Annotated in this window: 108 protein-coding genes, 3 pseudogenes and 1 riboswitch (2 of these 112 running past the window's edge); of the genes and pseudogenes, 53 read left to right on the top strand and 58 right to left on the bottom strand. The window is 36.1% G+C overall.

Going from position 1 to position 115,343, the window contains the following annotated elements; translation table 11 throughout:
* A protein-coding gene (locus tag IPH52_01990; GenBank protein MBK7053813.1) for a transglycosylase SLT domain-containing protein crosses the window boundary here: on the top strand, nt 1-483 show its 3' portion. 255 nt of this gene lie to the left of the window's left edge; 483 of the gene's 738 nt are visible here — the last part of the coding sequence; its start codon lies off the left edge, out of view; its stop codon occupies nt 481-483.
* Between the two features lies 1 nt (nt 484).
* Here the strand turns inward: IPH52_01990 and IPH52_01995 are convergent, their stop codons facing one another.
* Nucleotides 485-2,557, bottom strand: a complete 2,073-nt coding sequence (locus IPH52_01995; protein MBK7053814.1) for a SpoIIE family protein phosphatase — start codon at nt 2,555-2,557, stop codon at nt 485-487.
* Nucleotides 2,558-2,797: 240 nt separating this feature from the next.
* On the opposite strand from IPH52_01995, the gene IPH52_02000 reads away from it, so the two are divergent.
* Nucleotides 2,798-4,009 (top strand): hypothetical protein, encoded by a 1,212-nt coding sequence (locus tag IPH52_02000; GenBank protein MBK7053815.1) that lies wholly within the window; start codon nt 2,798-2,800, stop codon nt 4,007-4,009.
* Nucleotides 4,010-4,147: 138 nt separating this feature from the next.
* Here the strand turns inward: IPH52_02000 and IPH52_02005 are convergent, their stop codons facing one another.
* Nucleotides 4,148-4,627: a DUF4395 domain-containing protein gene (locus IPH52_02005; protein MBK7053816.1), complete on the bottom strand. Its 480-nt coding sequence runs from the start codon at nt 4,625-4,627 to the stop codon at nt 4,148-4,150.
* A gap of 239 nt (nt 4,628-4,866) precedes the next feature.
* Here IPH52_02005 and IPH52_02010 point away from each other — a divergent pair, with 239 nt between their 5' ends.
* From IPH52_02010 to IPH52_02020, 3 genes and pseudogenes are all read left to right on the top strand, one after another.
* Nucleotides 4,867-6,990, top strand: coding sequence for an ABC transporter ATP-binding protein (locus IPH52_02010; protein ID MBK7053817.1), 2,124 nt, complete (start codon nt 4,867-4,869; stop codon nt 6,988-6,990).
* Between the two features lie 113 nt (nt 6,991-7,103).
* Nucleotides 7,104-8,337, top strand: a pseudogene (locus IPH52_02015) (HlyD family efflux transporter periplasmic adaptor subunit).
* The gene (locus IPH52_02020; GenBank protein ID MBK7053818.1) at nt 8,337-9,830 is read left to right on the top strand and encodes a TolC family protein; all 1,494 of its coding nucleotides are present in this window, start codon (nt 8,337-8,339) and stop codon (nt 9,828-9,830) included. The pseudogene IPH52_02015 and the gene IPH52_02020 overlap by 1 nt, the downstream one beginning before the upstream one ends.
* A gap of 81 nt (nt 9,831-9,911) precedes the next feature.
* Here the strand turns inward: IPH52_02020 and IPH52_02025 are convergent, their stop codons facing one another.
* Nucleotides 9,912-10,700 carry a M48 family metallopeptidase gene (locus IPH52_02025; protein ID MBK7053819.1) on the bottom strand — a complete coding sequence of 263 codons (789 nt, stop codon included), beginning with the start codon at nt 10,698-10,700 and terminating at the stop codon, nt 9,912-9,914.
* 139 nt (nt 10,701-10,839) lie between these two features.
* Between IPH52_02025 and IPH52_02030 the strand changes: the two genes are divergently transcribed.
* Complete coding sequence (locus tag IPH52_02030; protein ID MBK7053820.1) at nt 10,840-11,361, top strand: SRPBCC family protein; 522 nt, start codon at nt 10,840-10,842, stop codon at nt 11,359-11,361.
* A gap of 171 nt (nt 11,362-11,532) precedes the next feature.
* Complete coding sequence (dinB, locus tag IPH52_02035; GenBank protein MBK7053821.1) at nt 11,533-12,609, top strand: DNA polymerase IV; 1,077 nt, start codon at nt 11,533-11,535, stop codon at nt 12,607-12,609.
* A 105-nt stretch (nt 12,610-12,714) separates the two neighbouring features.
* Here dinB and IPH52_02040 read toward each other — a convergent pair whose 3' ends face one another.
* Together IPH52_02040 and IPH52_02045 are read right to left on the bottom strand one after the other, a co-directional pair.
* Entirely contained in the window at nt 12,715-13,893 is a 1,179-nt protein-coding gene (locus IPH52_02040; GenBank protein ID MBK7053822.1) for an ACP S-malonyltransferase, read from the bottom strand.
* A 3-nt stretch (nt 13,894-13,896) separates the two neighbouring features.
* The gene (locus IPH52_02045) at nt 13,897-14,265 is read right to left on the bottom strand and encodes an RNA-binding protein (protein MBK7053823.1); all 369 of its coding nucleotides are present in this window, start codon (nt 14,263-14,265) and stop codon (nt 13,897-13,899) included.
* Between the two features lie 162 nt (nt 14,266-14,427).
* On the opposite strand from IPH52_02045, the gene IPH52_02050 reads away from it, so the two are divergent.
* On the top strand, nt 14,428-14,925 hold the full coding sequence (locus IPH52_02050) for a TerB family tellurite resistance protein (protein MBK7053824.1): 498 nt from the start codon (nt 14,428-14,430) through the stop codon (nt 14,923-14,925).
* Nucleotides 14,926-14,946: 21 nt separating this feature from the next.
* On the top strand, nt 14,947-16,128 hold the full coding sequence (locus IPH52_02055) for an acetyl-CoA C-acetyltransferase (GenBank protein MBK7053825.1): 1,182 nt from the start codon (nt 14,947-14,949) through the stop codon (nt 16,126-16,128).
* Here the strand turns inward: IPH52_02055 and IPH52_02060 are convergent.
* Nucleotides 16,125-16,475: a PilZ domain-containing protein gene (locus IPH52_02060; GenBank protein ID MBK7053826.1), complete on the bottom strand. Its 351-nt coding sequence runs from the start codon at nt 16,473-16,475 to the stop codon at nt 16,125-16,127. The genes IPH52_02055 and IPH52_02060 overlap by 4 nt on opposite strands.
* Nucleotides 16,476-16,574: 99 nt before the next feature.
* Here IPH52_02060 and dusB point away from each other — a divergent pair, with 99 nt between their 5' ends.
* Together dusB and IPH52_02070 are read left to right on the top strand one after the other, a co-directional pair.
* Nucleotides 16,575-17,576, top strand: coding sequence for a tRNA dihydrouridine synthase DusB (gene dusB, locus IPH52_02065; GenBank protein ID MBK7053827.1), 1,002 nt, complete (start codon nt 16,575-16,577; stop codon nt 17,574-17,576).
* 53 nt (nt 17,577-17,629) lie between these two features.
* Nucleotides 17,630-18,538 carry a leucine-rich repeat domain-containing protein gene (locus tag IPH52_02070; GenBank protein MBK7053828.1) on the top strand — a complete coding sequence of 303 codons (909 nt, stop codon included), beginning with the start codon at nt 17,630-17,632 and terminating at the stop codon, nt 18,536-18,538.
* On the opposite strand, the gene IPH52_02075 is transcribed toward IPH52_02070, so the two are convergent.
* From IPH52_02075 to IPH52_02125, 11 genes and pseudogenes are all read right to left on the bottom strand, one after another.
* Nucleotides 18,535-19,539, bottom strand: coding sequence for a zinc-binding dehydrogenase (locus IPH52_02075; GenBank protein MBK7053829.1), 1,005 nt, complete (start codon nt 19,537-19,539; stop codon nt 18,535-18,537). The genes IPH52_02070 and IPH52_02075 overlap by 4 nt on opposite strands.
* A gap of 495 nt (nt 19,540-20,034) precedes the next feature.
* A complete protein-coding gene (locus tag IPH52_02080; GenBank protein ID MBK7053830.1) occupies nt 20,035-20,562 on the bottom strand; it encodes a lipoprotein LipL21 in 528 nt (175 codons plus the stop codon).
* A gap of 103 nt (nt 20,563-20,665) precedes the next feature.
* Nucleotides 20,666-21,363, bottom strand: a pseudogene (gene cysE, locus IPH52_02085) (serine O-acetyltransferase).
* Nucleotides 21,364-21,427: 64 nt separating this feature from the next.
* Nucleotides 21,428-24,523 carry a response regulator gene (locus IPH52_02090; protein MBK7053831.1) on the bottom strand — a complete coding sequence of 1,032 codons (3,096 nt, stop codon included), beginning with the start codon at nt 24,521-24,523 and terminating at the stop codon, nt 21,428-21,430.
* Nucleotides 24,520-25,650: an ABC transporter substrate-binding protein gene (locus IPH52_02095; GenBank protein MBK7053832.1), complete on the bottom strand. Its 1,131-nt coding sequence runs from the start codon at nt 25,648-25,650 to the stop codon at nt 24,520-24,522. Before IPH52_02095 ends, IPH52_02090 begins: the two co-directional genes overlap by 4 nt.
* Nucleotides 25,607-26,203 carry a tetratricopeptide repeat protein gene (locus IPH52_02100; GenBank protein MBK7053833.1) on the bottom strand — a complete coding sequence of 199 codons (597 nt, stop codon included), beginning with the start codon at nt 26,201-26,203 and terminating at the stop codon, nt 25,607-25,609. The genes IPH52_02095 and IPH52_02100 overlap by 44 nt, the downstream gene beginning before the upstream one ends.
* Nucleotides 26,203-28,056: a tetratricopeptide repeat protein gene (locus IPH52_02105; protein MBK7053834.1), complete on the bottom strand. Its 1,854-nt coding sequence runs from the start codon at nt 28,054-28,056 to the stop codon at nt 26,203-26,205. Before IPH52_02105 ends, IPH52_02100 begins: the two co-directional genes overlap by 1 nt.
* Nucleotides 28,032-30,140 carry an urea transporter gene (locus tag IPH52_02110; GenBank protein ID MBK7053835.1) on the bottom strand — a complete coding sequence of 703 codons (2,109 nt, stop codon included), beginning with the start codon at nt 30,138-30,140 and terminating at the stop codon, nt 28,032-28,034. The genes IPH52_02105 and IPH52_02110 overlap by 25 nt, the downstream gene beginning before the upstream one ends.
* A gap of 16 nt (nt 30,141-30,156) precedes the next feature.
* Nucleotides 30,157-31,488 carry an alanine racemase gene (locus IPH52_02115; GenBank protein MBK7053836.1) on the bottom strand — a complete coding sequence of 444 codons (1,332 nt, stop codon included), beginning with the start codon at nt 31,486-31,488 and terminating at the stop codon, nt 30,157-30,159.
* Entirely contained in the window at nt 31,481-32,548 is a 1,068-nt protein-coding gene (locus IPH52_02120; GenBank protein MBK7053837.1) for an ATP-grasp domain-containing protein, read from the bottom strand. Before IPH52_02120 ends, IPH52_02115 begins: the two co-directional genes overlap by 8 nt.
* Nucleotides 32,545-32,790, bottom strand: a complete 246-nt coding sequence (locus IPH52_02125) for an HPr-rel-A system PqqD family peptide chaperone (protein ID MBK7053838.1) — start codon at nt 32,788-32,790, stop codon at nt 32,545-32,547. Before IPH52_02125 ends, IPH52_02120 begins: the two co-directional genes overlap by 4 nt.
* 311 nt (nt 32,791-33,101) lie before the next feature.
* On the opposite strand from IPH52_02125, the gene IPH52_02130 reads away from it, so the two are divergent.
* Complete coding sequence (locus tag IPH52_02130) at nt 33,102-34,178, top strand: cyclic nucleotide-binding domain-containing protein (GenBank protein MBK7053839.1); 1,077 nt, start codon at nt 33,102-33,104, stop codon at nt 34,176-34,178.
* A 4-nt stretch (nt 34,179-34,182) separates the two neighbouring features.
* Here the strand turns inward: IPH52_02130 and IPH52_02135 are convergent, their stop codons facing one another.
* The 3 genes and pseudogenes from IPH52_02135 to carA all read right to left on the bottom strand — a co-directional run bounded on the left by IPH52_02135 (nt 34,183) and on the right by carA (nt 36,150).
* A complete protein-coding gene (locus IPH52_02135; GenBank protein MBK7053840.1) occupies nt 34,183-34,677 on the bottom strand; it encodes a hypothetical protein in 495 nt (164 codons plus the stop codon).
* 121 nt (nt 34,678-34,798) lie between these two features.
* On the bottom strand, nt 34,799-34,981 hold the full coding sequence (locus IPH52_02140; GenBank protein ID MBK7053841.1) for a hypothetical protein: 183 nt from the start codon (nt 34,979-34,981) through the stop codon (nt 34,799-34,801).
* A gap of 82 nt (nt 34,982-35,063) precedes the next feature.
* Nucleotides 35,064-36,150 (bottom strand): annotated as a pseudogene (gene carA / locus IPH52_02145) (glutamine-hydrolyzing carbamoyl-phosphate synthase small subunit).
* Nucleotides 36,151-36,193: 43 nt separating this feature from the next.
* Between carA and IPH52_02150 the strand changes: the two are divergent.
* Nucleotides 36,194-36,541: a hypothetical protein gene (locus IPH52_02150; protein MBK7053842.1), complete on the top strand. Its 348-nt coding sequence runs from the start codon at nt 36,194-36,196 to the stop codon at nt 36,539-36,541.
* Here the strand turns inward: IPH52_02150 and IPH52_02155 are convergent.
* Nucleotides 36,513-38,594 (bottom strand): ABC transporter substrate-binding protein, encoded by a 2,082-nt coding sequence (locus IPH52_02155; protein ID MBK7053843.1) that lies wholly within the window; start codon nt 38,592-38,594, stop codon nt 36,513-36,515. The two genes, IPH52_02150 and IPH52_02155, sit on opposite strands and share 29 nt — an antisense overlap.
* Before the next feature lie 180 nt (nt 38,595-38,774).
* Here IPH52_02155 and IPH52_02160 point away from each other — a divergent pair, with 180 nt between their 5' ends.
* Nucleotides 38,775-39,092 (top strand): hypothetical protein, encoded by a 318-nt coding sequence (locus IPH52_02160; GenBank protein ID MBK7053844.1) that lies wholly within the window; start codon nt 38,775-38,777, stop codon nt 39,090-39,092.
* An 18-nt stretch (nt 39,093-39,110) separates the two neighbouring features.
* Entirely contained in the window at nt 39,111-39,914 is an 804-nt protein-coding gene (locus IPH52_02165; GenBank protein ID MBK7053845.1) for a sterol desaturase family protein, read from the top strand.
* Nucleotides 39,915-39,993: 79 nt separating this feature from the next.
* Here IPH52_02165 and IPH52_02170 read toward each other — a convergent pair whose 3' ends face one another.
* Entirely contained in the window at nt 39,994-41,280 is a 1,287-nt protein-coding gene (locus IPH52_02170) for an SH3 domain-containing protein (GenBank protein ID MBK7053846.1), read from the bottom strand.
* Nucleotides 41,281-41,305: 25 nt separating this feature from the next.
* Nucleotides 41,306-42,169: an S-methyl-5'-thioadenosine phosphorylase gene (gene mtnP / locus IPH52_02175; GenBank protein ID MBK7053847.1), complete on the bottom strand. Its 864-nt coding sequence runs from the start codon at nt 42,167-42,169 to the stop codon at nt 41,306-41,308.
* Between the two features lie 276 nt (nt 42,170-42,445).
* Between mtnP and IPH52_02180 the strand changes: the two genes are divergently transcribed.
* The gene (locus IPH52_02180) at nt 42,446-43,171 is read left to right on the top strand and encodes an SGNH/GDSL hydrolase family protein (GenBank protein ID MBK7053848.1); all 726 of its coding nucleotides are present in this window, start codon (nt 42,446-42,448) and stop codon (nt 43,169-43,171) included.
* Here IPH52_02180 and IPH52_02185 read toward each other — a convergent pair.
* The 6 genes from IPH52_02185 to IPH52_02210 all read right to left on the bottom strand — a co-directional run bounded on the left by IPH52_02185 (nt 43,148) and on the right by IPH52_02210 (nt 48,314).
* Nucleotides 43,148-44,488, bottom strand: coding sequence for a hypothetical protein (locus IPH52_02185; protein ID MBK7053849.1), 1,341 nt, complete (start codon nt 44,486-44,488; stop codon nt 43,148-43,150). The genes IPH52_02180 and IPH52_02185 overlap by 24 nt on opposite strands.
* A 481-nt stretch (nt 44,489-44,969) precedes the next feature.
* Nucleotides 44,970-45,734 carry a hypothetical protein gene (locus tag IPH52_02190; GenBank protein MBK7053850.1) on the bottom strand — a complete coding sequence of 255 codons (765 nt, stop codon included), beginning with the start codon at nt 45,732-45,734 and terminating at the stop codon, nt 44,970-44,972.
* Between the two features lie 51 nt (nt 45,735-45,785).
* Entirely contained in the window at nt 45,786-46,949 is a 1,164-nt protein-coding gene (locus IPH52_02195; GenBank protein MBK7053851.1) for a hypothetical protein, read from the bottom strand.
* Between the two features lie 100 nt (nt 46,950-47,049).
* Entirely contained in the window at nt 47,050-47,358 is a 309-nt protein-coding gene (locus tag IPH52_02200) for a type II toxin-antitoxin system RelE/ParE family toxin (GenBank protein MBK7053852.1), read from the bottom strand.
* Nucleotides 47,324-47,614: a hypothetical protein gene (locus IPH52_02205; GenBank protein MBK7053853.1), complete on the bottom strand. Its 291-nt coding sequence runs from the start codon at nt 47,612-47,614 to the stop codon at nt 47,324-47,326. The genes IPH52_02200 and IPH52_02205 overlap by 35 nt, the downstream gene beginning before the upstream one ends.
* A 298-nt stretch (nt 47,615-47,912) precedes the next feature.
* Entirely contained in the window at nt 47,913-48,314 is a 402-nt protein-coding gene (locus IPH52_02210) for a 6-carboxytetrahydropterin synthase (protein ID MBK7053854.1), read from the bottom strand.
* A gap of 159 nt (nt 48,315-48,473) precedes the next feature.
* Between IPH52_02210 and IPH52_02215 the strand changes: the two genes are divergently transcribed.
* From IPH52_02215 to IPH52_02255, 9 genes are all read left to right on the top strand, one after another.
* Entirely contained in the window at nt 48,474-48,665 is a 192-nt protein-coding gene (locus IPH52_02215; protein MBK7053855.1) for a disulfide oxidoreductase, read from the top strand.
* Nucleotides 48,666-48,738: 73 nt separating this feature from the next.
* Nucleotides 48,739-49,776, top strand: coding sequence for a WYL domain-containing protein (locus IPH52_02220; protein MBK7053856.1), 1,038 nt, complete (start codon nt 48,739-48,741; stop codon nt 49,774-49,776).
* Nucleotides 49,773-51,056 (top strand): adenylate/guanylate cyclase domain-containing protein, encoded by a 1,284-nt coding sequence (locus IPH52_02225; GenBank protein MBK7053857.1) that lies wholly within the window; start codon nt 49,773-49,775, stop codon nt 51,054-51,056. Before IPH52_02220 ends, IPH52_02225 begins: the two co-directional genes overlap by 4 nt.
* A gap of 85 nt (nt 51,057-51,141) precedes the next feature.
* Entirely contained in the window at nt 51,142-51,300 is a 159-nt protein-coding gene (locus tag IPH52_02230; GenBank protein MBK7053858.1) for a hypothetical protein, read from the top strand.
* 51 nt (nt 51,301-51,351) lie between these two features.
* Nucleotides 51,352-53,259, top strand: coding sequence for an ABC-F family ATP-binding cassette domain-containing protein (locus IPH52_02235; protein MBK7053859.1), 1,908 nt, complete (start codon nt 51,352-51,354; stop codon nt 53,257-53,259).
* Between the two features lie 5 nt (nt 53,260-53,264).
* A complete protein-coding gene (locus IPH52_02240) occupies nt 53,265-53,600 on the top strand; it encodes a rhodanese-like domain-containing protein (GenBank protein ID MBK7053860.1) in 336 nt (111 codons plus the stop codon).
* A gap of 85 nt (nt 53,601-53,685) precedes the next feature.
* Complete coding sequence (locus IPH52_02245; GenBank protein ID MBK7053861.1) at nt 53,686-54,441, top strand: hypothetical protein; 756 nt, start codon at nt 53,686-53,688, stop codon at nt 54,439-54,441.
* A 127-nt stretch (nt 54,442-54,568) separates the two neighbouring features.
* On the top strand, nt 54,569-55,117 hold the full coding sequence (locus IPH52_02250) for a hypothetical protein (protein MBK7053862.1): 549 nt from the start codon (nt 54,569-54,571) through the stop codon (nt 55,115-55,117).
* Nucleotides 55,092-57,038, top strand: coding sequence for a putative Ig domain-containing protein (locus IPH52_02255; protein MBK7053863.1), 1,947 nt, complete (start codon nt 55,092-55,094; stop codon nt 57,036-57,038). The genes IPH52_02250 and IPH52_02255 overlap by 26 nt, the downstream gene beginning before the upstream one ends.
* A 33-nt stretch (nt 57,039-57,071) precedes the next feature.
* Here the strand turns inward: IPH52_02255 and IPH52_02260 are convergent, their stop codons facing one another.
* From IPH52_02260 to IPH52_02290, 7 genes are all read right to left on the bottom strand, one after another.
* Nucleotides 57,072-57,797, bottom strand: a complete 726-nt coding sequence (locus IPH52_02260; protein MBK7053864.1) for a hypothetical protein — start codon at nt 57,795-57,797, stop codon at nt 57,072-57,074.
* Nucleotides 57,798-58,057: 260 nt separating this feature from the next.
* Nucleotides 58,058-59,092, bottom strand: a complete 1,035-nt coding sequence (locus tag IPH52_02265; GenBank protein ID MBK7053865.1) for a serine/threonine protein kinase — start codon at nt 59,090-59,092, stop codon at nt 58,058-58,060.
* 3 nt (nt 59,093-59,095) lie between these two features.
* Nucleotides 59,096-60,028: a hypothetical protein gene (locus IPH52_02270; GenBank protein ID MBK7053866.1), complete on the bottom strand. Its 933-nt coding sequence runs from the start codon at nt 60,026-60,028 to the stop codon at nt 59,096-59,098.
* Nucleotides 60,028-60,417 carry a hypothetical protein gene (locus tag IPH52_02275; GenBank protein MBK7053867.1) on the bottom strand — a complete coding sequence of 130 codons (390 nt, stop codon included), beginning with the start codon at nt 60,415-60,417 and terminating at the stop codon, nt 60,028-60,030. Before IPH52_02275 ends, IPH52_02270 begins: the two co-directional genes overlap by 1 nt.
* 144 nt (nt 60,418-60,561) lie before the next feature.
* Nucleotides 60,562-60,894: a hypothetical protein gene (locus IPH52_02280; GenBank protein MBK7053868.1), complete on the bottom strand. Its 333-nt coding sequence runs from the start codon at nt 60,892-60,894 to the stop codon at nt 60,562-60,564.
* Complete coding sequence (locus IPH52_02285; protein ID MBK7053869.1) at nt 60,887-61,393, bottom strand: sigma-70 family RNA polymerase sigma factor; 507 nt, start codon at nt 61,391-61,393, stop codon at nt 60,887-60,889. The genes IPH52_02280 and IPH52_02285 overlap by 8 nt, the downstream gene beginning before the upstream one ends.
* Nucleotides 61,394-61,482: 89 nt before the next feature.
* Nucleotides 61,483-61,881 (bottom strand): hypothetical protein, encoded by a 399-nt coding sequence (locus IPH52_02290; GenBank protein MBK7053870.1) that lies wholly within the window; start codon nt 61,879-61,881, stop codon nt 61,483-61,485.
* A 231-nt stretch (nt 61,882-62,112) separates the two neighbouring features.
* On the opposite strand from IPH52_02290, the gene IPH52_02295 reads away from it, so the two are divergent.
* The 9 genes from IPH52_02295 to IPH52_02335 all read left to right on the top strand — a co-directional run bounded on the left by IPH52_02295 (nt 62,113) and on the right by IPH52_02335 (nt 70,362).
* A complete protein-coding gene (locus tag IPH52_02295; GenBank protein MBK7053871.1) occupies nt 62,113-62,580 on the top strand; it encodes a cytochrome c in 468 nt (155 codons plus the stop codon).
* Nucleotides 62,577-64,484 (top strand): Sec-dependent nitrous-oxide reductase, encoded by a 1,908-nt coding sequence (gene nosZ / locus IPH52_02300; protein MBK7053872.1) that lies wholly within the window; start codon nt 62,577-62,579, stop codon nt 64,482-64,484. Before IPH52_02295 ends, nosZ begins: the two co-directional genes overlap by 4 nt.
* A gap of 9 nt (nt 64,485-64,493) precedes the next feature.
* Entirely contained in the window at nt 64,494-65,099 is a 606-nt protein-coding gene (locus IPH52_02305; GenBank protein ID MBK7053873.1) for a hypothetical protein, read from the top strand.
* 1 nt (nt 65,100) lies between these two features.
* The gene (locus IPH52_02310) at nt 65,101-65,538 is read left to right on the top strand and encodes a four-helix bundle copper-binding protein (GenBank protein MBK7053874.1); all 438 of its coding nucleotides are present in this window, start codon (nt 65,101-65,103) and stop codon (nt 65,536-65,538) included.
* 207 nt (nt 65,539-65,745) lie between these two features.
* Nucleotides 65,746-66,093 (top strand): nitrous oxide reductase accessory protein NosL, encoded by a 348-nt coding sequence (locus tag IPH52_02315; GenBank protein MBK7053875.1) that lies wholly within the window; start codon nt 65,746-65,748, stop codon nt 66,091-66,093.
* The gene (gene nosD / locus IPH52_02320; GenBank protein MBK7053876.1) at nt 66,093-67,553 is read left to right on the top strand and encodes a nitrous oxide reductase family maturation protein NosD; all 1,461 of its coding nucleotides are present in this window, start codon (nt 66,093-66,095) and stop codon (nt 67,551-67,553) included. The genes IPH52_02315 and nosD overlap by 1 nt, the downstream gene beginning before the upstream one ends.
* Nucleotides 67,550-68,266, top strand: a complete 717-nt coding sequence (locus IPH52_02325) for an ABC transporter ATP-binding protein (protein ID MBK7053877.1) — start codon at nt 67,550-67,552, stop codon at nt 68,264-68,266. The genes nosD and IPH52_02325 overlap by 4 nt, the downstream gene beginning before the upstream one ends.
* Nucleotides 68,259-69,053 (top strand): ABC transporter permease subunit, encoded by a 795-nt coding sequence (locus IPH52_02330; protein ID MBK7053878.1) that lies wholly within the window; start codon nt 68,259-68,261, stop codon nt 69,051-69,053. Before IPH52_02325 ends, IPH52_02330 begins: the two co-directional genes overlap by 8 nt.
* Nucleotides 69,054-69,231: 178 nt before the next feature.
* Complete coding sequence (locus IPH52_02335; protein MBK7053879.1) at nt 69,232-70,362, top strand: Fic family protein; 1,131 nt, start codon at nt 69,232-69,234, stop codon at nt 70,360-70,362.
* Nucleotides 70,363-70,390: 28 nt separating this feature from the next.
* On the opposite strand, the gene IPH52_02340 is transcribed toward IPH52_02335, so the two are convergent.
* On the bottom strand, nt 70,391-71,635 hold the full coding sequence (locus IPH52_02340; protein ID MBK7053880.1) for a M48 family metallopeptidase: 1,245 nt from the start codon (nt 71,633-71,635) through the stop codon (nt 70,391-70,393).
* Nucleotides 71,636-71,676: 41 nt separating this feature from the next.
* Nucleotides 71,677-72,042 carry a hypothetical protein gene (locus IPH52_02345; protein ID MBK7053881.1) on the bottom strand — a complete coding sequence of 122 codons (366 nt, stop codon included), beginning with the start codon at nt 72,040-72,042 and terminating at the stop codon, nt 71,677-71,679.
* Nucleotides 72,043-72,270: 228 nt separating this feature from the next.
* Here IPH52_02345 and IPH52_02350 point away from each other — a divergent pair, with 228 nt between their 5' ends.
* Nucleotides 72,271-73,686 (top strand): serine/threonine-protein phosphatase, encoded by a 1,416-nt coding sequence (locus tag IPH52_02350; protein ID MBK7053882.1) that lies wholly within the window; start codon nt 72,271-72,273, stop codon nt 73,684-73,686.
* A gap of 6 nt (nt 73,687-73,692) precedes the next feature.
* Entirely contained in the window at nt 73,693-75,135 is a 1,443-nt protein-coding gene (locus tag IPH52_02355) for a WG repeat-containing protein (GenBank protein MBK7053883.1), read from the top strand.
* A gap of 7 nt (nt 75,136-75,142) precedes the next feature.
* On the opposite strand, the gene aroA is transcribed toward IPH52_02355, so the two are convergent.
* Nucleotides 75,143-76,432, bottom strand: a complete 1,290-nt coding sequence (gene aroA / locus IPH52_02360) for a 3-phosphoshikimate 1-carboxyvinyltransferase (GenBank protein ID MBK7053884.1) — start codon at nt 76,430-76,432, stop codon at nt 75,143-75,145.
* A 57-nt stretch (nt 76,433-76,489) separates the two neighbouring features.
* Complete coding sequence (locus IPH52_02365; GenBank protein ID MBK7053885.1) at nt 76,490-77,512, bottom strand: MBL fold metallo-hydrolase; 1,023 nt, start codon at nt 77,510-77,512, stop codon at nt 76,490-76,492.
* Nucleotides 77,513-77,827: 315 nt separating this feature from the next.
* Between IPH52_02365 and IPH52_02370 the strand changes: the two genes are divergently transcribed.
* Complete coding sequence (locus tag IPH52_02370) at nt 77,828-78,916, top strand: DegT/DnrJ/EryC1/StrS aminotransferase family protein (GenBank protein MBK7053886.1); 1,089 nt, start codon at nt 77,828-77,830, stop codon at nt 78,914-78,916.
* A gap of 93 nt (nt 78,917-79,009) precedes the next feature.
* Here the strand turns inward: IPH52_02370 and IPH52_02375 are convergent, their stop codons facing one another.
* Together IPH52_02375 and IPH52_02380 are read right to left on the bottom strand one after the other, a co-directional pair.
* A complete protein-coding gene (locus tag IPH52_02375) occupies nt 79,010-80,209 on the bottom strand; it encodes an ATP-grasp domain-containing protein (protein MBK7053887.1) in 1,200 nt (399 codons plus the stop codon).
* Nucleotides 80,188-81,036: a DUF455 family protein gene (locus IPH52_02380; protein ID MBK7053888.1), complete on the bottom strand. Its 849-nt coding sequence runs from the start codon at nt 81,034-81,036 to the stop codon at nt 80,188-80,190. The genes IPH52_02375 and IPH52_02380 overlap by 22 nt, the downstream gene beginning before the upstream one ends.
* Before the next feature lie 275 nt (nt 81,037-81,311).
* Between IPH52_02380 and IPH52_02385 the strand changes: the two genes are divergently transcribed.
* A complete protein-coding gene (locus IPH52_02385; GenBank protein MBK7053889.1) occupies nt 81,312-82,076 on the top strand; it encodes a pathogenesis-related family 1 protein in 765 nt (254 codons plus the stop codon).
* A 42-nt stretch (nt 82,077-82,118) separates the two neighbouring features.
* On the opposite strand, the gene IPH52_02390 is transcribed toward IPH52_02385, so the two are convergent.
* Together IPH52_02390 and IPH52_02395 are read right to left on the bottom strand one after the other, a co-directional pair.
* The gene (locus tag IPH52_02390) at nt 82,119-82,991 is read right to left on the bottom strand and encodes a prolyl oligopeptidase family serine peptidase (protein MBK7053890.1); all 873 of its coding nucleotides are present in this window, start codon (nt 82,989-82,991) and stop codon (nt 82,119-82,121) included.
* A gap of 15 nt (nt 82,992-83,006) precedes the next feature.
* On the bottom strand, nt 83,007-84,371 hold the full coding sequence (locus tag IPH52_02395; protein ID MBK7053891.1) for a hypothetical protein: 1,365 nt from the start codon (nt 84,369-84,371) through the stop codon (nt 83,007-83,009).
* A 134-nt stretch (nt 84,372-84,505) separates the two neighbouring features.
* Here IPH52_02395 and IPH52_02400 point away from each other — a divergent pair, with 134 nt between their 5' ends.
* Together IPH52_02400 and IPH52_02405 are read left to right on the top strand one after the other, a co-directional pair.
* Nucleotides 84,506-85,237, top strand: a complete 732-nt coding sequence (locus IPH52_02400) for an ABC transporter ATP-binding protein (GenBank protein MBK7053892.1) — start codon at nt 84,506-84,508, stop codon at nt 85,235-85,237.
* Entirely contained in the window at nt 85,234-87,771 is a 2,538-nt protein-coding gene (locus IPH52_02405) for an ABC transporter permease (protein ID MBK7053893.1), read from the top strand. The genes IPH52_02400 and IPH52_02405 overlap by 4 nt, the downstream gene beginning before the upstream one ends.
* Here the strand turns inward: IPH52_02405 and IPH52_02410 are convergent.
* Entirely contained in the window at nt 87,763-88,941 is a 1,179-nt protein-coding gene (locus tag IPH52_02410; protein MBK7053894.1) for a pyridoxal phosphate-dependent aminotransferase, read from the bottom strand. The two genes, IPH52_02405 and IPH52_02410, sit on opposite strands and share 9 nt — an antisense overlap.
* Before the next feature lie 270 nt (nt 88,942-89,211).
* On the opposite strand from IPH52_02410, the gene IPH52_02415 reads away from it, so the two are divergent.
* A complete protein-coding gene (locus IPH52_02415; protein ID MBK7053895.1) occupies nt 89,212-90,183 on the top strand; it encodes a leucine-rich repeat domain-containing protein in 972 nt (323 codons plus the stop codon).
* Nucleotides 90,184-90,217: 34 nt separating this feature from the next.
* On the opposite strand, the gene IPH52_02420 is transcribed toward IPH52_02415, so the two are convergent.
* Nucleotides 90,218-90,766 carry a hypothetical protein gene (locus IPH52_02420; GenBank protein MBK7053896.1) on the bottom strand — a complete coding sequence of 183 codons (549 nt, stop codon included), beginning with the start codon at nt 90,764-90,766 and terminating at the stop codon, nt 90,218-90,220.
* Nucleotides 90,767-90,856: 90 nt separating this feature from the next.
* On the opposite strand from IPH52_02420, the gene IPH52_02425 reads away from it, so the two are divergent.
* Complete coding sequence (locus tag IPH52_02425; GenBank protein MBK7053897.1) at nt 90,857-92,083, top strand: adenylate/guanylate cyclase domain-containing protein; 1,227 nt, start codon at nt 90,857-90,859, stop codon at nt 92,081-92,083.
* Nucleotides 92,084-92,306: 223 nt separating this feature from the next.
* On the opposite strand, the gene IPH52_02430 is transcribed toward IPH52_02425, so the two are convergent.
* Both IPH52_02430 and IPH52_02435 read right to left on the bottom strand, forming a co-directional pair.
* Entirely contained in the window at nt 92,307-93,611 is a 1,305-nt protein-coding gene (locus tag IPH52_02430; protein MBK7053898.1) for a pyridoxal phosphate-dependent aminotransferase, read from the bottom strand.
* 2 nt (nt 93,612-93,613) lie between these two features.
* Nucleotides 93,614-94,246, bottom strand: a complete 633-nt coding sequence (locus tag IPH52_02435; GenBank protein MBK7053899.1) for a DedA family protein — start codon at nt 94,244-94,246, stop codon at nt 93,614-93,616.
* A 113-nt stretch (nt 94,247-94,359) separates the two neighbouring features.
* Between IPH52_02435 and IPH52_02440 the strand changes: the two genes are divergently transcribed.
* The 5 genes from IPH52_02440 (at nt 94,360) to IPH52_02460 (ending at nt 98,239) form a co-directional block, all read left to right on the top strand.
* Nucleotides 94,360-95,091 (top strand): SDR family NAD(P)-dependent oxidoreductase, encoded by a 732-nt coding sequence (locus IPH52_02440; protein ID MBK7053900.1) that lies wholly within the window; start codon nt 94,360-94,362, stop codon nt 95,089-95,091.
* Nucleotides 95,092-95,100: 9 nt separating this feature from the next.
* Nucleotides 95,101-96,528: an FAD-dependent oxidoreductase gene (locus IPH52_02445; GenBank protein ID MBK7053901.1), complete on the top strand. Its 1,428-nt coding sequence runs from the start codon at nt 95,101-95,103 to the stop codon at nt 96,526-96,528.
* Nucleotides 96,529-96,909: 381 nt separating this feature from the next.
* Nucleotides 96,910-97,566 carry a hypothetical protein gene (locus IPH52_02450; GenBank protein MBK7053902.1) on the top strand — a complete coding sequence of 219 codons (657 nt, stop codon included), beginning with the start codon at nt 96,910-96,912 and terminating at the stop codon, nt 97,564-97,566.
* A 42-nt stretch (nt 97,567-97,608) separates the two neighbouring features.
* Nucleotides 97,609-97,890 carry a hypothetical protein gene (locus IPH52_02455; GenBank protein MBK7053903.1) on the top strand — a complete coding sequence of 94 codons (282 nt, stop codon included), beginning with the start codon at nt 97,609-97,611 and terminating at the stop codon, nt 97,888-97,890.
* A gap of 97 nt (nt 97,891-97,987) precedes the next feature.
* Complete coding sequence (locus IPH52_02460; protein ID MBK7053904.1) at nt 97,988-98,239, top strand: HigA family addiction module antidote protein; 252 nt, start codon at nt 97,988-97,990, stop codon at nt 98,237-98,239.
* Between the two features lie 192 nt (nt 98,240-98,431).
* Here the strand turns inward: IPH52_02460 and IPH52_02465 are convergent, their stop codons facing one another.
* From IPH52_02465 to IPH52_02490, 6 genes are read right to left on the bottom strand one after another with little or no spacing between them, the layout of a single operon-like run.
* Nucleotides 98,432-99,166, bottom strand: coding sequence for a 1-acyl-sn-glycerol-3-phosphate acyltransferase (locus IPH52_02465; protein ID MBK7053905.1), 735 nt, complete (start codon nt 99,164-99,166; stop codon nt 98,432-98,434).
* 52 nt (nt 99,167-99,218) lie between these two features.
* Nucleotides 99,219-100,145: a YgcG family protein gene (locus tag IPH52_02470; GenBank protein MBK7053906.1), complete on the bottom strand. Its 927-nt coding sequence runs from the start codon at nt 100,143-100,145 to the stop codon at nt 99,219-99,221.
* 20 nt (nt 100,146-100,165) lie between these two features.
* The gene (locus IPH52_02475; protein MBK7053907.1) at nt 100,166-100,456 is read right to left on the bottom strand and encodes a hypothetical protein; all 291 of its coding nucleotides are present in this window, start codon (nt 100,454-100,456) and stop codon (nt 100,166-100,168) included.
* A gap of 12 nt (nt 100,457-100,468) precedes the next feature.
* Nucleotides 100,469-101,413 carry a septal ring lytic transglycosylase RlpA family protein gene (locus tag IPH52_02480; GenBank protein MBK7053908.1) on the bottom strand — a complete coding sequence of 315 codons (945 nt, stop codon included), beginning with the start codon at nt 101,411-101,413 and terminating at the stop codon, nt 100,469-100,471.
* A gap of 12 nt (nt 101,414-101,425) precedes the next feature.
* Complete coding sequence (locus IPH52_02485; protein ID MBK7053909.1) at nt 101,426-101,866, bottom strand: hypothetical protein; 441 nt, start codon at nt 101,864-101,866, stop codon at nt 101,426-101,428.
* Nucleotides 101,853-102,584, bottom strand: a complete 732-nt coding sequence (locus tag IPH52_02490) for a ParA family protein (GenBank protein ID MBK7053910.1) — start codon at nt 102,582-102,584, stop codon at nt 101,853-101,855. The genes IPH52_02485 and IPH52_02490 overlap by 14 nt, the downstream gene beginning before the upstream one ends.
* A 207-nt stretch (nt 102,585-102,791) precedes the next feature.
* Between IPH52_02490 and IPH52_02495 the strand changes: the two genes are divergently transcribed.
* From IPH52_02495 to IPH52_02505, 3 genes are all read left to right on the top strand, one after another.
* The gene (locus IPH52_02495) at nt 102,792-104,684 is read left to right on the top strand and encodes an AMP-binding protein (protein ID MBK7053911.1); all 1,893 of its coding nucleotides are present in this window, start codon (nt 102,792-102,794) and stop codon (nt 104,682-104,684) included.
* An 8-nt stretch (nt 104,685-104,692) separates the two neighbouring features.
* On the top strand, nt 104,693-105,262 hold the full coding sequence (locus IPH52_02500; GenBank protein ID MBK7053912.1) for an SCO family protein: 570 nt from the start codon (nt 104,693-104,695) through the stop codon (nt 105,260-105,262).
* 126 nt (nt 105,263-105,388) lie between these two features.
* Nucleotides 105,389-106,924: a hypothetical protein gene (locus IPH52_02505; protein MBK7053913.1), complete on the top strand. Its 1,536-nt coding sequence runs from the start codon at nt 105,389-105,391 to the stop codon at nt 106,922-106,924.
* A 127-nt stretch (nt 106,925-107,051) separates the two neighbouring features.
* Here the strand turns inward: IPH52_02505 and IPH52_02510 are convergent, their stop codons facing one another.
* The 4 genes from IPH52_02510 to purT form a co-directional block, all read right to left on the bottom strand.
* Nucleotides 107,052-107,177, bottom strand: coding sequence for a hypothetical protein (locus IPH52_02510; GenBank protein MBK7053914.1), 126 nt, complete (start codon nt 107,175-107,177; stop codon nt 107,052-107,054).
* A gap of 73 nt (nt 107,178-107,250) precedes the next feature.
* Complete coding sequence (locus IPH52_02515; GenBank protein MBK7053915.1) at nt 107,251-108,099, bottom strand: LIC_13355 family lipoprotein; 849 nt, start codon at nt 108,097-108,099, stop codon at nt 107,251-107,253.
* Between the two features lie 70 nt (nt 108,100-108,169).
* Nucleotides 108,170-108,748 (bottom strand): hypothetical protein, encoded by a 579-nt coding sequence (locus IPH52_02520; protein ID MBK7053916.1) that lies wholly within the window; start codon nt 108,746-108,748, stop codon nt 108,170-108,172.
* Nucleotides 108,749-108,874: 126 nt separating this feature from the next.
* A riboswitch (cobalamin riboswitch) is annotated at nt 108,875-108,995 on the bottom strand.
* 5 nt (nt 108,996-109,000) lie between these two features.
* Entirely contained in the window at nt 109,001-110,182 is a 1,182-nt protein-coding gene (gene purT, locus IPH52_02525) for a formate-dependent phosphoribosylglycinamide formyltransferase (GenBank protein ID MBK7053917.1), read from the bottom strand.
* A gap of 366 nt (nt 110,183-110,548) precedes the next feature.
* On the opposite strand from purT, the gene IPH52_02530 reads away from it, so the two are divergent.
* The 3 genes from IPH52_02530 to IPH52_02540 form a co-directional block, all read left to right on the top strand.
* On the top strand, nt 110,549-111,682 hold the full coding sequence (locus IPH52_02530) for an MBL fold metallo-hydrolase (GenBank protein MBK7053918.1): 1,134 nt from the start codon (nt 110,549-110,551) through the stop codon (nt 111,680-111,682).
* Between the two features lie 715 nt (nt 111,683-112,397).
* Entirely contained in the window at nt 112,398-113,114 is a 717-nt protein-coding gene (locus IPH52_02535; protein ID MBK7053919.1) for a type I 3-dehydroquinate dehydratase, read from the top strand.
* Nucleotides 113,086-115,343 carry the 5' portion of a response regulator gene (locus tag IPH52_02540; protein ID MBK7053920.1) on the top strand. It continues 199 nt past the right edge of the window, so only the first 2,258 of its 2,457 coding nucleotides appear in the window; the start codon lies at nt 113,086-113,088; its stop codon lies beyond the right edge, outside the window. Before IPH52_02535 ends, IPH52_02540 begins: the two co-directional genes overlap by 29 nt.

Genomic DNA, 115,343 nt, shown 5'->3' on the forward strand with positions numbered 1-115,343 from the left:
AGAACCGGTTCATACATCAGTCCTACATTTACAAATTATATGACCGCAAGAAAGCAGAAAAGAGACAAGAAAGGGCAGAGAATTTACAGAGAGAAAACCGCCGAAGAATGGGGACGGATTTATCAAGCTGAGTTACAAAATATCTATTCCATGAACAAATCAAATCCAGAAGAATTATATAAGTTGGATAGAAGATTTGATCCCGAATGGAATATAAAAGAAGGTATACGACAATTAGCCGCAGAGTATCATTTTTTTGTTAAAAGAAAACATTCTGAGTATGAGAGTATGATTCTAGCGAGTGCTGCTTATAACGCAGGTCGGTTTGCTGTTATGAAATTAGAATCAAACCCTAAATATGATTCGATTCCTATTAATCGCGAAACAGAAAAATACATTGGGTCAATGCTGCGAGTATGGGAGGCATTAAAAAAAGGAGAGGGCTTTATTCCCGAAAACAAGTCATGGGTGCTATGGCTTTAATCTAGCCTCTGTATTCAATTCCAATAACCGTTATATCATCCCTGACTCTTGCCGTATCTATGAATTTGTTCATTGAATTGTAAAGAGTCTCTATAGAACTTTCAAGTGGCTTATCTTTTTCTTGTTCTAGAATTTGAATAACCCTTTCCTCTCCAAATTGTTCTTGGTCTTCGTTGAACTCCTCTTCGATTCCATCAGTAAATAGAAATAATCTCCCCGAACTAAATTCTCTTTCTTCTTCATCGTATTCCACATCTGGGATCATTCCAATAATATTTCCTCTATGGGTAAGTGTTTGGACATTATTTTCATTGATTAGAATTTGAGGAATATGCCCCGCTGAAGAGTAAGTTATTTTGTCATAGATTGTATCTATATCAATAATAAAAGCAGTGAAATAAATATGAAGTGATTTATATTTATTCGAAAAGTTATCATTCAGAAATTTTAAAATTCGAGCGGGAGAGTTTAATAGGTCTTTGACGCTCTCATATTCGCTTTTGATTGCCATTGTAATCAGTGCTGCTTGCACACCATGACCTGTTGCATCAGCAATAAAGGCACGAACGAGTCCTGGCTTTATTTCCTCTATGTCATAAAAATCTCCACCGACACTAGTGACTGGTTTATAAAGAGTTGAAATTTTCAATTTCTTGATTCGATCTAAATTATGCGGGAGAATATTTTGTTGAATTTTTTGTGCGGTCAACATATCCTTTTGAACTTCTTTCAAAAGTCTTTCCGTTTTCTCTTTCTCTGCCTGCGATTCTCTTTGTGCAATCCATGCAATACCAGTTTCAATCTCTGCCGTCTTCTTTGCTTCTTCTAAATCAAGAGTCCGCTCTTTAATTTTTCTTTCTAATTCAGAAGAGTGATTTCTCTGCATAAGGAGGAGTTGATCGTTGATAGCATAAAACTTTGCTGAAAGTGCAATCGTTATGCATAAAATGAAAATTAGAAATGATTCAGGGAGAAGGTTTATTACATTGATAAAATTAAAATAAATCAAAATACCTATACAAAAAGCTGCGAACAATATCATTAAGCCGATAGCAATCACTTTTGAGCCATCTTTTTTTTCTTTCATCGCTCGCAGTATTGTATAGATGAGAGAAATTCCAAATGGAATTCCTGTTAAAATCATAAGTGGTTGTCCGAATCCAGAATAGAATCTAAAAATAGAAAGAGAAAATCCAGATAGTAGAAATACTAAAAAGAAAATAGAAACAAAACCATTCAGAATTCGAATCCAAGTTGGGGTTCTATATTCAAAAAAAGAAAAGACAAATAAAGCTAGGAACATTGGCATGATTCCAAACCCTGAGTTGAAAAAATAAAAATGAAACCAATAAGAATCGTAAATCCAATAGGTAAATCGATAATAGCCGAGTGTTTGCGTTGCAGCAAAAAAACAAGCAATCGAGAAATAAAAATAACCTAACTCTTTTTTGGTTCCAATAAATAAAATTAAATGGTAGATAGACACAAAAAGAAAAACTAATCCAATAGAAATATTCCAAATTGTAGTCGTATAGAATTTTCGTTTTATAAATTGTTTCTCTCCAATATACATGCTACCAGTTGAACCAGCAAATCCAGCAAAATTGCAAACCCGAATCGCAATTGTATTCTTCTCGTTTATTCTAATTAGAGATATAGGAATATGATGAATACTATTTCTGCTATTGTTTACTACGCAGTTGCCGCTAGAATCAATTTGACCTTCGCTACCTATTTTGATTCCATTAAAATAAAATTCATGTGCGTCGATGAAAGAAGGAGTTAGAATAGAAATATTTCTTTCTAACCATGTATCTCTAATAAAAAGCTGTTTCCTATACCATCCTGTTTTTGTATCTGCAAGTTTCTGTTGACGCCAAAGTCCCGGAATAGAAATCTTTTTCCACTGGGAATCATCTATCTCTGGCTGTGAATAATCGGAATTATCCAAAGGAATAAATTTCCACTGCCCCGTTAAATCATAGATTTGGTTTCGGTTGTCCATTTCTAGACTCTGTGAACACATGCTAGCAGTGATTAGAAAGGTTACTATTGCAATAAAAATAGATTTCATTCGAAATTTAGCCATTTCCATAAACGATTTAAAAAAGATGATAAACCATAATAACAATGCCTCAATTGGTCAAGAAAAATAAACCATAGAAAAATTACTTGCAGCTTGATAAAAGTCAGGAGTTCATGCTCAAAGAATTGAATTTTAAAAGATTTCGATTTGCTTTATTCATTTAACTAGTATTGAATACACGAGTCACTTTATAATAGACTTAAAGAATTTATTTTTGGAATCACCAATATGAAAAAAAATAAGAATGTCTTCAAATGCCTTCTGCTAATTGTCCTTTTATCGTCGCCAATTTTTTCGGACAGTATGTTTTCTGGATTCTTTGACAAAAGTATCACGGAATCAGCTCTTTGGAAGACTCTTAAAGATCCAATGCTTCGAGAGAAAGCGATTGTGGAAATTAAAAAGGACATTCAGAAATATGTAGATGTAGTCATCAAGCTCTACAATAAAGGACTGGATAAAGAAGATAGAGAAATGCTGATTGATCTCATTAGTTATTCAAAAAATCAATCCGGTGAAAAGTTTTTAAAAGATGTGATCGTAAACAAATCATCCGAAGACAGAACGTTTAGTTTTAAAAAATACATGCAAGACTACAAAGTGGATTCTAGCTTTATTAAGGGTCAGTTGGATGACAAGCAGTTACGTATATACTCTTTGCTTTATGTGGTTGATAGAGGTAGAAAAGAAGATTATGAAATATTTCAAAAGATAATATTCAATGCAAATGCTCCGAATGAAGAACGGATACTCGCTGTTAAAGCTGCTATGCTTTGGGGAACTGAAGTTGCAAAAAAAGAAGTTTACTTATTCATTCTCCAAAAAGCAAATGAGATCGTTGTTGCCCCTTCCATTATTATATTTGAAAATGTAAAGTCAGATGAAATTAGAGAAGAGCTTTGCAGGGTCAGCAAGAAATCTCAATCTCAAATTACAAGGAGTAATGCAAGTTATGCGCTCACTGTATACGATACAACTCAGATTATTCCTTATTTAATTCCTGCTTTAAATGAAGAGTTTCTGTATGAGAAACTAAGCGGATTAGACGTATTAACCGGAATTATGAGTTTAGGAACTACAGCCTTAGCAAAAGGTCTTCCGTTATTGCAAACAAAAGCAGAATTTGATAATCGCAAAATTAAAATAGCCGAATCGCTCAAGAAACTAACGAATGCGGACAATGGCACATCTTTTACAAAATGGTTTGATTGGGCGGTATACAATGGTTATACCGTCAATGGCGTAAATTTAATTCACTATTTGTTTTCCGGGTATCCAGAGAAGAGAAAACTGGCTATAGAGAGTGCTGTGCGCGCTCTTGGTTATACTGACCCAAGAGAATTTTATACACAAAATGAAAACCGAACACAAATAGAAATTGTAATTTTGCTTGCCGAGGAATTACTGAAGAGTGGAATTCAACAAGATGAAAAATACTAATTCAAGTTGTCATTCCCATTATGTTGCGACCCAAGGAGCAACATTGAGTTTCGTTTTTAGTCGGGAATCTGTTATTCTTGAGATCCCCGACAAAAGAACTCGGGGATGACAACAGCAAGGAAAATCCGATCAATTTGTCTAGATGTGGTAGCTAATATTGCTACACCTCTCGCACACATCGTTTGGGACTACGCCCCATTTCATGAGATATCCAAAAACATAACACCCTGCACAAAATCCAAGAAAGGATTCTAAGGAGGCAAAGAAGGAAAGTATTGATAGAGTAATTGTAAACTCAAAGTTGTAGCCTAGATATAAGAGGATAAAGGCTGTTAGGCTAAATAAAAAACCAATCAACTGAGCAAATCGTTTTGGAATTCCTGGTGTTGGAGTATTTTCGATTTTAAATAAAGGAATCACTACATGCAAGGCAAATCTTGCGAAAGGTTCAAATTTTGGACCGTATAAAACCCTTGCAGTAAACCCATAAAGTAAGATAGCAACTAGTATCAAAGAGTTTGTGTAAATAGCAGAGAGGCTTAAGACTAATACAAAGAAGGCTACAATACGAGCAGCATTTTCATTTATTACTTCCGGGAAATTTCCAATTTTTATCATAGGTTCTACCTTTCATGCACAATTTAATATAGCAGAAAATAATCTAATATATTACGATACTTAGAAAGACACCTAAAAGGGCAACAAAAAAAATCAAATACTTCATTTTGAATGCTTCTTGAGAAGCAAAGTATGATCTTGCATTTTTCAAATTATTCCATTTAATTAAAAATCAAATTCAGATATTTTTAGAGACTTATATGACTTTCCTTGTCTAAAGCAAGTAGAAAGGTGTTTTAATGGAAGTCAAACCATTCAAAGAAAATAACTATATAAAACTATTAGAAAAATTCACAGAGATATTAGGAATTCATTTTGATTCAATTCATGCTCTATCCGAGCTAGAAATTTTTCGCAGAAAACAAGCCGAATCTAAAGAGCGAGATTCTTTTGAAGAATTATTTTTTTTAGGTAAAAAATTTGGAATTCACTTTGCCAAAAGGCAAATCTCAGCTAAGGATGCTTTAAGTAAAGTTTCTCACTCTTCGCCAGTAGCAGTTCAAACTATTGAATATGGATGGGTCATTCTTATTTCTTCCTTTGGACCATTTCTTCATATTTTGGAAGTCTCTAATTCCAACACAAAATGGATATTTAAAAAAACAATTACCCAAATCATAGCCAATGAGAATAATAGTAATTTGCCCGAGTGGATTTTTTTAGATCATAATTTTTTTCTAGCAGGAAATCAGCATCCCAGCCATCAAAATTACATGCAAACAATCTTTCAGTTTATTCAAATTGAAAAAAAAGATATTTGGGCAATTGCAATTTACTCTGTTGCGATAGGACTTCTTTCTCTTACAATACCAGTTGGCGTTCAATCACTTGTCACAATACTAAATTTTGGAACTTTATTTCAACCGGTCTTGGTGCTAACACTTTTAGTCATCATCGCTCTTTGCTTTGTGGGGATAATGAATGTTTTGCAAAGCTATATAGCTGAGGTAATTCAGCAAAGACTTTTTGTAAGGCTAGCGGCTAAAGTCACAAATCTTATTCCTCGTGCAAAGCATTCCGAGTTACAAAAATACTATGGCTCAGAAATTCCCAATTACTTTTTAGATATTGCCATTATTCAAAAAAGTGCAAGTGTGCTGATTACAGATGGTCTTGGAATTTTTCTACAGACTATCATTGGGCTACTTGTCTTAGTTGTCTATCATCCGATTTTTATTATTTTTGATATACTCGTTATCGTAGTTGTGATAGGAATTATTTTCTATTTAATCGGAAAAGTTGGAGTGGAGACGAGTATTAAAGAATCTAAGAGCAAACACAAATTAGCCTCTTGGTTAGAAGAAATGAATCTTCACAAAACAGTTTTTAGATCAGAGAAGGCTCATATATTTGCAAACCTACGAACCGAAAACCTAGCCCGTGAATATGTTCAGTCTAGAAGAAAGCACTTTAAAGCCTTGATCCGACAAATGATTGGATTTGTTACACTGCAGGCATTTGGAAGCGGACTTTTACTGGGTATAGGTGGATGGCTGGTAATTGGTGGAAAAATTACTCTCGGTCAATTGGTTGCCTCTGAAATCATTGTAGCAAAAATCCTAGATAATCTAAGTAAATTTTCTAAGTATTTGGAAAGCTACTATGACTTATGCGCTTCTGTGGATAAGATCAATCATCTGCTTGATTTTTCTGAAGAAATAAGCGGATCTGAATCAGTGTTATTTCCCAAAGAAGTTCCAATTTCAGTTAGCATTCAAAAACTAGCAACAAAGTCTGGGGAAGTGAGTTTTTCAGGATTAAATATTGAAGCAAGAAAGGGAGAAATCGTAGTTATTAAAGATGACGCAATGAGGAGTTCACCAGCACTTTTAGATTTACTTTTTGGTTTAAGTCCAACAACACATGGGGCGGTCGAAGTAAATAACTTTCATCTCCAAGATATTTCGATTGCTGAGTGGAGAAATCATGTATCACTATTACGCGACTTAGAAATATTTAGTGGCTCTATAGCGGATAATGTCAAATTGGCGAAAATGGATTCGGATTCTTCTGACATTAGAGATATACTTGAGAAAGTGGGACTTATGAATCGAATTCAAAAATTTCCGAATGGAATTCACTCTGAGATTTACCGAAATGGTTATCCTTTAATCAAAGAAGAATTAGCACTTCTTACTTTTGCCCGATGTTTTCTTTCTAAACCTGGATTAGTATTGATTGATGACCTTCTGAATTATTTGAGTAAGGAATCACTCTCCATAATTTTACCACTCATACAGGAATATAAAAAATACTCTACATTTGTCATTGCATCATTCTCGCCTGACGTATTGAAGATTGCGGATAGAGTCTATACTCTAAAAGATGGCAAGACAGTCGAAAAAGTAAAGGAAAAAGAATGAAAGGTCAAGATTTTTCAGGTATCACTATGAATCGATCAAACGGCGATTATTCTCTCGAAAGATTGATATCCAGCAATTCCTCTATTCGAATTCTCGCCTACTTAATATTAGCCATGTTTGCTAGTTTTTTTATTTTGATTTTTATCCTCCCTTGGCAACAGACGAGTTTTGGAACGGGAAGAGTAGTAGCATTTACTCCCTTAAATCGTCAACAATATATTGAAGCGCCCATTGAAGGTAGAATTGTGCATTGGCATGTAAATGAAGGAGCTTTGGTTAAGAAGGGAGATAGTATAGTAGAGATTGCGGATAACGATCCTAATTTTTTACAAAGATTACAAGAAGAAAAATCTGCAGTCGAATCAAGAATTGCCGCAGTAGAATCAAGAGCAGAATCTTTTAAAAGCAAGAATTCGATCACTGGAAGCATCTATGGACAATGGAATCTCTGCGGCAAAATCTAGAACCAGAATGTCAGGTGACAGAGTAGATGCAGCTCTTCATGCAGTAGAAGCAGCAGAAGCTGTATACAAAACTGCAAGTTTAAATTTAAAAAGACAAAAGTCTTTGGCAATTTCCGGACTTGCATCAACTCGCGCAGTAGAAATGGCAGAAATGGATGAAGCACGAGCATTAACTGACTTAAATCGCGCCAAAGCTTCATTAAGCGCAGCAAAGTCAGAAGAAATAGCTTTAAAATCAGATCAGTTCAAAGTAGGCACAGACGCCGGTGCTTCTATTGCTGATGCACGGGCATCCTACGCCGCAACTATGGCAGAGCTAAGCAATGCAAAAGCCGAATTACCACGAATATCCGCTAGACTAGCAAGACAACATTCTCAAAGTGTGATCGCTCCGAGAGATGGAATTATTATGCGTTTAATTGTCTCACAAGATGGAGAGATGGTAAAGTCCGGTGATCCATTAGTCTTACTTATGCCAGATAGCTTTGACAAGGCAGCTGAAATTTGGATCGAAGGAAACGATATTCCACTTATTGTAGAAGGGCAACGTTCCCAAGTTCAATTCCAGGGATTTCCTGCTCTTCAATTTAGCGGCTGGCCTGGAATTTCAGCAGGAACATTTAGTGCAAAAGTTGTACTTGTGGATAATACTGATAATGGCACAGGTAAATTTCGAATTCTATTAAAGCCTGATCGCGCCGAAGACTGGCCTTCTGGACTTTTTCTAAAACAAGGAGTGCAAGCTCATGCCTGGATATTTTTAAATGAAGTTTCTCTTGCGTATGAAATGTGGCGGCGATTTAATGATTTTCCTCCTGACCTTCCTTATGACCCATCTCATTCAGCAGTCAAATCCAAAGACAAAAAGGATTCAAAAAAATAATGCAACTTAGATTTTTTTTAACGACTCTACTTTTCTTTTGGGTAAACTTAGAAGGCTCAGAATTAACTAAACTCAAAAAAGAAAAAATATACGCACGAAATGAAATCGTTAAGGCTACACCTTCGCAAGTAGCGCAAAACAAAGAAAAACCGTTAACCCTCGAAAAACTGATTGAAGGGGTAAACAAGAATTTCTCCCTACTATTGGCTGCCTTTCAAGATATGGATATTGCTGAAAGTGAATTACTCAGCGCCAAGGGTGCCTTTGACGGAAGTATTAAGGCAAATGCCACTACTGCGCCTACGGGATATTATGCAAATAATAGAATGGATATGCTAGTAGATCAACCAACTACATACAATGGGATGTCCTTTTTTGGAGGATATCGTTTAGGTAGAGGTTCCTTTGCTCCTTATGATGGAAAGTTAGCTACTAACTCTTTGGGCGAAATTAGAGCCGGTGCACGTGTTCCTTTGTGGAGAGATCGGTCCATAGATAAAAATCGTGCCGCATTAAAGCAAGCAGAAATAGGAATTAAGATCGCTGATCTTTCTGTATCACAGCAGAGAATAGAAATTATCCGCAATGCAACTCTTCGCTATTGGGATTGGATTGCAGCGGCCAGACGTTATTCTACCGCAAAGAATTTATATGATATTGCAATGGAAAGAGAGAAACAAATCATCAAAAGAGTTAAGGCTGGTGATTTACCTCCTATTGAGAAGGAGGATAACGAACGTGTGCTCCTTCAAAGGGAATCTTTTTTGATTGGGTCAGAGCAAAGCTTAGAGATTGCTGCGAATGAACTTTCCATTTATTTAACTGACGAAACTGGGAAACAACGTCAACCTAAGGTTGAAGAAATTCCTGAATCAGTATTTTCTTTGTTTGAAGAAATCAGAGATACCAATCTAGATAAAGAAGTTGAATTGGCGCTTGAGAGAAGACCTGAATTACAAAGATTTAAAGCACAAAGAGATCAAAATCAAATCGATCAAGACTTAGCAAAAAATCAAATGGGTCCTGGAATTGACATTGTTATTGCTGCCTCACAGGATTTAGGAACGGGAAGCCCCACTCGAAGTAGACCAGAAATAGAAGCTGCCATTGTGTTGAATGTGCCTCTTCGAACAAGAACACAGCAAGGAAAATTAGACGGTGCCGTTGCGAAGAATGAAAAGTTGGCAAAGCAAGAAAAGTTTTTTAAAGACCGGATAACGGCTGATATCCGTAATACATTTTCTACTGTCAATGTCACTAGACAAAGAGCAATCCTCGCACAAAAGGAATACTTATTAGCAAAGAAGTTGGAAGAGGCTGAGCGAATTCGGTATGTAATGGGAGAAGGAACTCTACTCGTTGTTAATATTCGAGAGCAGACAACAGGCGAAGCTGCGATACGGGAGATAGATGCGTTAGCCGATCACCATCGCGCAATTGCAAATTTTAAAGCAGCAATCGCCGAGGCTTTAAAAGAAAAGAAAGAAAATTGATTTGATTTAAAGAATAGTTTTACAGCCATCGAAGATTTTATACAAATTCTTTGATGGCTATTCCCGGCTAATTGGAATTAATCACAAACTACAGCCTGGATTTTTTCCATTTGCAATAGCTTCTTTGTAAAGCTTGTCTGCATCTGGAAGTTTTTCGTTTAGTTGTTTCATGCGAGTTTCATCGGATGGGTGAGTTGACATTATCTCCATTGGCTTTGAACCACCCATAGCATTCATGTTTTTCCAAAGCTCGATGCTTTCTTTTGGATCGAAACCTGCTTTTGCCATATACTCTAAACCAAGGATATCAGCTTCACTTTCATGTTTTCGTGAAAATGGGAGCATTACTCCAAACTTAGCTCCGGCGCCTATCGCACCCATTACGGCTGTGTTATTGCCAGAAGCCGCTCCAACTGCACCCATTCCCTTATTCATAATTTGGGAATCGGAAATTCTTTCTGCTCCATGTCTGGCAAGAACGTGTGCCACTTCATGACCCATAACAGCGGCTAATTGACCGCTTGTCTTGGCTACCGGCAAAATACCAGTATGCACTCCGATTTTGCCGCCGGGTAAAGCGAACGCATTCGCAGTGTTATCCTTAAACACGACTACTTCCCATGATTTAACACCTGTATCATCATCGACGACTTTGAGAATTGCGTTCGCAATACATTTGACATACGTGTTTTCTCTTGAGCCAGTTTCAATAGGAGTAGCTACTTTGATTTCTTTAAAAGCATCTTCTCCCATTTTGTTGATCTCTGGGTCTTTCACTAAAAGAATTCTACTTCTTCCAGTTGGAGATGTTGCACAGGTCACATTGAATAAAATAAAAAGGATTAAACTAATTAATTGTAAATTTTTCATAAGACTAGTTTCAAAAAAAACCTTACTTTGAAAAGGAAAAAAACGTAACAGAGTTGACAAAAATATATACCACATATACGTGTAGTTATACTACACTACTCCGATAAAGTGAAAGCGATATTGGAAAAAGGAAAAATTTATGGCTAAGAAAATTGTTTTTGTCCTGATAGGACTGGTGGCGCTGATACTATTCGTTCCGGTTGTTATGAAACCAAGTTTTCGAATTGAACGTTCGATTGAAATTGCTAAACCCGCAGAAGTAATCTTTCCATTTGTTTCAGATTTTTCAAAGTGGAAAGATTGGAGTCACTGGTCAAGCACAGACCCAGGACAAAAAGTAACAATATCTGGCAGTCCCGGACAGGTTGGACACAAGATGGAATGGGATGGGAAAATAAATGGCAAAGGGATTCAAACTGTAATTTCCATAACTGAAAACAAATCAGTTGCCTCTAGTCTAATTTTCACCGAACCAAACAGTATGGAGTCTGTTGCTACCCTTTCATTTATTTCTACACCGACTGGAACCAAAGTTACTTGGTCAAATGAGGGTAAGCTTGATTATCCGGTTGGAAGGTTGTTTGGACCTTTTTTAGATGGAATGGTCGGACCTGATTTCGAAAAAGGCCTTATGAACCTTAAGAAATTAGTCGAGAAATAAACCATCACTCAATAAAATAAGAAACTGATTACCTCCGATGAACACCGATAAAAGAACGATAGAAGATACGATAATGGATATAAGCCTATCGTATTTTTTATCAGTGCCCTCTGTGTCCATTGGTGGAAATCTTGAAGAATTTTACTCAGCATGAGAAGACGTAGGTGATGTATGCGGCTACGTAAAATAATTCACATAGATATGGATGCATTCTATGCAAGTGTGGAGCAAAGAGATTTTCCAGAGTATAGAGGCAAACCAGTAGTAGTCGGTGGAGACCCGGATAGTCGCTCTGTAGTATGCACCGCAAGCTATGAAGCTCGCAAATTTGGAATTCATTCTGCTATGCCTACATCTAAGGCTAAGCGACTTTGTCCACATGCTGTATTTGTGTTCCCTCGATTTTCTGTTTATAAAGAAGTATCCCGTCAAATTAATAACGTCTTTCATGAATTCACGGATTTAGTAGAGCCTCTTTCTTTAGATGAGGCTTACCTAGACGTAACCGATAACAAAAAAGCTATCGCAAGTGCGACCCATGTAGCGAAAGAAATCAAGAAACGAATTCTTGAAGTTACCAATCTTACTTCCTCAGCCGGTGTGGCAGCAATTAAATTTATTGCAAAGATTGCCTCTGGAATGAACAAACCAAATGGGCTAACAGTGATTACTCCCGACGAAGCGGAAAGATTCTTGGAAGAATTGGCTATTGGTAAGTTTTATGGAATTGGGGAAGCAACGGAAAAGAAAATGCTTTCTTTTGGAATTAAAACAGGCAAGGACTTAAAGCAATTTACCCAAAGTGAACTCATTCGTCATTTTGGAAAGTCAGGCTCTTTTTATTATAACATTGTAAGAGGAAATGATTTTAGAGAAGTTGAGCCTTACCGCACAAGAAAATCTATTGGTGCAGAAAATACCTTTGCAGTAGATATTATGGACAGGTCTTCCATATTTACAGAGTTAGATGATATTGCCGATGTGCTCTGGGATAGAATTGAAAAAGCAGGGACTAAAGGCAAAACTCTTACACTAAAAGTAAAATACGATGATTTTGAATCCATTACACGTAGCATTAGCTTCAAGAATTCAATCGAATCAAAATCTACAATTATCCAATTTGGACATGAACTATTAGAGGGAACCGAAGCGGGTAAACGAAAAATCCGCTTACTTGGTTTAACTGTTTCTAATTTGCATTCAGAAGAAGAGGAAGATAGCGCACAATTACGATTTGCCTTTGGGTAGTTAAGGTATTTCCCAAGTCACCTCGAATGCTTTAAGGAAACAGACTGTGAGAGGTCTATCTTGCTTAAAACGTTTTGCTTTAAGCAAAATAGACTTTGGTTAATGTTATGCCTCGAAAATTACTTTTAAGTCTTTGTTATTTGAAAGACAAAGAACTTGTGTAGTTAGATTTTTCGAAGTAAGCTGTCCACCGGTTAACTTAGATGTAACCACACTTGGACCACAATCAATAACAGTAGCAATACTTGCATTTGTAAATAGAGCGCCTACTGCTTTATCCCAATGAAGAGCCTTTATTACAATTTCCTTAAACAGAACTTCTGCTAAATTCTCAGAAGCTCCTATTTGACGACCATCAAAAATAGAATGGAGCGGCAACTTTAAATCAGCCACAGTATAAGGAAAATGAACTTTCGTCTTTAGATCAACTTCAAACTTTTCCCATGTTCCTTCCATGAATGGACAATGGAAAGGAGCAGTTGTTCTTAAGTATACGAATTTAGCTTTTCTTTCGTCCATTTCTGATTTGTATTTTTTGCGGAATGCCAAGAGAGAAGATGGCTTTGCAGAAATAATCATTGAATCAGGAGTGTTGTAGAGGCTAATGCTGAGTTTGTCCTGACCAGATAGAGATAAATCTTTATTTGCCGCATCGACTCTTGCTTCCAATTCTTCTTTGGAATATCCGATTACTGCAACCATTGGAGAAGGATTCTTGTCTCCAATTTCAGCATTTCCATCAATAACTGCTTTTTCTACTTCGAAGATTGGATATTTCTCTTGTGCTCGATAACCAAGATAGAAGGTAAAGCTTAGAAAGTCTGCAAATGTTTTGTAGAAGTCTTTTCCATCTTTTGCAACGGCAGCAAGTGCTCCGCCTATAATTCCTTGGCTATGTCCTGTTACCCCCGCAGTAGCGGCAGTCAGTTTATCAACCGGAAATCCTTTGAGTGTCATCAAATGATAATTAGCCGCTTGTGTAATGAAAATCATTGCAACGGAAACACTACCACGAATTTGGTAATCGTCTGATGGTGCTGAATCAGGATTTTCTATCCAAGATTTTAAATCTAATCCTTCTGAAATGAGGATATCGGATTTGCCCACTTCGTTTTCAATTTTATTCAATGTAGCAAAAGCTACTTCGAAAAATTCTTTTAATAAAGGTTCTTCTTTGTATAACTTACTTACTTCTTTTAAATAAGGAGAACCCTGTCCTCCAAATTGTAAAAAAAACTTTTTCCCATTTTCTGTTGTGCTGTTTAATAATTTAGCTGTTGACATGTTTTATTTTCCTCTGCCACCACCGCCAGATTTACGAACTCCACCGCCCGTAAAACCGCCGCCGGTAAATTTAGTTCCATGGATTTTGCTGTTGGTAACTGGTTTGTCCCAGTTTTTATCTTTGCCATCGTTATGTAATTGAGCGGCATCGACGACAGCAATTTTCTTGTCTTCAATTTCTTTTCCGTTTAATTTCTCAATCGCTTTTTGACCAGCATCATCCGGCATATCGACATGACCGTAACCAAGGGAGGTTTGTGTCTTTTTGTCGCGTTTGATTACGACATCTTCAACTGTTCCAAACTCCGCGAACATTTTTTTCAAATCCTCTTCGTTTAAAGATTGTGGAAGACTTCCTACAGATATTCTCATAGACTTAGTTCCTTTTTGTATTTAAAATACTATAATTACGATAAAAACCATCCGAGTAATTTGCAAAGCGTTTTTTTACTCCCGAAAAGATAAATCCCTTTTCAGAAAAATAACTTCTTGCATTCTACCAATAGTATAGAAAAATTCTTTCAGGAAAAATCTATGAACGAACCAAACAAACATACCAAAGAAAATCAAACAGGCGTAGGAAATGCAGGCGGCTTTTCCGATTATATTCGCAAAGTTCAAAAAGAACTCTCTGATGATTATTTAATTGAAGTTTACATTGGTCTTTACTTGAGAGCTCTACGCTCGGACGGAGTGTTAAATTACGAAGAAAAAGTCTGGTTTGCAGACAGGGTCAAGGAGCTTTACGATATAGATGTATTTAAGCCGATTCAGGCGAGATATACACGGGAAGAGTTTATGGAGCAAGCAAAAAAGGCTGCCTCCGCTCCGTTGGAAATTCCTAAGATCGCCGCTTATTTTGAAAAAGAAAAGAAGCAAGAGCTTTGTTATGAGCTTGCTTGTTTTGCAACGTTTACAGGGGACAGAGAGTTTGAAGTCGTTGAGAAAAAGTTCTTGGATAAATTAGGCGAATTATTAAAGCTTACGGAAGCTAAGAAAACAGAAATAGAAAGTCATTTTAAAACAGAATAAATTTTTTACAGGATAAACATTATGGAAGAAGCAGTAATCATTGATGGTGCGAGAAGCGCATTCGGATCATTTGGCGGAACTTTAAAAGACTTTGGTGCAACCGAAATGGGTGTTGAAGTAGCAAAGGCAGCAATCGCAAGAGCAGGAGTTAAGGCAGAAGACATTGGCGAAAGTATTTTTGGAAATGTAGTTCCTTCCGGAAAAGATTCAATTTATCTTGCCAGACATATCGGACTTAAAGCAGGACTTAAAGTAGAAACTCCTGCACTCACAGTAAATAGACTATGTGGATCGGGAATGGAAGCAATCATTCTCGCAGCAAAGAAGATTTATCTCAATGAGGCAAATGTAGTATTAGCCGGTGGAACTGAATGCATGAGTCAAGCTCCTTACGTTGTGCGAAATGCTAGATGGGGAATCAAATACGGACCGACAGAATTTGAAGATAGTTTAAATCAGGGATTAACAGATCTTTATGTTGAACTTCCAATGGGAATGACAGCAGAAAATCTTGCTGTTCAATACAGCATCTCAAGACAAGAGCAAGATGATTGGGCATCGATTTCACAAGAGCGTGCAGAAAGAGCAACGTTAGACGGCACCCTAAAAGATGAAATTACTCCAATCACAATTGCCGGAAAAAATCCAATCGTATTTGATAAAGATGAATTCATTAGAGGAAAAGCTTCGAAAGACAAGATGTCTTCTCTTAAGCCAGCCTTTAAAAAAGATGGAACGGTTACTGCTGGAAATGCGTCAGGTATTAACGATGGAGCGGGTGCTGTCATCGTAGCGTCTAGATCGTATGCTGACAAGTTGGGCAAAAAGCCTTTAGCCATTATTAAATCTTACGGACACAGTGGATGTGATCCAGCAAAAATGGGAATCGGTCCTGCACTTGCAATTCCTCGTGCGCTTGCTTCTGCTGGCTTGACATTGAAGGATATAGGTCTTATTGAGGTAAACGAAGCATTTGCCGCTCAATACCTTGCTGTGCAAAAAGAGTTGGGATTAAATCCAGAGATCACAAATGTAAACGGTGGAGCAATTGCAATTGGTCATCCACTCGGAGCAAGTGGTGCTAGAGTTACTCTTACGCTTGCTTATGAAATGAGGAGAAGAAAAGTTAAATACGGAGTAGCCTCACTTTGTATTGGTGGCGGACAGGGAATCGCTATCGTTCTAGAGAATCCGAGCCTTTAATCTTCGACGGAAAGACTGAGAGCGAGTAAGTATTCAGGAAAAATGATTTTATCAGAAAATTCCATACCGATCATGATGTGTGGTTTTTTCTGAAACTCGTAATTAGTCTTCCACGCTACACGACCAGCTATTTCCATATTATCCCCTGTAGGCCAATGAAGAACACTTCCTTCGTTAATTTCATTGACTTCTGAGGGAAAGTTTGCTGGCATTATGGCACAGAGTCCAGTCTCGGAAATATTTCCCAAATAACCACTGAAGCTGTCACCATTTGCATTCAATTGAACCGCATAGTCTGCAAAATCTTTTGGAAAAATTCTGTCTGCTTTTCTAATTTCTGAACTCATATCAGTTGTCTAAAATACGCATTGAAAAACGCAAGGAGTTTTTTTTATTAAGAATCAATTGATTCACAGGATAGTTTTTTCATCTTGGTCTAAGTCGCTATGATAAAAATAGGAAATGTTGAAATTCAGAATAATGTAGTCCTCTCTCCAATGGCAGGCGTCTCGGATAGTCCCTATCGACAGATATGCAGAGAAATGGGTTCTGGCTTTGCCTACACTGAATTTGTTAGCACAGATGGAATTAGCCATCATTCCAAGAAATCAATCGACTTATTTCGCTTTCAAGAAATGGAAAGACCAATTTCTTTTCAAATCTTTGGAAACAATCTGGAAATAATTACGGAAGCCTGTCGTATCATTGAAGACTTAGGACCGGACATTATTGATCTCAATATGGGATGCTCTGTCGCGAAAGTTTCCCATCGCGGTTCTGGAGCAGGACTTCTTCGCAAGCCTGAATACGTTGGAAAAATCATTGAGTCTATGGTAAGAACTGTAAAAGTTCCGGTGACTGCAAAGATTCGAATTGGCTGGGATCATGATAGTTTGAACTATCGTGAAATCGTGCATGTGTTACAAGAAGCGGGAGCGCAAGCAATTTCAGTCCACGGACGAACGAAGACAATGGCATATACTGGCGCTGCCGATTGGAATATTATTTCAGAAATTAAGTCTTTCGCTAAAGTGCCTATCTTTGGAAATGGGGATATTCATTCTTATGCGCAAGCCCAAGAAAGAATTAAGACATCAGGTGTGGATGGAGTTCTTATTGGTCGAGCAGCAATTGGCAATCCATGGGTATTTGCAGGCATTGACAAATCGACATTAACCTTTCCCGAAGTGCGTGCGATGATTTTCAGACATCTAGACCTTATGACAAACTTCTATGGGGAGCAATTAGGGCTCGTCCTATTTAGAAAGCATGTTGCTAAATACTTAAAGAATTACTTTGGAGTTTCTGAGCTTCGTCATAAATTAGTGACTACACCTAGTCTAGAAGACTTCGTTGGCTATTTGAATTCCTTTAATCCAGATCATTTTAGAATGGAAACTACAGAAGACAAAGAATCATTGAACTGCGAAACTTACGCAACAGCTTAAATTAAAAATAAAAAATTATTGTATTGCTTAGAATAAATTCGTATAGTTTATTTATGCATTACATAAAAACAATTATTGTTCTCTCCTTCTTTTTTATTCTCAATTCAATTTCAGCGCAAGCTGTTTGCGAAAAGTTTGAATCCATCAAAAAGGCTTTCAAAGAAGATAATATTGAATCTGTTTGTGAACTAGATTTAAGAAATCAAAACCTGAGTGCACTACCTGATAATATAGGAAGCTTGGTAAACCTAGAAATTTTGCATGTAGAAAATAATAAACTCACGAACCTACCTGAATCCATTGCTTATTGTAAAAAGCTAGTTCGCATTCATCTTGATGAGAATGCATTTACAGTGTTTCCTGAAGTTCTTCTCTTTTCCGAACATTTAGAAAAACTTTCTATGAACAATAATGGACTTACTACACTACCGCAGACATTTGGCAAACTAAAGCATTTAAAATACTTAAGCCTGATGAACAATCAATTAACAACTCTGCCAAAGCAAATTGGAAAATTAAAAAAACTAAATTACCTTAACTTGATTTCGAATGACCTAACTGAATTACCACCAAACCTTTATGATATGAATCAATTAGAGAATTTATACTTAGGAAGCAATGATCAGTTAAGAATATCAGAAGATATTTATGAAATGAGAAGGCTCGTTCGCCTATCGCTTAGTGGAATTGGATTAGAAAAGATTTCTACGGAAATAAGGAATCTTAAAAATCTAAAATGGCTTTCTATTAGCTCAAATAAATTGGAAAAACTTCCAGATGAAATATGTGAGTTAAAGGAGTTGGAAGCTTTGTTTATTGGCTTTAATCATATCACAAAACTTCCAGCAAAGTTCGAAGAGTTAAAGAAACTCAAAAAAATATCTCTAGCTGATCTTGAATTGGGAACAACAATCGAGAATGAAATCCGAAATGCATTTCCAGACGCAGAAATAGAATTCTAAGGGACAAACAGCACCTTGCCGCTGGTCATATTGTTTTTATAAAAATCAATTGCTTTATAGCCATCCTCAAGAGAAAAACGCTTGTTAATCTCAGATTTGAAATCGGTAGAAAGATTTTCTTGTGCATCCTTTATGATTTCAGAAAATTCTTCTGGTGGAGTATCAGCAATCCAATAGCTCAACCAAAATCCTTCTACTTTTTTTCTTTGAAAAATTAAAGAACCAGCAGTTACTCCAATGGGTTCTTCGGATAATGCTCCGTATACCACAAGCTTAGAATTGGATGGCATCATATTGAACACATCTTCTCCTGTTTTACCGGCAACAGCATCAATGGCTAAGGTAATTTCTAATTTCTTAACAAGTCGTGTGAATGTTTTTTCAAAGTCAGGAGAAGTGGAATTTAATACATGTTCAGAGCCAAGGGATTTCAGAAGTTCAACTTGCTCTTCTTTGCGAACGATATTGATGACAGGAAGACCTTTACGTGTCGCATAACGTTGAATCATTTTACCGAGAGCACTTGCGGCGGCTGTTTGAACAATTCCATTTCGCTTTTCTTTAATCGCTATGTTAGTAAGTCCACAGGCAGTGAGTGGATTTACGAAAAAAGTAGCTCCTTGTTCGAGTGTCACTTTGTCAATTAGTGGTATACAATTGTATTCCGGTGTGACCATGTATTCTGCCCAGGAGCCATCTCCCATATAATGAGCAGAGCAAGCTACTCTATTACCAATTTTTACTTTGGTAACAGCAGAGCCAACTGCAACAATAGTCCCGCTTCCTTCAAAGCCACCACCACAGGGAATTTTCTTTTTGATTCCATAGAGTCCGCGAATGAACATTAGATCGGAAGGGTTAATCGAAGAAGCCGCTATCTTAACTAGCACGTCGTTTTCTTTTAAAGGACTAATCTTTCTTTGCCCCACTCGTATTGAGCTTTCTAGTCCTTCGTAGTTAATAAGTTCAATTGCTTTTCCTGTTTCGGGAATTGTAGTCATTTGGATATCTCTCTTGTTTCTAAGAATTTTTACTTAACCTAAATTTCAATCGCATATGAGTAAAGAATAAAATTCTCTCAAAGTCTTGCTGATATAGTGTCTTTGACCTTTGGTCGGGAACTTTTTTTAATTCGGCCGCGACCAAATTAAAAAATGGCCGGTTCCAATGAAACATTTGGCCGCGGTCAATGGGTATAAAAGTCCCCGGAGTCGGAGTATAATGGTCGGGAACTTTTTGAAATTTGGCCGTTTCCAAATTTAAAAATGGCCGCGGCCAATTTGGAAATTTAGCCTTTCCATCATCGCCGAAGACTTACTACTAGTCCTTGTTTGGGAACGTGAAGAGATTAGATTGAAAGGGATTAAAATGTGAAAGGAAATAAAACTAAAAAAATTCAAATCCTTTTACAGCCGGCGAGGCAATCACTCCTGCTAGAGCTGTAAAAATAGATTCAAATTTTTGAATATAGATTGATAGGTATTCTTTGAGAAGAATTATTTAGAAAGTTCTTGTGCTTTAGCCACGACAGCATCTCTACCGCCAGGAATTTTAACAAACACAACGCACTCACATTCTTTCCATCCACTGTATGGAATTTCTGGATCATCTTTATACAAAGCTTTACATTCTTTAACGTTTACACCTTGTAATTTTCCTGAAAATTCTCTAACAACAACAGCACCTGTAGACTCACCGTCAGAAACACCAGATGCACCTTGGATACTTTCTCCTACGAGTTTACCGATCAAATCACCTTTTACTTTTGTTGTAGCAGCATCAGTGCATGTGCTTTGCATCATTGCACCACTTCTCTTGTCCATAGCTTTAGGGGAAGCTTTACCTACTGACTTCATATAGTAGTAGTCAAAAGGTTTCTTATTTACATCTTCAGGAGGACCGTGCCATCCTTCAAACTGTTTTCCACCTTCTCCAACATCGTGAGCTTCTTTACCGCTAGAACCGCAACCAGAAACAGCAACCATTAACATTGTAAAAAGCAAAATTGCTTTTAATTTCGACATCCTTAACTCCTTGAATTAAAAATTAAGATTATATCTATCATCCTCAACCCTTTGAAAAAGTTAAAGCAAAATATTGATTTTTCAGAAATAAATTTCTAAAAAATCATATTCCGCCTCCATGAATAAACTCTTGCAATATATCATCCTCTATATTTCTCGGTTTTTTACCCAGATTTTGCTCATGAGAAAGGTCTGCCATGTCTTTTTGCAGTGTTTCTATCTTTTCCAAAAGAATGGAAAAGACCTTTGCGACAGGGTCAGGCATTTGTCCATGATCTAACATATGCTCACTATTTCTTTCATCAGATTTAACAACACGACCAGGAATACCAACTACTGTGCAATTTGCAGGAACATCGCGCATAACTACAGAGCCGGCTCCTACACGGACATTGCTTTCCAAAACAATGTTGCCAAGAACTTTTGCTCCAGAGCCAATCACTACGTTTTCTTTAATGTAGGGTGACGTTTTCCAGATTCCTTTCCTGTTCCACCGAGAGTTACTCCTTGGTAGATGAGGCAGCCTGTTCCAATTTCGGCTGTTTCACCAATCACAATTCCCATTCCATGGTCAATCATGATTCCATTTGCAATCTTTGCTCCAGGATGAATATCAATTCCTGTTATAAAGCGGGCAATATAATTCAGAAGCCTTGGAATTAAGGGAATCTTGCAAACATAAAGGAAATGGGCTATGGAATGAAACCACAGAGCGTGCAATCCAGGATAACAGAGAATTACTTCTATATAAGATTTTGCAGCCGGGTCATTGTCTTTGATTTTTCTAATATTATCGAACATGAAAGATGAATAAATTTGGGAAAGTTTTTTTAAAAGAACTAAACTTTCGAAGCAAGAAAATAATCTATTTACTCTTCATGTCGTAAACGCCTTCCCAGCCTTCGGGAAGTCCAAACTTTAAATACTCAATAGTTCTATCTAAGTATTGAACCACCGCTTTATCTTCTGGAAAATTCTGATTCAGCTCTTTTAAAATTGCATTCGCTGATTTCATATCTCCCTGCAGATAGAAATTGATACCTTTCTTAAATTCTGCATTCGTTTTAATTTTCTTATCTCGAATTAAATCTTCATCAGAGTTCATCACTTCATAGATTTCAATTGGTTGGTTTCTTCCCTTTACACGCACACGATCTAAATATCGAACTGAATACTTTGATGGATCTTTTACTTTTCCCAGAACCACAGAACTAATAATTATCTGTGCACCATAATATTTCGTTAGCCCCTCAAGCCTTGCAGCCAAGTTTACGTGATCCGAAAATGCATCTCCTTGCATACGATTTACTTCTCCAATCATCCCGAGCATCATAAAGCCTGTATGAATTCCATATCCTGTTTGGATTGGAGAATATCCATTAGCCGCTCTTCTTTGGTTATAAATGGAAAGCTCATTCAATTGGGCAATGGCTGAGTCAATTGCATCTTCCGTTCTTTCTTTGAATACAGCCATGATTGCGTCTCCCACATACTTCACAATAATTCCTCGATACTCACGCACTTTCGGACTTACTCTTTTAAAATATGCATTTACAAAATTAAAATTCTCTTGTGGAGTCATTGTCTCAGAAAGAGTAGAGAAGGATCGTATATCAGAAAAAACGACTGACATATCTGTGGCTACGTTGTCTCCGAGATTAACGTCAATTATACTCTCTTTGGATAGAAATTGTAGATAATCATGCGGAACAAATCTTTCGTAAGATTTATTAAGTGTAGAGATTTGAATATGCGTTTTGATTCTTGTAAGTAATTCTTCTTTTTGAAATGGTTTCGCTAAATAATCATTAGCCCCACATTCGAATCCGTATACAAGATCACTGATTAAGTTTTTTGCCGTAAGCATTATAATGGGCAGGTTTCCACTTGTTTGTTTTCTTCTCACAATTTTACAAACTTCATATCCAGAAAGTCTTGGCATCATTATATCTAAAAGGATAAGGTTGATTTCTTCCTTTTCTAAAATTGCTAATGCTTCGTCTCCATTTTGTGCTTTGAAAACTGTATAATCAGCAAGGCTCAAATGATTTTCTAGAACTTGAACATTGACCGGCTCATCATCTACAACAAGAATCTTTATATTACGATGAGATTCATCAACTATACGAGTCTCTAAAGATTCATCCGCATACTCAGGAGTAACCCCTAACGGAACAAGACCTTCGTTCACAGTCGCTACAGCTTTCTCATTGGAAATAGGAATCGTAAAATAGAACTGACTACCTTTTCTTACTTCAGATTCTACCCATATTCTACCTGAATGTAATTCGATTAGAGTTTTCGTGATACTAAGACCGAGACCAGTTCCTCCATATTCCCTTGAAATCGATGCATCTACTTGCTCAAACGATTGAAAGATGGAATTAAATTTATCTGTTGGAATTCCTATTCCTGTGTCGGAGATAATAATCATTAGCTCTTCTTCGTTATTTGGCTTTGCGTAGATTTCCACTTTCCCCATTTCAGTAAACTTAATCGCATTTCCTATGAGGTTAAGAAGGATTTGCTGTAATCGATTGTCATCGCCTAAAATTGCCGGAGTATTTTCTGGAATGCTGTTTATAAGGTCAATGTTCTTTCCATTTAAAAGATGTCTGGACAGAAGTAATACCATATCGGCTAACGACTTTATGTCGATTGGTTTTTTCTGAATAGCTATCTCGTGATTTTTTAATTTTGAAAAATCTAAAATATCATTTACTAAGTTAGATAGTCTTCTTCCGCTATCACTTATCATACGGAGATTTTTTACAGATTCTTTTTGTAATTTGCCTGTAGCCCCATCTATCATTGAATCTGCAATTCCAATGATTCCATTGAGTGGAGTTTTTAATTCGTGCGATGTATTCGATAGAAATTCATCTTTCAGTTTATCTAATTTTTCTAATTCTTGATTCTTTCTTTCTAATTCCGTTAGACTAGAACTCAAATCGAGAGCCATCTTGTTAAATGTGAGAGAGAGTTCACCTATTTCGTCTGACGATGCAACAGGAACTCTTTTTTCTAAATCACCACGACCAAACTCGTCAGCGGCTCGCTTTAGAATCAACAGTGGGGCAATTACTTTTCTTGAAAGAAAATAAACAATAAGAAGCGAGAGGGAAATGAGGATTAGCCCGATGGTAATGCCTTTATTGCGAATTGTAACAATATCTGCGAATGCTTTTTCGTTTGGAATTTGTAAAAATAACTGCCAACGGTTTCCCTGGAAATCAAGAAATCCGGGTTCGCCTTCTTTTGCATAAATTGTATCGGTTGATAGAATTTCTTTTTCGGATTGTTTGAATAAAGAATCTTTTTTAAAAGAACGATGGTTGGAATAAATAGTATTACCCTCATGGTCGAGTAAATCAATCAATGCATAGTCTTCTAAATCTTTGCTCCCACTTATAATCTGGTGAAGCCTACCAATGGAGACAAATGCAGTAACCGCTCCTATCAGAACTCCATCTTGACTCATCACAGGAGCAGCAAATACAATTACTTTGTTGCCAATTTCTTCTAGGTATAAAATATCACTAGCTGCGCTGATTTTATTTTCAGAATAAACTTCTCTAGTCCAAGTTGAATCTTTGCATTTATCTCCAATCGCCAAACCATTCGTATCCGCTATCTTGATACAGTTTTTATCGTAATAGGATAATGAGATGTAAACCTTTCTTTGGTTTCGATAGGAGATAAGCTTTTTAGTAATTTCCTCTGAATTAACTTTTGTATCCAGAAAAATTGGATCCGCACTGATTGTTTGCATATCGGAATAACGTTCAAATAGAACTCTATCCATTTTATCAAATATATGTCCTGCTTTCTCTTCTAATCCATCCTGTATTTGCGTTTCGACAAAACGAATTGCAGAAATATAAACAGAAATTCCAGTGGGAACTAGAATGCCAAGTGTAAAAAATAAATATACCGCGAAGATTTTTAAGGATAATTTCATTTTGCCTCAATACTCTTTACAAAGCTATCGTCGATAATGGTCTTTAAGTCCGGATTGCGGTAAATCTGTCCTCTTTCTTTTAGAAATCGAATGATTGTTTCTCCTGCTGTAAAAAGTCCAGCAACTTTTGATTTATAATTAGAATCCATTCTCTCATCGGGGCGCACGATACCGGGCATACGAGGTCCCTCTTGAAGACCAATTGTTGGTCCTTCGTTTTGTGTGATTCTTTGTGGATTTAATTTAGACATATCCTCTGTCTGGGCCTTCAGTGTTCCTTGATTTTCTTCCAATGTTAAAAATCTCAATCCGTCCAAATCTTCTTTAATTTCTGAGTCTGTTTTTTTAATTTTGGTAGCTACAATAGCAATAGCTTCTTTTGAGTTATGAGAATAAAACTGATTTGCCTCATCCAAAGATTGAATGAGTTTTTTTAATTCAGAACTATGAGTTTCTAAAAATTTTGCGTCAACACTCAATGTATCAGAGAGTAGATTTGGATCATCGGAAGACCTTCCAATAATATTCCATTCTCGTTTCGAAATTTCCGATAGGCTAACGCCCGTTGTATGTCCGGCATCAATTTCACCGGATTCTAGCTTTGCAAGGACTTGGTTCACTGGTAGGTTAACGGCAAAGTATTCCCCATCTTGAATTCCATTTTTTCCTAAAAGTTGTTGCACAAAAATATGCGAAGATGAATTTACTCCATCGAAGGAAATTTTTTTCTTTTTTAGTGAGCCTAAGTCTTTTATTTTAGATCCAGCGATGATAATGTCAGTAGTAAATGAATCGCTGAAACGATAGATTATTTTTGTTTCATGTCCTTCAGAAGAGAATACAATGGATTCAGTCAGACCCGTGCAGATAACGTCTAATTTTTTTTCGGAATAAAGTTCGCTTAGATTCTCTGTTTGGAATAACTCTACTTCAAGTCCGTTCTTTTTAAAGAGGCCTTTTTCTTCTGCGATAAACACATGCATAAAATTCGTTCTAGGCGGAACACCTAGACGAATTTTACTTTTTCTAGTCTTAACCTCCGTGCAGGAGACTAAGAGGATAAGAATGAGTATCTGCGGTAGTCTATTTATCCGCATAGCTAGCGCCGGAAGTAACTCTTTCCTCATTTGGAATTACTTTTTTTAGAGACGCAAAAAGCACTTTGGCTTTAGCTTTATTTCCTTGTTTGAGATAAGACCATCCAAGCCCAATCAGCATTTCTGTATCAGCAGGATAATCCGCAGTAATCGACTCATAGTATGTTTCGGCTTCTTTGTAATTTGCTAGCACATAATTGGTATAAGCCAATGTGCTTCTTGCAAAGTAATTTTTGCTATCTAACTTTAAGATTGTTTTACAAGCAATGTCTACTTGTTTGTATTGTCCCAACGCGAGTAATGCTCTTACGTTTCCTAACCTTGGTTCAATTGCATTCGGAGCTATCAAGGTTGCCTTTTGATAATAAGAAGCTGATTTTGTAAAATCTCCTTTGACTAGTGCAATCCAACCTGTTCTTAGTTGAATGAAATAATCATTTGGACTTTCCTTACTCAATTCTTCCATTGTTTCTAATGCTTTCGCATAATCTCTCTTTGCCTCTTGCGTATACGAGTCAATCAGTGTATCTGATACGATCTGTGTCGCAATTACAAGTATAAATAGTGATAGTATTCTTTTCATTATATTCTCCATATAAGCATAAATTTTACAGTATCTGAACTAGGTCTCTCATTTCTTGAATCAAGCCATTTATCATGACTGAATTGCAATTGAATTGTAAGATTCTCTGTTTTAATTCCAATTTGCCCGTATCCTCCGTAAAGTAAATCAAATCCTGTGTAGATCCAATTTTCTCCCATGAATGGAGTTCGTGCAGTTCCGTATCTACCTCCAATTCCAGCATAAAAATATTGTAGAGCAAAACCAAATTCTTGTTGGAAGAATCCATAGCCTTTAGATTTTTTATACGTATCAGTTCCAAAATAAAGCGGTGAAGTTGAAATTAGATAAGTTTCAGAAGCTGCAACTGACATGGATTGACCGCTAATGGTAGAAGAAGAATAGAATTTATCTAAAAACGGATAATAGAAAGTAACCGTTCCTTGACCACCTTTACTGCTGGGAGCAGAAATCGCCGCACCCGAAACTGAAATAGTAAAGTTGTTTGTGTAGCTAATTCCAATTTGCCCGGCAGCGCCACCACTTAGATAAGGTGTATTCGAACTAAGAACTTGCGGGGTAATGCTCAAAGAAAAACGATCGGATAACTTGTAAGAAACACCAACGGCATACTTAGTCGTTACATAATTCTGCGATGTAATTAAATTTCCCAGATAATACATGTTAATCGCTGATGTATAATAGCTTGGGATGGAAGAAGGTTTGGCTAAATAACCATACGAAGATAGATAAGCTAAGTTAATCGGATCGGTGATATAATTCGTGACCCCTTTGCTTGAACTAAGATTTTGTGTTACATCATGAATGGCACTTGCTCGTATATTCCAATTTTCATTCGGGCTATACGAAACACCCAATCCGTATTTTTGTCCATTGCCAATAAAGTCCGATCCTTTGAAACTATATCCACTATATTCTGGGATAACGGCAAAATAAGGGTATGCGCTACCGCCTGACAAAGCCTTTTGAATTCCTTTGTGTTCAGGAGAAAGCTTACTACCTTCTTGAAATAGTTTTGTTGCCTCGTCTTTGTTTCCAGTATAGTATTCGCATAGACCGATTTTCCAAAGAAGATCAGCATTCTTACCGTATTGGGCTTGCAGTTGTTTATAATTCTCGGAGGCTTTAGCATATTCTTTTTTTTCTAAGTATGCGTCGCCAATTCGTTGTTTTGCGTAATAGTTATTTGGATCTAACGCTAGAACTTTTTGACCGGCGGCAATGCTTTCGTCATTCTTACCCATCGCAAGAAGCGCCCACTGGATGCCGGATAACGTATCAATTGTAGAATAAATACTATCAGCCTTTTTATAATCTGCCAATGCCTTATCATAACTACCATTCATCATATGGGCATAGCCTCTATACATATACGTGGCAGCAGAGTCAGGATACTTACTGATGAGTTGATCTAGTAATTCAATCGATTTCGGATAATCTTGCTTAGCCTTATATGCCTCGGACATTCTAAACTTTGCAAAATAATTATCTTTATCTAGTTTTAGGATTTTTTCTCCAGTAGAAATGCTCTCGTCATACTTTCCATTGGCAAGAAGAGCCCATTGTATGCCGGATAACGTATCAATAGTAGAGCTTATACTATCAGCTTTCTTATAATCTGCTAGTGCGCTTTTGAAATCATTCAACATCATGTATGCATAACCTCTATAGGAATATGCAATAACATCATCTGGATTCTTTTTGATTACTTTATCGAGTGTCTCGATTGATTTCTTGTAATTCAGTTTTTCCATTTGTCCAACAGCCTCGGCTACTGTTTGCGAAAAAATTGAATTCGTATTCCATAAAAGAAATACTAAAACGCCGACTACTCTGATTTTCTTAAAATCCATTGATCTCCCTCTCTATTTTTAATTTGAATGACTCCAGGAGCAGATACATCTGGTGCTAAATCTAGCTCATAGAGGATAATGCTTGTATTGCGTAATACTTTTACTTTTAAACTGAGGCTTGTATCTTTTTCAATCATTTCGCCTTGCCACTCGAAGCCAACACTGTCACTGAATGGATGAATTAAATCCTTTACAAGACGAACTGGTAGGCTTGAAAAATACTTATACGACATTCTATCTTTCCATTGACTCGAATTGTTAATAAATGGAACACGATAACTTGCAAGGTAAAAGAAGAAAAGAGCTGTATTCTTTTTACCAATATAATCTAAGCAAGAAAAATAATCTGGGGATACATAAAAGTAAACACGGTTGTCTTTTTCATCTTCAAGAAATCGATTGCCCAATAAATCTAAATGCACTTTCCATTTTTCAGTATAGGTCTTCGTGTTATTCTTAGTGAGGCTAATCTTAAATTCCTCACCGGGAGAAAGAGAGTAAAAGTTTTTCAAATTAAAATCAGAATGTAAATTTGAAATTACTTGTTCTTCTGATGGAATTTCATTGAAATGAATTAGTGTTTTGCCATCTACTTCATTTTGGTATTGAGTAAAGCTAACTGGAATGGTTGAACTTCCCAATTCCGGCGTAGATTGAAAATGCAAATGAATATGTGGCTCTAAACTTCTACCAGAATTTCCTGCCAGACCAATCTTTGTGCCAGCAGTTACGTAATCGCCTTCTTTTACAGAGATAGAGTTTTTTAGAAAATGGGATACATGAGAAAATAGAAATGGAGTGTGTTCGATTAACACGAAATTGCCCCAATTATTTTTTGTATCTACTTCACCCGGTTTATTGTCCTCTAAATGCTTTACCACTTTAGTGACTCTACCTGCACAGGGGGCAAGCACTGTTAGCCCGAAAGTATAAAAATCTTCGCAAGTGTTTTCTTTTCCTTTTCGAACGTTTCCTTCTGAGTCTATCGCCATAAAATCAAGGCTTTCTTTCCATGCATCGCGGTGGGTATACTTACCGTTAAACCCTTGCGACACTTTCCATTTTCCAGAAAAGGGTAATCGAATATAAAGACCACTTACACCAAATCTCTGCAACCTAGTTTTGTAATAATCTAAATTGGACTCAGGTGCGCCGGGAAGAAAATCAACAGCCACAAAGTTTCTGTTGCGTAATAGCTTTATTGTATAAATAAATAAAAGTGTAACGCTTGTGAATGGCAAAGCCAAAATAGGAATACTAAATGGAGTAAACAAAACACTCGCGAATGATGACACAAGGGCACTGACCATAGAAGCGAGGGCAGCGATTAAGAAAGTGGAAGGACTAGGAACAAGGAAAATTCCTCCGACAGCAATTGCGGTTAATATATAATTAAACCCAACTGAACCAGCAGAGATATTTCCCATTTTTCCTTGAAGTAAAATATGGAAAGTGATTCCAGTTATAAATCCTATGATAGAAAGTAAAAATGCAATTCGACTCGATGCAAAGAGTATTAAAGCAAAGCATAATCCCGCCCAGGGACTAGATTGAAAGAAAATTCCTCCCAAACTTTTGAAGTAATAGAGCATATAATTAAAGCTTTCTGGAAATAGAGGATCATACGGAAAATCATGATTTGTCGTTCTAAAGTTTAATCCGTTGTAATCATAGAATGAAAAGTATACAATTACGCTAACAATCACAAACGGTATGGATAATATCGGTAAGCCTAGAAAATAGGAAAAGGCATACTCAAGAGCAATGGTAAGAAAAACTAACAATACAATTGCCGCAAATAAAATAAATATCAAAGTAAAATCTACATTATGGTAGAGGTTAATGGATAATCCAACTAGAAGACCGTTGAATCCAAGAGAACCTTTCTTGATTCTCTCTTCATGCACTCCCAAAAACATCGCAACCAAAATAGAGAAGATAATACCAAGTAACCCCATCGCACCGGCTTCCCAATTAAACAGGGTTGCAAAGAAAATCAAAAGCCCCAGATAGGGGCTTGGACTGAAAAGGATTGAAGAATAAGCAGAAAGTGTTCCAAAATAAATGGTTTTTAAAAAATTCATGCGCTACCTATTCTTTTTATTCCAATTCCATTGCGTTGATATCATCAACCGTTTCTCTTCTACGAATTTCTTTGACGTTGCCGCCTTGTTGAATCAATATAACTGCTGGACGCATTTCAATAAATTGCATCCACTGCGTAACGTTATACGCTCCAACAGGATGAATCACCAGGTGATCTCCTCTTGACATATTCGGAAGCAAAACATTTTCACGAACAACGTCAATATTCATACAGAGTGGACCGTATAGAGTCACATCTTCATATGCTTTAGAATAATCTTTGACGGGAGAAATTTTTAAATCATACCAAGTTGAGACATACAGGAGATTTAACCCCGCATTTAATACGACTGCTCTCTTTCCGCTAGGCATTGTCTTGTTTCCAACGACTGTGCTTACGAGATAACCGGAATCATCCACCATTGCTCTTCCTGATTCAAGAAAAAGTGGAGGCGGTTCTTCGGGAGAAAAAGAATCATAAAGCGAAGAGCATATTGCCTCAGCGTATTGATCGAACGAGGGTAATAACGAACTACCCGCAAAGTAGGTGCTCTTTAATTTATTTGCAGAAACAAAACCACCGCCAAGGTCAATGTATTGCATTGGTTGACGAAGTTCATCTCTTACTTTTTTATAGAAGTCTGCAATCTTTGCTGCTGCTCTTTTGTAAGCAGAAGGATCCATCATGAAAGTTCCAATATGAGAGTGAACACCGACTAATGCTAATTTGCCACCACTGTGTGCAATTCTTCTAGCTGCTTCTAGTGCATGACCGGATTCTAAATTAAAACCAAATCGACTCCATGACGGATAAATACCTGTATCCATATTGATTCGAATGGCGAGGTCTACTCTCTTTCCAAGCTCTTCGGAAATTTTCATTAAGTCTCTGATTTCATCGAGATGATCGGCGTGAATTCTTGCTCCTTCTGAGACAGCAAGTTTTAATGCTTCGTATGGTTTATAAGGTCCGTTAAAAATAATTCTATTTCCAGGAATGCCATTCTTTCTAGCTTTTTGGTATTCAAAAGCAGAAACTACTTCTGCCCAAAATCCTTCTTTGTGAAAGACTTTACAAATTGCATTTAAATAATTTGTTTTATAAGACCAAGTTGGTTGAAACGAAGGATAGCGAGATTCGAAAGCTTGTTTGTATTCGCTAATCTTTTTACGAATTGTAGTTTCTGAAAAAATAAATAGCGGCGAACCGTGTTTTTCCAGGAGAGTCTCAATGGAAATTCCGTCAATAGAATGCATTGTCTCTGGAATATTAAATCCTCCGAATTTATTAGCAGCGCCCATATATTGTCTGCGAATTACTGGGCGAACATACATACGTTTACTCATGTTTATCTCCTTTCTCGATATCGAGCAATTGTCCTTTGATAGTTAGTGATTCAATATATTTCATTGGGATAATTTCATCCCAGCTATGTCTTACAAATACTTTTCCTACATCGTAAGTTTGAAATGGAGTGACCGGTTCATTTAGGCTTAGCTTTAATAATGCTTCTGGTAAATTTTGTCCAGATGCAGTCGCGAGATAAACCCACGCCGGAAAACGGGGATTAATCTCTAGCAGATACATTTTTCCTGTTTTGTTTTCTACGATGAATTCTAGTTCACATCCACTGTTCCATTTGATGAAGCTTAGAATTTTTTTGGAAGTAGCTTTTGCATCTTCGCTGTTGATTGTTACGCCCGCCCAGGCTTTTCCTTTGTCTGTAAGAAAAAGTTTTTTCATGACTACAGCACCTATCATTTCTCCTTCTTTTGCAAGTGCACAAACGTTGATTTCTTCGCCTGCAATGTATTTTTGAAAGATAACGGGCACTCCCCATTTGCCTGCCATTGCATAAAAATATCCAACAGCTTCTTCGTAATTTCTAGCTAGATACGCTTCGTAAAAAACACCTTTTACAAACAAGGGAAATCCAATCTCGTCTGTCACATGACGTATTGCTGTTACATCTTGCACAGAAATAGTTTCAGGAAGTAGGACGCCTGTATTTTCCAGAGACTCTTTTAAATAAGTTTTGTCTCTAGTGTGAAGTTCTTTTCTCCCGGGAAGGAAAACGCTAATGTCCATTTTTTTTAATTCACCCGAAATGGAAATGTAGTTATCTAGTTCTGAATCTAATGTGGGGATAATAACGTCTAGCTTCTTGATTGAATTGATATGTCTGATTCGATCCAATAAAACTTCTGGTCCCGAGCTTGGATATGGAAGTAGAAATGAGTTTTCTAAAAGTTCGCTCATGAAATTTCCAGGCTCAAGTGCTCCATAAGCAAAGCCTATTAATTCTGGATTTAATTTTGACTCACGAAGAGAGCGAAGGACTGGAACACCAGGACCGGGGCTATCAACTGCGTTCATTCCACTGACGGCTACGACTGTCCTTTTCATTTGTAAAGTCCTAATTCAGTTAATTGGATAATCATGTCCGAATAATCACGCTCAATCTCATGTGCATCGACTTCGTATTCAGTGATAATCGATTGAAGTATTTCTTCTTTTGTCTTGTCTTGTTTTAATAAACGAACAATGGCGAGAGCTGTTTCGTTTAACGTATATGTATTGCCCGTAGTTGGATCAAATACAAACCCAGTATCGCTTAGAGCGAGATTTTTTAAAGCTTCGGATGCCATATAACCTTCCTTTTTTGAGAAACATTCAAATTACTTAACCTTCGAACAGGAATAATTTACCACAAAATTTTTCAAAAAGAAAAAAAAAGTTCACTAAACAATGATTTTGCTCATTTAAAAAATAAAAAGTGTTTTGTGATTGAAATTCATATTGTTGGAATATTAGATATACCTTATATTCTATTCAAAATCGTCCTTGCCGATAAGACTGGTCTTATTTTTTATAAAAAAAATTTTAAACAAGGTTGAATAAAAAATAGGATAGTGAAACCTAGGAGCAAAATAAAATTATCTTCATCTAGAAGGATCAAATGAATAATCGAACTGATTGGGGAAAACTACAAAGCCTTCAAAAAACTTTTAAGCGTGGCACAGAATTAATTTCACAGGGGATAAAACCTAAAGCATTATATGTATTAATCAGTGGAAGACTAAATGTTTTTCGAGATGGGGTTGCTGTGTCAAAGGTAAAAAGGCGTGGAGAATACATTGGTGAAATCGCTGTGCTTCTTAAAACGGTGGCAAGTGCTACAGTAAAAGCAGAAACGGAAGTTGTTGTCATAGAAATTGAGTCTTCTAAAATCATTCCTTTTTTAAATCACACACCAGATATTGCGATTGCGCTCGGGCGGAAAATGGCGGATAGACTCGTTGAGTTAAATTCTAATTTTTCGCTATTAATAGATAAAGATTACAGACCGGATTTTATAAAGTCTCTCCAAAATAAATATAAAGAGCAACAATTATCGCCTAGCCCGGAAGATTTGAATTTGCAAAAATTAAAACCTTTCTTCGTTGAATTTGCAGCGGGTATGGATATTTTAACACAAGGACAATTTCCGAGTGCGCTTTATATTTTAGTTTCTGGAACTTTAGAAATTGTAAAGAATGGAAAAGTAATTGCTGTAGAAAGTAAACCCGGTTACTATCTTGGAGATGTTGCAATTCTTCGCGATACTTTCTCGAATGCAACCGTTGTTACCCGCACTTCTGCAACGTTAATCGAAATCAAAATTGAAAAGGTAGATTATTTTCTAAATCATTCTCCAGAGATTGCCATATCCATTGCTGTCAAGCTTGCAGAGAGAACGATTGCTATCAATGAATTGTTTTTAGATCTACAAGTAGATGCAGTAAAGGACATCCTTAAAAAAGAAGAGCAGATAAAAAAAGAAATAGATGAAAAAAAATCAGCAGATGAATCTTACAAAGATGAAATTCGAAAAGAATTGGCTGAAAGAAAAAGAATCAAAGCTGAGAAAGAAAAATTAGAAGCGATGCAATTTGTAAAACAAAAAAAACAAGACGCCATCACAGAGCAAATCAACGAGATAAAAAAAGTAGAAAAGGAAATTTATTCCTTACTTGGAATTGATATGGAAGATTAGTTTTTTATTTATGCTGTTTTACAATTCCAAAAATGGGAACATGACTTTCTGTTTCAACAGTTTCAATTTGGAGAATTTCAACTAGGTCGTCACGAAGTCCTTGGAAGAATCCCTTTTTTTCGTTCGATGACTTTGTGATTTCTACAGAATGTTCCGTTTCTAATTGAATGGATTCAAGTTCTGAACTTGTATCATTCATATTTAAAAGAACAGGCTCATAGGTTGTGTCGGAGGCATAGGAGCTAGGACTTTTGAGTAGAGGAGTTTCTTCGGGTAGAAAAGAAAGCTCAATTTTATGAAAGGTGGGAGCGGGATTTTCTGGAACTAGAGATTTGTTGCCATTCGCATCGGTTTTACATCTAACATCCGTTTCTTTGTGACAAAAATAGCAGCTAATCGTTATGACATTGGAATGAGAAATGGAATTGGCAAGCTTGGATTTTTTTCCGCAATTAGGGCAGTTGAACGAAATCTCTGTAACAGGGGATGTAGTATTCATAGTCTTCTATAGAAATCGGATATTCTCGTGAATGCGATTATAACAAAATTATGTAATATTAGTAATCTACTAATATTTTTTAGGGCTTTTAAGTAATGCTCCTTTAAAGCCCCAAGCCAAATTAGATTACGCCGGCTTTCTTAGCAATTGCGTAGAAATTAATACCCCAACCTACACCTAGAAAATGCTTAGGAGTAAAAACTTCTTCGGTGCTCGGATCCCATAAATCTTTTAGAAGTGCATCTGTTGTGAGTTCTCTTCCGATTGGAAGTCCCCAAAAATTGTCTTGTTCCTTGTTATCCATTTGTGTGTCCTTTCTCTTTGTATTTGTCCCAATATTTTTTATTGAAACCATTTTACGTCAACGAAATTTAATCAAAAAATTTCTAAGCTTTGCTCTTTTTTACCATTTCAAAAAACTCTTTGAATAGATATTCGGCATCATGTGGACCTGGTGAACTTTCAGGATGATACTGAACTGCCATTACAGGAAGAGTGCTCGATTTAATTCCTTCAATTGTGTCATCGTTCAAATTGATATGAGTAATTGGCTCTGTTGACGAGTCTTCTCCGATTACCGCAAAACCGTGATTTTGCGCTGTGATTTCTACGCGACCGCTAGAGATATTTTTTACTGGTTGGTTGCCGCCACGATGACCAAACTTTAGCTTTGTTGTTTTTCTTCCGAGTGCCAGACCAATGATTTGGTGTCCCAAGCAAATTCCGAATAAGGGTTTTTTATTGGCAATGATTGTTTTGGCTGAATGAATTCCATAGCTTACAGGCTCCGGATCTCCTGGACCGTTTGATAAAAAGTATCCGTCGAAGTTTTCTTCCATTACTTTTTCGATTGGATATTCGGCAGGAAATACACTTACCGCAAAACCAGCATTATTCAAACACTTGAGGATATTCGTCTTTACCCCGTAGTCGTAGACTGCTACTCTATAAGGTTTGTTTTCTTTTGAACCAAATTCATATCGTTCTTTTGTGCTAACAACTTTTGCTAAATCCATTCCCTGAATGCCCGGGAAATTCTTTTACTTTCTTTAAAAAATCTTCCGAATATTTGTCTGCAATAAAGATACCGCCATTAGGAGCTCCATTGCTGCGGATAAAGCGTGTTAGCTTACGAGTATCAACTCCCTGGATGGCAGGAATTTTATGTCGAATCAAAAAAGAAGCCAATGTTTCGGTCGAACGAAAGTTAGAGGGAACAGGAACATATTCTTTTACTATAAGTCCGCTCACTTGCACTTTGTCGGATTCCATGTCTTCTGCACAAATCCCGTAATTTCCAATCATAGGGTAGGTAAGCGTAACAATTTGCTTACGATAAGAAGGATCTGTCAATATCTCCTGGTAGCCTGCCATAGAGGTATTAAACACCACTTCGCCCACTTCTGAGCCTTCATAGCCGAAAGACTCGCCTTCAAAAATTTCACCGTTGTCTAAAACTAAAAATGCTTTCATTTGTTTCTAACATATTTCATATTGTAGCATTAAGGTCAACCAAATGCTTCCATTAAATGATAATTCCTTTAACCTAATTTTTGGGGCAGATGCCGAAAAAAACCTCATCCCGATATTCATCAACGAAAAGAAATATATGGTTCCCCGCCATCTGAATCTACTGCGTGGGTTTCATTATATTGTATCTACTACAGAAGACTATGAATTAAAATTACAAAAGCATTGCTGGGCGGGAAGTTGTGAAAATTGCAAATGTCGCTTTCAGGATGCGCAGTTGGGGGAAGCAGAGGGACTCGCTTGCCAAATGGATGCAGATCCGAATTTAAAAATAACGCTAATCCCCCGAACAATGAAACGAAAAATCACATTTGCAATTGATTATAATATCTAGGTTGAGAGAATTTATTTTTTGAAATACTTAACCAAGTAGACCGAGTTTCCTTTTTCATTGTATTCGACTTTATCAAAAAGTCACGAGCCATTATAATTCCCCGTCCATGAGCTAGGGCTTGAATTTCTTTATCATCGCTTTTTCTTTGGAGCATTTTTTTGTGATCAAATCCATTTCCTTCGTCTGTAATGCGAAAGCTAATTAATTCAGGACCGACTGTAAACTCAATCGTCACAAATTTATATGTATACTTTGGCTCTTTTTGTCTTTCAATTAAGAATTGAAGATAATCTCCGTTAGCCTGTAATTCCGTTTTCTCTTCAAAATCTATATCTAAATTTCCATGCTCTATGGCATTGATTAACATTTCTCTAAGAGAAAGTTTTATATTGTAAACGGTTTCTTGGTCTGAATACCTTAATGCTGTCATAGGAAGTCGATGACAGATTGCATCAACGAGAGTCAGGTAATTTTTGATTCTAAAAACCTGTCTTTCTTCTTCACAAAATTTTAGAAGTTCATCTTCTTTAACGAGGCATGCAGTTCCGAGTAAAATATAATCCTCTTCAGTTGGCACATACTGAAGGGTTATTCCAATTTCAAGAGGCTCCCCAATTTTATTCGAAAGATCAGAATTAAAAGAAAGACTGCTTTTAGAATTAATCACTTCTTGAATTGTATATTTGAATACTTCTTTGTAAAGTTCTAGATGACTCAATGTTTCAGAGTTATAGAGTAGCTCAGCAAAGTTTTTTCCGATTAAATCTTTTACTTTAAATTTTAGAATGTCAGTGACGGCTCGGTTAATAGTAAGTATCTCCCCATCTCCATTTAAGGAAAAGATAATGTCTTTAGAATTCTCTACTAACTCCTGGTATTTACGTTTTGATTTTTCCAGTTCATGATTTAACTCTTCTAATCTTTTTTTATTGTGCAAAAGTTCTCTGGTTCTAATTTTTACTAATTTTCGAAGAGTGAAAATTAGAATTATGGAAAGCATAATAATGGGGACGACTGTAAAAAAGCCGGCAACTAAGTATTTTTTCCATCTTGAATCGACTTTGGGATCAGCATCGAAGATAAATCCTTCGAGAGAGTATTCACCGTGAAATAAGCCAAGGTTCTCAAATGTTTTAGCTGTTTTAGCAATTCTATCCGGATTGATATGACCGATAGGAATTACGTTGGAAATAATAAATGATTCTAATGTCTTTGCTTCGTAGAGTAGGTAATCTTTCGTTATCCGCTCGTTCTTATTTATTTCGGGAGTGTTTAAAATTAGGTCTACCGTTTCAGGAATATTTTCCATGGCATACTGCCAGCCTTTAAGACTTGCATTCAAAAAAGAAATGACTCGGTCTCTATGCTTTTCAGTTTCATCTTCTGATGTATAAAGCATGTCGCCATAAAAGTCTATTCCGAAATCGTTAGGCGATAGAACGTAGGTTTTTACACCCACTTTTTCCATTTGATAAGGCTCGTTTGTAACATATCCAAAGAGTGCATCTACTTTACCACTCAAAACAGATTCGATACCATGATCATTCGGAATTGAAGTAAAGGAATTTAGAGGAATTCCCTCTCTGAAAAAAATAGCTTGTAATGGCGGAGGAATTTCACTTTCGGCAAGCATGATTTTCTTATTGATTAGATGGGAAGGAACTCTAATTCGTCTATCAAAACGAGTAACTATTGCATCGGGAGTATGTTGGAAGATTGCGGCTAACACGACTACCCGCTTCTTTTGCATACGGGCTAATAAAATACGAGAATCAGCAACTCCAAAATTATGTTTACTGGATAGTATATTTTCATACGTAGAGTTCGGACCGCCTTCAATTAAATCAACGTCTAAACCAGCTTCGGCATAATAGCCTTTATACTTCGCAGCGTAGTAACCGGCAAACTGAAATTGATTGTGCCACTTCAATTGAAGAGATACTTTCTCTAGGACTTTCTCTTCCTTGGTTTGACCAAAAATGGAATGAGAAAATAAGCAAAGTAGGAATAAAAATGTGTTAGTCCATTTAGAAATCATATAGACAATGTTCATTTTAACTTATGAATAAAATAGAATAAAGCAAGTAATTTAAAATTGTAAAGACTAAAAATATGAAAATCTTTTTCCTATTGCGATTTTCACTCTCACCAAATAAATACGGGGTTAGAGTTTACTTGATTGTTTAAAGTCAGTTCCTATGCTGGGATTTTAAGATAGTTTCAGGAGTCTAACATGCAAAATCAAAAATCTATATTTCAAAAACCTTTCGTTAAATTTTTAACTTTGTTCCTAGCATTTTTCGCACTGACATTGAGTGTAGTGCTTTCCCAGAGCAATGCGCAGAATAAGAATAAAAAAGAGCCTGTCAAAATTTTCAACTCTAGCAAGAGCATGGCACCGAATCTTCCAAAAGAAAAGCCGGCTGAAAAAAGTAACGAAGAAAAATCTAAATCAGAACAGACTAAGAATACTCCAAAGCAAGAAGAAAAAAAGAAAGAAACTCTACCAATCGTTCCTTCTAGTAAAGCACCCGATCCGGGTCAGTATTAAAAAAGAGGAATCAATCTTTTGATCGAAGTGATAGATTATTCTTTAAAAGTATTTCTTTACCTGCTACTTATTTCAATTGTATTTATTCCTTTAGAATTAAGTTTCAAACAAAAGGAAGTGAAATTCTTTAGAAAAGAATGGCTAATAGATATTTTCTTCTACTTCGGACAGGTATTGGTCTGGAATTTTGTAACAGTCTATGTATTGAATTTTCTCTTTAGTAAAATGGATTTTCTTTGGATAAAAAAATTTCATGCTATAGTGAAAGAATTTCCTGCCTATATGCAGATAATATTCGTTATTCTCTTGAGTGATTTTCTCATTTATTGGGGGCATAGATTTCAACACCGGTTTGATTTTCTTTGGAACTTTCATAGAGTTCATCATACTGCTGAGACGGTTGATTTCATTGCCGCCTTTAGAGAGCATCCTCTAGATAATATTTATACCCGCGGAATAGAGACATTACCTGCTATCCTCTTGGGCTTTGATTTGAATTTAATTGCTGGCTTTTTGACTTTTCGCGGCTTATGGGCGTTATTCATTCATAGCAATGTAAATCTGAGATTGGGATTTCTTGAAATTCTTTTAGGTTCCCCCCATCTTCATCATTGGCATCATGAATTAGAGCACGAAGGCAAATGCAATTATGCAAACCTATCTCCCTTAATGGATATTTTATTTGGAACTTATTACAGTCCTAAAGCAGCACCCATTTCCTTTGGAATTGTAGATGAAATGAGTCATTCTTACTTGAGTCAAATCATAGAGCCGATGATTCCAAAGGCAATAAGAAATAAAATGAAACGAGTTAAAGGTTAATACTGTGTATGCCCCTGTAGATTCGTTGAACGCATGGACAAGCTCTCCATGACAATTTCGTTCTTTTCACAGTTCTCGTTTATTTCTTTGCTGGAGATTTCGTTGGCTTTACAGTCTCAGTAAGTGTTTTTTCCAAAATCCCTTTTGAATATTTGTAAATGATTTTTTCTTTTTCTTTTTGAACTTGAATACTTCCATCAGGAAGAATTTGAACAGTATCACAATATAAATAGTTCGGAAATAGCTGCTCAAACATTCCTTTTTGGTAAGCGTAGATATGGCATAATGGTGGTTCGCCGCGCGTATTAAACTGAGCAAAGATTTCAGGAATTCCGTCGTAATCAATATCTTGGATTTTCAAATTCTTCTTGTCGCCGGCTAGCAGAAAATGAGCATTATCCTCTTCATTCCAAAAGAGATAATAAGTAACAGAAAAATTCCCGAACCCTTTTTTAGTTTTAGTCCCTGTCGGATAACCAATGATATACGCTTTTTTCTTTTTTGTTCCATCTTTAAATGGAATAGGCTCAATTTCTACTTTTCCATAATTGATAGCCTGCTTTTCGTCAGGTTGCAATTTTTGAATTTCATCTACCATTTCTTTATCAGATGGTTTTAATTTTTTCTTTCTATTCTTTAAAGTGTATGCAGAAAAAGCTTCCGGTGAAATAAAGCTTCCACTCTTTGCGCCAATCCAGCTAACAATCACATCTTCTGAATTGGGCTTCAATGATTTCATTTCGAAATAATAATATTCATTCTCGTAGTAAATCTTTTTGCGATATACAGGAACTACTTCCCCTTTATCCGGATAATCAGGCATTACCCCTAAGATTTCTCTGCCGGGTTTTCGATAAAAAATTGGCTCAGATGATTTAATGATAAAATAACCAATCAGAGTAAGCGGAAGAAAATCCTCCTTATCCTCTTTTACAATTGTAAAACCAGAAAATATCCAACCGGTCTTTCCGTTGTATTCAACCTTCAACCAATTTCCAATACGAGTCTCGATTGCTTCTCGCTCTTTGGTTTCTTCTAAGACTTCTCCTATGACTTCTTCTGGAATATTGATTAGCTTTTTACCGGCTAATTTAGGTTTGTCTCTAAGCGGAGTTCCGCCTTTTGCTACAACTTTAAAGTAAGGCTTTTCCTTTATTGCATTTTGTGTAGAGTCTGGATTGTCGTCATCATCCGCATCTTTGGTATCGTCTGCCTTTTTTGTGGACTTAGCATCCTTTGCAGTTTCCGTTACTTTTTTTTCTTTCTCTACTGGCGGTTTCTTTTTGTTAGCCTGTGCGGTCAGTTCCATGAAACCAAACCCTGTAATTAAAAATGTGATTAGAATGAGTATAATATTTTTATTCATAATGATTACCTTATAACAATTGTTGTCAAATCTCCGGAAAAAGTGTCCTGATTTTTTTCATTTGCTCTTCATTGCGTTTGGTAGGATTTGTGAAGATGGAAAATTTAGAAGTGCCAAGTAAAGAAAGATCATCTCCATTTCCAAGAAGAGGAATTAGATCAACGATTAACTTCTTAGCAGTATCGTTATTATGCGTTAGGTTGCCAATGATCATTTCAACAGTGACAGCCTCTTCATGCTCTTTCCATGAATCATAATCAGTTGACATGCAAACCATTTGGTAAGCAATCTCTGCTTCGCGCGCGAGCTTTGCTTCGGGAAGCACCGACATATTGATAATATCCCCACCGACCATGCGATACATTTTAGATTCAGCGCGAGTAGAAAAAAGCGGACCTTCCATGCAGATTAAAGTTTTTCCAGTGTGCATTTTGATTCCAAGCTTTGTAGCTAAAGAATTAATTCGATCAGAAAGACTTTTAGAAAATGGATCGCCGAAGCTTGCATGGGCTACTACACCTTTGCCGAAGAAAGTAGATTCACGAATTCCTTTTGTGCGATCAATGATTTGATCCGGCAAAACGAAATCACGCGGAGCGATTTCTTCGCGTAAGCTACCAACGGAACTAAAAGCAACAATTTCTTCAACGCCAATCATTTTTAATGCGGCGATGTTTGCGAGATTTGGAATTTCGGAAGGACTGATAAAATGCCCTCTACCGTGTCGGGGTAAAAATGCGATGAGCTTATCTTTGTAACGTCCGATTGTGATTGTGTCGGAAGGCTTACCCCAAGCTGTATCAGGAAAATATTCTTCGATTACTTGCATTCCTTCCAATTCATAAAGTCCAGTTCCGCCAATAATTGCCGCTTTTACTTTTTCGTTCAATCTACTACTCCAAATCGTTCTATTTTTTATGTATTTATCTAATGCGAGTATAGTCTAGTCATTTTTTGATTTGAGTTTGGGTGTTGTGATGCCATCGTGTAGGTAACGCATATATGCGTTACCTACACGATGGCGTATTTTCCGAGGGTTCTGTCAGAGACATATTGTAAGGACTTGATTAATCAAGTCCTTACAATATGTCTCTGACCTTCGACAACGCTCAGTGCAAGCACTGGATTAAGATTGACTCTTATCATTAACTCTTAAAATTAAACTATGAAATTCATTTTATTTATTTTACTACTGGCTAATTCTATTTATCCACAAGAGAGAAGGTTTTTATTCAGAGACCCGGTTATTCAATCCTCTGACGCATTTACCATGTTAGGCGATAGTCGAACGCAATATGTATTTCAGTTTGGAGTAGAAGTAGATTGGGAAAATCAGGATTTTCTTGGGAAATATAAGACATCTTGTAGTGAAGGCAAAATAGGAATTCAAAATGCAGGAGTTGCGGGATCAACGACAGAGCATTGGTTGGAATTTCTAAAGAGTGAATATTATAGACCAGAAGATTATCATGAGAAGATTGTTCTTATGATTGGTGGCAACGACATACAGCGTTATGCCTACAAATGGAAAGGATTTAGAATCAATAGAGCTGAATCACTCAATGAAGCGATAGACGAAATACACGCGCGAGTTGTAGAGATTGTAAATATACTAAAACAATCCAATAAAAAAATCATTCTACAAACTCATTTTCGAGTCAATCCAGATATGAAAGACACACACAGCAAAGCTTTAAATGAAGGCTTGGACGCTTTAAATCTACGTCTGCTTAGCTCCTATGGTAGCGACAACTCGGATGTTAGCCTCGCCTACTTAACTCCCGATTTTCCTGCCCCGCTCTTTCTTGACTTAGTTCATCTAAATCCTTTCGGTTATCAACTTCATTCTTATTTTCTTTCGAGAGAATTACAGAGGAGATGTTGGTGGTAGTGTTTTGGGTATTTTGGAGATGAGGGTAATATTGCTTATACTCGTATAGTTATATTGATAGACTCCTCCGCTGCCTGTTAGAGTAGCCTTTGGATTAGTTAAGATAATATCGTAAGGTGTAGTATCTTGAATACGATTTAGAAGAGAAATATTGGAAGGATTTTGAACATCGTAAATCATTAAACCATCTTGCAAATCACAGATGAATAGATATTGATTGTCTATACCTAACCCAAAAGGATTCTTCATTGGATAACTCTTAACAAGTCTCGGATTTTTGATGTCACTTATATCGAGAATATCTAACTGGTTAACAGCATTAGTCCCACAACCCGCACGCAGTGTAACATAAGCATAATTACCCTGTGCGACTACTGGATCACAACTTCTTGCATGAGTGAATTTTGATACATAAGTTGGATTTTCGGGAGTGGTTAAGTCGTAGATAAACATTCCCGTCGTAGATCCTAACATAAGATAGGTTTTAAAAAGAAAAGCTGTTTCCATAACCGCTTCTAGATTAGAAACTTTTACAAAGCTTGGTTTTTCTGGATTGGAAATCTTAACAGTAAAAAGTTGTGAGTAAGAAAGAACATACAGATAATCCCCGTTAATCGCAAATCTTGCAAGAGAACCCCCTGTTCCAGAAGAAGCAGTTGCTGTCCCAGTTGCGGTAGCCGTGCTAGTCACGGTAGGCGAGCCAGATGCTTGTGAGAGAGAAAATAAGGGGATAAAGTCAAACATTTTATTTGGACAATTCTTATATTGACGGATTAGAAAATAGTTTTCAGGTGAACTAGGATTTACACTTCCCATACTCACAACTCCCATGTTTGTAAATCCGTAACCAGCAAAAACATCTTTTAATTTAGTTTTTACCTCCGGCTCACCTTGGTCGTTGAGTTTAATTGCGAGTAACCCATCATAGCTATCTGCAAAAATAATTCCGTCCTTCACTGCAATATCATAGTTTCCTGAAATTTGGATGGATGTAAATTTTACTGGGTTTGTCGGATTGGAATTATCGTAGATATGAATTCCCCAACCTTTGTCGTTTATATATAAATACTTATCGTATAAATAAATTTTACCCGGTGAGAGTAAGGATCGCGTTAAGTCTTTTTTAATTTCGGAAGTATAGTAAGGAAGAGAGGTTGAAGCAGAAGCAGAAGCAGAAGCAGTTGTAGCTGTAGTTGTAGTTGCTGGTCTAGAAGAAAAAGAGCTAACTCCTACTCCCGCAATTTTACATTCGGATGTATTTCTATCATTGCAATTATAGATACTAAAAAGAATACATAAGATCAGAAAAGGTTTCATATAGTTAGGCGATGAATCTAAATTACAAAACCTATTCACGCTTTACAAGTAGAAATTTTCGGCTTTATATTATTATCTGCCTCATGGACATGCTCAGCAACGGCATCGATAAAAGATAAACACCACGGATTCGACCAACTGGCACAAGTCGTTTGTATTTCGCAAAATCATCATGGAAGGAAATGAGCAAATCATTGATTATCCGCTGACATTTGGAATAGTCAGAGAATTCTTGGAACGATAGTGGATACATATACATAGACCTTATTCGACCTACACCAAAGGAAGGTATTTCGGCTATAAAAACCAATACGGAAATAGGATGAAAATTACCGTTTTCCAAGTCAATAGTTAAATAACTTCACCTTATATTGGGACTGTGTAAAAACAAAAAAATGTGTCACACTATGTTACTTCCGAGTTGGCGCAACATAAGGCGAGCTATTGATTTAATTGGGGCGAATAAGAGCTTTCCGAAATCTTAAAATTGCAAAGAATAACCAAGCCTGATATTACTTAGATTGGTTTGGATTGTTTCTTGATAATCGAAATTTATAAATGGCTGAATTAGAATTCCCTCGGTAGTATAATTATTATTTAAGATTAAAAAATTATGTTTATAGGCATAGCGAGTATTTAGACTAAGATGCTCTATTCCAATAAAAAATCCTTTTTGAAATACCCATTGAAATCCAAGTCCATAAAATTTATAATTAGCGAGAGGAGAATTTACTTCTCGAATCACAGGAATATTTACAGAAGTCCCGTCTTCATATCTTTTAGCATATTGGTATTCTACACTCTTGTAGTGGCTAACATAGTCACGCCCCATTCCGCCCGTAATATACAAAGGAAATTTTTCAAAGAAATAGTATCTAAAGTTGAGAAGACCAACTTCTAATGAATTTGTTTTTTCTAGTATACTCAAATTGAGAAATGGATTCAGATAAGGTGATGTAGAGAATCTTTGTTTATGTAAATGAGAATAACCAACAGAGAAACGAGAAGTCAGATTGTATTCTAAGTTTAGATTTAGAAATCCGGGTGTTTCCGAAAATTTATCATTACCCTCTCCATATCCAATTCCGATTTCTAATTTTCTCTTTTTTCGAATTTCTGCTTGGGTTAAATTGGTATTATCCTTTGGTTCAGTGTTTGGTTGGGAAGATTCTTTCTCTGGTTCAGTTGTCTTTGTTGGGTTATCTTTTTTCTTTAGCGAATTCCGTTTCTTCGTAAGTTTCAGCAAATATAGGAAAGGTAAGAATTAAAAATAAAATGTATTTCATTGAGGTGTTCCTTAAGGAGTGTAGATTTCGGAGATTTTAGAATCATTTGTTGAGTATCTGCCATTTATCAATACCCGTCCATCCTGTAAAGTAGTGGCTAATGGAAAATCTTTTGCCACTCGCATATTTCCTAAGAAATTAAGAGTATTAGTATTTGGATCATAAACATTAAGCTCTTTGATACTATCTAGATTGGCAACACCGCCCACTAATAAAACACGTCCATCTTTTAAAGAAGTGACTGCGAAACTACTAATACCGCGTAGTGATATTTGCAAAATAGAACAAATATTTGTAGATGTATTAAAAATCTGTAATATCTTCGGACTACCATTATCAGCAATAAAAACATTTTTATTGGAAAGTAGGACAGCAGTATTTCGATTCGTATTTTGACAGGCAGAATTAGGTAAAGTAGTAAATAATCCAGTGGATGGATTGTAAACTTCTGCGATAGTTATTCTATTTCCCAAACTATCGAATCCGCCTGTAATCAAAACAGTTCCATCAGCCAGCAAGGTCGCATTATGTGTTCTTCTCGCATAATTCATATTACCCGTGCTTGTAAAAACTCCTGTAGTTGGGTCGTATAGTTCTGCACTAAGCAAAGGGGAAGAGGAACTTGTTTGGTAACCACCGGTAACTAATACTTTGCCGTTCGTTAATAAAGTTGCAGCGTGAGTATTCCGAATAGCCTGAATCATACTTCCCGTATTTGAAAATATTGATGTAGCTAAATCAAAAACTTCTACCGTAGAAAGATTTCCTCCTAAAATTAAAATTTTACCATCCTGTAATTTAGTTACAGTATGTGATGTGCGAATCACTGTTCTATTGGGAATAACAGAATAATTTAAGGCATTTGGATCAAATATCTCAGCACCATTTCCAACAACTAGCACTTTACCATTATCCAATAAAATCGCTCTTGGATTTGTATGAGTTAAATACATACTACCCGCTTGCGTTGTAACGATATTTAGATTTGGAGGAAGGTTTGCAAAATAAGTAAACACAGAAAAGTTTCTTTTGTTGTTTTTGGATTGTGGATTTTCTACATTACAGAAGCAAAGAGAGATTAGAAAGACTGCAAAGAGGATATTTACACTTAGCCGCTTGGCTGTTAAATTACAATACTCACCGAATTGATACAAAGAACTTTTTTTCCGATTCATGATTTTAGCTTATTCTCCTTTCTCTAGGAAAATAAAACTTGTAGTTCCTGTCTATGATTATTAATGAATACTGTTTTTTTTTACAATAGACTTGAGTGGGTTATTGATTTTTATCCACTCTTTCCTTAAAAGATTCGGGGTTTCTACTCTTATGCCAGATTGCGACAATAGAGACAAAAGTATTTTCATTGGTGTAGAAAATATAAAATGGAAATTTCTTAATCGATGCTTTTCTATAATTATTATGAAATTTTGGATTTGAATCTGGTCGTTCTGAAATTTGTTCTATCTTTTCAAAAACATTCTGAAAGAATCTTTCACCAACTCCTTCTTGTTGTTTTTCATACCATAGAACTGATTCTTTTAAATCCTGCTTAGCCTCTGGCTCTAATCTGTATTTTCCTGCCAAGCTCAACCTCCAATTCATTTGCAACATCTTCCATACTAAAGCCTGGATGAGGATTATTCTTTATGCGTGCAGCTCGAATGTCTAATTCTTCTTTAAATGCTTTTTCTAATTCAGGGCTAATTTTTTGCTCTTCGTCTTCTTCTTGAATGATTAGAATAATTTTTTGAATCCCCGGCAAGAAGGTTACATTCTTTGGAAGCTTTAAATATACTTGCCCATCATTCTGAATCTCTGCAATCGTTTCGATACTCTTCATAGTTCATATCCTAAATACGAAATCTCTTTACGCAAGACTTTTTTATTGAACACGCCTAGGTTGACATTTACATATAACCAATCTAAGAGCGACATAGAAGCCAAATTCGGCTTCTATGTGGCTTCTATGTCAGTTCAAGGTCAGTCCTAGGTAAAAAGAAACTAAAACCACTTTCTAACCAATCTGTCCGCTGTGTATCAACTAGATTTGTCAATCTTCGCCCTCAAAGTATTTCTGAATCTCAGCGGGTAATGGTAAAAACCTTATCTCCTTCTCTGTGCCTCGGTGGCAAATCTTCCTAGACCGGTTCGAAGTAAGCTAAGTTCTCTGGTCCTTCGTGAATTACAATTCTATCGACTTTGCCTTTTGCTTTTTTGACTTCTGCTTTGAGTCCAGAATAAAACCAGCGAGCGATGTTTTCAGAGGTTGGATTAATTCCTTTGAAGTCTGGGTGATCGTTGATTAGAATATGATCGATTGATTGTATAAGCTCCGCCAACTTTTGCTTAGCCGTTAGGAAGTCGAAACTGATACCATCGGGACGGATGTTTTCTTTTCCCGAGAGAAATATTTCTACTTTCCAGGAATGACCATGACAGGCTTCGTCACTTCCGTCTGCATAGTATTTGTATAAATAGTGCGCTGACTCAAAACGCGCTTCGATTCGAATATAGAATTTGCCTTTTTCTTTGTTGAACATAATTAGATAAAGGTCTTTTTGAGGACAATCTGTCAAATGAAACAGGGATAAAAAAAAATTTCTTAGTTGAACTATTTAGAATCGGTCTAAACTAGTAATATATTTTTCAAACTCTGGAGGTTTGGTGTGATTCAATCTGCACAAAAATTTTACAAAGAAATGACTGTTGGGGATGCAATGCAAGTTCATCCAGAAGCTGGTCTTGTTTTCTCTAGCTATCATCTTGGTGGATGCTCTCATTGCTCTATCAATGAAATCGAAACTATCGAGCAAGTTTGCCAGGGCTATGGTGTAGAAGTAGAAGTGCTTCTAGATAGTCTAAACAATCTGTTCGCAGAAGACGAAGCATAGTCGCTGCTCTTAAAGCGGGAATGAATTTAACTTTCCCGCTTTTCTTTTCTCCCTTCCCTTTTTTACATATATAATGAAAGACAAAGAAGACATTCAATTAGGAATTGATCCTAAACCTATTAATGAAACAGAAGAGCGGCAACTCAGTCTTTTGCTCAACTTAATAAGAAATCGTCAGGGTTTGTCCTTTGTTCAACTTCGTCAGATTATGAAGGAATACTATTCCAATTCCAATCTCGAATCCGATCAAAAGAAATTACAAAGAGACATTGATGAATTAAAAGAAAATGGATTCTCCATAAAATTCCACAAAGTATCGCATGAGTCTATGGAGTATAACGTCTATCGAATGGATGATTCCCAAAGAGATGCTCGCATTCAAATGACAGAGGAAGAGCTAAGAAAATTTTCCTTCTTAGTTCTCAAAAAGTCAGAAGAGATAGCGTCTAATGAACTGTTTACCGCTTCTCAAAAAATATTTTCTCGTGATCTTCAACATTTTCCTAGTATCAAGAAAAAACCTTCAAATGAGAATACAGTGAATGAGGAAGAAATTTCTGAAATTTCAGAGAATCTCTATAAAATCATGACTGCTATCAAAAATAGAACTCCTCTCAAAATCGAATATTTCAAAACAAATCCGAAAGAAAGTCATCAGCGCGAAATTGAGCCATTGCAAATCATCAAAAGAAATTCGGAAGACTTTTACTTAATCGTATTTGATCGAGAAAAAAAAGAAAAGCGTCGATTTCTAATTCCCAAGATTCTAAAGATTTCCGAAATGAGCGGCGAATTCCTATTTAACGGTAAGATAAATGAAAACGATTTGAATTACCATGCACTCAATTTTAATGTGCATGAAGCGGAGTCTTTAGAGATTACCTGTAGCCCGGAAAATTCCTGGAAGCTAGAAAAATTTTTATATCCTCACCCCTTTAAAAAAGTAGTAAATACTTTTCTATTAACCACAACTAATCGTTCTGCCTTATTTAGTTTTATTTTAAAAGAAAATGATTGCATTGAAAGTGTAAATTCGGAAATTTTCGTTCGAGAATTGCAAGAGTTCTTATCTAAAATTAAGAACAATTATACGAATAGTCCTGCCTTATGATTACAACCAAAGAATTACTACTCGAAAGAGAAATTAAGGGGCTAAAGTTTATTAGCTACTTCCGATTATTTTTCGTATTTGTCAATATTAGTATCACAATGATAGTTGCCAAGAGTTTGATGGAAAGAGTGGCTGTGGGGTTAATTTCTATTATATCTTTCATTGCTACTTTTTATTTTATCTATCTCCTAAAGCAAAAACGGAATCTGTCTTTTATTGGGATAATGAGCGCTATCCTCGATGTTTGTGTGTTGGCTTGCCTTCCTTATATCTGGCATGAATCGGTAGGTGGCGATTCAGTTTCGAGGGCTTATATGCTAAAAGCTCCGACTTATGTTTCTATGTATTTTGCGATTTTAATCATTCATAGTTTTACAATCAGACCACAGTATCCCTTAATTATCGCCGGCGGGGTTACCTTTTTTTCTCTCATACTATTTTTTTATGCAAAGCAAGATACACGAACTATTATATCAAGTGACTTTGTAACTCATATGCTTGGTAGCACAGTTAGTGGAGAATTTTATTTTTCTACTCTTTTGACATTTGTATTTTCAGGTTTAATTCTATCCTTCTTTACTTATCAATCTAGAAAGCTTATCTATGAAGCAGTCAATTTAGAAGTAGCCAAGATGCAAGTAAGTCGTTACTTTTCGCCTAACGTATTTGATAAGATAGCCACTTCTGATGAGAGTCTTGTAAATTCTTCTGGAAGAAAACAAGACGTAGCCGTTATGTTTACGGATATTCGAGATTTTACCACACTGAGCGAAAGTTTAAAGCCTGAAGATGTTGTAGAACTTTTAAAAGAGTATCATGCAAAGATGGTAAATATTATTTTTGAAAATGGTGGCACTCTAGATAAATTCATCGGAGACGGAATCATGGCAACTTTCGGAACTCCTGATCCAAAGCCAGACGACGCTTACAGAGCAGTAGTCGCAGGTCTTGCCATGAAAAAAGCGTTAGTCGAACTCAATGCCGATAGAAAGAAAAAGGGTTTATCAGAATTGCGAATCGGGATTGGAATTCATTTTGGAAGTGTAATTGCCGGAAATATTGGAACCGAAAACCGGATGGAATACACTGTCATCGGTGATACTGTGAATCTAGCAAGTCGCATCGAAAGCAAATGCAAAGAGCTTAAAACTGATTTCTTAATTTCCGAAACCGTAAACGCTCAATTAAATGACCGCATTCCTACTCGAAACGTCGGCGAACACTCCGTCAAAGGAAAGTCCCAAGTCGTTACTTTGTATGAAGTTATGTCAATTTCTTAAGGTTAGGCTTTAGCCTTATCCGTTTCAAAAAAGGAATGACGTTTGACCGTTTCTGTAAATTCTGGTAGTAGAGGAAACCATAACCATGTCTGACGAGAACAAAGAAAAGAAAAACAAGAAAATTTCAAAAATGAGCCCAGCAGAGTTAGATGCTGCTTTGAAAAAAGCTACTGATAACAAAAATTCTGATTTATCAAAATATGTAAAACATATCAATCAGAGAAAAGCAGAATTAAAAAAATAATCTCCGCCTAAAGGAGCGTAACCGCGCTCCACTCGCATTTTGTAAACATCCTTGATTCAATTTATAAATATTCGTCACCAATATGGAGCTAACGTTTTATACGATGGTTTCTCTTGGCACATCAAGCCGAACAGCAAAGTTGGATTAGTCGGTCCCAATGGAGCGGGTAAGACTACTTTGTTTCAAATGGCTGCCGGCTTAATTAAACCGGATGGCGGAGAATTAGTTCGTGCAAAGGATACAGTCATTTCTCTCTTTCATCAAATACCAAATTTTGATGAAGAAAAATCTGTCATAGACACTGCACTCATTTCCAATACACTTTATAAAAAATACTTAGAGCGAAAAGAAGATATCGACAAACGCTTCGAAACCACAAATCATGAGAGTGAAGAATTTGAAAAACTTCTAACAGATCAAGCAGAGCTAGAAGATTTTGCGCATACTCACGATTTGCACAACTTAGAAATTAAAGCAAAGAAAATTTTGAGTGGTCTTGGTTTTAAAGATGATGCCTACACAAGACAAGTAAAGAATTTTTCTCCAGGTTATCATCATAGAATTGGTTTAGCGATTGCGCTACTTAATCCTTACAATTTACTTTTACTCGATGAACCAACAAATCACTTAGATGATACAACCAAAGAATGGCTTCGTGATTTTTTAAAATCAATCAAGACTACATTTGTAATTGTTACTCACGATCCAGAATTTCTAAATGATGTAACAGATACCATTGCAGAAATTTCTCTCAAAGGTATAATCGAGTTTCGTGGAACACTCGAAGCATTCTTAGAAGAAAAAAATGAGCTGCATGAAAAACTAAAAAATCAATTCAAGAAAGAAGAAGCCTATCTCAAAAAGAGAATGGAATGGATTGATCGTTTTAGAGCACAAGCAACAAAAGCAAAACAAGTGCAAAGTGCGATTAAAAGATTAGATAAGCGAGATAGTGTTGACAATCCAGAGGATATTTTTTGGAACAAAAAACCTAGCTATCGGTTTAATCATATTCCAGATGGGAAAATTACATTTCGTTTAGAGAATGCAAGTTTCCAATATGAAAAAAATGGAAAGGTAATTTATAAAGATGCAGATTTAGAAGTATCCGCTGGTGATAAGATTGCACTTGTTGGTCCAAATGGTGCGGGTAAATCTACTCTTATGCGCTCCATACTCGGCAGACACACATTAACCGCTGGATCGATTTACTTCGGTCCTAAAACTAAGATTGCTTATTTTTCACAGACTCATGGGGAAGATTTGCATCCCTCGCTCAATATGCTTGAGTCTATTTTAAAAGTATATCCAGCTATGTCAGATGAAGCAGTTCGAAATATCTTAGGACATTTTTCATTTTCTGGTGATACGATATACAAGAAAGTATCCGCTATGTCGGGTGGTGAGCAGAGTAGGCTTAGAATGGCACTTATGGTCTTAACTCCAGCCAATTGCCTATTCATGGATGAGCCTACAAACCATTTGGACATGGTTACGCGTAACGCATTAAAACATGCTCTGATTGATTTTCCTGGCTCATTATTTATCATCAGTCATGATCCTGATTTCTTGAAAGGTCTTTGTGATAGAACCTTTGAATTATCCGGCGGTGTATTAAAAAATTTAAATTGTTCCTTCGATGATTATTTAAAATTTCACAAAGAAGGAGTTTACGGAGAAGAAAGTCAAGCGACCAAGCCTGTTCGTCAAAAAGAAACGAATGCGAGTAAGAATAATGATAAAAACCGCTTAAAGAAAATTCAGAAAGAGATAGATGAAATTGAAGCACGACTAGATTTATTGGAAAAAAATAAAAAACATTTAGAAGAACTTTTAGCAGATCCCGGATTTTTTAAAAATAGAAGTTATCAAACTGAATTGGACAATTACAATGAAACGAAAAAAGAGATTGCCAATTTAACAGAAAAGTGGGAAATTTTAAGTGAGGAAATAAATTAATGAACATTAGTCCTGAAGAGCTTAAAAGAAAGTTAGGCGAAAGAGAAAAAGGAAACGATGATTTTATTTTAGTGGATGTTAGGAACCCGAATGAACAAGAAATCGCAGTAATTCCAGGAACAGACTTATTAATCCCATTGCACGACTTTGATTTAGAAATGTCAAAATTAGAATCATATAAAAAAGAGGGAAAGGAAGTCATAGTATACTGTAGAAGTGGTGGTCGATCCACAACTGCTTACGGAAAGTTAAAACGAAACGGCTTTACTAAAGTGTCTAATTTGGAAGGAGGAATTCTTTCCTACTCCGATGAAGCAGACCCGTCTATCCCAAAGTATTGAGTTTAAAAATATTAATTGAAAATCTAGGATAATAAATCAGTTTTCTGATTTACCTAAAAAAATAGGAAGGTAGGATGATGATTCTATGCAGCTAGTTTTGTTAATTGAGACAGACTTTTATGCTTTAAAAGAATACGAAGGTCATCTTTCGGGCAATCGGTTTCGCCTAGTTGATACCGTTAGTGCAAAGAAGGGACTTGAATACGCAAGATCAGCCCCTCCTGATTTAATCATCATTGGATTTCAAGCACAAGAAAGAGACACAGCAGAAACTTTAATTTATCTAAAAAAAGAGCCCATTACAAAACATATTCCTGTTCTAGCACTAATACCAGATTTGAATGTTCCATTCTTAGAGTATCTTCAGAAGATCGGTATCGCAGGTTATTTACCTAAACCGGTAAAACAAAATGCGTTAGTGCAAAAGGTAAACGAACTACTCAGCATATCCGAAAATATTCGCGCCAATATAATCAAAGAAACTGTTCATCACGTAGCTGTAGCACTTAATAATGATGAGCGGGTAGTCATTATTTTCCGCTCAGGTATTAAAAATTATGTGCTGCCTGAAATTCGTAGAGTAATCAATCATGATTTCATAAAAAACTCAATCAACAAACATATTGCATTTGACCTACGCACATTACCAGAAATCACTCTAGAGGAAATGCAAATACTAGAAAAGATTCTAAAACTATTTGGGAAAAAACGAATCGGTCTTATCACTGGAACTCATATGGGAAATATTATGAAGCATAGTGATTTACCCGATCACATCAATCTATTTCTTTCTATGGAAGACTACGAACTGTTTTTACAAAATCCAGACCTAGACGAGTAGAATTTTCTAATCAAGTCGTTAATCGTTGGCTAGACTTACGAGATCCTTGTCCAATAAATAAATTAAGAAAGAATTATTGACTTTATAGAGTCTGAAAGTATTACACATTAATGTCAGGAGAAAATCTATGCGAAACCTATTTGTTTTAATTTTAATTTCCTTATTCACTTTCTGTAAAGGGTCTACCAATTCTGAGGAAGACAAGAATTCTATTTTAACAAATTTAGGCATTATGTCACAAAGAAGCAATCGTCTCACCATTTCTGGAACGGCGGTTAAAGGGATAGTAAAAAATGCAATCGTTACAGTCAGTTCTCTGAATAAAGACGGTAGTTGCAGTGCTTCTTCCATTTTAGCAACGGAAACAACCGATGAGTTAGGGAATTATTCATTGGTTTATAACAAAACAGGTTCAGTGGTATGTTTGACTGTGGCCACGAATCCAAACGGAAAGACTTCCCTTTTCGATGAGAAAGCAAATTCAGACGTTTCTGTTCCAACGACTTCTACTTTTAAATTGGTAACAATCCTTCCAGAAAGCAAGATAATCAATAATAACCGCAAGAATGCAATGGTTTCTCCTTTTTCGAAATTATTAGCTAAAAGGTTACAGTATCTAATCAAGCAAGCGGGAGAGGGAGCTAATGTAAGTGCATTACATAAAAAAAGCAAGTAAAGAAATTGTAGTGCGATTTGGACTTCAAAGTGGTCTATCGGCGTCTTCAGGAAAAGCAAATCCAAGCCCTAGAGCGTCTACTACGAGTATAAACGAAATAAATTATCCTGAATTGGATGACATACTATTAGAATTAGACAATCCATCGAGTCCTTTGACCGCAAAATTCATTTCAATTTTAGTCGGTTTCTCTCATTTAGCAAATAAATATAAAAAGGGAGCAACTATTTCAATAGATGATATTGATGCGATGATCGAAGCATTTGCTGTTGATTTCGAAGATGGAATATTTGATGGCAGAGGGATCGATGGCAATCCAATAATCGTTGGAGTTTTCCCGAATCAAATAATTTTTTCCAATAATACACTTACTACAATACTTCTTCCTGGGATTACGAGTTATTTTGCGGATGGAGGTAAGTTAACAATAGGCAGACCAATTTCTAATACGTTACCCGCTACGTCAACAATCACATCTGCCCAGATCGCAAGCCAAATTGAATTTGTGGACACAACACCAATTATTTCGAGTGCAGAACCTACGTCGACTCCAATACCTACGCCTACAGTACCAACACCGGTGACTGTAACTACTCCTACATCCGCAGCGCCGAGTGCAATGAGTTATTCGGGATCACCATTCAATCTTACAACTAATCTAGCAATGAATCCTATTTTGCCGACAGTCACTGGAACTATCATTAGTTGTGCGGTTACTCCTGTTTTACCTGCAGGATTAGTTTTTAATATTACCACTTGTCAGATAGCAGGGACACCAACGCTTGCACAAGGGGCTACTAGTTATACTATTACAGCGAGTAATAGTTTTGGGAGCACAACAGCAACTATTAGCATTGCAGTAACGAATAGTGCTATCTTAACAGGTGCTACACCATCTTCATATAGCACACGGTATGGAGATTTTGAATTGAATGGAAATTTTTATTATAAGATTCTGAATGGCACAGAGTATTTAGTAAAAGTAAATGCAGCAGGTCAGTACGACTCAGGCTTTGGTACTGCCGGAAAACTAAGTATACCAATAAATGGAACAAATTTCCTCGCTTGTGGCGGTAAGGTTTTCGGACTTAGCGTAACAGGTGGAAATTACCGAATACATAAATTCAATGATGCCGGTGCTGGTTCTATAGCGACTGCTGTGGATAGTATTGGAGTAACCACAGGAAATGGATTGAATCAGATGTATTGTATAGATGGAATTATTTATCTAGCGGTCATTGACAATGGTGCTCCGGCAACAGGAACAGGATTAATGAAGTTTGATACAAGTTCAGAAACTTTTACAGTTCAATTTATAAATTACACAAACCAACAAATATCCGCAGTATTCAAAGACTCTGCAAGTCAACTCTGGATACAAAAATCAAGTGCTCCTCAGTTTTCAAAAATAAATGCGAGTTTAGGTCTAGTTGCAGGAGGGGAGAAGACTGCCAGTCTCATTGGATCTCTTTATTATATATCAACAACGGATTTGTGTTTTGTTTCTAGAGCGAATGCAAGTGATGTAAGTGCTATCTTCATAGGAACTGTTGATGATTTCTTGGTTGATATAGCCGACGGTACGTTGAATGGCGCAAGTGTTAAAAACTTAGCTATCCACCAAGCTGGAAAGAATAAAAACTCTTCCGGAATTGTTGCAGCTCGTGGTGGGAATAAAATATTTATCATGGACTATTATTTGAATGTTACACCATATGAATTTGCAACAAGCTTGTTTGATTGGACTACAGCAACCATTGCTCCACAGTTTAATGCAGGATCAATCCAGACACTGACATATACTCCGTATGACAACTTCAATGGTAGAAACAACGCTCATTTGACTTTTGCGCAGGGTTATTTTTATTTTGTTTATCAAAAGGTAGGTGGAGCAATCATAGTGGATAAATTCCTGCCGTGATTTCTTTTAACTCACCCTTTACAAGTCAGGTGATTATTTATTATTATCCGCTGCAAAATCAGTATCACTTCCCCAGAAATAATTCACTTGCTCAGTTGAGTAATATTCTTGTTTGTCGCCAGTGGATTGAATACTAAATAGTTTGTCAGTTCTATTGTTTTTGCGATTTCGATTCTTCGCATCTAAAATAATCTTATAACACTCATCTTTCCAAAACATATGAGGACAGCCCATGAGATGATATCCTTCATGGATGAGAGTGGAGCTAGGACTTGTAAATAGAAGCTGTAAAAGAGCGGCATACTTTGATTTGACGAAACCACGGGTATTTGTGTATGACTCTACTGCTCCATGGACTTCTAATTTAATTCCTACGCCATAGAAAATTCCGAGCGTCATAACTTCATAAGCAATATCTCCCCAAGTTCTCCCCACCATATAGACGATACGATCACAATCGGGACCAAGCTTATACTTCCGTAGTTGGTCTAATACATCCGTTCCGAAAAAAGCAAATCGTTCCACCTTCTTAGTTTTCTTGAATTGTAATTTGATTTTATATAAGGCTAATTCTTGCGCCCAATCTATTTCTAGGTCGGCTACTTCTGATTTGCTGATAGTGTCTTCGTAGAATACGCATACATTTAAGGTTTGCTCTTCTCCAAAGTCTATCGCATTTCGAACTTTATTATCATGAAACCCAACAGTCGTGCAATTAGTAAGGCTAAAAACTAAACATAAAGCAAAAATTAATTTCATCAATGTTCCTTTAGTCTTTTTGTATTTAGAAGAGATTTCAGTCTGTCGCTGAATACGGTCATTTCGAACCAATGAATTCAAAGTTTACACTACGACTATTCAGTGTGTGAGAAATCTATTTAGCTTAAAGCGATTAATACTTGTAAGTTCTAAGATAGATAGACCTCTCACATCGCCTGCTGATAGAGAGCAAAGCGAAAAGGTGGAAGATATTCGAGGTGACAGTATTGACAGCCTGTTTGGTAACTTGGTTATTTTATTCACATATCCCAGAAAAAATCTTTGTTGGTAAGAGGCAACTCTTCTTTTACCTCTGAAATTATATCATTGGAGGAAAAACTTTCTCCGCTGTAAATAAAGCCAAGTTGTATTTCTAAGTCTTTTATTTCTTTTGTCCAATACTCTTCGTCACCAAAATGAGGAAATGCATTTGGAAATGATGGATCTTCCCATCTACGAGCAATCCAGGCTGAGTAATGAATGTATCTTAATGCGCGGAGAACTTCGATTAGCCGAAGGGAAGAATCATTGAATTCTCTAAATTCTCTATAGCCTGATAACAAAGCTTCTCTTGCAACTATGCCTTCAGCGTTTTGTGGGGGCAATACCATCCAAATATCTTGGACAGCAGGACCGGATAAGAAATCATCAAAATCAAGAAAGAAAAAACCGTTTTCTCCTTTTAGAATATTTCCCTTATGACAATCCCCATGAATTCGAATGAATGGTTCCTCTTCTAAAAAGGATTCATATATCTCACAAACTTCATTTACTAACTCTGAATATTTCTTTTGAAGGGTAATCGGAATAAACCCCTTCTCTATCACAAAGCGCAATGGCTCGATACCGTATTTCTTTGCAGTTAATTGGTTTCGATGTTTGGATTGAGTAGAAGCACCAACGTTGTGTAATCTCCCAAGATACCTTCCGAGCATTTGTAGCTCTTCTATCGTTAATTCTTCGGGTGCTCTACCACCGGTTCGATTCCATATAGCACAGTAGATACCTGCTTTTTCAAAGAGACTTTTACCTTGAAAAATTCTTGGCGCGCAGACTGGAATTTCATTCTCCTGCAAATCAAAAAGAAAACCATGCTCTTCCAATATTTGCTCTTTCGTCCAACGTCCCGGTCGATAGAATTTGACGACAATATTTTCATCTGCTTCTAATCGCACACTATATACTCTATTTTCTAAACTGTTCAGCGCAAAGCAATGACCGGTTGGGTTGAGTCCAAGACTTTCTACTAAATGCAAAATTATATCAGGAGTTAAATTGAAAAAATCTTCCGTTATCACTTATTCTCTTGTTAGCTTATGAAATAATTCACTCAGTAAAAAATGCTCTAAGCCAGGAATGTTTTTATGCAAATGATTTTTAAAGTTATAAAGCATTTCAATTTGAGCGGAATTATCTTCAATGTTTTCTTTGCTAAATTCATAAATCATAATCGTAGAGACTAGCTCTAAAAATTCTGTGTAATCAAAATCTTCCGTCCACTCAGGATGATCGTCTTTGTATTCGCGTATCCAATTTTCTAATTGTAAAAGTAAAATTGAATCCTTTAAATTCTTTGAAATCATTTCGCGGGTAAGCGTAATTACCTCACTCGGAATATCGTAGGGAATTAAACTTCCACCAAAAAAATCTTCACGATACAATTGCAAATCTGCACTGAGACTTTGTAGAACTTGCTTGTTTAAGTATTGAAATGGAATACAGATTGCACGGCTAATAATAGTTTGCTTCAATTTCATTAAATCGTCTACAATAAAAATGAATCTAGAATGCGCCGGCGGTTCTTCGAGTGATTTTAGAAGAGCAGATTCTGCTTCATTATTAATCAAACTTGCATCGGGAAATAATATAATTCGATATTTGGATAAATGCGGTCTATAATTGAGGCGTCTATTCTGTAACCAACGAACAGTAAACTCGGCAGGCTCTTTATCATCCCCAATCGCAATTCTCTGATTCGAAGGGAATACAATAAAGTCAGGGTGTTGATTATTGATAAAAGATTTGCAAGATTGACAAATACCACAACCAGTCCCGGTTAAACAAAGTATATGGCGAGAGAATCGTTCAGCTAACGCCCATTTCCCCACACTAGCGGGTCCGTAAAAGACTAAGAGCGGCGGAATCATATGAGGAGATTTCACATAATGCCGAATGTATTGTAAAGCAGTATCCTGCCCTTGAATTTCTTCTATGCTAAAATAGCTATTCATTACTTTAAAAGTTGATTTAGGTTTTGAATTGTCTTTCTCTGCGAGTAGAGGATATATCCGAGTAACCCCAGAACCAAAAGAAGCGCCAATCCATAAACTAGATTTAAACTTCGCAAGCGAGCTTGTTCTTCTTCGATAGCTTTTATACTCTCAAGATGTGATATGACTAAATAAAATTTGTCGATGTTTGGGTATTCTTTACGAGCAGAACTTCGAATCTGGGTAATGATTTCAGCAGAATCCTCTTTGCTTAATTTACTAATTGCATTGAAAGCTTCTGATTCTTGCATTTGCAAAAGCTCATTTGCGGTTAATTTGGTTTTGCCTTCTTGAGCAATTAATAAAATTGGAAATGTAAGTGTGATAAAGATAGTTAAGATTTTTTTCATAATTTTTGTATTAATCAAGTTATTCATGTTATTTCGAATTAGCAGCTTCCGAGTTTGCGCTGCGAGAAATCTATTTGGCAATACAACGATAGTATTAAGCAATATAGACCTCTCACTATAAAGCAGTTCGAGGTGACACAATGATTACCTTTCTGTATAGCCCAATTTCTCCTTTAATTCTTGCATGTAGGGAATTTTATAAACGATTAAAATCGCACCGGCTAAAATCGCATAGAACAAAAAAGAAATACATAATGTCCAAAGAATCGGATAAAAAAGACTAGCATCTTGCATTAAATCTAAATTTAACAGAACTAATACGATAGGCGAAACAAATAAAAGGGCTAGAGAATAGAGAGTATACTTTATATAATTGTAAGGTATGATTCTCGCAAAAAAACCTTTCTTTATTTTGTCAGAAGAAGGCTCGAAAGTAGCATATATATCTGGATTCGTAAAATATTTATTATCAATCATTGTCTTTTTGTAACCAATCCTTCATTAGCTCTTTACCGCGAAAGATATAACTTTTTAGTGTGTTGACTTTAATATCTAATTTTTCAGAAATTTCTTTGTATGACATATTTTCAAAATAATAAAGCATCAGCGGATTCTTATAGTTAGACGGTAAACGAGAAAGTAACGATGCTATCTTTGTGTTCATTTCTTGTTTTAAGATTTGCATTTCGGGAGTAATCTGTTCCCGCCATTTTTTAATTTTATCAAAGTATTTATTATGAACTTCCTCAACATCATCAGCAGAAATTTGCGGATTCGTGCTTTCTTTGCGGTGCTTCATTAGGATTTTGTTGCGAGCAATGGAATAGACCCATGTGGAGAATTGTGATTCCCCTTTGAAGGTAGAAAGAGCTTCGAAAGCCTTTAGAAATATTTCTTGTGTTAAATCTTCTGCCTCTTCCTGATTTCCAGTATATTTAATTGCCTGTGAAAAAATCATCCCCTGGTATTTATCCATTAAAAATTCGAAGGCGGAAAAATCTCCTGCAAGAACAGACTGAATACAAAACCAGTCCGCGGGGTTACATAGAATTTGCCGTTCTTCCGTTAAGGACGCAGTTTGTAAAATGTCAATAGACTGAGACCGATCGCTAATGGGATTAACCCTCCTAACATAGCCAAAGAATTTCCTAAGACCATGATGAAAACTATTGCAAGCGTAAGTCCTGTAAATGTCAACAAAAGTCCTAGAAAAAAAGAATAGGCTCTGAAATCAAAATCAAAAGGCTTGTAAAGCCCCGTTCGAATCAATTCCAGTCTCTGTCTATGCCACATGAAAAAAATGAGACATAGTAGAGTAGAGCCAAAGACGATTCCAAAAATGGGAACAAGAAATAAAACGATTTTATATCCATTGTTTGGCTCGTGACTTGATTGAAGCAAATCTAAAATACTTTGAATATTCTGCTGCATTTGAAGTAGGATTTCTTTTTCTTCTGCACTCATCTTGAGATTCAATTCAAATTTATGTTTTCAGGAATGTCAAGCAGATAAAACTTCCGGCTCTCTCTTATCTAATAGTGAGGGATTTGTGTGAAAGCAAAGTGAAGGATGTTTTTACCCAATCCCCCTACTCTATAATAAACTTTATTTTTAAAAAAACAGTGCATTTGACATACATCAATTACCTAATTCACAAACCTCGGTATAGTAACAAGAAAGACTAGGAGTATGATTATGAAATTCATAAAGCAAATCATAACAATATCAATTATATTGATTTTGCCCTTTACATTCTGTAAGAAAGAAGGGGACGGAGCTGATTCAGGAACGAGTTCTGCAGTGGATGTAAATGGCAAGGGAATTGGTCCTGTCACCAAAGTTGACTTAGGTGATATTGACCAAGCCAAAGCGGCTAAAGGCAAACAGCACTTTGATACGAAGTGTAGTGCCTGCCATAAATTCGAAGAAAAAGTTGTCGGTCCACCTCTAGCCGGAGTTACAGAAAGAAGAAGCCCTGAGTGGATTATGAATATGATCCTAAATCCTGTAGAGATGACACAAAAAGATCCAGCGGCTATGGAGCTTTATGCGACGTATCTTGTGCAAATGACATTTCAAAATGTAAGTCAAGATGAAACAAGAGAGATATTGGAATACTTTAGACAAATGGATAACAGAAAAAATAAGAGGAGATTTATATGAGTAAATTAGTAAAAATTATATTCTTAGTTTCTCTCGTAGCAATTATCGCAAGCTGCGGAAAGAAACAAGGACAGGCATTGCTAGCGTCTAACGCTGCACAAAAGGTATATGTAGCACCAGGTGAAAAAGATGAAGTCTATGCTTTTATGTCCGGTGGATTTAATGGACAAATAGGTGTATATGGAATTCCATCTGCGCGACTATTTAAGATTATCCCCGTATTCTCCCTTTTTCAAGAAAACAGCTATGGATCGGATGAAGAAACCAAAGATATGCTTTTAACTTCTAAAGGATATGTTACTTGGGATGATTCACATCATCCAGAACTTTCTCTGACAAATGGAAACCATGATGGTAGATGGCTATTTATCAATGGAAACAATACACCTCGTATTGCTAGAATTGATTTAACAACATTTGAAACAAAAGAAATTATTGAAATTCCAAATACTGCGGGTAATCACGCTTCACCATTCTTAACGGAAAATACAGAATATGCGATGTCAGCAACTCGTTTTTCCATTCCAATTCCACAGAAAGACATTGCAATTGAGGAAATGGGAAAAGGTAAGTTTAACGGTTCAATTTCTATGATTAAAATTGATCCTAAAGATGGAAAAATGAGTGTAGAATTACAGATGTTAGCTCCTGCATTTAGTTACGATTTAAGTAGATGTGGTAAGGGTCCTTCTCATGATTGGTGCTTCTTTACAACATACAATACTGAACAGGCATTTCAGATGATCGAGGTAGGCGCTTCTAAGAATGATAAAGACTATGTGATGGCATTTAACTGGGTGAAGGCGAAAGCGTGTAAAGATGCAGGAAAAGCAAAAGATTTTTCCGGTGTCTATTATCATAATTACCTACCAGAAAATGCACCCGCAGTTGCAGAAAAAATGTCAGGTGTAAAATTGCTAGATCCAAAAGATTGTCCTGGTGTTGCTTACTTTTTACCGACTCCCAAAAGTCCTCATGGATCTGACGTTGACCCAAGTGGTGAATACATAGCAGCCGGAGGAAAACTTGCTTCTGTGATTGCAGTCCACTCTTACTCTAAATTGGTAAAAGCAATTGAAGATAAAGCAAACTTTTCTGGTGAAGTTATGGGAATTCCTATTATGAAATACGAATCAACTTTAGCTGGAGAGGTTAAGAAACCTTGTTTAGGTCCACTTCACACAGAGTTTGATAATAATGGATTTGCTTATACATCTTGCTTCGTAAGTTCTGAAGTTGTAAAATGGGATGTAAAATCAAGAGAAGTTGTGCAACATATGCCTGCGTTTTATAGCATAGGACACCTAAGTGTTGTAGGTGGAGATAATAAGAAACCTTACGGCAAATACCTAGTTGCCTTAAATAAAATTACGAAAGATAGATACTTGCCGGTTGGAATGGAATTAGCGCAAAGCGCACAACTATGGGATATTTCAGGCAGCACTGCTGAATTACTTTCCGATTTCCCTACAGTGGGTGAACCGCATTATGCGCAGATGATTCCCGCTGCGATGTTAAAAGACAAAACTAAAAAGATTTTTCCACTCGAAGAAAACAAACATCCTTATGGAATCAAATCTGAAAAAGATGCACGCATCGAGAGAAATGGAAACCAAGTTCATATCTACATGACTTCTATTCGTTCTCACTTCAAGCCAGATAAAGTTGAAGTAAAGAAAGGTGATATGCTACATTTCCATGTTACAAATTTGGAACAAGATTACGATGTCCCACATGGATTTGCAATCAATGGCTCTACATTGCCAAACTTACTCATCATGCCAGGCCAAACAAAAACTATGAAATGGGAAGCAAAAGAAGTAGGAGTTTATCCATTCTATTGCACTGACTTCTGTTCTGCACTTCACCAAGAGATGCAGCAGTATATACGAGTTAGCCCGTAGGATATTTCTATGTGGACTAAAAAACTAACAAATCTAAATAGGTGGCTAGTTCTTCTAGCCGCCGTTCTCATGATCGGCGTATATTTTATGCCGATGTGGTATATATCCTTAGAAGCACCACAATATCCAGAAGGATTGAGTATGTATATCTGGATAAACAAAGTATCCGGTGGAACAGATTACGATCTTCAAAATATTAATTTATTAAACCACTATGTTGGGATGAAGGAAATTGTTTCTAGTTCTATACCGGAATTATTGTTTATGCCCTACGTTTTATTGTATATGATTCTTGGAGCAGTGGTTACTTTTATTTTGCCGCGGCTCTATATGATAGGCCTTGGGATTGTCAATTTATTACTTGTTGCGATTGCAGGTCTCTCTGATTTTTGGAGATGGGAATACAACTACGGACATGAATTAAATCCAGAAGCAGCTATCATTGTTCCAGGTATGTCTTACCAACCTCCTCTTCTCGGATGCACACAAATGTTAAACATCAACGCCTGTAGCCTTCCAAGTGCTGGTGCAATTATTCTATTTGTAGCAGTAGCAATCTTAGTTTACATAATTTGGGCAGAGAGAAAACTCTATTTAGAAACCAAAGGAGTTTAATATGAACAGAAAAAATTTCATTCAAACGGCAGCAGTTGTTGCACCACTTTTATATTCTGCAAATTTACTTTCGCAAGATGCAAAGTCTACTGAAGGAACAAAAACCGGTGGGAAATACGGAGCGCTTATTGACAGTGCAAGCGATTGCATCAAGAAGGGAGAACTCTGTATTAGCCACTGCGTCGATATGATGGCAGGTGGGGATAAGAGTATGGGTCCCTGCTCTAAAACAGTAAGAGACATGCTAGCAATGTGTGAGACTCTCAGCAAATTAGCAACAAGCAATTCCGAGTTCACAAAAAAACATGCAACGCTTTGTCTTGAAGTTTGTAAAAAATGTGAAGATGAATGTCGCAAACATCCAAAGCATAAAGTTTGTATGAATTGCGCTGAAAGCTGCAAAGAATGTATGAGCGAAATCAAAAAAATTCTAGGTTAAGGATATGAAAAGAAGAATGGGCTTTCTACTGTCACCTCGAACCTTTGAAAATCTCAATTGGCGAAAGCCGTTAGGCTGAACACTGTGAGAGGTCTATCTTTCTTAATAATATCTTGTTTGTTTCTTCTCATCTTCCTAAGTTGTTCAAACAATCTTCCAGAAGAAATTGTAGCTGGAGAACATAAATGCGAATTTTGTAAAATGGGAGTGGTAAATCAAAATTACCACTCTCAGGTTCTTACTAAGAAAGGAAGGCGTTATCATTTTGATTCGATTGAATGTATGTTTTCCTATTGGAATAAAAATTCTGATAAGATAGAAAAAGTATGGGTCAAAGATTATCTGCATCCAAAAGATTGGATTGAAATTGAAAATGCAAAATTTTTAAAAGCGGATAATCTTCCTTCGCCGATGGCAGCCAATTTATCCTCTTATAAATCTCCAAAAGAAGCAGAGGATAATCGTGTGTTATACGGTGGCATCATAATGACGCAACAAGAAGTAATGGAATACGTAAAAACAAATTGGGAAAAAGAATTGTCAAAGAAGCGATAATGAGAAATGAGGAATGCAAAATTAGTAATGTAGGAAGAATTTGGAAAAGCATCTACCCCTGTCACCTCGAACGCTCATCGAAAGTAGAGTATGCGAGAGCATCTAATGAGAATTATGCGCGTGAGAGGTCTATCTTCCTTAAAACTATCGTGGTATTGTCAGATAGATTTCTCACAGTCGTCTTTCAGCTAGGGCTGGCGCTAATTTTTCCTTTCTGTGTTCGAAATGACCGAATTACTTTCATTTTCCTTTTTCTCTTTGCCACTCTAAGCCTTAACGCCAACACTCTCACTGTCTGCGAAACTTGCACTCATAAAACTATCCACTCGGCAATAACTGCGGCTAATACGAATGATACGATAGAAGTAAAAAATGGAATTTATAAAGAAAGCCCAATTTTAATAACAAAATCAATTAAACTAAGAGGTATTGAAAATCCTACTCTCGATGGCGAAAACAAAGAGCATGTTGTAGACATTGTTTCAGATGATGTTGTAGTAGATGGATTTCGAATTATCAACAGTGGTGTTAGTGATATACGAGAATTTGCCGCTATTCATGTTGAGAACGCGAGAGGTTGTAATTTAAGGAATAATATTTTAGAAAATAATGTGTATGGATTTTACTTTGCAAAAGTAACTGATTGTATGATTGAAAATAACAGTTCCATTGGTAACGCAAAAGATGAAATATCCGGTGGAAATGGAATTCACCTTTGGTCTAGTAGCCATTTTACTATAAAGAAAAATAGAATCAGTAAACATAGAGATGGAATTTATTTTGAATTTTCGACGGAACTTTTAATCGAGGAAAATAAAAGTTTTAATAGCATTCGTTATGGTATGCATTTTATGTTTGCAAGTAATAACCGATTTTATAAAAACCATTTTTATGATAATTCTACTGGAGTGGCAGTGATGTTTTCGAAAAATATACAGGTAAAAGAAAATCTTTTTGAGAGAAGTAGGGACGGAAGTTCTTATGGAGTTTTGGTGAAAGATATCACGGACAGTGAGTTTACGAATAATACTTTTCAGGATAATACAATTGGTGTGGCGGCAGATAATTCTACTCGAAATAAATTTTTATCAAATCGCTTTTTACGAAATGGCTGGGCTTTCAATATAATGGGTAACTGTGAATCTAATGAAGTGCGAGGAAATAATTTCATTGGTAATGTGTTCGATCTCTCTACTAATTCACGCGAAAACTTAAATACATACGATAAAAATTTCTGGGATGCCTACAAAGGTTTTGATCTGGATAGAGATGGGACAGGGGATAAACCTTATTTACCAGTAAGATTTTTTAGTTACTGGGTAAATATCTATCCATTCCTAATGGTATTATTTCAATCTCCTGTAATAGAATTTCTAGAAATCGCCGAAAGAGCTTTTCCGGTTATGACACCGGTAGAGCTTAAAGACAAGTATCCTCAGATGAAGAAGTTTGCACTATGATACAAATAAAGAACTTAACTAAGACTTACAAGAAAAATACTGTTATCCGCAACTTGAATTTAGAAATTCAAGAGGGAGTCATAACAGCACTCGTTGGTCCGAATGGATCAGGCAAGACTACATTACTAAAGTGTATTCTGGGATTGACATTTCCCAGTAAAGAATCAAAGGTTTTACTTGCTGGATTAGAATATTTAAAACAAAATGAGCTTTATGAAATTGGGTATATGCCGCAAACTCCTCTTTTCCCACAAAACTTAAAAGTGAAGGAAATTTTAGAAATTCTAGAAACACTTGAAGAGAAAAATCCTGTCTTTAAAGAAAGGATAAAAGACGAACTTGAAATTGAAAAATTTGAGAATAAATACTTCGGTGAATTATCGGGAGGAATGAAGCAAAAAGTCAATATCCTCCAGTGCTTTAGCTCTGAAAAGAAATTTTATATTATAGATGAGCCTACTGCAAGTCTTGATCCGCATATATCTTTTTATCTAAAGAATTTACTGAAAGAGCGCAAAACAAAAGGTAGCTCCATTTTATTTACTTCGCATATCATGTCAGAAGTAGATGAAATTGCTGATAGAGTAGTAGTCATGGTAGAAGGAAAATTAATTTTACATGAAACACCGGTCGAAATTCTTGCAAAGAGTAAAGCCTCGAATATGGAAGAAGCACTTCGTTCCTTTTGGATGAAGGAAGGCAAACATGCGTAATCTCCTCCAGGTCGCAAAATTTGAATTCAAAGAAAACATTCGGAACAAATGGATATTTGCCTATGCAATCTCTTTCTTTTTAATTTCAAGTCTACTCATTTACTTTGGTGGAAATGAAAGTGCAAAGATCATAGCAAGTCTCTTGAGTATAATTCTACTTTTAGTTCCCCTCTTTGCTCTTTTATTTGGTAGCACAAATTTCTTAGACTCACTTTCCTTCATGGAAGTAATTTTTACTCGTCCGATTTCTAGATTTCATTATTACGCGGGAAAATTTTTAGGACTTTCGCTTGTGTTAAATCTCGGTTATCTGCTTGGCGTTGGAATTCCGATTTTATTATTCACCAATCCAGAATCAAAATTATTATTTTTATCTATTCAATTACTCGCATATGGATTTTTATTAAATTTAATTTTTATCGCTTTATCCTTGTTAATCGCTGTATTGTTTTTAAAACGGGAAGCAGTTTTATCGGTATCACTCGCTCTATGGTTTTATCTCTATTTACTTTATGATCTTTTGATGCTAGGAATCAGTATAAACTTTGGAGAATATCCACTTGAAGTTCCAATTCTTCTACTTACTTGCATTAACCCTCTCGACCTAGTGCGGATAATTACGATTTTGCAGATGGACAATGCAGTCTTACTTGGATTTACCTCTGCGTTCTTTCAAAAGTATTTAGGTAATGCAAATGGAATTTTACTATGTCTCAGTCTATTGATTGTATGGACTGGAATTCCTTTTTACATTGGTTACCGTTTTTTTGCAAAGAAGGATTTGTAGAGATTGTTCTGCACATAAGCGAAATATAATTTACTCTTGAGTTCAATAAAGTTTCGAACTACAAATAAAGGATTTTTTATTTACAATACACCTATTTCCTGCAAATATAGATTTACATATTTGCAGGAAACCCATTTCCTGCAAATATGTAAATCTATATTTGCAGGAAGCGATTTCTATGAAAATAAGTGGCTTTAAAGCGGGAAAATTTTCCCAAAGATTTCAATACAAGAGTTTTGAACCAAACTATGTAGATTTGCATTGGATTATTGACGATGCCGAATTAATAATGCTTTTGAGTGAGGCGAGCCTGAAATTAGGAGAATTAAATGCATTTTCGCAATTAATACCCGATATCGACTTTTTCATAAAAATGCATGTATTCAAAGAGGGAACCGAAAGTAGTCGGATAGAAGGAACGCAAACTAACATAGACGACGCTGTGCAGAAGGAAGAAAATATCCAACCAGAAAAGAAGGATGATTGGCAGGAAGTCCAAAACTATGTGCAGTCCATGAATCAAGCAATCGAAAGCTTACAGACATTTCCCCTGAGTAATCGTTTACTAAAACAAACACATAAGACACTATTACAAGGAGTAAGGGGCACATCCAAATTACCCGGTGAATTTCGCCAAAGCCAAAATTGGATTGGTGGAAGTAGTTTGAAAGATGCAGTTTTTATTCCACCGCACCATGACAGCGTAGCTGATTTAATGTCTGATTTAGAGAAATTTCTGCACAATGAAAACACACCCGTTCCACCATTAATAAAAATAGGAATTGCTCACTACCAATTCGAAACGATTCATCCTTTCTTGGATGGGAATGGTAGAATTGGACGTTTGCTCATAACGCTTTTTTTAGTAAGCAATCAACTCTTGCACAAACCAACTTTATATCTTTCCGATTACTTTGAAAAAAACAAATCGTATTATTATGACAATCTAACTCGCGTCAGAACACACAATGATTTGAAGCAATGGCTAAAATTTTTTTTAGAAGGAGTCCGTAGCACTTCTGAAAATTCTATACAGACATTCAAATATATCATTGCACTTAGAACCGAAGTAGAAAATAAAATTATATCACTTGGGAAAAAACAACCTTTAGCAAAATCACTGTTACAATTTTTATTTACCAATCCAGTCGCTGATGCGGGCGATATAGCCAAGGCTCTTTCGGTTAACGTATCAACTGCTCTCCGATTGATAGATGATTTTATGAAATCCAGAATACTGATTGAAAAAACAGGCTTTAAACGAAATAGAATTTTCTCTTTTGATAGCTACATAAAATTATTTAGATGATGAACTAGATACTAGAGTTGTTGCGAAATTACTTCGCCTGAAACTCTTCTGCCATTCGAATTCTCTCAATCGTCATTGGATGTGAATAAGAATAAAAGACAACCCATGGATGCGGATTCAGGCGCGACTTATTGTCTTTTGCCATTTTGATTTCGGTGTCGATGAAAGATTTTTTATCGTTTGTAAGAACTAATGCTTCCATATCAGCTTGTGCTTCTTGATAACGACTGAATGTATTCCAAAATGGATTAGTAAAAGTTCCTGCGATTAAAATGACTAGAAATAAGATTGGCCATGACGAGGGAGAATAAATTTCTCTTAATACAAACTCATTTCCATTTTTTGCAATTTTAAAAATTACGCCAATCAGCAAACAAAGCAAAAACATTTCAATAGTATTTCCAACAAGGAACGTCAATTCATGATTATGCGTCCAATGACCAATTTCATGACCGAGAACACTGATTACTTCTTCCTCTGTGTGGTTTTTAATAAGCGTATCATATAAGAATATTTTCCGATTCTCCCCCCAACCTGTAAAATAGGCATTGGTATGACCTGAATATTTACTTTCATTAATCACGTAAACATTTTCTACTTTGATCTGAGCTTGATCACAGAGATTTACAATTTTAATTTTGAGACTACCTTCATCGATTGGTTTGTAATCATAAAAAATGGGAGTAATTAAAATTGGATATAAAACAGAAAAAACTAAACCAAGGACAAGCGAGCCAATTGGAATTAAATACTTCCATGTCCTTTCAAAAGTTTTTAGAATGAAAGCCACTCCAATTGAAAGAACAGTTCCCAATCCAAGACCGACTAATGCTGATTTTGCGGTGAACAGTATCCATTCCCCTAAGGTCATTTTAGAAAAACCAAATTGGTGCTCTAGGACAAAACCAAAATAATACTGTAATGGTAACGATAGAATAAATTCAATGACGCTGAATGAAAGAAAAAATAAAAAAACCATTGGGTAATAATGATTCTTTGTCTTTGCTACCAAGTATTCTTCAATGCGAATTGCCAGGGGGCTAAAAGCAAATACTCCTAATAAAATAAAATCAATGATTTGCGAAGCAATCCTTACAAAAAATCCTCTTCTTCCATACTCGATTCCAATCTTAATATCATCTGGAGTAAAATATTGTAATGTGCGAGATTGTAACTCTGCTGAATCGCTACCAATATAAGAAAGAATTTTTATTCCAACACTGAATGCTATTTGTAAAACAAAAAGAAAAATTAAAATTTTTTTTAGCTTCATTTTCGGGAAATTCCTCTGCCGCTTAACGTCTTGAAATGGAATTACTTAACCATTTGCGCTAATTTTTTTGCTAAGATATCTTGGGTCTTTGCAAAACAAACTCTAATGACCGCAATTGCATCTTCTTTATCTTGAAACCCATTCGAGAAATGCTCATTCAGAAAACTTAAATAGTTGTGAAAACCTTCCAACTTCAATAGAAGTAACGTAGCAGAAATTTTATGACGAGTTTTTCTGAAATCCTCCATATTTTCTGATCTGATTTGTTCTTCTAATAGAGCTAGATATTTTACATACTCTTGCTGTATCTTCTGGAGAATCATGATAAATTCTTTGTCATTATCTAGATAAATCTCTTCTAAATTCGAGAAATCTATTTCTACTTTTACATTTTCATTTATATTCATATAACTTATTTAGTTAAAAAAACAGTCAAAACAATTGAAGCCTAGATTGCTATTTTATTTGGCGAAGTCAATTCCTTTCTTTAATTTAGAGAGCGTTTTATTTAAATTCAATGAACTGAAAATTGCCAATATTTTTCTTTACTTGTTGTTTAGATTTTTCTAATATCTAGTGTAAGCAGAATTCTCAGAAAATACGGATGTAAAAACTTTGGATCATAAGAACCATCAATGATAAATAAAATCATTTCCCTTTATAAATCATTTTACGTAAACGCTCCCAAAAAGCATCGGCGTGAATTTGCGGAAAAATTGCGAACAGATAACATAGCCAGACTCAAAGTAATGTCGTTGTTCGTTCTATCTCTGATTCCATTTATGGCTTTGGCTCATTTCGAAATTATCAAACTAAAATACTGCAAAACCATTCCCTTTTACTGCGAAACTTTGTTTGGTGCACATTATGCAGCCCTCTCTTTTTCAATTATGTATCTTATTGTCTATAGATTTGCTAATCCCAGAAATTGGAAAATCTTTTTTGCAGAAGCGTTCGTATTTTTTTTCATTCTTCTATTTCTTACGATCTTTTCGATTTCATCGCTCGCATCTCAATTTTTCTCTGGCAATATTTCTTTCTTTACAACTGGTGCAGTATTTATGGCTGCTCTTTTTGTAACATTTAAACGTTATGCGACAATTCTTTATTTTTCATCTCTATTATTTTTCTTGTTCGGTCTGTATAAATTTCAGTCAGATGCAAGTTTATTATTTTCAAATAGTGCAAATGCAATTATCGCAGTGTTTTTTGCCTATTGTCTCAATTTAATCTTCTTCCATTATAAATTGGATGATTTTTTAAATTCCAAAACGATAGAACAAAAAACAAAAGAAATAAATCGAACCCTCGACGATCTTAAAAAAGATATTTCAATCGCAAAAAAAATTCAGGGAAGTTTGATGCAAAAGAATTTCTCTCATATTAAACACCTCATTTTTGCAGTAAGTTATATTCCTTTAGATGAAGTCGGCGGCGATATATACGATATTTCCGAAATCAACCAGAAATATACACGAATTTTTTTAGCAGATGCAACAGGTCATGGTGTCCAAGCCGCGCTCATTACAATGGCGATTAAAGGGGAATATGAAAGTTTTAAAAATAGCACATCAAGTCCTAAAAAACTTTTACGCAATTTGAATAATGATTTTGTTACAAAATTCGGAGCTATACATAGTTTTTTTTCCTGCATCTTGGTAGATATATATCCAGAGAAAAATAAAATTGTCTATGCCTCGGCGGGACATCCAGATCAAATTATTCAAAAGAAAAACTGGGACATTAAAAATCTCTCTCGCACTGGTAAGCTCATGGGGCTAATGAAAGATGTCGAGTTTGAGGAAGTCGAAGTTCCTTTTGACAAAGGTGATAAATTGTTTTTGTTCACAGATGGTCTCTTTGAAGAATTCAATACAAATAAAGAAGAATTTGGAGAGAGTCAGGTTGTTAGCATTATAAAGGCTTATAGCGACAAAGAGCTAAAGGATTTATTTCCAATCCTTATGGAAAGTTTGTATACTTTCCTGGAGAATGCATCGAGACAGGACGACATTACATTTATTGGAGTTGAACATGATAGGGATGAATAAAGATAAATGCTTTTAGTTTTCTCCATTTACTTCCTTGCCAATCGCTTTTCTATTCGTGTGAGTCAGTGGATAATTCTTATTTCTCTCTCACTTGCAATTCCATTATCTGCTGAACCAGACTCATTATTTCGAATCAATAAACTAGTCAATGGAAATACATATCACTGGGGAATAATGGATATCTCCGGCACTGTTAAAATTTCTCCTAGGTTTGAAGGACTCGGTGAGTTTACGGATAATGTCGCATTGGCGCAATTAAATAAGAAATGGGGAGTCATTAATAAAAAAGGAGAGTTTATTCGAAAGCCAGAATTCCAAGATGTCAGACAATTTGAAAATGGACTGGCATGGGTAATTCAAAATTGCACCTATTGGCTAGCATGGGAATGCGAAAGAGGCAAATGGGGATTAATCAATCAAACTGGAGAAATTATAATTCAGCCTAAATACGATGGAGTATCATCAGTAGAAGCTCCTTACGTTCCAAGATTGTTCGGTAGACCTTCCGGGGAGTTACACAGAGACAGATTCTTCTGGGATAAGGATGGTTATGCGCGAGTCTATACAGAAAGCAATGATCCATTTAATCGTATCCGAAAATACGGAATCGTGGATCGGAACGGAAAAGAAATCATTCCACCCAATTTTCACAAGATTGATTTCTTTCAAAATGACATAGCTCCTTTTTCACAAAATAATGGAAAAGGAATTTTCTATGGACTCATTCATGCTTCCGGTGAAATTCTAATAGAGGCAAATACATATAAATCAATAATCTCTCTAGTTCCTTTTGAAGATAAATATTCCGAAGTAATTTGGGCAGCTTCTTATTATGATAAAGACAAGCACGTAACACTGATTAAACTCTTAAAGAAAGATGGAGAAGAAATTTCTCCGATTCGACTGCATCAGATTCACCCATTTAAAGAAGGGCTTGCCGTTGCCAGAGAAACAAACACTGCAAAATGGGGAATCCTTGATAGAAATGGAAATTGGAATGTAGAGCCGACCTACAAAAGCTATAGAGATGCTTTCCCTGAAGAAGAGAAAAAAAGAAAGAATCTGATAGAAATAAACGGAAAACGGTTTTATAAAGATGCAAACGAAGACTTTCTTTGGTTTTCAGAAACAGAAGTAGACCCATATGATAAAGAAGAAAGAGGCTTCTGGAATTATTCTGATTTAGAGGGGAATAATGTCGTTTACTGCAAATCTTTCGAACGAGGATATTTTTCTGAAGGAGTATCGTGGATAAGCCTACGTTACCGCAAGAAAGGAAATGAGCATATCATCTATCTAGGACTAATCAATGAACAAGGAAAGGAACTCGTGCCGCCTATTTATCTGAATGCTCTTCCTTTTCGAAATGGACTTGGTGTCGCCCAAGTCTTTGGCGGCAATTGGGGTTATGTAAACAAGCAAGGGAAAGTCGTTTGGTGGATGAAGTAAATTATCCTTAACTTTGTAACCTTTTTACAATAGTTTTAAAGTCCGGAAACGAAGTATCAATCCAAGAATCATCGTCAATCTGAATCTCATTTTGAAGAAGTGTTTTCAAGATTAAGAAGCTCATAGCAATTCGATGATCCATAAAAGATTCAATGAGCGCAGGCTTAATCTCATTTACCTCAGCGAACGCATAACCGTCCTTAGCTTCCTCTACAACGATTCCTAGTTTTTGTAAATTAGAAACCATCGCATGGATTCGATCTGATTCTTTTGCTCGGAGGTCTTCTGCATTTTTAATTTCAAATCCATTCGCAGAAAAAAGTCCAGCGATCGTAAGTATAGGAATTTCATCTATGATGGAAGGAATTAAAGCCGAAGTGATGTCCGTCTTTTTCAATTGCGATGGATAGACTCTTAGATCACCTATAATTTCGCCACATTCTGATCTTTCTTTTTCTACTTCTATCCGTCCACCCATATTGCGCAAAACGGTTATTATCCCAATGCGTGCTGGATTCAATCCTACATTTTGAATTAGAATTGTTCCCGATTTAGCAAGCAATCCAAAGACAATAAAAAAAGCGGCAGACGAAATATCTCCCGGAACTTGAAACTTTGCACCGGAAAAAGAAAATGGAGGTTTGATTTTAAAATGAGTTTTAGAAAAATGTTCAATAGAGCCACCGAGAAAACGAAGCATATTCTCTGTATGGTCTCGCGATAATTCGTCCTCTTCATATTCCAATTCAACGTCAGACGCAATGGCAGCAAGCATCAAACAAGATTTAACCTGTGCGCTAGCGATTGGACTCTTGTAGCTAATTGAGCGTAACTTCTTGCCAGTAACTTTAAGTGGCGCTTTTCCATCGCCTGTCACAGATTGAATATCGGCACCCATTAAACTCAGCGGATCAATTATACGCTTCATCGGACGTTTTCGCAGGGATGCATCACCGGTTAATTGAGTATTAACCCCATCAAGTCCCGCAAAGAGTCCTGCGGAAAGTCTAATTCCCGTTCCCCCATTTCCAAAATCCAGTTCTTCTTTAGGAGAGGCTAGTCCAAATTTGCCGGGACTTTTAACTTTATAATTCCCAACACCTGTCTTTGTAAACTCGACTCCAAGTTTAGAAAAAGACTTCATCGTATTGAGTGGATCTTCTGCTTCGAGAAAGCCAGTTATCTCCGACTCGCCCTTAGCGAGAGAGGAGAATAATACAGAACGGTGCGATACAGATTTATCGCCCGGAACTAGAATAGAAAAACTAGATGGAATTTGAAATGTTGAAGAAAGCATATGCTTCCATAAAGTAAGAAGGCTTTGTTATGAAAATAAAAAATTTATTTTCATGGATTATTCACCAATCCATTCATACTTCTCATAAGGCGGATCTACTTCTAAAACTCGAACATGGTTTTGTGCGATGAGCTTTAAAATGATAGCTTGAATGATTGCCAGTGCAACAACATAATAGGGATTCCCCGCAATTTTTTCGCCCATCGCTTCAACGGCTAATTCATGTAAGTCATAAGAGCCAAGTTTTAAACGACGTATAACTCCACGTTCGTGATAACTTAATGTTTTAATTAGAATTTTTATAGCTCGCTTCGGATCTTCCGGTTCGGGACCGTGTGCGGGTAATAGTCGTTTAATAGGAAGTTTCGCAAGTCTTTCTAGAGATTTGTGATAGAGACTTAAATTTCCATCGAACTCAGCGTAAATAGAAGAAATATTTTGTAAAACCAGATCACCCGTGAAGTAAATCCCTTCGCCCAAAATATAAGGACTTAGGTGCCAGATATTATGACCGGGTGTGTGCATAAAGCCGATTAGCCGGTCGCCAATGTCGATGACGTCTCCTTCTACTAATTCAACGTCCATCTTTAAAATTGGATTGGTCTTCTTGGATCCTTTGAGAGCAGCTAACAGTTCTTTATACCCTTTCTCGGATTGCTGAATCTCACTTCTTCTTTTTTCAGGACTTGAAATCGCTTTGTAAACCAAGCGGTTCATTGTTCTCTGAAAAGATTCATTGTGTTCTCGAAAGTTACCAACAAACTTTGCCATTCCCTGCATCCCATAATGCTTTGCATTCGTATAAGCCCGCAATGTGAGACTAGCGCTGATATGATCTAGATGATTATGCGTATAAAAAATATGTTGGATTTTAGAAAAGGGCAGATTTATTTTTTTCATTGCCCGCTGCAACAAGCCAAGATTCAGAATAAATCCAGAATCGATTAAAGTAGGTTGCTCCCCATTCAGAATGTAAATATTATTGGGCGCATAAAATGGTTGCGGAAGAACGATTTTAAACAGGTTGTGACCAATTTCTTCAACGGCAGGAATCTCAGAATCATACTTATGAATTTTCATCTAATTCAATGCTTTCTCGATTCCTAAATTGGGCAAGTTAATTCTTTGGTCGAACCGCGCTCGCCGCTCTGGGTAATAAATTGCCGCCAATTTCAAGGATTACATCGAATTTTCAGGCGAAGCAATTTATTATCCCAGCGTAGATCGCTAGAACTCGAAGTAGAAGGACTCTCTCAGAAAAGAGATTGGAGTTTGAGAATCAAGTAATTGGATTTCCCAAAAATCAAAAATTATGAGAAATCCTCTGTTTTTTACTTTACAACTTATGTCTCATTGCGATAATGCGACATAACATATAAAAAGGCATTAACGAACGTGGGAAATATTGCAGAAAAACTCTTACCGAAAAACCAGTCCATTGAATTCAATAAACCAACGCTTTCCAAGGAAGAACTAGTCACTGTCCTTGACTGCCTTGTAGATGACATGCTCTCTTCTGGCTTAATCAAAGACAGATTTGAGAAAGACTTCAAGTCAACTTTTAAATTGCGAAACGTAATCGCAGTCAATAGCCTAACTTCAGCTTACCACCTTGCACTCATTTCGCTTGGAATTACCGACAACGATCCAGTTTTACTTTCAACCTATGCACCCCATGCTGCGTTAGATGCAATCTTAATGCTTCGCGCCAAACCAATATTAGTCGATCTTGGCAAATCCTCCTTTCATATGGATGTCGAAGAGTTTAATCATAGAGTAGAAGAATTTTCTCCAAAAGCAATACTAATCGATCATGCGTTTGGTTGTCTCTTCGATTTAAAAAAATACGACATAAAAGAAATTCCAGTCATAGAAGATTACTCAGAAGCGATAGGCGCCGACTCAGAAGATATTTCCGTAAGCAAACAAGGGACTATCTCAATTTGTGGAATGCTACCAAACCATGTAATCACAACTGGTAACGGGGCAATCATGATTACCCCCAATGATACCCTCGCAGAAACTATTCGTTCTCTCAAAGTTGGCAATAATGAAAAAAGAGAAGCAGACAAACCTAAATATGATTATAACTTGCTAGATTTTCAAGCTGCAATTGGTATTGAACAAATTTCTAAACTAGGTGTAATCATTGAGCGCAAAAAAAAGATTGCTCAGATTTACCTGCAATCAGTATTAGCCGCTTCTCATGAAACTTTTTTCAAACATGCAAGCCAGGATCAATTTAATCGTTTTCCTTTAATTGTATCCAAACCTTACGAAGAAATAGAGCGTTATTTTAAATCATTACAAATCGGAACTGAACGAACAATCTCCAATCCTCTCCACAGAATACTGAAAGCGAATAACGGTGATTTTGCGAATGCAGAGAGATTATACCAAAGAGGTCACTGTATTCCTATCTATCCCAACCTAACAAAGGATAACGTGAATCGAATTGCTAATTCCATTAAGGGGATATACTAAGAGGCTGTGTAAAAAGAAGATTTTCTCACATTATGTTGCTTCTTTGGAAAGCAACATAATGTGACTCATTTCTTTTTGCTTTTACACAGTCCCTTAAAGAAGTAGTTTTCTGATTGAATCGTTAATCTTTGTAGGAAATTTACTTTTACTTGAAACATAGAATCCCAAAAAGGGATAATTATTACCATTTTGCATTGTAAGTGGGGTAACAATTATTATCCTACACTTATATTCCTTTTCAACCTTTGCTAAATTTGAAATTAATGCTTTGAATTTTAAATCCTTACTCTTTACAGGGAAAAATAAAAGGGCACAATCATCAGTATCCGTTCCTATCTTTTTATTTAAATCATACAATACTCTACCCATAGAATAACGGAAATTTATTTCACTCATATATTGGATTTCCAATTTATCTTCTCTCTTAAATGCAAACCCGTCCATCGAAATCGGACCACTATAAGATGAGCTATACCGTTGGTAACTATTTATTATAGAATTCATACCCTTAATAAACTCCTCTCCAAAATTTTTCTGAATGAGTGATCCTCTATATGTACCAAATTTATCGACTAACATTTGAGTAATTGCGAGAAGCGTTGACTTTTTAGAAGATAATTCAAATAATCCGCTAAAATCTTTTGTTTTAAATTCTTCTACCCATTCTTCTACAATGATCCCGCCAGGGTTTTCCTTTGAAATTTCGTTTAGTTTTTTTGAAATCTCTTTTATCTCATCCTTGGATTTTACAATATAACTCCCTCTTCCTGAAAATCCAAACTCAGACTTAATAACTAAGGGCAGTGGCATTACAGAAAGTGCATACTCTAATTCGAATTTATTTGAGCAAACTATTGAATTAACTCTATTTACTTTTTGCGATTCCTTCCAACGAGTTTGATTTATTTTAGAATTTATAAAATGAGAATTTGATATAATATGTTTTTTCTTTTCCAAAATAAATTTGGTATGATTGATTAAACTCGTTTTTCCCCATTCTACTAATACTTTGTCTTTTATTTTTTTCTTATCTAAAGTAAGAGTATCTCCAAAATACGAATCATCTGTAATAAAATTATCTCCGCAGCTAATTTTATTTTTTCCCCAGTATTCAATTAATTCTTCAGAGACTGGGGCTCCGAGAATAGTGCAATCATTCTTGTTTGATAATATTAGAAATAAATACTCGAATGCCTGACTTCTCTCAAAGAGTGCTTTGTCAAAATTGACAACTTTTGGGTATTTACTAATTTCCAATTCGAAGAGTGAGTTTAATCTGTATAAATTCCCCATGTTTTTAATCCTTCTGGTATAATTTCTTTTTTGCGATTTGAAAATTCATCTTTGTATTCTGCTAATTTCATAATAAAATCTTCCGTAAATCCAACTTTTCTTCTATTGTCTGGAATATAGAAATAACCCTTGGCTCGTCTCGGTGTAAATGGCGAATCTAATAGAGAAAGGTAATATTCCCATTCCGAAATCGAATGATCTTCTCTTTTTTGAAGAACTTTTAAGCCACGCTTTACATGTTTTAATTCATCTAAGAAGATAATCTCCATTATCTCCGCACTTCTATGATCACCAAATTGAGAAAATGTCTTTTCATAAATAGTGGCATAATCAAGATTAGCCCCTTCAAAGGAGATTGACATGATCGCAGTAAATTTTTCAAAGCTTCCCATTAATGGCACGTATTTCCAGAATATCCCATTTAGGGGACGCTCTCCAAATTCTATTCCAAGTTCATTCATTCGATCCAAGTATAATTTTAAATGCTTCTGCTCTTCTCTTAGACTACTGAATAAATCAAGTCTCGATTTATCTGAAATATTTTGAAATTTCAGCAATGCCCAGGCAAAAATCTCGGTGGCCATTAGCTCATGATTTGCAAAATGATGCATCGCAATTCCTCGATTTACAGTTAAATGCAAATGTTCTAGTCTAGGAATTTTTGATTTCTTATCAGAAATCAAAATGCCTGTATCCCTCACTGGCAAATTCGGAATTTCGAAAGAAAAATCTCGAGTATCCACTAAATCATCAGGAGGCGATAAAAGCTTATCTTCTAATTTTGGGGAACAAAGAATGTGCCGGCAATAATCATTAATTGTTTGCATGGTAAAATTAAGAGTAACCGTTCTTTATAAAATTCTTAGCTACTACAAATACAATCTATAATTGGCTGTAAATATTTTTTATTTTCATAGTTTAATTTTTATGGAATAGACTTTCAGAAGAAAATAAAATCACATTTAAAAATGCAATGAATTTCATTCACCTTTTGAGCGGATAACATAAATATAACCAAGACTTCTTAGGTTCAATAGAATTATAGATTTTTGATTGAATTAATCTAGAGGTCTAAAAACATTAATGAAAGAGAAGACAAAGTATGAAAAAACTATTTATTTTATTCACTTTATTTACATTTACGAATTGCATTCAAAATATTATGGAATGCCCATCTGACCTTCTGAAATCAGAATGCAAGTCTACTGAGACTCGCAAAAAATATAGCCAGAATATGGTATTACTCGGACTGGGCATTGCATCCAAGAGCGGTGTAAGTTTTTCAGCAGGCTCAACTTCCAACTCTCCCACTAGCTCCACAAACTCTGCCGCCGAAGCTACTTCCGTTTCTGGAATCACAAATGAGCATAACAAGTTGCGAGCACAGGAAAATGCCAGTTTGCCTAACTTAACCTGGGATGCGACTGTTGCTGATTATGCGCTCAGAAAAGTTACCTTTCTCGCAAATAGCAATAATTGCACAATGAGTCATACAGCCGGACCAACGAATCCTGGCTATGGGGAAAATCTTGCTTGGTCAAGTGCTTCCGGCTACACCGCAGTAGCCGCAACGAACGCATGGTATGACGAGAAACCAAATTATACCTACGCTACAAATTCCTGCGCTTCCGGAAAAGTTTGCGGTCACTATACGCAAGTTGTATGGAAAAATTCCACAAAAATAGGATGCGCAGGTGTTGTTTGTTCTAACGGTGGTGGAATTATTTACGGATGCAATTATGATCCACCGGGAAATTATTCAGGACAAAGCCTTTACTCGGGGGGGTTACCCCGCGGGGGGGCCCCCCCCCCGGGCGGGCGCGGCCCCCCCGGCCCGCGGGGGCGCGGGGGGGCGTTATTGGGATAAAAAAACAGGGTTTTATTCTCTTGCATAAGGTGAGTTAGTAATTTATTTAATACTAGAAAAAAATTGAAAGATTGGATCTACTTCTGAATCCCAATACTTATAATCATGCTCTGCATCTTTGGGATCATTAAAAATCATCTTTAAATTTGGATGAAGCTCTTTCAATTTTAAATAGAAATTTTTAGTTTGAATAAATGGAGAAATTTTATCAGCTTGTCCATGTCCGAGGTAAATCGGTATTTTCCATTCCTTTGCATTTCGGTGAACATTGTCTACCGTTTCCCAACGCTCTCTGTTTTCTTCATAAGAACCGTAAGAGCCCGTCATCAAGCGATCTTTCGGCATAGTAGCTTGATCAAAGTCTCCCGATATGGAGGCTGCAGCGGAAAAAATATCGGGTTTCGTATAACCAAGAATAGCCGCACCCCGTCCACCGGTTGACAATCCCATTACAAAATTCTTTCCACCTTTTATTAAAATTCCATTTTGCTGAAAAGAAGGAATTAGAATTTCCCTCACCCATTTCCCGCCGGGAGTAGTTGACCATTTTAATTTTGTTTCTGGAAAATAATCTGATTCGTAATTCGTCTTTCCCATTTCTGGAAAAATAAGTCGGAATCCTTTTTCTTTTCCACTTTTTAAGATTCTAGTTTTCTTTTGCCAATCATCTCTTGGAAAACTCCATCCATTCAATACAAGAACATCAGCAACAACTTTTTTATCTTCCGGTGTATACACATCTACTGGAATCTTGTTAGTGCAGGGCGGCAAAGTAAGTGTAACCACAGATGCATCTTTAGGTAAGCATAATGTTTGAACTCCGGGCTTTAATTCGATTTTATCAGGGAATATCTCAAAGGCTAACAGTAATATTCCCACAAATAGTAGTTGAATGATCTTTAAAAAAATATTCATTTTATTCTCTTTTAATTATATTTTGGCTTTGACCCATTTCTTAACAGATACTGCTTTTTTCATATTCTCGATAATTTCAACAGTCATGTCTTCACTGAGCTTATTGAATTCGCTGTCCTGTGAGCCTAAGATCACATCATCTAAGACATTATCTATCAATAGATTGATATTTTCTTCTCCGTTTTCGCCTGTTAATTTAGAAATAATGACTTCATTTACAGAATCAAATACAGCTAAGCCAATGTCTTTTGTAATGGTTTCTTTAATCACTGCAGGAACTAGGTGTAGCGTTGAAGCGGTATTAGACGATCTGACTAACGCTTCCGCCAGAAGTTTACGAATCATGTCATTCGCCTTTGGGTTCGCAATTCCTTTTTTAACATTATCAATAATAAGCTTCTTTAATTGCTCGCGTCTTGCTTCTACTGCGGAAGTAATTAAATTGATAGATGCTCCTGATTTAATTTCTTCTTGCATCTCTGTAAGAATTCGAACTGTAACCATATCAGTTAATTCTTCTTTAATGATATTGGTGTAGTAAGTAAAGGTTCGGGTAAATATATCATTGCCCACATTTGTAAGACTGCTATTCTTCAATAAAATATACATAGAGACAACACGGAATAATCGGAAGAAACGAAACTCGGCTAACGGGACTAAACCCAATACATCATACCAATGATACATAGGATATAAAAACCAAGCAACATAAACTCGATTTTTAATAGCTAAAAACCATTGAACCAAAAATTCTATTAAGAATAATAAAAAGAAAGGTAAATCCAGTTTTAAAAAATCATCTTTTAATTTTCCATTCAATCCATATTGCCTATAGTAATTTGCATTTACTAAAGGAAAAATTTCTTCTTGAAAATACTTGATATGATCTAGTGCATTGTTTGGATTGTAAGTCCAATACCACTTCAAAGCCTCTTTAGAAGAAGATTTTTCGTGGCTAATGCCTGTTTCCTCTTCATACTTTTTCTTTGTTTTATCCTTCAACTGCTGGAGATTTGCCATTAGCCCCGCTTTCTCAAATGGATTTTCATCCACAATTTTAATAGACTGGTCGACTAATTTTTGAGAAATTACTTGAACTGCTTCCAATTTTTCCGGCGAATCTGGAGTAGCCACAATGCGAGAGTATTCATCTACTAGCTTTAAATAGTCTTCTGTGGTTCGGTGAGGCTCAATTCCAAGAAATGGATCATAAAATCTTGTCACAGCAGGTAAATGCGATAAGTAATAAGGTCTGAGAGAGAGGTATGTTAAATCAAAAACAATCAAGTTTAGATTTAAAATCACAGCCTGAATCATAAATAAATCCCAGAGTATTCTGAATGTAAAAAAGCGAGCAACCATTTCTTTAATCTTTATCATATTTCAGCAAAATAATGAGATAACTGCATTTGGCAAGGATTTCTATTTTTAAATTGTAGAAATTATCTCGGAACTTTTCAGACTGGAATTTGGTCTCACCTAACAGCATTTTAAAGAAATAATCGAGGTTATCCTTGTTAGAACTAATCAATATCAATAAAAATTATACTTCGTCCGAGCATTCCCTTCACGTTTTAAAAAATATAAATATCAAAATCGAGCAGGGCGAATTTGTTGCAATCATGGGTCCGTCTGGATCAGGAAAATCCACTCTACTCGGAATCGCAGCCGGTCTGGACAGAGCCGATACGGGTGATGTAATTTTAGATTCAGTGAAAATGGGTGGCTTGAGTGAAGATGAGCTTGCAAAATTAAGAGCAGAGAAAGTCGGCTTTATCTTTCAAAATTTCCAATTGGTAAGAACGTTAAACGCAATAGAAAACGTTTCCCTTCCTCTAATTATCTCAACTAAGTTAAGCGAAAAAGAAATCAAACAAAAGGCAATGAGCTTACTTGAAAAAGTTTCTTTGGAGCATAGAGTCAGTCATTTTCCATCGCAATTATCCGGCGGAGAAGAACAGCGAGTAGCCATTGCTAGGTCTTTCATTAACAATCCAAAAATTCTATTTGCCGATGAACCAACCGGTAATTTAGATTCTAAAAACGGAAATGCGGTTATGAATATGTTAACCGCTCTAAACAAACAAAATAATTCTACCCTGATTGTTGTCACTCATGATCCCAAAGTTGCCGCCCTTGCCGATCGAATTTTAGAAATGGAGAACGGAGAAATTAAACAAAGAACGGGTAATGTGCGTATAACTCAAAAGCCCATTACTAAATCCAAAAAGAAGGGAAAGAAATGAAGTTGTCTTTCAAATCTAGATTAATTCTTCGTGAAATATTTTTAAGACCGGCGTATTCATTTCAATTTATATTGGCTGTTGCAATTGGAGTTGGTTCTGTTGTGGGAATCAATTCTTACAAACAAAATCTATATGAAGCAATTGGAAAAGAGTCTCGCACAATCATGGGGGGAGATCTTATGGTTGAATCCCCGTCAGCTTATTCAGAAGAAACAAAAGAATTTATAAAAGCAAATCTTCCAAATGAATCAAAGCTTTCTTACTCGGTAAATTTTGCCTCAATGATTTACACTCCTTCCAAGGAAACGTCACTTGCAACAGTAAAGGCTCTTGACGCATACTTCCCGTTATACGGTGAAGTGCAAACAAGTCCTGCCGGATTGTTCAGAACTCTCAAAAAAGAAGAAGTTCTTTTAGATGAGACTCTCGCTAAAAATTTAAAACTTAAATTTGGAGATACGGTCTTTATTGGAAATAAGAAATTCAGACTGAAAGGATTTGTAAAAAAAGAGCCCGGCTCTGTTGGAAGCTTTACATCTATGGCGCCTACCGCTATCATTACACCGAGCGGTTTAAAAGAAACAGGACTGGAAGCGAGAGGAAGCAGAATCCGATACAATGTTCTAGTTGCATTGCCAAATGGACTTGATTCAAAGAAATTCAAAGAAGATAATTTTAAAACATTTATCAACAAAGATTTAACTCTCTACCACAATACAGAAATCGGATCAGGCTCTCAGAGGTTTATCAATAGCACTTTTGATTACATGAGCTTACTCGGATTATCCGCTTTTTTTCTAGGATGTATTTCTATACTCATTTCTACTCGAACACGACTCAAAGAAAAGACTTCGGAAATTGCTGTCTTAAAATGTCTCGGTGCTTCCTCTTATTGGAATATTTCTATTTTTCTGAGAGAAATCTTTTTTCTTTCTGCAATTGGGACATTGATTGGAGTCAGCGTAGGTTACTTCATTCAATTTTACATTCCAGATTTGACTAGTTCTGATTTTCTTGCCGAAATCAAACCCAATATAAACATAAAATCTTTAGTCTGGGGGATATTCATTGGTATCCTCGTTCCTCTTATCATAGGTCTTGAGTCTATCTTAAAAATCAGCAGGCTTAGTCCTTTGTATGCAATTCGATCCGAGTTAGACGACAAAATAAAAATTCGTTTTATCCCAGATCTATTACAATTAATAGAAGTAATCGCAATTTATATTTTATTCTTTTTACTTGCAAGCTATGAAACAGGTGGGTTCTTAAAAGGTTTTATTTTAAGCGGAGTAATACTTTTACTCCCAATTATCTTGAGCATATTCTATCAATTATTTAGAATTCTAAGTCTGCAACTTTTGAAGCTTGGAATTTTTAGTAATTCGTTTCGGCTTGTCTTAAAGAAAATAAATCAAACAGGTAGCGGCTTGGCTCTTCCGATAATTGGAATCGGCTCAGCATTAACGATTCTACTTTTATCCCTTATATTAAAAACAAGCCTATTGAGTTTAAGCGGTATTAACCAATTGGAGCGTAGACCCAATGTATTCGCTATTGATATTCGGTCAGAGCAATTAGCCGATCTAAAGAAAATACAAAGAAAGTTTCCATCGAAGCAGATTTTAACTTCACCTGTCATCGGAGCAAGACTAGCAAGTATCAATAACAAGCCAATCAATAAAGAAGAAACTGAGAAGGATGCGGTTAAACGAGATTGGCGCTCGACAGCAAGAACCAGGGAATATTTCTTGTCTTATAGAAAAGAGCTTTATGATACAGAAAAAATCGTAGAAGGAAAATTCTGGGAAAATAAGGGAGAGGATGAAATTTCTGTCGAATATGAATTTGCTAAAACACTCGGCGTTAAGCTCGGTGATACACTTCAATTCAACGTGCAGGGAATTGAAATTTCGGGGAAAATAACGAATACCCGCAGTGTGAATTGGGCAGACATGAAGCCAAACTTTGTAGTTGTGTTTTCACCGGGTAATTTAGAATCGGCACCTTCTTATTATATCAGCGCATTTCTTTTGGAAAGTTCAGAAGATCGCTATCAATTTCAAAAAGACTTAATCGCAAAGGCTCCCAATATTACGGTGATTGATGTAGAGAAAGCAATTTTAAATTTCACTTCTATTCTAGAAAAAGTTTCGAGCATTATCGGTCTTATGACATCTTTCATCATCGTATCTGCCATTTTACTTTTAATTTCCTCTCTCTATTCAACCAAGCGACAACGAGAAGAAGAAACTTCTTTGCTGAGAGTGATTGGTGCTGTTTCTAGTTTTGTAGTTCGCATGTATTTAATAGAGGCAGTTTTCGTAGGAGTTTATGCATTTCTTTGTTCTTTGGTTCTATCACTCGGGGCAAACTATATATTATCCACTTATTTCTTAAATCTTAGGTATATCATCCCAGTCAATGAATTGCTGATTAGTTTTGCTTTGACGATTGGCATTATGCTTTTCGTATACTTTGTAAATCTAATAGGTTTATTTCGTAAGCCTGCCAAGGAATTCTTAAAATCAGTCTAGGCTGAGCAAAGAACAAATTCGCCTCATTCCTTCTTCGATCATTTCCGTAGACAGGATGAGGCTAATCACGATATAACTGCTATCAGGCATATCAAACATATATCCGGGATACACATACACTCCTCGTTCTTCTAATAAACGAAATGCAAATTCTTCGTCTTCCCATGGCTCCTTTAACTTCAATATCATATTCCAACCTCCATCGGGCAAAAAGAATTCAATGCCATTTTGTTCTTTCAATAGATCCGCAATTTGTAGAGAATTTATTTTAATTCGATTTTGAATTTGACTTTGTATTTTAAGAGATGTTTCGAGAAATGTTTCCAATCCTACCTGCACGGGAATATTTACCGAAAGATACGTATCAGAGATTATTTCTAAAGCTTCTTTCATTTGCCCTACAAAGATAGAACTGCCTGTGAGGTAAATCCAGGATAGCTTCATCTGAGGCAAAGCAAGCGTCTTAGACAAGCCATTGAGATAAATACAATTAGCCCCTTCATATGGATTAACACTGTAATAGCCTTCAAAGTAATCAGAGAAGACTTCGTCCACGATTAGTATTAAGTTATTTGTTTTAGCGATTAACATAAGATTAGCCGCATCTTCTCGATTTAATCTAGAGCCTGTTGGGTTGTGTGGCTCTACAATGACAATCGCCTTTGTATTTTCATTGATATTTTCTTTGAGACTTTTAAAATCTATTCTCCACAAAAGCTGATTGGATAGATTCGTTCTCTGAGGTATGATTGAATAATTCTTTGCTTTACAGTTCTCCAAATTAAAAATAAAATCATAGAGAGGATAACCGGGAGTAGGCAATAGAACTTCAGAATCAGGATTTGCAATTGCTTTTAACACAAAACTCATCGCCTCCGAAGTGCCAGAGGTAAAAAAGAAATTTCGCACATCCATTTTTCTTCCCTTCTCTTCATAGTATTTTACAAGTGCCAATCTTGCTTTTTCGATTCCTTGTGGATCAGGCTCATATGGAAAAAAAGACGCTTCCGTAAAAGCAGAGCGAATGAGAGACTCCTCATATTTGAAAAATAACGTTGGATTTGAAGAAGTTAAATCTATAAAATTGTTTTTACTCTTTGCGCTTTCTAATAATTTGGATAAATCGTTTAGGCTTCTTTCGAAATTAAATTTATCAGATAAATAGTTCATAGGAAAGTAAAAAGGGACATAAAATTTTTTGGCAAGAAGATTTTTTCAGGAAGTCTAATAGTAAACTCTTGAGTAAGACAAGTAATAATCGAAAACTATTCTTTTTTATCACTTCGATATTTAATGATTGCAAAATTATTTAAGTCTATTTAAATATATTACCCAATTGAATTGAAAATGCTTTGCGAAAAAAAAACTCTCCCTTAAATACATATGGGATTAAATTTAAAAATGATTCACACTGAAACAATCTTTTTTTGAGGAGCACCTATGCGTATTCTTTTTAGTTTTTTCATTTTTTCATTTCTATGGACTCATCTTTCGGCAGCCGAAGATGCTAAGAGTGACAGAACTGCCCTTGCGGAAATTTTAAAAAATGCGCATATATCGCAGACAGACGTAAAAAATGTCTCCAATTTAGAGAAAATGGAATTAGGAGATGAAAATCAAATTTCCTATGATCCAGTTTCGGGTAGAATTATTGGATTAAAATTGCATCTTACAGAATTTAATGACTTATCTCTATTATCCACTCTGACAGGGCTTACAGTTTTAATTATCTCAGGCGATGAAGGAATTACACAAATTAGTCAATTGCAAGGTCTGGAAAATCTTTCCAATCTAAAAGTTCTCTCTCTCAGAGAACACAAGATTCATAAAATAAAAGGATTACAAAACTTAAAGAATCTTGAGAAACTAGACTTGAGCATGAACGAAATTTCGAAAATTGAAGGTCTAGAAAATTTGAAAAGCTTAAAAAAACTAGAACTAGGCGACAACAAGCTTACTAAAATTGAAAATCTAAATTCACTGACTTATCTAGAAGAATTATACTTACATCGAAATCAAATTTTAAAATTAGAGAATATGGAATATCTGGTTAATCTGCGTATACTGCACGTCTACGAAAATGATTTATCAAGAATTGAAAATCTAGATAATTTGAGAAATTTAGAAGAATTAGAACTAGGAGTTTGTAAATTTCAAAGAATTGAAGGTTTAGCAAATCTAAGTAAATTAAAAATTCTAAAACTTTGGTATAACAAAATTGCTAAGATCGAAGGTCTCGACTCTCTTGTGAATTTGGAAACACTTGACCTAAGCAATAATCATATTTCTAAGATTGAGGGTATTGATAATTTGCCGGAGATTAAATTTGTAGATCTCACGAATAACAAGATAACAAACAAAAAAGCAGTTAAGAAATATTTGAATAAAAATATAATGATCGAACTCGAATAACGAATGACTCACCTTACACAAAGTGAATAAATAATTAGTCTTCTAATCGCATTCGAACTACATTGGTGTGATGGACATTGTGCTTTAAAAGAAAATAGCAAAATGTTCTAAGACTTCCACCTCCAAATAATCCTGAAAGAGAATCTAGCTCTTCTTCAGAACGTTTGGAAATTTGTCTAATTACTTTTTCTGCAGATACTAAGATCAATTGAAGAAGCTTAGCTTTTTCTTGTGCATTAAAGGAATTATTTTTTTGATACTTTCCATAGCTTGTTATACCATGTCGATTCGTTGGATCGAGTTGTTCTATCGTGGGTTGCTTGGCTTTTGGTTTTCCGCGAAGCTTCAAGATATAAGTAGGAAGCCCGAACCATTTAGCAAAAATATTATTTGTGCTGATAACGTGTTTCATATTTCTACGAACACTCCATCCATCGGGAATTGCATCACCAGTAAAAACATCGTCCGGTAATTCTTTGTAGAAATTGACAAGAGCTTGATTGACTTCTAGAACTTGCTTACAGAGTTCTTCTTTGGTTTTGCATGGATAGATTGTAGGTAATGTTTGCACAATGATAATCATTTTAGAGAAGCTAAAACCTGCAAACTGTTTTTACAAAAACAAATCTAGTTTTTTTGATTGAAAAATGACATAGATGCTAAAAATAAAAATATGCTACAACTACTTTGGAATCAACTCGCCTATCAGGGTGTTCTCTATCTGTCAGATATCACCGAGCATAAACATGTCGTTTTAATCAATACACTTTCCTTGTTTATTCCGGTATTTACTCTTTTAAATTTGCTAACAGTTATTTCTCTTGGAGTTCCAAGCCTCTATATTTATTTTTCTCTTGCTTATATGTTTCTCTTACCATTGACAATTGCATTTAACGCTTGCGGTAAAATTCTGTTTGCCCGAATCTATTTATTCTTCATCTCAACATGCTATTTAATAATGCTAGCATTTTTACAAGGAAATCAAGCAAGAGCACATTTCTTTTTATTAGCGGAAGCACTTGTCACATACTTCTTATTTCCCGCTCATCAAAAAAAAATAATGCATTGCTTAGTAGGATTTCTCTTTTTACTATTCATTGGGCTGGACTTTTGGCACGATGATATGATTGGGTTAATGATACAATCCCCTGAGAGATTAAAAATTGCTAGCTTCGTCACTGATGCTTCCTTCGCAATCATTCTATTAGGCTTTGCATTCTACATTCATATTACATTTCAGAAAACAGAATCCTTCATGCGACTCGAACATGACAAATCCGAAAAACTTTTACAAAATATTTTACCCTTGTCTATTATAAAAAAATTAAGGGACAATCCAGATACTATCGCAGAAAGATTTGAAGATTGCACAGTCCTATTTTCTGATATTGTAGGATTTACACAAATGTCAAAATCTATGCCGGCAGTTTCCGTAGTCTCTCTTTTGAATGAAATCTTTTCTCGCTTTGATGATCTCGCAGAAAAATACAATTTAGAAAAAATTAAAACGATAGGCGACGCATATATGGTAGTAGGCGGTCTACCTGAGCCTGATGAAAATCATGTAGAAAAAATAGCAAGTTTCGCACTGGAAATGTTAGACGTTATCCGCGACTATAGACAAAAAAACAATGTTCAGTTAGAACTTCGAATTGGAATTAATTCAGGTGCTGCAGTAGCGGGAGTAATTGGCAAAAAGAAATTTATCTATGATCTATGGGGTGATAGCGTCAACACTGCTTCTAGAATGGAATCCCATGGACTCCCAGGACAAATCCAAGTTTCAGAATCAACCTACATTCGGATTAAACATTTATTTCAATTTGAAGATAGAGGAAATATGGAAGTAAAAGGTCTAGGACTAGTTCGGAGTTATCTATTAACCGCAAAGCCGATGTAGAATCTTTTCTATTTTTTCTCTTGAATTTTTAATAAGGGGTTGTGTAAAAAGAAGATTTTTTCACACAAAACCGCGAAGGTGCAAAGAATAGAGTTAATAGCGTTAGCGAAATCAATACTCTTTGCGTTCTCTGCGGCTCAACTCAATGCTGCTTATTTGGGAAGCAACATAATGTGACACCTTTCTTTTGCTTTTACACCATCTCTTACTCTGTTAAAGTTGTTTATACTGTTCCTAGATATGTTTTAATGCTGTCGCGGATAGTCGTGAATACCCACTCGAACTTAGCAGGATCTTCTTCAAGAAGCGTTACGCGAAATCCATCCTTATTACAGCAAAAAGAAGAAATGGGAACCACACAAATTCCTGTAGAAGCAAGTAAGTTTAATACAAAGCGTCTATCGTTTGCGATATTCTTTAGCATTGGTTGGATGTAATCACTAGCAGCCGCATTGGCAATCGGAAGACTCATCTTATCATTTAGAATTCCATCTTCAAATAGAACAGTTAAGAAAAATCCTCCCTTTGGTTCAACAACACGAATTCCTTTTGTATTGGCGAGGATACTCACGGCTTTGTGCGCACGCTCTTTGTATTTGTGGTTGCGCTCATTTAAGTGAGGAATGAATTTTGGGGATGCATATATTTCTGGAATTGCCATTTGCGGCAGAGTAGTCGAGCATACTTCTAGCATCTTTGCGTCGAGCAAAGTCTTTATATACCGCTCGAAAAGTGGATCATTCTTGCGATTAAATACTTCTATCCAACCACAGCGCGAACCAGGCCAGGGAAGTTCTTTCGAAATAGAACGAAGAGCCATTCCACAGACTTTATCGCCAATTACTTCTGATAGATGAATGGAACCAGAACCAGAATAATTTACATGCGCATAAGTCTCATCACAAATTAAAATGCAGTCGTATTTTTCACAGATTTTTACAATCTCTCGCATGATTTCTTTGCTGTAAACTGCGCCAGTAGGATTATCGGGGTTAATGAGCAGTATCCCTGCGATGGAATCGTTATAACGGACTTTGTTTTCAATGTCCTGTATGTCTGGCATCCAGTTATTGTCTGGATTTAATTCATAGGTTAAATGTTCGTAGCCGCTATGAGCTGCTTCCGCAGAAGAATAAGTAGAGTAAGCAGGACTTGGTCCAAGGATACGAGCTTCTCTTCTCATGAAACCAAAAATTTTTGCAACAGCATCACCAAGTCCGTTGAAAAATAAAATATCATCAAGAGTAATCTTAACTCCATCACGCTCATTTACTTTTTCTGCTAGGAACTTACGCGTGTTTTCCGCTCCTTGCGTTGCTGTGTAAGCCCAACTTAAATCTTTCTGGACTAAGTTGGATACAATCTCTTTGATCCAAGGGGCGATATGCTCTCCCTTTTGAACTGGGTCGCCAATATTTTCCCAAGTAATTTGAACTCCTAACTTTTCGAGTTGTTTACCAACTCCTACAATTTGACGAATCTCGTAAATTAATTCGTCAGCTCCTGGATGAACAATATTTCTTCTCATGATTATGCCGTCTTCTTACTATTTCTAAAATACTCAATCACTGCTGGCATTACTGAGATAATGATGATTCCAAAAATTACATAGGTGAAATTTTTTCTAACTTCAGGATGATTTCCTACAAAGTATCCAGCGATTAGAAAAATGCTAATCCAGAGAAGTCCGCCTACAATATTATACATGATAAACTTTGAGTAATTCATTGTGCCAATGCCGGCAACGAAGGGAGCAAAGGTGCGGACAATCGGTATAAACCGCCCGATGATGATTGTCTTACCGCCATACTTATCATAAAAATCTTGCGTCTTCTTGAGATGATCTTTATTTATGAAATGAATTGTTTCAAGCTTTGGCTCAAGGAATTTTCCAATCCAATAATTAACCGTATCACCTAGAATTGCGGCTATCGCAAGTATAAAGAAAAGTAAAAATACATCGAGTGTCCCTCTTGCGGCAATTGCACCAATTGCAAAAAGAAGGGAGTCGCCTGGAAGAAAAGGAGTCACAACAAGTCCTGTCTCCGCAAATATAATTAAAAATAATATGACGTATGTTAGTGTTCCGTATTCGGTTGTAATTGCATCTAGATGTCTATCTATGTGTAATATGAAATCAATAGTTCCTTTGATAAATTCCATTTTGCCCTCTTGTTAATTACATAAAATCAAACGTTTAGTTTCTGAAAATAGAAAATTTTTCCTTGTCAGATAATAGTTTTCTAGCTGTTAGTATCCATAAGGACTATTTAAGCATGTCAAAAAAAGTTATCGTTGTTGGAGCCTCAAGCGGGATTGGTGCTGAGATTGCGAAGGAGTTATTAAAATCCGGAGCCTATGTAACACTCATTGCACGTAGAGAAGAAGAGTTACATAAGCTAGTTGCAGAAATTCCTTCTTCTAAATACTGCATAATCAAACATGATGTTTCTCACTTTGCAGAAGCTCCAAAATTTTTTGCAGATGCCGTTAAAATCATGGAAGGTCTAGATGAAATTTATTATTGCGCTGGAATATTAGAAAAAGTTGCAATCGATGAATTCTCTGTTGAAAAAGACATTCGCATGTTGACAATCAATACACTCGGCGCTGTAGCGTGGCTGAATTCGGCAGCAGAAATTTTTCAAAAGAAAAATTCTGGTAAGATAATTGGAATCTCTTCCATTGCAGGAGACCGAGGACGTGTCGGTAGTCCAGCGTATAACACGAGTAAGGCGGCACTCAATACTTATCTAGAAAGTCTCCGCAATCGCTTATCAAGGAAAGGCATACAAGTATTAACCGTAAAACCAGGCTTCATTGATACTGATATGACAAAAGGAATGCAAGGCTTATTCTGGTTAATCTCGGCGAATACAGCGGCAAAGATAATATTAAAAGCAGCGGCTAACGGCAAAGAAAATATTTACGTCCCCGCAAGATGGGCATTAGTCGGACTCATAATAAGAATGATTCCCTCATTTATTTTCAAGAAACTCAATGTATAGGACTCTTACATGAACGAAAACACAGCAATCTATTTTCCAATTACAAATCCAGAAAAAGTCGAGACATGGGGAATGAATCTTTATTCTTTGAGTCGAGTCTTTCGTCCAAGAACAGAGCGAGAAATTCGAGATGTATTCGCATATGCACTTGCAAATAAAACAAAGATTACTTTTCGCGGTGGTGGTTGCAGTTATGGAGATGCTTCTATCAACAATGCGGGCTTCGTAGTTGATATGGGGCAGTTTAATAAAATACTTAGCTTCGATGAGGCAACTAGTATATTAACCGCTCAGTCCGGTGTAACGATAAAACAACTCTGGGAATATTGTATCGAGAAAGGATTCTGGCCTCCCGTTGTAAGTGGAACTATGATGCCGACGTTAGGCGGTGCACTCTCCATGAATATACACGGGAAAAATAATTTTGCAGTCGGACCAATTGGAGAGCATGTTATAGAGTTTACTTTTCTTACTCCGAGTGGGGAGTTGATTAAATGCACGAAAGAATCTAACAAAGAACTATTTTATACTTTCATCAGTGGACTTGGAATGCTTGGTTGTTTTATTGAAATTAAAATCAAGATGAAAAAAATCTACGCCGGTAAAATGAAAGTAACCCCGATTCCAGTAAAGAATTTAAAAGAAATGATTTCTGAATTTGAAAAAAATCTTCCTGATTCTGATTATTTAGTTGGTTGGGTAGATGCATTTGGCTCTGGTGACGGAGTTGGCCGTGGTTTGATTCATAGGGCGGATAATCTCAAAGCAGGGGAAGATAAAGATTTTCCTTCAAATTGTAAATTAGAAAAACAAAATCTTCCATCTACTTTTTTTGGCTTAATACCAAAGTCTTGGATGTGGATGTTTCTATATCCGTTTTCTAATTCTCTCGGAATGAGACTTGTGAATTACGCGAAGTATGCGCTAGGATTTCTTTCTAGAAAGCCCTATATGCAAGGTCATGCAGAATTTGCTTTTCTACTCGACTATGTTCCTAATTGGAAATTCATTTACAAGCCTGGGTCAATGATCCAATACCAAGTCTTTATTCCAGAGGAAAATGCGTTAGCCGGAATGACGGAAGTTTTAACCCATTGCCAAAAGCGTGGATTCGTTTCTTTTCTCGCTGTATTCAAGCGTCATCGTAAAGACCAATTTCTTTTTACTCATAGCGTCAACGGTTACTCGATGGCGATGGATTTTCCTGTAACAAAAAGCAACAAAGAGAAACTCTGGAAGATGTGTTCTGAACTAGACGAAATTGTTCTAAAAAACAAAGGCAGATTCTATTTCGCCAAAGACAGCACATTACGCCCCGAAACCGCTGAGCGTTACCTCACTAAAGACGCCATCAACAAATTCAAAGCTTTAAAAGCAAAGTTTGATCCTAACTCTATCCTGCAATCGGATTTGTATAAGCGGGTATTTGGGGGATAATAAAAGATTACCATGCGAAGGCGTAGGTCGCGAATACTTGGAGCGAAGGGGGGAATGGACACCGAGAAAGACGATGTGCACCGATTGTTTGTTTTTGACGGTTTAATCGCGCTTTGTCTGTCATCCCCGAATTCTTTTATCGGGGATCTCAATGTCTAAAAAGGTTTAGCCCCGCCATTTCGAACCACTCGACAACGTGGTCGATGCGTTAGCATCGTGTTGAACGTTGAAGGTGAGAAATCTATTTTCCTTAATGCGAATTGGTTGGTTTCGATTTGACAGAATTTAATTTAGATTTTATTCGTAGTGTAGGGGTTGAATATATTCAACCCCTACTCGTAAAATGTCAAACATTTTACGAATAACAAAAATTACCCGCTCATGAAAAAAATTTCTTTACTCTTAATCTTTTGTTTTTTGTTTCAGGGGTGTGCTTTGTCTGGTTTATCCATTGGCATTGTAAAAGATGATTCGAGAAAAGATAAAGAGTCAGTAAAAAATAAATCCTGTAACTTTGAAGAAGTTCTTTCGCAAAAAGCAGTAGATATGCGAAAGTTTTATTCGAATAGATTTTTGCTTGCAGGTTCCATAATGGATGTAGGATTGAGTGCTTATTATTTCATAACTTTCAATCCCAAAGGATTTGTATTATTTGCGACCGGAGTTTATGCATTTTATTCGCTGATTTTTTTGGGCATGGCTTCAGAGTCTATTAAGGATGAAGCATCGGCTATTTATCTTGCTGGTTGGCATCAGGATTATGGAACTGAATGTAAAGAAGAGCATTTTGGTTTTTCATTTCAAAATGAAGACCAATTGATACAATCAGAAAAACTTTTTCTAAAAGCAATTCTAAATTATCCGCACGATTACGATATTTCCCAAGATCAAAATTTCTCTACCTTCCAAAAAGATTTTTTACGAAATTATAAAATCCAAACTTATTCTAAAGGCAATTACTTCTACCACTACATCCATTACCCCGGCGGCAAGGCAAAGTTTGAAGAAGACTTCGGAAAGTATTTGTATAAGCCGTAAAAATGATTTGCCTTTTTTGTAGAAGTATGTTTGGATGAAAGTATGAGAGCTATTGAAACCCAAATCAATGTGAAAGAAGTTGGGGAAGCGATTCTTACACTTCCTAAAGACCTAAGCCCTGGAAAATATAAAGTAGTAATTGTTGTTTACGAAGAAAAAGAGGATGACCTTTCTTTATCTCCCGAAATAGACAGAGCTTATAAGGCTGAAATTGATCGACGACTTGAGGCTAACGAGAAAAATCCGCAACCCGAATATACTATGGAAGAAGTAATTCAAAGAATGGAGACAAGGATTGGGCGAAAAATACAAATTAAATCGTGATGCCGAAAATGATTTGAATGAAGCTTTTGATTATTGGTATTTGGCATAAGAGCCGAAATCCGGCAAAGCTCCAGGAGAGAATGGATAAGGAAGAAAAATGAAAAAATTACCCAATATACATCCAGGCGAAATCTTATCAGAAGAATTCTTAATTCCTATGGGTATTTCTGCGTATAGACTCGCAAAGGAAACAAAAATCAATCCAACTAGAGTCAACGAAATTGTCAACGGCAAACGCGGAATATCCGTTGATACTGCGTTACGATTTTATATACCAAACGTAAAAAGTAAATTTCCACGAGGACTTTCTATGAGTAGTGTTTGGTATAGACCGAACACATTTTCTTGAGTTAGAAATGTGCAATTACTTTTGGCGTTCAGTATAAGTTCTTCGGTAACTCTGTAGAATTTTGGATGGGCATTCAAGATGAATTCGAAATCCGAGAAGTAAAATATCTAAGCAGCTAAGCGAAATTAAATCCTACAAAGAACTTGCGCTGGTATAGAATAATTTTTTATTACTGGCTGTGTCAAATTTTCATTACCCACTTACCCTATCCAATTCTTCCTGTATCTTATTTCTAACTAGTTCGCATAATTCTTCCGAGGATAATGATGCGAAATCGCTGTAGGGTATTTCAGGAAGAACTGTGATACTCATAGGATGTTTGCCTTGTAGCTCGATTCCGCCTTTTGGTAGAGCGTGGGCTGTGCCTTTGATTACAATTGGTAAAATTGCAGTCTTTGTTTCTTTTGCGATTTCAAATGCACCTAGTTTAAAGGCACGCATAATACCGTCAAGAGAGCGAGTTCCTTCTGGAAAAATCATGATTGAGTTTTGATTCGCAATCGTCTTTGCGCAATCTTTCATCATCTTTGCATTGCTTTTTACTTTTCCTCTATCTAGTTCGATATAATCATTCAAGCGCATATTCCATCCAATGAATGGAATTTTAAAATTCTCAATTTTGGAAACCCATTTGAAATGAGAGAAGAGTCGAAATAAAATAAGAATGTCGAGAAGAGATTGATGATTGGATACGCAAACATAAGTTTTCTTCGAATCAATATGCTCTCTTCCATAAATTTTCAAAATCCAAAGTGGATTGAGCCAGGAATAGAGTGAAGCCCAGAAGCTTGTGAATTGATGTAAGAGCCATTTTCTTTTTCTGTCGAATATAAGCGACAAACTCCAAATAGCCACCGCTATAAAAAAGAAAAGAATCGAAGTGATTGTTACGAAACCCCAAAAGAGAAAAGAGAATATTTTATTCATAAGTAAGCCAAAGCAATTCTAATTGAGATGGTTAAAAAGAAAGCAGAAAATTTTACCAATCTCCAGAAGCACCACCACCACCGAAACTTCCACCGCCTCCGCCAAAGCTATCACTCGATGAACTACTCCAACTACTATCAGAGGAACTGCTCGACCAACTACTAGAAGAAGAACTACCCCAACTAGAGCGTCTGCTAAAAAGGCGAATAAGGAGTAAAAACAGGATAAAGCTTATTATCCCCGCTAAGGGAATGAATAAAGTAGAGAAATTTCCTGCTGCCAATACACCCATTTGAATGATTGCGCCGACTAATGCAAATATTCCGCTAATGAACCACTGACCGAATCCACCGGAAGAAAATCCAGAGGCAAAGGAAGAGCCAAATACTATAATTAAAAAAGCTATCGTTGCAATTCCGCCCAATGTATCACCTATCGAATCTGGTTCTTGCTTAGGCTCAGAATCTGGCTTGGGTAATTCTTCTCCGTTCACTCGTTTGATGATACTGTCTGTTGCTTTATCAATTCCTTCATAATAATTTCCAGCTTTAAAACTAGGGCGCATTTGTTCGGAAATGATTCGTTTGCAAATTACATCCGGCAAGGCGCTTTCTAATCCATAGCCTACTTCGATTCGCATTTTACGGTCATTCTTAACGACTAATAAGAGTATGCCGTCATCTATTTTTTTTCTTCCGAGCTTCCATTCTTCTACTACTCGAAGGGAAAATTGCTCTATCGATTCTCCATCTGTAGTTGGAATCACCAGGATAGCTAGTTGTGATCCCTTTTGGGATTCGAGATTTTTTAGTTTTTCCTCTAATGCATTTACTTGGTCTTGATTTAAAACTCCAACTTGGTCAATCACCCTTCCACTTAATTCTGGAATTTTTACTTCGGAAAGCAAAGAAGATGTAGAAAGTATTAAAGCTCCTAGAAAAAATACTATTGAGAGAAAGTATTTTTTCCTAAGCAAAATGAAAAGATACCGGTTAATGACTAGTATCCTGATGTAGTGGGATATCCCGAATAGCCGCCAGTAGCCGAGCCTGTTGCTGGCGAAGCGGGAGGTGTTCCTACTGCACCTGCTGTCGTATTTCCTGCTGCTCCTGTGGAATTCGTGCTACTGACTGTGCTTGGTTGTCGGTAAGTATTGGAAGTAGAATTTGTTTCGTTATTGTCAATCAAATCTCTGATTGGTTGATTATTGCTTGGACTTTCTAGCTGCATATTGTCATTGCACTGGATCATAAAAAGAACAAAGGAAAAAATTAGAATTTTCTGAATCATTTTAAATCTCCTTTAGGGAAGGTCTTTATTTTCAGGATATTTCTTTATGAGATAGTCCCGATTTTTTTCTCTTAGTTTATTTACTTCGGGTGTTGTATCTTCTTCTTGCGGATAATCCCCAATTAACACTCTGTAGTTTGTGCCACTTGGCTCTTTATCTGCTTTTATAAAAATTTTGCTAAATCCCATATCTGTTAGAATCTTACAAAACTTTAATGTGTTGAATATATGAGAAAAGGAACCTACTTGAATTCCGTATCCTTTCGGATTTTGAATCATACCATGCAGATTATAGATATAACCCGCTTTGAATATTTCAGAGGAAGCTTCTTTAAAATCTACCGTTTGTTTTTCTGGCTCTACTTTCGGCAAATCTGTCGTATGCGCTGCGATGGTCTTACTAGGATGTGAATCATTCGTTGTGGTCTTCGCACTCGCTTCGGGCTCATTTGATTTGGAATCATGTTTAATCGGATCAGCCTTCTCAGGTTTTGTTTCTGTTTTTGCAGGTAGAACAACTACTGAATCAGACCCAGGAGTTTTATTAGGCTTAGCCGTTGAAGTAGGAGTAGCTGTAGACTTAGCATCTTTTGCCGGTTCATTTGGTAATTCTACGACTTCTATTGTTACGTTGGCGACACCCTGTGAAATCATATCTAGTTCTTTTGCAGCAGCCTTAGAGACATCTAAAATTCTTACATGATGAAAAGGACCGCGATCATTGATTCGAACTACTACCGTTTTATTGTTTTTTAAGTTTGTTACTTTTATTTTAGTATTGAGAGGTAAATCACGATGAGCCGCAGTATAGGCATACATATCATACTTTTCACCACTATTTGTTTTTGCTCCATGAAATCTATCGTTATAGAAAGATGCTTTTCCAGATTGCGTAAAGCCTACCTGTGCAAATAGTTGAGAAAAAGTAAAAAGAAAAAATAAAATTAGATAACGCATATTAACCTCTCATTAAAGAATTCGCAGTTTAATTAATTCCTTAATCACTGCTTTTGTCATATCCCCCACAATGGGAAGATTCCATATGTATGGAATTGTAAAATCAACAACTATACTATCATCTTCTGTGCGACTTCTTCCTCCGTCAACAAAATCCTGCCAACGAATCAAATCGAGTTTAAAACGAATATGAACACCTTCACTTCCTTCAAAGGGGGTAATAGCATTTACCTTCTTGAGTTCGATCGCCTTGTCTTGGATATTTTTATCAATGCTATCAATGACTTCGAATGCTTTGTCTACTCTTGCCTTTGGTGATCGAGTAACGGGAGCTTTCTTTGGCTTTGGAGTTTTTTCTTCAGCAGAAGTTTTCTCAATCGGTGGTTGATTTTCCGTCTGCATGGATGGATCAATCGAACTATCCAGTTTTTTTCTTTTCTTAGGCACTGTCATGAGTTTTCTCCGCTAATTTTTGCATGATAGAATGAGCGATGCATTCAATATCTTCAACTGCACGCGCTCCTCCTACATATAATCTTTTATTATTTTTAATAGAATCCACATATTCAAGAAGATTCGTTCCTTCTCGATTGAAATTTTCATAAATAGAACGAAATGGATATACTACTTCGAGGCAACCCACGTAATCCGGTAAAATATCTTTAAAATAATCAATGACTTTTTCTTTGTTGGATTGTGCATTCGTAAAAGTAGGTAGTATAAAAAAGTTTCCTTTCTTTATCGGATAAGAGCGAATAATCTCTTTGATGATAGGAAGAAGATTATCCGCGAACGCAGACTCGTCGTTAGTCGAAGTTCTCATTGGGATAACAATTATATCTGAAATAGCACAAGCAAATTTTGTGTGCAGCTTACTCGTGCTCTCTCCTGGAATATCTAAGACTAATAACTCGTTATGCGTAGCGATGTTTTTAATTCCATCTTGAATTACTTCTTTTTGTGTGCTAGAAATATGATGAAAGGAAACGTTATCCGAATTACGGTTCTCCTCTGTTCTTTCTTGCCACCAGTTTTTTAGAGTTCCCTGCGGGTCTAATTCTACTAATGCAATTGATTTGAATTTGTCATGGAAGGCTTTTGAAAAAGTCGTATTGACTGCAAGAGTGCTTTTCCCTGTTCCGCCTTTAGTTTGCACGAAGCTGATAATCATAATTTTTATATCCGAGAGTTTATTTACAGAATTTCATTATTAAAGCATAGGTCAACGATTTAAAATAAGATGCTTTCAATTGTCATTCTCAAAATTTCTGATTGCAGAAACTTTCCTGCTTTGAATAAGTTATAAAAAAGTCCCTTTCAAGAGAGCCTAGCTATGGAAAAAAAAATTTCACCTATAAAGAATACTCTATATGAGTTTATGAAAGATGCGAGAACGAAAAATGCGAGTATCACTGCTCAAATGTTTCGAGTAGGTGGACCAACTCTTCAAAGCATTAACTTTCAAGAGCTATATGAAAAGATTCAATTGATCTCTTTTGGTTTTATCAAATTGGGAATTCAGAAAGGAGATCGCATTGGTCTTGTGGCAGACAGTGGACCTAAGTTCATGTGGCTTGCAATGGGAATTACAAATATTGGTGCCGTTGATGTGCCGCGTGGAACGGATGCGACTACGGAGGATTTGCTCTATATCTTTAATCATGCTTCCTGTCGCGCAATCATTCTGGAAAACTTAAAAGCTTACGAAAAAATTCAAGCAAATCTTTCTAAGCTAAAAGACCTACAATATATTATATTTTATAGCGAGCCCGGAGAAATAAAAAATACATCTAAAGTAGAAATTCTTACATTCGACGAATTGCTATTAGCCGGTGAAAAACATCGTAAGACAAAGCCAGACGCTTTTGAAAAAATGGGAGCAGCTATCGAGCCGATGGACTTAGCGACTATCATTTACACCTCAGGCACAACAGGAACACCGAAAGGTGTAATGCTGTCTCATAACAATTATGTGTGGATGTCTATAAAATTGGAAGAAGCACTTAGGGCAACAGGTTTAAAATTGATAGGCGATGAGACTACTCTCGGTTATCTCCCACCTTGGCATATTGGAGATCGTCTTTTTGAAAGCACCTGCATTGGAATTGGAGTGACGATTGCATTTACAAGCATTCCAAATCTAGCTTCTGATTTAAAATCAGTCAATCCTACTATGATGTTTTCAGTGCCACGTGTTTGGGAAAGTTTTTACAATAAGATTTTAGAAAATGTAAAAAATGCTCCGCCCGCTCGTCGCGCTTTGTTTAATTTAGCATCCAGTGCAGCTATGAGTTATACGCAAAATCGTGATTATCTGCGAGGATCATCTTTGCAAATAGAGCCAGAGAAGTTAGGCTCTATGATAGTAAATAAAATAAAGTCCGTAGTCTTAACGACGTTGTTATTTATTCCTTACCAACTTTCGAAACCAATTTTATCAAAAGTAAAAGGAGCACTTGGAAATAGAATCCGGTTTGCTTTTTCGGGAGCGGGTGCATTGCCGTATCATATCGACCGATTTTTTTATTCGATTGGTCTTCCTATTTTAGAGACATATGGTATGAGCGAAACGACGGGCGTTTCCTGTTTGCGAGATTTTGCAAGACCGGTGATTGGAACTCTTGGAAAAAATCTATCCGAAATCGAACTCAAGTTAGTCGATGAAAAAGGAAATGTCATCACCGAACCAAACGTAAAAGGAGTTGCCTATCACAAAGGTCAACATATCATGATGGGGTATTACAGAGACCCTGAGAAGACAAAAGCAGTATTAACCGCTGATGGTTGGCTCAATTCGGGAGACATTTTAATTCATACTGCGAGCGGACAATTCAAATTTGCCGGTAGAGCAAAGGATACAATCGTTCTTCTGGGTGGAGAGAACCTAGAGCCAGAGCCAATCGAATTTGCCCTTGTGCAAAGTGAATTCATTCATCAAGTAATGGTAGTAGGACAAGACAAAAAGACTCTAGGTGCGTTAATCGTTCCTGCGTTTGACAAAGTAGAGAAATACTTTAAAGCACAAAATATTGCTTTGCCTGCAGGTAGAGAAGACTGGAAGACAGATATTAAAATAATCAATCTTTTTAAGGCTGAAATTAAACAGCGAGTCTCTTCTGAAAAAGGATTTAAGTCCTTTGAAAAAGTAACCGGCTTTGCAATACTTGCAAAAGAATTTGAACCCGGAAAGGAATTGACTCAGACTTTAAAGCTTCGTCGCAATGTAATGTTTGATTTATATAAAACGGAAATTGAGGATATTTACAAGTAGCCTCCAGAATGAAGTTTATTTCGTTTCAATTTTTACTGTTAGTGCTATCTCTTTGCGCGAATTTGGGATATGGTTTTGTTACCAATAAGCAGATAGGCAATTTAGAATTAGCCACTGAAACAGGAAGCCAATATCTTCATAACTACCAAGCTGATGGGTATATCTTTTTCTTTGGATACAGTAGATGCAATACTACTTGTCCAATGGGTTTGCAAACATTTCACAAATTGTATGCGAATCCGAAATTTCCCAAAGGAGTGATTCCTTTTTTTATTAGCATTGATTTAGCTCGCGACAATTGGGAAAACTTAAATCGACTCAGTAAAAACTACAATGATAGAATTGTTTTCATCTTACCGCATTCGGAGGAAGAGCTTCGGCAGCTAACAAAAGAATTCGAAGTGCAATTTTCAAAAACAAATGCACTTGATTCAAACTATGAAATCAATCACACTGGAAATATTTTTTTCGTGGATTCCAAATTTAAACTCGTAAGAATATTTACTAGTAATCATCGCGATGCAACCAAAATTGCGAATGAGATTTATAGTTATTATCAAACAGCTAGGGTAAATTAATATAAAGCAGTTCATTCATCTTTAATTTATTGCTTTACTTTAGCAAATTTTCCTTTTTATTCTGCTATTATTCTTTGGATTTAAAGACTAGGATTTAAGAATAATAAAACAGAGAGTAAAATAATCATGATCGATACAATTGAATCAGTGGGTGCTCGAAACGAAAATGAAATTTTTGATAAAATCTTTATAACAATTTTTTCTATACATATCCCGGTTGCAGTTTTCCTTTCTCTTGGTTACGGGACGTGGATTACAACTATTATCTCCAGCGTGATTGTTACTTTGATTGCGCTTGTTGGGTTTCTATTTTTTAAAGGCACAAGAATTTCTAGAATCTTAAATGCAATTTCGATCATGCTCTTCTCTGGTATTTTTATTTTTGCTCAGCTTGGTAGAATTGAAATGCATTTCCATGTATTTGCTTGTCTCGCTTTTCTTTTGATTTATAAAGATTGGTTAGTTCTAGTTGTCGCCGGTGCAACGATTGCAATTCACCATGTGATAGGAAATCTTTTACAAACGTATGAGGTTAATATCAATAATTCCCCATTTGTAATTTTCAACTATGGGCATGGTTGGGATATTGTGTTTCTTCATGCTTTCTTTGTAGTTGTAGAAGTAGGGGTTTTAAGTTATTTTGCTCTACTCTTAAGAAAACAATTAGAAGAATCGAATTCTAGGCATTTGAAAATTTCAAAAATGCTAAGTGCGAATTCAGAAATCGTTCCTGATATCAAGGCATCCTCTAGTGCCGTAGAATCAATATTCACAACAGTGAAATCTGCTTCTAAAAATATCTTACTTCAATCCCAAAAACAAGCAGAAAGAACTCATGAAATTTCTGCTAGTCTAGATGAAATTTCGACTAACGTTGAATCTATATCTGATAATACAAAAAAACAATTCGATTCTGTTTTAAAAATAAATAATGACTGGCAAGTTACTAGTGAAGGTTCTAAAAAGCTAGACAGCATGTTTAAAAACTTTACGAGCGTTGTAGATAAGGCTAAGAACCATGCTTCTAAAGGCGATGAACAATTGTCCAATATTTCTATTTCGATTCAAGCAATCAATAAAATGTATGATGAAATGAAGTCACTTACTACCGGTATACATGGAATAGCCGACCAAATCAATCTATTATCTTTAAATGCTTCCATTGAGGCAGCGCGTGCGGGTGAATATGGTAGAGGTTTTGGAGTTGTGGCACAGGAAGTTTCGAAATTAGCAGAACGAACTCGCTCTAGCCTAAGAGAGAGCGATGGGATATTACAAAATTCTAAATCTGTTATCGAAGGCACAAAATCAAGCTTATCCGCAACATCTGAAGTATTAAAAGCGTTAGTCAATGAAGTTGAAAAATCTAGCAATCAATCAAAAGAAATTTCTAGAGAGCAAAGAAGTCTTTCTCAAAATTTAGAAGGGTTTGCTGTAAAGCTTTCTGAAATAAAAACGGAATCAAATGCAATTCAAGAAGCAGCGCGAGAACTAAAGCATGGTGTTCAAGTAATTTTAGAAGCAATAACGGAGATTACGCAGAAGACAAAAGTATTCGCAGAGGGCGCACATGAAATGGATGAAACAATTCATGCCTCTGACTCCATGATCTCGAAATTACAAAAAATTTTAGAAAAATTAGAATATATAAGTATCGCTTAAAGTTTCTGATTTAGATGTAATCAAGTCAGAGTGGTTTTCTGAATTTTTATCCTGTTAATCTTGTTAATCCTGTCTAAAAAAGAATCATTTACACAAAACCAAACTAGCTTGCTTATAAAAAGTAAAGTTAAATATCCTTTTCTATCACTCTACTCGTATAAGGACAATGCCTACAACCATTTCCACAGCAATATCCTCGTTTTAAATGAAATTTCTCGGTAAAAACATAAAACCCATTTTCGATATAATACATTCCATCGGGCGATAAATTTTGATTATCCGCTAACTGAGAAATTTTCTCTGAATGAGTTTTATTCGTTTCCAATTTATCTAGTTCCTCTATAACGTGCCATTACTCCGTCTATGTCAGGTCCTCCACCAAATGCGCCTGTGTCTTGTAAAAAGCCGGCGCCTGTGTCAACATTGGTTCTTGCAGATGCAGCGGTTAATCGTAAGTAAACAAATCCTTCTGATTTTATTTTATCACGAAGAGTAGTGCTGCAACCAATATTGTAATCGTTCGTTGCGCTTAGATTGTCTAGATCAAATCCGTCTCCACCTGTTTTAGAAGTATCATACAAATCATCACCAGAAAAAACATTAGATTCAACATTATAAATAACAGACGTAAGCCCCGCAAAGCGTTTCCAGTGAGTCGGATTTAGGCTATATGTTGTTTCCGGCGAAAAATTGTAATCAGGGGAAAATCCACAGTAACTCACATTGTCTTGACTGACTTCAACTATAATTGCTTCCATGAATACAGTCGAAGCGTTGCTGTTGTATTGAAATACATTTTCATAGACTATAAAATCTATTCCACTACCGTTTAATACTCGTTTTCCGCTCCATTCAAGAACCATGCTTGCATTAACTCCTGTTGCAGTAAGAGAAAACACATCCCCGGAGCCAGAGCTAAGTCCTGCACCCCTTACTCCATTGATCGCCTTTGTTTTGTCTTGAAATCCTGAACCGTTATGATTAGGGGCTAATGTTACCGTATCCGCAATATCAGCAGGAATAGCAGCAACCGAACTAGATAGAGCAGAAATTGATTTTGAAGACTGAGAAAGTAAAAAACCAGCAGCTAATGCTGATTTACCATTTCTTGACTTTGTATGGCTACATGTAATTAGCCCAAGTAGAGAGGCTAGGACTATTATTTTTTTAAGCATTGATTTATCCTTAAAGGAGGAGACTATATAAAAAAGGGAATAATTCATTTCTACATAGTCTCTAACTTTCTTACTTTTTCTCTAACCTGCTCCAGGCAAAGCCACCGCATCCTGTCGTTCCAGGACTTGTTCTTGTTGTATTATCTGCAACAGCAACTGCCGCAGCAGCAGTCGCTACGGGAGTATAAATTGTGCAAGTCCAGTATTTAGTTCCTTCAGCAAAAAAAACTGTTTTTAGAAACTTACCTTTGTTCGTATCTGGACTGAAGCATCCGCCATTATTCTCTGGATTTTGAGTGATGTAATATCCGGAAGAATTATCAAACTGAACAATTAGATAACAAGAACTATAGCCTACACCATCTGTGAGAATAACTCCGTTTGAGTTTTGTTTGGCAGAAATTGTTATCGGTGCAGCGCCCGTTGTAGCATTTCCAGTAAAAGAATTCCATGTGCCATTCAATATAAACTGGCTATTGTTTAGGTTGGATATAGTGGTGTTAGCCGCATTTAGACTTTGTGTTTGAACGATAGCCGCAAGAAGGGCGTTGTTCTTAGCAGAGTCGTTAGAACTAGTTGTGTTTTGACAATTGGTAAATAGAATAGCTACATAACAAAGAGTAGCCGCTAAAGTGATTTTTTGAAACATGTTTTTCTCCAAGAAAATTTTATTTCCTGAAGGAGTTATACGAACCTCTATAGATGAAAAATAATTACTCTCTCATCAGATACTCTAATGAAAAACTAAGAATCTTTCAATGAAACTTTCCTTTCCACGAGAAAGTAACACAAAGAGGAGTATCTGGCTTTACAGTTGCGGGACAGCGAGGGAATTACACCCTACTTCCTCCATTCGGATAAATCCATAGTCGAAACTCTTTCGACATTGTCAAGTATAGATTTAAAGCTTAATTGTTATTGCATCGGCTACTTTGATTGCTTTGCGTCTTGCGTCTTCTAAGGTATCGCCTAAAGCAAGAGCTACTCCCATTCTCCTTCTGCCTTTCACTTCCGGTTTTCCAAAAAGTCGAAGGGCGGTATCAGGTTCCGACAATGCTTCATTTATATTCTCATATACAGGCTCATCGGAATTACCCTCTGTTAAGATTGCGCATGATGCCGCGTAGCCGTAATGTCGAATATTTGGTATAGGCAAACCAAGAATAGCCCGAACATGCAGTGCAAATTCAGAAAGATTTTGAGAAATGAGTGTAACCATTCCAGTATCATGTGGTCTAGGAGATACTTCACTAAAATAAACAGTGTCTCCTTTAATAAAGAATTCAGCGCCAAATAATCCGTATCCACCAAGTCCATCTGTTACGACTTTCGCAATTCTTTGTGCTTCTTTGAGGGCTTTTTCTGACATTGGTTGTGGTTGCCACGATTCCACATAATCACCGTTAATCTGTAGATGACCGATTGGATCTAGAAATGTTGTGCCTCCCGCATGACGTATCGTAAGAAGTGTAATTTCATAATCAAATTCTATGAAGCTTTCTACGATTACATTGCCTCCGCCTGCTCGTCCTCCCTTTTGCGCATACTCCCAAGCTTCCTCAATTTCCATTTTGTCTTTGATAACGCTTTGTCCTTTTCCGGATGAACTCATGACAGGTTTCACGACGCAGGGAATTCCAATTTCTTTTACGATTTGATAGAATTCTTCTTTGTTTGCTGCAAATAAATATTTGGAAGTATTGACTCCCAGTTTTTCTGAGGCATATTTGCGTATGCCTTCTCGGTTCATTGTGAGCTTAACCGCCTTAGCCGTTGGAACTACATTGAAACCTTCTTTCTCCAATTCCAATAGCATATCGGTTGCAATTGCTTCGATTTCGGGGACGATATAGTCAGGATCAAATTCATGAACTACTTTTCGTAGCTCATCAGCATCTAGCATATTGATTACACGGTGCTCATGTGCAACGTGCATTGCCGGAGCATCTGGATACTTGTCAATTGCCATCACATGGATTCCATATCTTTGCGCCTCAATTGTGACTTCTTTGCCTAATTCCCCTGAGCCTAGTAAGAGTAGTTTTGTTGCTGACCTTGATTTTGGAGTTCCAATGTTTACCATGATTTTTTCCTTTAAAAAATTCTGCCTTCGCTCTTCTCACCAAAAATTATAATCTTAACAATAAGTCATTCCAGTTTTTCGCCGATTTGGAGTTTTGCCACAGGAGCACAAAGTCAAGGAGTCTTTTGGGATAATACTGCATTTATTCTGTCTTCTCTACGTCAGGAGAGTAGATGCTAGATTTTGGTTTACTCATTTTAAGCAATATACTCAAGTTAGGATGAATCATCCCGTAAATCTTGCTAATCCTAAAAAAAAATCTCTTAATACTCAATTCTATTTAATTTCCATTTGTCACTCATGAAGATTAGTTTAATACTGGATGACTGGGAAGTTTAAGAAGATCATCATGTGGAGAATAAGGGAATGAAAAAAACAAAGAAAGCATTGATTGGAATCGGGATCGCATTCCTGCTTATTCTTTTATTTGGATTCGCACAAACAGCTTGTTTGAGTTCGTTTGGCGGAACACCAGAAGGAAGTAGACTGGAAAAAATGAAAACCTCTCCTATGTTCAAAGACGGAAAGTTTGCGAACAATCCTGAGGTGCCTATGATTACACCCGATGCTTCTTACTGGGAAGTAATGAAGAGACAATTCTTCGGCTCAGAACAAAGACATCCTCCGGGAGAGATACCAGTTGTGTATCCGAAAGCGGATACTTTCATTTCTCCTCCACCGGCAGGGCTTCGTGCTATTTGGTTTGGTCATGCAACTGTATTACTCGAAATAGATGGACTTAGAATATTAGTAGATCCCGTTTTTTCTGAAAAGGTATCTCCTTTTACAAGTGTAGGACCTAAGCGATTTTTTCCATTACCCGTTAAATTGGAAGACCTTCCTCCGATTGATGCTGTCATTATCTCTCACGATCATTATGATCACTTAGATTTGAATGTTGCAAAGACTCTTACAAAGAAAGGAACTAAATACTATATACCTCTTGGAGTTGGGGCACATCTAGAAAAATGGGGAGTTCCCGAAAAACAAATCTTTGAAATGAATTGGTGGGATAAAGAAAAATTAGGCGATATAGAAATCATCTGCACACCTGCCGTTCATTATTCAGGAAGAGGACTCTTCAATAGATTTACGACTCTCTGGTCATCCTGGTCTATCATTGGACCCAAGCATAGATTCTTTTACACAGGGGATACTGGATATTCTCCTCATTTTGCCGAAATAGGAAAACAACTAGGTCCATTTGATTTGACCTCTATCAAAGTTGGAGCGTATGATTGGACGTGGGAAGGAATTCATATGAATGCAGAGAAGGCTATCCTTTCTCATTTAGATGTGAGAGGAAAACGAATGTTACCCGTTCATTGGGGAACGTTTAACTTAGCAAACCATGATTGGGATGAGCCAGTAAAGATTTCTCAAAAAGGTGCGCTTCAAAATGGAATTGATTTATTAACCCCTAGACCGGGCGAACTGGTAGATATTGATTTGCCTTTTGCCTCTACCAACTGGTGGGAGAGTCTGAAAAAGAAGGATTAATTAAAGCTAAGAAAGCAGTCTGGTTTATGCATGTTATTGGTTCTAATCCCATACCCTTTCGCTGCATCAATTAGATTCTGAATCCTCTTTTTCCTTATTCTATTCCTGTTGTAGGATCATAATGTGGGATCATCTCTTGTCCAACTACTGGTGCATTATTCCCAAATATTTTGTATATACTGACTCTACTTAGTCGTTGCGTAACATTTTATAGAAAAGTGAATCAGTATAGACCATTTCAACTTATTTGAATTGTTTAGACGCAATTCTTTTTGAGAAATGGTATAAGCCATATATCCCGAAGCCTAACAAAATCATTTCTCCAAAACTTGATTTACTGTTACGCTTACTCATAAATAATTTTCTCCTTGTGTAGCGACTGACAGTAACCGCTTCCAAAAATTAGTAAAGTTTTTTTTACTAATTTCAAACTGAAAACATCTAGTTTACGATTGGCATAAATTCTATTTAGAATATTAGGAATTTCTAATATTCTAAATAGAATTTATGCTTTTTTGAATTTGCAAGTGATTACAGGCTACATTTTAACTTTAGAAAAAAGACTTGCAATTTAGAAGACTCAAAGCATTTTTAACAAAACCAAACGAAAAACAAATTTTTCACAGTGTCTTATTAAATAGTGGATAATATTTTTTAGCCCGTATCCTATAATTACTAAATTCAATAAATTTATAAGGTAACTTTCGCGGTAACAATGAACTATAAAATAATCGTAACTCTTGGAGAGGAAGAACTGAAGGATTATCAAAATCCTGCAATAGCAGAAGCGGATATTCTTGAAATCCGCTTGGACTTGCTAGATTCCTATTTTCTTAGAACAGAGTTATTACCCATATTAAGAAAAATCTCGAAGCCTATTTTATTTACGTATCGCAATCCAAAAGATTCCAGTGAAGCTTCTAATACTTCTTTGCAATTCAAGGACATTGAACCAATATTAAATGAATATAACTCCGAAGAAAACTATTTGGATATTGAATTAGATCAGGATAAATCAATTTTTGATTCAATTGTAAATTGTAGGTATACAATCATTTACTCCTACCATGATTTTTCTAAATCAATCACTAGAGAGGAAATGCTTGAATGGATTTCAAAAAAACAAACTCCGAATTGCATTTATAAATTTGCTGTTACTCCTAAAGATATTTCAAAGCTAGATATATTTTTAAAAGACTTAGCGTTTATATCCAAAGCAAATAAGGTCATTGGAATCGCAATGGGAAAAATTGGGGTCTACTCGCGAGTATTCGGAGATAGATTTGGCTCTCTTGCAACATATTGCTGTATTGGTAAACCACGCGCTCCCGGACAGGTAAATGTTATTGCTATAAAAAAAATTCGAGAGGAATATCAAAATAAACCGCTACCGGAAATAGAAAATGAAATTAGTTCAGAAGATTTTCTCTAAACTAACAAATAGATTTGCGCTGCGGGAGCAAATTATTATTCCTTTTCTTCTTGAAATTGTTTTTACTATTGCGCTTGTTTGGATGTTTCTTTATCTAAACACGCAAAACATTGCATTTGAGTTAACTAGTAAAATACAAGAGCAAATTCAGCTTAGAACAAATGAATTTATTGCTTCCTATTTTCTAAATTCAAAGGGTTTAATTAAGCTGAATTCTCAGAGTGTAAAAAATGGACAATTTCAATCGGGGAGAAATATTAATTATCCCCAATACTTCCTTGAGCAGATTCAAAATTATTCAGATATAAATGATATTTTTTATGCCGATAAGAATGGAATTATACATGGAATAGAAAGGCAAGGGGGTGATTTTATTTTTCGAGAGACGAATGAGAAAAAAATTCGTTTCTTTTATCATTTGGATTCTAAAGGAGTAAAACAGAATCTAATAAAGACACAGGAATATGATACTCAGGAGAGACCTTGGTTCAAAGAAGCAGTATTAAATCCAAATAAAATTTTGATTAGCAAAATATTTGTTCAGGCTAATACTGGTTTGCTTGGAATCACAATTTTTACTTCAGTCTTCAATGAAAGAAATGAATTTCTTGGTGTTACCGGGGTTAATATTGTTTTGTCTAATATTTCTAATTTTCTTAGAAAAAATAAAGTAAGTGAACATTCGCAGATATTTATTATCACTAAAGAGGAAGAAGTTTTAGCTTCCTCTGTTGAAATGGAAACAGTAAAAATATTGAATAAGAATGACTTTAAAATCTCCCCGATGAATGAGTCTAAAAGTGAATTGATTCGAAATGTCGGTTTAGAAATAAAGAAAATGGAGGACTTTCAAAACAAAAAAGTAATATCCATTGAATTCGGAAGTGAAGTATATTGGGTTCAGATTTCTAAAATTTCAGAAGATGGTTTGAACTGGTATATGGTTACGATTTTTCCAGAATCTGATTTTCTTGATAAAATCAAAGCAAATAATCGAATTATTTCGTTCATTGTTTCATTTGCCCTTATCCTCATGATTGTAATTGGTATATTCACAGCTCGTTGGATCGTATCTCCGATTGAAGAATTAAATGCAGTTTCAAAGAATCTATCCTTGCATCAATTCAGTGAAGTGGATTTAGAAAAGATTTCAAGCGTGAATAGGCAAGACGAAGTCGGAGAACTATCTCGATCCTTTTTAAAAATGGCAAGGGATTTGAAATTATTCTTCGAAAACTTGGAAGCGAAAGTAAAAGAAAGAACTGCTCAGTTAGAGGAATCTAGAATCCAAGCAGAATCAGCTAATCGTGCAAAGAGTTTATTTTTGGCAAATATGAGTCATGAGATTAGAACTCCGATGAATGGAATATTGGGAAGTCTACAATTGATTTCTTCAGAGAACTATTCAAAGGAGGATCAAGAATATCTAGATGCAATTCAAATCAGTGCAGAAAATTTATTAGTCATCATCAATGATATATTAGATTTTTCTAAAATAGAAGCGAATAAAGTTGAATTGGAAAAAATTCCTATCAAAGTCCATCAGATTATTAAAGAGACTATTTCTATTGTTCATTTTAATTCTGATAAGAAAGGCTTGTATATCAAATACAATAATGAGGATTCCCGTATACCTGAAATAATGGAAGGCGATCCTGTGAGGCTAAGACAAATATTTCTTAATTTATTAAGCAATGCTGTGAAATTTACAAGTGTCGGAGGAATCACTGTTAGCCACAGTATTATTCAAATTGAAAATGGTCGGTATACAATTGAATTCATTGTAGAAGATACTGGAATTGGTATTGAGAAAAGTAAAATAGCAGGATTGTTCGATTCGTTCTCACAGGGTGATTCAAGCACTACTCGGAAATATGGCGGAACAGGTCTTGGATTGGCAATCACAAAGAAGTTAGTAGAAATGATGGACGGTGATATAAGAGTAGAAAGTGATATCGGAGTTGGCTCAAGATTTATTTTTACGATAAAAGCACAAATTATAAAGAATTATATAGAACAAGAAAAAACAAAAGCGGTATACAGTGCGTTACCCGTTGACTTGAGGGTGCTTGTAGCCGAGGATAACGAATTGAATCAGAAAATTGTAATTGCATTGCTGAAGAAAATAAATGTTCACGCAGATGTAGCATTCAATGGAGTTGAAGTCTTAGAATTATTGAAAGAAAAAAAATATGACATCATATTAATGGACATAGAAATGCCAGAAAT

The sequence above is a fragment of the Leptospiraceae bacterium genome, assembly GCA_016708435.1.
Classification (GTDB): Bacteria; Spirochaetota; Leptospiria; order Leptospirales; family Leptospiraceae; genus UBA2033.

Bases quoted from the DNA above. Each gene is read 5' to 3' on its own strand.
- IPH52_02150 (MBK7053842.1), top strand. From the start codon at position 36,194: ATGCTTCCATTAAATGATAATTCCTTTAACCTAATTTTTGGGGCAGAT.
- IPH52_02025 (MBK7053819.1), bottom strand. From the start codon at position 10,700: ATGAAAAATTTACAATTAATTAGTTTAATCCTTTTTATTTTATTCAAT.
- IPH52_02000 (MBK7053815.1), top strand. From the start codon at position 2,798: ATGAAAAAAAATAAGAATGTCTTCAAATGCCTTCTGCTAATTGTCCTT.
- IPH52_02050 (MBK7053824.1), top strand. From the start codon at position 14,428: ATGAACGAACCAAACAAACATACCAAAGAAAATCAAACAGGCGTAGGA.
- IPH52_02490 (MBK7053910.1), bottom strand. From the start codon at position 102,584: ATGATTATCAGCTTCGTGCAAACTAAAGGCGGAACAGGGAAAAGCACT.
- IPH52_02205 (MBK7053853.1), bottom strand. From the start codon at position 47,614: ATGAAGAGTATCGAAACGATTGCAGAGATTCAGAATGATGGGCAAGTA.
- IPH52_02250 (MBK7053862.1), top strand. From the start codon at position 54,569: ATGCGAAACCTATTTGTTTTAATTTTAATTTCCTTATTCACTTTCTGT.
- IPH52_01995 (MBK7053814.1), bottom strand. From the start codon at position 2,557: ATGAAATCTATTTTTATTGCAATAGTAACCTTTCTAATCACTGCTAGC.
- IPH52_02445 (MBK7053901.1), top strand. From the start codon at position 95,101: ATGAACGAAAACACAGCAATCTATTTTCCAATTACAAATCCAGAAAAA.
- IPH52_02440 (MBK7053900.1), top strand. From the start codon at position 94,360: ATGTCAAAAAAAGTTATCGTTGTTGGAGCCTCAAGCGGGATTGGTGCT.
- IPH52_02080 (MBK7053830.1), bottom strand. From the start codon at position 20,562: ATGTCGAAATTAAAAGCAATTTTGCTTTTTACAATGTTAATGGTTGCT.
- IPH52_02335 (MBK7053879.1), top strand. From the start codon at position 69,232: ATGAAAATAAGTGGCTTTAAAGCGGGAAAATTTTCCCAAAGATTTCAA.
- IPH52_02420 (MBK7053896.1), bottom strand. From the start codon at position 90,766: ATGATTATCATTGTGCAAACATTACCTACAATCTATCCATGCAAAACC.
- IPH52_02105 (MBK7053834.1), bottom strand. From the start codon at position 28,056: ATGGATTTTAAGAAAATCAGAGTAGTCGGCGTTTTAGTATTTCTTTTA.
- IPH52_02095 (MBK7053832.1), bottom strand. From the start codon at position 25,650: ATGAGGAAAGAGTTACTTCCGGCGCTAGCTATGCGGATAAATAGACTA.
- IPH52_02030 (MBK7053820.1), top strand. From the start codon at position 10,840: ATGGCTAAGAAAATTGTTTTTGTCCTGATAGGACTGGTGGCGCTGATA.
- IPH52_02425 (MBK7053897.1), top strand. From the start codon at position 90,857: ATGCTACAACTACTTTGGAATCAACTCGCCTATCAGGGTGTTCTCTAT.
- IPH52_02125 (MBK7053838.1), bottom strand. From the start codon at position 32,790: ATGGCATCCGAAGCTTTAAAAAATCTCGCTCTAAGCGATACTGGGTTT.
- IPH52_02510 (MBK7053914.1), bottom strand. From the start codon at position 107,177: ATGTATTATATCGAAAATGGGTTTTATGTTTTTACCGAGAAATTTCAT.
- IPH52_02350 (MBK7053882.1), top strand. From the start codon at position 72,271: ATGATAAATAAAATCATTTCCCTTTATAAATCATTTTACGTAAACGCT.
- IPH52_02290 (MBK7053870.1), bottom strand. From the start codon at position 61,881: ATGAGTGCAGAAGAAAAAGAAATCCTACTTCAAATGCAGCAGAATATT.
- IPH52_02215 (MBK7053855.1), top strand. From the start codon at position 48,474: ATGACTGTTGGGGATGCAATGCAAGTTCATCCAGAAGCTGGTCTTGTT.
- IPH52_02210 (MBK7053854.1), bottom strand. From the start codon at position 48,314: ATGTTCAACAAAGAAAAAGGCAAATTCTATATTCGAATCGAAGCGCGT.
- IPH52_02260 (MBK7053864.1), bottom strand. From the start codon at position 57,797: ATGAAATTAATTTTTGCTTTATGTTTAGTTTTTAGCCTTACTAATTGC.
- IPH52_02455 (MBK7053903.1), top strand. From the start codon at position 97,609: ATGAGAGCTATTGAAACCCAAATCAATGTGAAAGAAGTTGGGGAAGCG.
- IPH52_02415 (MBK7053895.1), top strand. From the start codon at position 89,212: ATGCGTATTCTTTTTAGTTTTTTCATTTTTTCATTTCTATGGACTCAT.
- aroA (MBK7053884.1), bottom strand. From the start codon at position 76,432: ATGCTTTCTTCAACATTTCAAATTCCATCTAGTTTTTCTATTCTAGTT.
- IPH52_02355 (MBK7053883.1), top strand. From the start codon at position 73,693: ATGCTTTTAGTTTTCTCCATTTACTTCCTTGCCAATCGCTTTTCTATT.
- IPH52_02285 (MBK7053869.1), bottom strand. From the start codon at position 61,393: ATGGATAAATACCAGGGGATGATTTTTTCACAGGCAATTAAATATACT.
- IPH52_02185 (MBK7053849.1), bottom strand. From the start codon at position 44,488: ATGAAACCTTTTCTGATCTTATGTATTCTTTTTAGTATCTATAATTGC.
- IPH52_02155 (MBK7053843.1), bottom strand. From the start codon at position 38,594: ATGAACATTGTCTATATGATTTCTAAATGGACTAACACATTTTTATTC.
- IPH52_02385 (MBK7053889.1), top strand. From the start codon at position 81,312: ATGAAAAAACTATTTATTTTATTCACTTTATTTACATTTACGAATTGC.
- IPH52_02045 (MBK7053823.1), bottom strand. From the start codon at position 14,265: ATGAGAATATCTGTAGGAAGTCTTCCACAATCTTTAAACGAAGAGGAT.
- IPH52_02485 (MBK7053909.1), bottom strand. From the start codon at position 101,866: ATGACAGTGCCTAAGAAAAGAAAAAAACTGGATAGTTCGATTGATCCA.
- IPH52_02070 (MBK7053828.1), top strand. From the start codon at position 17,630: ATGCATTACATAAAAACAATTATTGTTCTCTCCTTCTTTTTTATTCTC.
- dusB (MBK7053827.1), top strand. From the start codon at position 16,575: ATGATAAAAATAGGAAATGTTGAAATTCAGAATAATGTAGTCCTCTCT.
- IPH52_02245 (MBK7053861.1), top strand. From the start codon at position 53,686: ATGCAGCTAGTTTTGTTAATTGAGACAGACTTTTATGCTTTAAAAGAA.
- IPH52_02100 (MBK7053833.1), bottom strand. From the start codon at position 26,203: ATGAAAAGAATACTATCACTATTTATACTTGTAATTGCGACACAGATC.
- IPH52_02395 (MBK7053891.1), bottom strand. From the start codon at position 84,371: ATGATAAAGATTAAAGAAATGGTTGCTCGCTTTTTTACATTCAGAATA.
- dinB (MBK7053821.1), top strand. From the start codon at position 11,533: ATGCGGCTACGTAAAATAATTCACATAGATATGGATGCATTCTATGCA.
- IPH52_02060 (MBK7053826.1), bottom strand. From the start codon at position 16,475: ATGAGTTCAGAAATTAGAAAAGCAGACAGAATTTTTCCAAAAGATTTT.
- IPH52_02040 (MBK7053822.1), bottom strand. From the start codon at position 13,893: ATGTCAACAGCTAAATTATTAAACAGCACAACAGAAAATGGGAAAAAG.
- IPH52_02075 (MBK7053829.1), bottom strand. From the start codon at position 19,539: ATGACTACAATTCCCGAAACAGGAAAAGCAATTGAACTTATTAACTAC.
- IPH52_02380 (MBK7053888.1), bottom strand. From the start codon at position 81,036: ATGCAAACAATTAATGATTATTGCCGGCACATTCTTTGTTCCCCAAAA.
- IPH52_02180 (MBK7053848.1), top strand. From the start codon at position 42,446: ATGAAATTCATTTTATTTATTTTACTACTGGCTAATTCTATTTATCCA.
- IPH52_02465 (MBK7053905.1), bottom strand. From the start codon at position 99,166: ATGAATAAAATATTCTCTTTTCTCTTTTGGGGTTTCGTAACAATCACT.
- IPH52_02410 (MBK7053894.1), bottom strand. From the start codon at position 88,941: ATGAACTATTTATCTGATAAATTTAATTTCGAAAGAAGCCTAAACGAT.
- IPH52_02375 (MBK7053887.1), bottom strand. From the start codon at position 80,209: ATGGGGAATTTATACAGATTAAACTCACTCTTCGAATTGGAAATTAGT.
- IPH52_02365 (MBK7053885.1), bottom strand. From the start codon at position 77,512: ATGAAAATTCATAAGTATGATTCTGAGATTCCTGCCGTTGAAGAAATT.
- IPH52_02345 (MBK7053881.1), bottom strand. From the start codon at position 72,042: ATGAATATAAATGAAAATGTAAAAGTAGAAATAGATTTCTCGAATTTA.
- IPH52_02460 (MBK7053904.1), top strand. From the start codon at position 97,988: ATGAAAAAATTACCCAATATACATCCAGGCGAAATCTTATCAGAAGAA.
- IPH52_02170 (MBK7053846.1), bottom strand. From the start codon at position 41,280: ATGAATAAAAATATTATACTCATTCTAATCACATTTTTAATTACAGGG.
- IPH52_02120 (MBK7053837.1), bottom strand. From the start codon at position 32,548: ATGAAAAGGACAGTCGTAGCCGTCAGTGGAATGAACGCAGTTGATAGC.
- IPH52_02005 (MBK7053816.1), bottom strand. From the start codon at position 4,627: ATGATAAAAATTGGAAATTTCCCGGAAGTAATAAATGAAAATGCTGCT.
- IPH52_02110 (MBK7053835.1), bottom strand. From the start codon at position 30,140: ATGAATTTTTTAAAAACCATTTATTTTGGAACACTTTCTGCTTATTCT.
- IPH52_02270 (MBK7053866.1), bottom strand. From the start codon at position 60,028: ATGAATAGCTATTTTAGCATAGAAGAAATTCAAGGGCAGGATACTGCT.
- IPH52_02305 (MBK7053873.1), top strand. From the start codon at position 64,494: ATGTGGACTAAAAAACTAACAAATCTAAATAGGTGGCTAGTTCTTCTA.
- IPH52_02430 (MBK7053898.1), bottom strand. From the start codon at position 93,611: ATGAGAAGAAATATTGTTCATCCAGGAGCTGACGAATTAATTTACGAG.
- IPH52_02330 (MBK7053878.1), top strand. From the start codon at position 68,259: ATGCGTAATCTCCTCCAGGTCGCAAAATTTGAATTCAAAGAAAACATT.
- purT (MBK7053917.1), bottom strand. From the start codon at position 110,182: ATGGTAAACATTGGAACTCCAAAATCAAGGTCAGCAACAAAACTACTC.
- IPH52_02090 (MBK7053831.1), bottom strand. From the start codon at position 24,523: ATGAAATTATCCTTAAAAATCTTCGCGGTATATTTATTTTTTACACTT.
- IPH52_02530 (MBK7053918.1), top strand. From the start codon at position 110,549: ATGAAAAAAACAAAGAAAGCATTGATTGGAATCGGGATCGCATTCCTG.
- IPH52_02230 (MBK7053858.1), top strand. From the start codon at position 51,142: ATGTCTGACGAGAACAAAGAAAAGAAAAACAAGAAAATTTCAAAAATG.
- nosD (MBK7053876.1), top strand. From the start codon at position 66,093: ATGAGAAATGAGGAATGCAAAATTAGTAATGTAGGAAGAATTTGGAAA.
- nosZ (MBK7053872.1), top strand. From the start codon at position 62,577: ATGAGTAAATTAGTAAAAATTATATTCTTAGTTTCTCTCGTAGCAATT.
- IPH52_02495 (MBK7053911.1), top strand. From the start codon at position 102,792: ATGAAAGATGCGAGAACGAAAAATGCGAGTATCACTGCTCAAATGTTT.
- IPH52_02130 (MBK7053839.1), top strand. From the start codon at position 33,102: ATGAATAATCGAACTGATTGGGGAAAACTACAAAGCCTTCAAAAAACT.
- IPH52_02115 (MBK7053836.1), bottom strand. From the start codon at position 31,488: ATGAGTAAACGTATGTATGTTCGCCCAGTAATTCGCAGACAATATATG.
- IPH52_02020 (MBK7053818.1), top strand. From the start codon at position 8,337: ATGCAACTTAGATTTTTTTTAACGACTCTACTTTTCTTTTGGGTAAAC.
- IPH52_02225 (MBK7053857.1), top strand. From the start codon at position 49,773: ATGATTACAACCAAAGAATTACTACTCGAAAGAGAAATTAAGGGGCTA.
- IPH52_02275 (MBK7053867.1), bottom strand. From the start codon at position 60,417: ATGAAAAAAATCTTAACTATCTTTATCACACTTACATTTCCAATTTTA.
- IPH52_02405 (MBK7053893.1), top strand. From the start codon at position 85,234: ATGAAGTTGTCTTTCAAATCTAGATTAATTCTTCGTGAAATATTTTTA.
- IPH52_02325 (MBK7053877.1), top strand. From the start codon at position 67,550: ATGATACAAATAAAGAACTTAACTAAGACTTACAAGAAAAATACTGTT.
- IPH52_02055 (MBK7053825.1), top strand. From the start codon at position 14,947: ATGGAAGAAGCAGTAATCATTGATGGTGCGAGAAGCGCATTCGGATCA.
- IPH52_02480 (MBK7053908.1), bottom strand. From the start codon at position 101,413: ATGCGTTATCTAATTTTATTTTTTCTTTTTACTTTTTCTCAACTATTT.
- IPH52_02475 (MBK7053907.1), bottom strand. From the start codon at position 100,456: ATGATTCAGAAAATTCTAATTTTTTCCTTTGTTCTTTTTATGATCCAG.
- IPH52_02310 (MBK7053874.1), top strand. From the start codon at position 65,101: ATGAACAGAAAAAATTTCATTCAAACGGCAGCAGTTGTTGCACCACTT.
- IPH52_02280 (MBK7053868.1), bottom strand. From the start codon at position 60,894: ATGATTGATAATAAATATTTTACGAATCCAGATATATATGCTACTTTC.
- IPH52_02435 (MBK7053899.1), bottom strand. From the start codon at position 94,246: ATGGAATTTATCAAAGGAACTATTGATTTCATATTACACATAGATAGA.
- IPH52_02195 (MBK7053851.1), bottom strand. From the start codon at position 46,949: ATGAATCGGAAAAAAAGTTCTTTGTATCAATTCGGTGAGTATTGTAAT.
- IPH52_02450 (MBK7053902.1), top strand. From the start codon at position 96,910: ATGAAAAAAATTTCTTTACTCTTAATCTTTTGTTTTTTGTTTCAGGGG.
- IPH52_02535 (MBK7053919.1), top strand. From the start codon at position 112,398: ATGAACTATAAAATAATCGTAACTCTTGGAGAGGAAGAACTGAAGGAT.
- IPH52_02220 (MBK7053856.1), top strand. From the start codon at position 48,739: ATGAAAGACAAAGAAGACATTCAATTAGGAATTGATCCTAAACCTATT.
- IPH52_02505 (MBK7053913.1), top strand. From the start codon at position 105,389: ATGATCGATACAATTGAATCAGTGGGTGCTCGAAACGAAAATGAAATT.
- IPH52_02140 (MBK7053841.1), bottom strand. From the start codon at position 34,981: ATGGATAACAAGGAACAAGACAATTTTTGGGGACTTCCAATCGGAAGA.
- IPH52_02500 (MBK7053912.1), top strand. From the start codon at position 104,693: ATGAAGTTTATTTCGTTTCAATTTTTACTGTTAGTGCTATCTCTTTGC.
- IPH52_02340 (MBK7053880.1), bottom strand. From the start codon at position 71,635: ATGAAGCTAAAAAAAATTTTAATTTTTCTTTTTGTTTTACAAATAGCA.
- IPH52_02390 (MBK7053890.1), bottom strand. From the start codon at position 82,991: ATGAATATTTTTTTAAAGATCATTCAACTACTATTTGTGGGAATATTA.
- IPH52_02520 (MBK7053916.1), bottom strand. From the start codon at position 108,748: ATGTTTCAAAAAATCACTTTAGCGGCTACTCTTTGTTATGTAGCTATT.
- IPH52_02515 (MBK7053915.1), bottom strand. From the start codon at position 108,099: ATGCTTAAAAAAATAATAGTCCTAGCCTCTCTACTTGGGCTAATTACA.
- IPH52_02135 (MBK7053840.1), bottom strand. From the start codon at position 34,677: ATGAATACTACATCCCCTGTTACAGAGATTTCGTTCAACTGCCCTAAT.
- IPH52_02160 (MBK7053844.1), top strand. From the start codon at position 38,775: ATGCAAAATCAAAAATCTATATTTCAAAAACCTTTCGTTAAATTTTTA.
- IPH52_02295 (MBK7053871.1), top strand. From the start codon at position 62,113: ATGAAATTCATAAAGCAAATCATAACAATATCAATTATATTGATTTTG.
- IPH52_02010 (MBK7053817.1), top strand. From the start codon at position 4,867: ATGGAAGTCAAACCATTCAAAGAAAATAACTATATAAAACTATTAGAA.